Source organism: Rhizobium sp. 768_B6_N1_8, assembly GCF_051811225.1.
In the GTDB taxonomy this organism is placed as follows: domain Bacteria; phylum Pseudomonadota; class Alphaproteobacteria; order Rhizobiales; family Rhizobiaceae; genus Rhizobium.
The window spans coordinates 3,387,964-3,501,500 of sequence record NZ_JBPWPV010000001.1 but is presented as its reverse complement, the minus strand read 5'-3'; the positions used below and the strand labels follow the sequence as shown (position 1 = coordinate 3,501,500).

The following is a 113,537-nucleotide window of genomic DNA, read 5'->3' as shown; positions in this document are numbered from 1 at the left end:
GATCGGGTTCTGTGTCGCCATGACCATGAAGAGATCAGGCAACGGATAGCTCTTACCGCCGACGGTAACCTGCCGCTCTTCCATCGCCTCCAGCAGGGCCGATTGTACCTTGGCCGGTGCGCGGTTGATCTCGTCGGCAAGGATGAGATTGGCGAAGATCGGCCCCTCTTGAAACTTGAACTCACCCTTGCCGCCTTCGGAGAAATAGATCTCCGATCCGGTGATATCGGCAGGCAGCAGGTCCGGCGTGAACTGGACACGGGAAAGCTCTGAATCGAGGTTCTTCGCCAGGCTCTTGATCGCTCTCGTCTTGGCAAGGCCTGGCAGGCCCTCGACCAGCAGATGGCCATTGGCGAGCAGGCCGAGCAGCAGCCGTTCGACCATCGTCTCCTGTCCGATGATCGATTGGCCGATACGCTTGCCGAGATCGAGGATGTCGTCACGTGCTGTCATATGCGCTCCGCGTGAGTTCGAATTGCAGGCGCGATAGAATTTGCCACGCCTGCGGTCTTTCGCCAGGCGATGCTATTGGGCGCCAGCTGGGCTCTGCTCGAGCGATCGCATCAGCGCCTCAACCATCTGGTCGACGCTGAAGCTCGCCGAACGTTGGCTTGGCGGGAATTCGCGGAAGGTCTGGAGGAATGGCGCAACACGCCAGACGCCGTACTGGATGAGATAAGCATTCTTCGCCAGCCAGTCGTAATACTGGTCGGAGACGACATCGGCTCGCTCGTACGGGTCCATCCGCAGATTGAAGACCTTCGGTGCGCGCAGGCATACGAAGGGATTGGCCCATACCACGAAGCCACCCGGCTCCCTCTGTTCGCAGAAGACGATCTTCCAGTTGTTGTAGCGATAGGCGACGAGCTGTCCGTCGTCGTTGAAGTAGTAGAAGTCCTGACGGTTCGATTTCTCTTGCTGGTCCGTGAGATAGGGAAGCTGGTTATAGCCGTCGAGATGGACCTTGAATTGGTTGCCGCCGATCGTCGTGCCTTTTACCAGCTTGTCCTTGATGTCTGGGTCGCCGGCCGCGGCAAGCAGCGTCGGGAACCAGTCGAGGCCGGATATCATCTGGTTGGAGACCTCGCCGGCCTTGATATGGCCCGGCCAGCGCATCAGGGCGGGAACGCGGAACGCGCCTTCCCAGTTGGTATCCTTCTCGCTGCGAAACGCCGTGGTAGCGGCATCCGGCCAGGACCATTGGTTGGGCCCGTTGTCGGTCGTGTAGACGACGATCGTATTGTCAGCGATGCCGAGATCGTCGAGGGCTTTCAAGAGCTTGCCGACGTCGCCGTCATGCTCGATCATGCCGTCGGCATATTCGTTGCCGGGCATGCCGCTCTGGCCCTGCATCGACGCACGCACATGCGTGAAGGCATGCATGCGGGTCGTGTTCATCCAGGTGAAGAAGGGTTTGCCCGCCTTGACCTGCCTGTCCATGAAATCGATCGCCGCGGCGGTCGTCTCATCGTCGATGGTTTCCATGCGCTTGGTGTTAAGCGCACCGGTATCCTCGATTTTTCCGTCTGCCGTTGCCTTCAGCACGCCGCGCGGTGAGTTCGCGCGCACGAAGGCCTCATCGTCCTTCGGATAATAGGGACGTTCCGGCTCCTCTTCGGCATTCAGGTGATAGAGGTTGCCGTAGAACTCATCGAAACCATGCTTGGTCGGCAGGAATTCGTCGCGGTCGCCAAGGTGGTTCTTGCCAAACTGGCCCGTCGAATAACCGAGCGGTTGGAGGGCTTGAGCAATGGTGATGTCACGCGGCTGCAGGCCGACGGTTGCGCCGGGAATGCCGACCTTGCAGAGACCGGTGCGCAGGCAGGCCTGGCCGGTTATGAACGTGGAGCGGCCCGCCGTGCAGCTGTTCTCGGCATAGTAGTCCGTGAACATCAGGCCTTCCTTGGCGATGCGATCGATGTTGGGCGTGCTGTAGCCCATGACGCCGAAGGAATAGGCGCTGATATTCGTCTGGCCGACATCATCACCGAAGATGACGAGGATATTCGGCTTGTCGGGCGTCGCCGGCGCTGCCGTTGCGGCAGGAGCCGCCTCCTGAGCGTAGGCGATCGAAACGAAGGGTGCAGCGGCGAGGCTCATAGCGACCGCTGCCGTTGCCGAAAGAAGTCTCCCGGAGAGTGTCGTGGCCATCACGTCCTCCCCTTCGCAAGGTCGTTCAACATTCCGCTCTCCTTGGTGTCGGGCAGGGATGACCCCGCCGGAACTGGATCGTCGCCATTCGACCGGGAGAGACTTCTACTTTGAGGTCGTTTGCGGAAGTACGTTACCGTAAATGCCGGTGTTGCGAGACGTAACCGCCCACGTAAATCGCGCTCGTTACTGCGTCAGCGGCTTCGATTGCGGGTCGGCGCGAAGTGTATCTTCGACTTCGACTGGTTTTGCAGCGGCCGGCAGAGGTTGTCCGATGATCGTCAGCGGTGCTGCGACTGCCGTGCCGGCGACCTTACCCACTGTTTGCACCGTGCCTCCTACGACGGCGGCAACGCCCTCGCCGAGGGTGATGTTGGAGTCCGTCAGGGGCTGGCCAGTCATCAGCCGCTGGCCGATCAGCTGGACGATTTCGGGGCTTTCGGCAAATTTGCCGTGATTGAGCTTGTCACCGGTGTCGACCTTTGTCAGATCGATGGCCGTAATGCCGGCCTCCTCCAGCCTGCTGCGATAGGGTTCCTTGGACGGGTCGATGGCGCCCAGCCGGGATACTTTTCCGGTGATTAAGCTCGAAACTGCCAAAGCCCGATCGTCCTGCGAAACGAAGATCGTGAATTTCGGATGGGGCGTACCCATTTCCACGAACTGCTTGGCGAAAACCTGTATATCGATATCGGGCGAGGCAAGAATGACATCGCGGATCTTGGTGTTCACATGCCCGTCACGGATGCCCATCTGGCGCAGCGATTCCATGGCGAGCCAGGTTCCCATGGAATGGGCAAGGATAGTGATATCCTTGACGCTCGGATCCTGCGCGAGGATTCGCAGCGCCTGTTCGAGTGCCGTGCGCGAATAGTTCGTGCTCTCCTTGTCATATTCATAGGCCGTCAGCTTTGCACGCGAAGGCCAGGTGAAAAGGACCGGCGTCGCCTTCATGCCGCTGTCGTGGACGATCTGGGCGAGGCGGAAGACGGAATCCTCATAGGTATTGTTGAACCCGTGTATGAAAACGAGTGCGTGGCCATCAACGAGATGCTGTTGGAACCACGCACGCCCTTCCGCCCGCCTCTCGAGCTGCTCGACCCGCGTGACGGCGAAATCGGTCGCCGGGTTTGGCGGCAGCTTTTCGGGCCACTGTACGGTGCCAGCCGCGCGCTTCGGCGGAATGGAAATTGCGATATCCGTCAGGTAGGGCTTCGGACTGCGTTCCCCATTGAAAAGCGTCGCAGGATTTGCGGAAGGCTGACGAGTGGTCGCCACCAGCATCTCGACCTGCGAGGTTTTCGGAGTATTGGCCGTGAGGGCGACAGGGGTCATCACCCCGGTCGGATGGCCGCAGCCTGCCAGCACGGAAAGTGCGGCAAGGAGAATGCGTCGCAGCATGATCACTTCCTGGTTCAACAGTCCGGCACTCTAGGCCGCGCTACAGCGCGGATGGAAGTAAGTTACCGTAAATGCGGGTGTTAATACGAATGTTTAAAGCAGCCTCGGCAGCGACCCGAAGTGAAGGGCCGGCCGATGCGCTATCTAAATGTACGAATTCAACGGGAAGCTTGCGCTTCGCCCACGATGACTGCGCCTCCCTGTGCCGGGATACCTGCTTTTTCCTGTGAAAGCAGACTCTGTTGCCGCAGGTCGCTGTCGGACGCGCTGCGCCAGAGTTGCCAACCCTCGCCCTGAATAAGACCGCTGTCGGAGAGATCCTTCCAGTGGTGATAGGTGCTGGTGCCTGTGCAGACGAAGTTGCGAGCGTCTTCGGGGGAAGAGTACATCGTGTACTCAGCAGTATGCTCCGAGCGGTTGGCGGGATCGGCGACCTTGTTGAGAAAGCTCGACAGGAACTTGAAGTGCAGGAGGGCGCTTGTGATTCCGACAGCGCCGCGCATTTCGCCAAGGTTCAGGGCGAGCGGCCAGACCTGGTGCGAGGATTTGAGATAGAGGCGTTCACCGGATACGTAGATCAGTGGGATCTTGTTGAGCGCTGGGCCATCCCAGATGCGGCCGCGAAAATAGACACGACCGCGTACACCGCCCTTGATCCAAATGGTGCGGCTGTTCCTGTCGAAATGCGATTCATAGCCTGATCGGTCGAAGAGGCTGCAGACCTCGAGCGGATTGCGGCCGGGCTCGCAGATGTTTTCGCTGACCGGATTGCGGCTGTACATGTCGATCATGACAGAGCGCAGCGAGCGGGCACCGACGGATTCCATATAGGCGGTCAACTGGCTGATCGAACACGTATCGCAATGCGGATAGACGAGAAACTCATCCGCATCGACATAGAGAACCCATTTTTCCTGGCAATGGCGGTTCATGACCGCGTTGATCCAGTCATTGCCGAAGCGCGCTGCCTTGTAGGAACCGGTGGCTGACAACAGCGAGACATCCTGCATGCCGGACAGGAGCTCGGCCGTGCCGTCGCTCGAACCGTTGTCGATGCAAATGAAGTGCTCAACACCGAGATCGCGATAATATTGCAGGAAGAACTCCATCCGGTGTCCTTCGTCGCGGATCACGCAGATCAGCACGTGGCGTGCCTGCTTCAGGCTGTCGCGCAGCCCGGCATAGCCGACCTGGCTAGCCTTCAGCGAACGGCGCAGCCGGGCCTTGGCGTAGTGCGAGATGCTGGTCGTCAAAGCACTCATTTCTGCTCCTGAACACTGGTGCCGGCTTTAAAGACCGGCTCTGCCTGCAGGGATCGGGCCGACTTTTCCTCAGACGACATAGTCGCCGGCGAGCAGGGTCTGGACGCGCGGATTGGGCATCTCATTCTGGAGGGCATGTCTCACGCGCTCGCGCATCGAACGATATTTGTAGACCACCTTGCGGTCGAAGCTGATGCCCCGGTAGAGCGCGTTATAGGCTGGGTGTGTCTTGCGCAGATCGATATAGACTTGGCTTTCGGTGTCGCTCCACGGGAAGAACGTGCCGTGCCAGGGCTTGGGGTGCGCCATGTAGTGGACGATGGCGAGCGAGGACATGTCCACCAGATGCAAGAACTGCTTGGGGAAGTTCCAGCGGTTCGACACCAGGATGAGCGAGGAGCCACAAACATAGTTCAACGCGCCCTGATCATGCTTGCCGTCGCATGCTTCCGGGTTCGTGGCAAAGAGTTGCAGCGCTTCAGGCCCGATCCAGCCGTCGCGGTGGAATTTCAGAACGCCGGCATTGAAATAACTGCTGTCCTTGCCGTTTTGCAGCAAGCCATTGATAGAGGTGTAATCGCGGGCCGCGAAGAACTTTCCAGGCGGCGCGAACGCATTTTCGAGATCGGCAAGACTGCTGACGATCTGCGTGTCGCCATCCAGATAGATGATCTGGGTATAATTTTCGGGCAGGATCTGGGCGAGTACGAGCTTGGCCATGGTGCTGACGCTGATACGACCCATGAAATGCGAACCATCGAGCTTGCCGAGGGATTGGTGCAGTGCTTCCGTCGCATCCATCAGCTTGACGCCGCTCAACGCAAGCAGGCTCTTCAGTTCCTCAAAATTGTCCAGATGTTCCGACATAAGAACACAGACATCCGTCTTAGGATTTGCAAATTTTCGGGCCTGGAGCGCCGAGAGAATAGTCGGAAAGGAATATTCGACATCCGTAACGTAGGCCACGCACTGATTACTCATGGTACAATCCTTCTCGTCGTTCTTTGTCGGCAAGTGTCTTTATTGAGTCTGTAAAAAATTTCTCTTTGTCGAGTTGCTGCCCTGTACTTGTCACAAGCGAGTAATTTCTCATCCGGTCGGGGGCCAATCGTGCCTCGTCGGCGTTTTGATCACGGCGGATTGTGAGAAAATTAACCATTGCTATCGCTCCACTACCAAAAGCCGGGTGTTGTGGATTAAGCCCTGTAATGTGAAGATCGGCACGGGGCGCATGTGGGACGATAGAAAGGAATAAGGCATCGCAATGCTGAACGGCACGATCATTGTGATACTGATTTCGCTCGCAGCCGGAGCGGCCATTCGCGCCTGGGCCTTCGCGATATTCGCGATCGTTGTCGCCCTCGGTTTCGGCATCGTGGCTCATCAAAACGCGTCGCTGCTTGAAGCCGCGCTTTACGGTCTCGCTATCCTCGTGCTGATGCAGGTCTGCTATGTGACAGGTGTCTTCGTGGCCGGGCTTTGGCGCCGCAGCCGCAAGCCGTCCAAGGAGAGTGCGATCGTCGACCCGGCGCCCGTGCCGAGCAAGCAGCAGCAGGGCTGACATCACCGACATGTTTTCTCCTCCGCACATCATCGTGATGGAAATACCGGCGTACTCATCAGAGATGCCGGCGTCCTCTGCAGACGGGTCATGCGGTTCTGCTGCCCGTAGGGGGCGGTCAGGCAACCGCTTGCAAGCCCGGCCGTGATGCTGAAAAGCAGGCCGAGGTCGGTGCTGCTTCCGGAAATCGTCGCCGAGGCAATCTGCGCGACGGAGGCGAAAACGGCAGCCATCCCAATCGCCCGGTTTTCACGGCTCGCCAGTTTGCTGCGAGCAGCCGCCGTCAGGAGGCTGTAAAGGAACAGCAAGAATAGGGCCGTCCCGGTGAGGCCGACGTTCGACAGAAGTGCGGCGGCGAAGCTCGATGCGCGTACGGTGCCGAGGCCCGCCCCGAAAGTGGCTGTTTCCACGAAAGAGACCAGCGCCAATGTGTTCCAGGCGGTGCGCTCCTCGCCGGATTGCGATTCGAGCTTGTTGGCCAGGGTGACGTTCGCCAAATCGCCGACGGCGTTCCACGCGCTCGGGATCAGAGCCACAGCCATGATCACGCAGGGCACCATGAGCAGAGTGATCAAAAGGAAGGTCGCATAGGGACGTGTGGCCTGGCCGCTCAAAAGCCGCTTGAGGCTAAACAGGATCGCAACACCGATCATGAAGAGGCCGGCGACATAGGCCGTCGTCGAGGTGCAGAGGATCACGGTCAGGCCGACCGATACCGTTGCAAAGCCGGTGAAACGGCTCGGGAAGCGCTCAAGCCAGAGGATGAGGGTGAAGCTGAAAAACACCAGAGCCGCTGCACCATAGGCACTTGCCTCAGGGAAGGAACCGACGATGCGCTTGAAGCCGCCGATGACCTCGGCTGTGTGCATCGTATAGTTGGCATTGCGCATGAAATCGAGCAGGTCAGGCTGACCTATCGTGAACGTCGCAATATCGAGCAGGGCGAAACCCAGGCAGACGAGCGCCGTGACGATGAGCTGGCGGGCGATGAAGCGCCCGTGCCCCAGCCGGGCAAAACCGCAGACGACGGCGAAGCAGATGAGGTCGCCGAGCAGGTAGACGGACTGTGTGAGATTGGAGGACCCCGGCGCCAGCGGCGATGCCATGATCGACATCAAGCCGGAACTGCTGCGTGCGGATGAATAAACCAGTGTCGCGCCGGCGAAAATGCGGGGCAGGAAGAAGGCCGATACGGCAGAAAACAGAACATAGGCCGCAAACCAGAAGCCGGGGCCGGGATAGGCCAGGCTGGTCAGGGCCGCCTGTTTCTGGCGCGGACGAAGCAGCACACCGATCGCGACGAAGAGCAGCAGCAGATGGCTCGGCTGAATGCTGCTGCCGCCGAGTGCGGGAAGCTGGAAGGCTGCGGCTGCACCGAGCAGCGTGGAGATGCAGAGGGCAGTTATCGCAAAGCGGGATCCATAGTAGACGAGCGCCAGGCCGAGCAGGAAGACGAGGAAGCCGATCGGTTCAATGGTCATGCCGCTACCTCCGAACAGGGTCGAAGATTCTCTGCCGTCACGCCACGCACACCCTGCGTGCGGCGCAAAAAGACGGCAAATGCAGACATGAACTGAACTCCGACGCTAACAGGCATAGTCCTACCGTGGTCTCCTAGTTCGATCCCGTCCGCGATACCCAGTTGGGACGGGGCGTATCGCTTCGGGCTACATTAGGGATGAGGGCGGCGGCCGGCTGCTGGGGCTGCGATGCAGCAGATGAGGCATCGGCAGCTGCCTCGACGCCGATCTCGATGATGTCATGCGGCAACAGGGCGGTGTTTTCATCTGCCACGATATTGGTGTAGCTGCCGTCCTCGTTGCGGCGAATGATCTTGAAGTTCTTCTTCGTCGTGCCGAGGAGCGTCGATTCTGCACCCATGCGGGCGAGTTCGGCGCTGTATCCGGCCTGATCGCCAAGGAGTTGCGCGACCTGCATGTCGATGCCCGCCTTGTTGATGGCGAGGCTGAGCGTGTTCAGCTCCTGCTGGTTTTCGGCGTTCCGCTTGTTGATAATAGTTGCCTTTTCGCGCTGGCTCTCGTTCAGCCCCTGGCGGGACTTGGTCAGCGCGATCTCAAGGTCCAGCAGTTCGCTCTGGGTTTCAGCCAGGCCGCGGTCCACCGAATATTGGCGGGTATTGCTGGTCAGGCCCTTGCTGACGAGGCTGTTGACGTTGTTCAGCTCCTGCTGCGCAAGATCGATCTGTCGTTTCTGGGAGACGATCTTGGCCTCCAGCGACTGGATTTCCTGCGTATAGAGGCGGCTCAGATCGTCTGCCGCCTCAATCTGGCTGTTGGACTCGACAGCCCGTAGGCGCATCAGGTTCAGTTCCTCCGCCTTGAGCTTGTCGATATCCGGCACGCCGGCGATCTCGGCAGGAATGTCGAAATCCGACTGACCGGCGATCTCGGCGCGCAGGCGGGCTGCACGCATCAAGAGATCGCGGCGATTCAGGAGGGCTGAGCGATAGTCGCCGGCCGACTGGATGCGATCTCGCTGGTAGTAGCTGCTGTCGTCACGCGACCGCATGTAGCCGCCTGCAATGCTGACGGCTTTGATAACGGTCATATTGGCCTCGAAGGGATAGCGTCCCGGCCGCTCGATGCTGCCGTTGACGAAGATCGGCGCGTGCTGGTCTATTTCGACAGCGATGAAAGGCCTTCCGGGAAGGTCGGCCTTGTCGGCCAGTGCGTCTGAGATGGCATCCGACAGCTGCTCGGTCGTCTGACCGGAGGCGCTGATTTGACCGGCGATCGGGATCGAAAGATTGCCCGCATCATCGACGCTGTAGGTTCCATCGAGAGCTTCCCAGCTCGCATATTTGGAATCGGTGGAACGCCATTCCACGACCCGCAGCTTTATCTTGTCCTCGGGGACGAGCGTGTAGCTGTCGGCGTGGGCAGCACTCCATCCCATCGCGCAGGTAAAGACGGCGGCAAGGCCAACGAATGGAAGACGATCAAGGAAAGACATGGGCCACATGGCGTCTGTTACCTCCGTTTTGCCGCGATGGATGGCGAAGGCATCTCGCGATTTGAGGACTGGCTGAGTTCGAGGATGCGCATGGGAGATGCACGTCCCATCAGCAGATCGGACAAAGCCAGGAAATTGCCGTTCAGCCGGCCACGACGGTCGACTGCGCGATCATTGAGCAGGGCGCCTCGGGCGTTCGCCAGGATATTGCGGCCGATCTGCGCCAACGCATGGGTCAAGGACATGGTGCCCTTGCGCATCAGATGCACGGGATTTGCGACTTGCGAATAGCCGAGCCGCTTGCCGGGCTGGCGTCCGGACTTGACGCCGAGATGGACGCCGCAGGCGCCCGAAATATGCACCGATCGTCCGTAGCGAGCGATGGACCGGCTGAAATCGACATCTTCGAGCCAGCCGTAGAGCGGCAACTCCTCGTCGAAGGCGAGCCCGTGGCCGACAATTGGCGCCAGCCGAACCGCCATGTTGCATCCATAGGCGTTATAGATTTCGGTCACCTGCTCGCCTCTTTCGCCTGCGGTCTTGATGACATGCATGGCTTCGGACTGGGTCAGACCCTTGCCGAGAATGCCGTCGGCGAGGACGTCTCCGGTCGCGATGACCACATCCGGATTGTCGGCGAAGACGGTTGCCATGCGCGGAATAAAGCCAGGCGCGGGAATGAAGTCGTCGTCGAGGAAGATCAGCACGTCCATGTCCGCGCTTGCGGCTTCAATGATCCGGTTGCGCTGGGAGGTCAGGCCGCGGGGGCCGACCTTCAATTCCACGCCCTTTCGGTCGGTGAGCCCGGCAGCGTCATCCAGGTTGGGGACGCAGACGATAATGCGCTCCGGGTGAGGCTGGAGGCTGTCGATATAGGTTACCGTCTCCAGAAGCGTCGCCGGCCGGCCCGCCGAGGCAATGCCCACGGCGATCTTCAGCTTCGGTGCTTGTGGGGTCGGAGCCATCATGTCTGAACACTCGCTGGTGTGTTGTTGATGATCGCGCCGAGGATTTCTGCGCCGACATTGCGCATGCTGTCGACGACGCGAACGGTCTCGTCAATCGAAGTGCGGCCGTAAGAGGTTACGACGAGAACGCCGTCCAGCTCCGGAGCGATCGCATTGGCGTCAGGCGACGAGGTGAAGGCGGAGATATCGACGAATATGGCGTCGAATTCCTTCTTCAGATCGCTGAAGTTGAGCTGAGTGCGGCGCGAGCTCAGACGGACGGCGGGCGTCACGGCGCGGACCTTGCCAAGAGGCAGGAACTTGAGCGTCGGTGTCAGTGACAGGGTGGCGGTGCGGATTGCCTCGATATTGTCGAGCACGTCGATCAGGCCGGCTGAACTGTTGGGCGCAATGGACTTGCTCAGGGAAGATTTTGTCGCCGCGGCATCGATCAGCAGGGTACGCGAACCTGATATTGCCGAGAGCACGGCAAGCTCGCAGGCGATGGTGGATGCTCCTCCGCCCGGGTTAACGGCCACGATGCCGATCACCACGCGCCGTCTGCGGCGAAAGCCTGTGACAGTCGCACCAAGTTCGGCCATTCCGGGGATCATCGGATAGGCGACGGTGCCGCTATCATTGGCAGTAGGCAACGCCGCCGCGCGGCCAGCCCTCTTTGCGCGCCCAAGAGGTGTGACGAAAGACAGGCCGGCCGCCTGCGAGAGCTGGTTGGTGCGCATGATGCGCCGGTCGCTGACATGGCGGATCATGGCCAGGCCAAGGCCGGAACCGGCGCCTACGATCAGCGCGAAGGCGAGGATAAGCGAATTGTTCGGCTGCGCCTTGGAGAGCGGTGAGGTGGCCCGCGAAACGATGGTGGCGTCGGAGACCGGATAGGAAATGCGCTGCTTGGCCTCGGTGTACTGCGTGAGGGTGTTTTCGAAGAGGGTGCGGCGGGCGTCGGTCGCGCTCTGCAACTCAGCAAGCTTGAACTGGTCGCGCGGGTTCGCCTTGAAGGTGGCAAGCGCACTTGCGGCATCGGCAAGTCCGCGCTGCTGTTCATTGACGAACTGTTCTAGCCATTCGCTGTACTGCTGGGCCGCAGCGGCCTTCATCTGGACATTCTTGCGGATGTATTGCTGGGCAACCGCATCGGCGATCTCAACCGCCGTCTGCGGGTTGGATGCGGATGCGGATATTTCGAGGATCGTCGATTGGCCGATGCGGCGCATCGCGACAATATTGCGCAGCCGTGCGATCGCCCGGTCGGTCCGCTGCGCTTCCTGGCTCGTCGCAGCTGGCTGGGCATTGCCCGAGGTTGCATCACCCAGTGCCGTCTCCGGTGGGGCGGTGCTGGTGGCGTTGCCCGTCAGCCAGTCCTTGACCTTGTCCTGCAGGGACAGGGACTGATTGGAGAAGGCCGGATCGTTGGCGAGGTTCAGCGCGCTGGCGGCGCCACCAAGCACGTCGCTGGACTTCGCTATTTCAAGCTGTGCATCGATGAAGGCGTCTTCGGCGAACGCGCGTTGAGCGTCCGAGCCGTTCACCTGCGGGAAGACCATAAGCTGGGTACTGGCCACGTAGGTCGGCTTGGCGATGAGGAGATAGGCAGCGGCAAGTGCCAGGAAGACCAGGATGGTAGACACGATCCAAGGCCAACGCATCCTCACGAAAAAGGACATGTCCCGCAGCGTCAGCGACGAACTACCGCTGGCCGTGGCCGGCAAAGATATCGGGGAGACGCTGCTGAAGACGTGATTTGAGTTCATAGTGTCCTGATCCAAAGGGCGAGAGTGTCTTCTTCGTTGATATCCAGCAGGTGCGTATGGCCCGGGTCGGGCCATACGTCGTTCTTGGATTAGTAGCAGCCGCGCTGCGAGAACAGGGCGGGAACGGTCTTTGCGATGATGATGAAATCGCGCGCGAGCGACCAGTCGCGGACATATTGGACATCAAGCGCAACGCGATATTCGTAGCTGACATCGTTGCGGCCGCTGGTCTGCCACTGTCCGGTCAGGCCTGGTCTTGCGGCCATATAGCTCGTGACATGCTCGCCGTAGCGGGCAAGTTCTTCAGCCGTCACCGGCCGCGGGCCTACAACGCTCATTTCGCCGCGCAGGATATTGATGAGCTGAGGGAGCTCATCGATGCTGGACTTCCTCAGGATCTCACCGACAGTGGTGATGCGCGGATCGTTCTTCAGCTTCCGCGTCGTTTCCCACTCGGCCCGCGCTGAGGGATTGGCGCGCAGCAACTCGGCGAGCTGTGCGGCGGCATCGGTCTTCATGGTGCGGAACTTGAGACAGCCGAAGGCGGCACCCCCATATCCAATACGCGTATGCGAATAGAAGACTGGCCCGGGATCGCTCAACTTTACGATGAGTGCTGCGATCAGCATCAGAGGTGACAGCAGAACCAGAGCGGTGGTTGCGACGACGATATCAACCGCGCGCTTGGATGCCCTTCCGACCACATGAGGCCGTGATACTATGCGACGATCGTTATTCGGCGCGGACTGGTCAACGTTCGGCCAGGATTCACGAACTTCAATACTCTGTGTTTCCCAAGTCATCGACCGACTCCAAAAGTTTCCGGTTAGAACCTTATGAAGTTTGGTGCAGCGCAATGTGCTTGTCTGTGACCGCGGTCATAATGATTAGCAAATTCTTTATGCTAATACTGTAATGCTACGGAGTTCTCTACGAATTCGGCGGCAGGGGATTTCTACATCCTAATTTTATTCGAAAATTTAACTTACATGTCGTCTAAGGCGCACGGCTTGAATAGATGAAGCCGGGCGTTGTAGCTATTTTTTGAACAATTTTGATAGGGACCGCCCCAAAAATAGGCAGTTTGGCTTAATACCTCTCCTGAATTCGACGGATACTAGAAAAAATATAATCTATATAACTGGTGGTATTGTCACTATTATTTGAGATGCTCTTGTCATCTTCGATTGTTATTTGACTCTCAAGTTAGGACAATATAAATGATGCAGTGCAGCATCAGCTACGACCAATCTGTTTTGTTGGGGAGTTATGCGCATGGACGGAGCTACACAAACGAGAGACTATAGGGTCGCTGTGGGCAATGCGGCTATTAGCGTTGTTCCGGATACATCTTTGAACAATCGCATCTCAAGTGACGACGACTTCCCGTTCTGCCGCGCGACTATACGAAATTTTCGTCGCGGCGAACTTATTGCAGGCGCTGGAGTCTTTGTAGATATGTTTGCTCGCGTGCAGCGCGGGCTAGTCAGCGCCAGTACGATGCTGCCTGATGGCAGGGAGTTCATTGTGGAGATCATTCCGAGGGGCGGTTTGATCGGTGAGCTCGAAGTATTACGTAAGCAAATACTGAATCTGGAGTATAGAGCCAGTTCGGATTGCGAGCTATACTTCTTCGAAGGCCGGCTGCTGCGGGAAAGGTACGCCACCGATCCGCAGTTCCAGGAGAAGGTTTTTTCGAGAACGCTTGCGCGTGTTTCCGAGCTGGAGCGCCGCATCATTTCGAACGCCGGATCCAGCCTTCAGTCGCGGCTGGCGGCAATGCTTCTGCGGCTATCTTCGGTCTACGGAAAGGATACGCCGGCGAACCGGGACGTGCTGATAATTTCCCAGAACGATCTGGCGGCGACGCTTCCGGCTTCTCGTGAAAAAGTCAACCAGTGCTTGCGTCGCCTGCGTGAATGCAAGGTGATCGACGGAGCCCAGGGCAGGATCCGTATCCTCAACCGCAAGGCGCTGGAAGCCTATGCCGACGGTGCGGCGTCGGCAAAATAATGCACTTCGTCACGATCCGGCTGCCGTTCGCAGCCGGTCCGTGACCACTTCACCCTCATGGACGGTTAGGGGCCTGGCCGTCAAAAAGCATCCATTGTGTCTGTCGTCGGAGAGCTTCTATGAACGACATCGGCCAACTGCGTCCTGATGAGAATGGGCCTGCCGTTTCGACGTTGCGGTGGCCGGCTTCCGGACGCTACGCAAAAATATGGAGGGACGGCATCGCGGCGCACCCGGTGCTCGACCGTGTGGTCGTCATTGACGATTATTCGACGGCGAGGGGTGGGGCGACCGCCCTTGCGGTCCTGTCGGCGAAGCTCTTCTGCGGACTCGGCATTGCCGTGACCTATATCTGCGGCGACGATGGAGGGAACGAGGAGCTTGCGGCCCTCGGCGTTTCAATCGTCAAACTGAATAGCCGTGACCTCCTGAGTTCCAACCGAGCCAAGGCCTTCGCGACCGGCATTCACAATCCGGCAGCCGGCAGCATGATTTCCGCCTGGGTGCGGGCCAATGATACGCCCAGGACAGCCTATCATGTTCATGGCTGGCATCAGATCCTGTCGCCGGCGGTCTTCGACGCGCTTACACCCGTTGCGGAGCGATGCGTCGTTCACGCCCATGATTTCTTTACCGGTTGTCCCAATGGGGCCTTTTTCGATTATCAGGCGCAGGAGATCTGCCAGCGTCGTCCGCTCGGGGCAGGCTGCATCACCACCTCCTGCGACAAGCGCAGCTATGCGCAAAAGCTGTGGCGCGCGGCCCGCGGCGCCAATCTCTTGCGCGCGCTGAGAAGCCGTCCCGCCTTCAGCAGGATCATCCTGCTCCACGAAAAGATGGCAGAGTTCCTGGTGGGCTCCGGCTACCAGCCGGAACGGCTCGTCACCATCCGCAATCCGATCGCGCCACTGACGGCCGAGCGTATCACTGCCGAGGATAATGATGAGTTCGTTTTCATTGGCCGGCTGGACGAGGAAAAGGGCATCGAAGACGCGCTTGCCGCTGCGCGCAGGGCTGGTGCAAGGCTTTGCGTGATCGGCGACGGCCCGCTGATGCCGAAGGTCGTGGCGGCGGGCGATCATGTTAGGGCCATGGGCTGGCAGTCGCATGCGGAGATCGGCCGGATCATCCGCACCGCAAGCGCGCTTGTCATGCCGTCCCGCTATCCGGAGCCTTTCGGCCTTGTGGCGATCGAGGCGGCACGCAGCGGCCTTCCTGTGATCATGACCAAGGGCGCTTTCCTTGCCGAGGAAATGGAGAGGGCCGGAATGGCGATCTCCTGCAACACGATGGACGAGGAAGCCTTCGCCACAACGCTGGCGGCCTTCCGCAAAATGCCGAGGGAGGATGTTCGCCTCATGAGCGAACGTGCCTTCCGGCTGTCGCCCAATCTGGCGACGACGCATGAAGAATGGCGCGATGCCCTTCTCGCGCAATACCGCAGTCTGATTCCGACGAATGTAGTGCCCGAGCCGAGGGGCGGGGCGATCATACAAGGAGCGTTCAGGTGACTGTCAAAGCAGCAAGCTCTCTCCCCGAAGCAATGGCATTCCGCGGCGACGCGCCCGTCGTGGCAAGAAGCCGGGTCGTCGAAGCCGGCAGCCGGGTCGATGCGAAGCAGCCTCGCGTTGCTATCGTCCACTACTGGCTGGTATCGATGCGCGGTGGCGAAAAGGTGGTGGAAGAACTCTGCCGTATGTTCCCTCAGGCAGACATCTTCACACTGGTGCACAATCCCGATCGTACCAGCGATTTCCTGAACAGCCGTAACATCCAAACGTCCTTCCTGCAGAAGATCCCGCGTTCTACGCGCCATTACACAAAGATGCTGCCGCTCATGCCCTTCGCGCTCGAGCACTTTGACCTGCAGGACTATGATCTTGTCATTTCAAGTGAATCCGGCCCCGCCAAGGGTGTCATCACCCGGGCGGATGCACTCCACATCTGCTACTGCCATTCGCCGATGCGCTACATCTGGGATCAGTTCCATGTGTACCGGCGCGGTGTTTCATGGATCGGCAAGGCAATGATGTCACTCACGGCTCCGATGCTGCGGGCCTGGGATGTGACGACCGCCTCGCGCGTCGATACGTTCGTAGCGAATTCCAGCTATGTCGCGGGCCGTATCCGCCGCTTCTATGACCGTGACGCCGTCGTTATCTATCCGCCGGTCGCGACCGACGATTTCGCCATCGGGCAGGGCAAGGGCGAATTCTATCTCTATGCGGGCCAGCTCACCGCCTATAAGCGGCCGGATATTGCCGTGAAGGCCTGCACGGAAATGGGCCGCAATCTGGTCGTGATCGGTGAGGGCGAGCAGGAGGCCTATCTTAGGTCAATCGCCGGACCGACGGTACAGTTTCTCGGGCATCAGCCGTTCCCGGTTCTGCGCGATCACCTGTCGCGCTGCCGCGCTCTGCTGTTCCCCGGCATCGAAGACTTCGGCATTCTGCCGGTGGAAGCGATGGCGTCCGGCCGGCCGGTTCTGGCCTTCGATGCGGGTGGCGCACGCGAGACTGTCTGCGCACCGCATGTCGGCTTCCGCTTTGCCGAGCAGAGTACGGAAGCGCTGATGGAAACGATGGCAGCCTTCGAAGCGGTCGAGGACACGCTCGATCCGGTGGCGATCCATAACCACGCCCTGAAATTCTCCGCAGCAGTGTTCCGCGACCGCCTCGGCTCGCTCATCGATGAGCAACTCGCCAAGCATGGCCATCAGGCCGCAAGCCCCGTCAGGAGGAAAGTAAGCTGACACGCACAAAAACCCCGGAGCGGCGGCACCCAGCGCTCCCCAGAAGAGGTTCGTTGCTCATGGCCAAGGAATAGATCGTGTCAAGCGTATCGCATAGAACGGCGACAGCAAGCATCTGGACAATCAGCGGAAAATTCCTGGCACGACTGCTCGATTTCGTGAGCCTGCTCATTCTTGCAAGACTTTTGAGCCCGGCCGATTTCGGAATCGTCGCCATTGCCACGTCGGTTCTTGTCATCGTCGAGGCGATCCTCGATCTGCCGCTCACCCAGGCGTTGGTGCGTGTTCCCTTGCCAACTGAGCGGATGTTTGCAACGGCTTTTACGTTGAGCCTCCTAAGAGGAACGGCGATCAGCCTGTTGATGGTCGTCATCGCCTGGCCGATGGCTCTCATCTACAACGATCCGCGGCTTTTCCAACTGGTTGCCGTGGTTTCTATCGCGCCTGCGATGCGTAGTGTGATCAGCCCGCGCATGGTGCTCTTCATGCAGCGCTTCGACTTCCGGCGCGAATTTGCCCTCGACATCATCGCCAAGGGATCGACTCTGATCTTCGGCGTCGGTGTCGCGCTTGCGACCGACAGTTACTGGGGGCTGGCGATTGGCGCCGTTGCCGGACCGACGGCGTCGACCATCGTCTCCTATATCTTCGCGCCGATGCGGCCGAGGCTCAGCCTTTCGGAATGGAAGCACTTCCAGGACATGATCGGCTGGAACACGATTTCGCAGGTTCTCAATTCACTCAACTGGCAGATGGACCGGCTGCTGCTGCCGCGCTTTACGAGCCTTTCCACCTACGGTGCCTTCAGCGTCGCGGATAATCTTGCCGGTATTCCCTATCAGACATTCGTCGGTCCGCTGATGCGCCCGCTGATGGCCGCCTTTTCCAATGTCAGCGACCGAGGCAAGCAGATTACCGCCTATTTGAAGGCCACCAATGCAATCATGGTCGTGGCGGCTCCCATCCTGTTCGTCATCATTTTCCTGGCCGAACCGATCCTGCGCATCGTCGTCGGCGAGAAGTGGGCCTTTGCGGCGCCGATCCTGCAGTGGCTCTGCGCCGTCAGCCTGATCGGTCTGCCGACGACCATCATGCCGCCGCTCGTTATGGTTCTCGACAAGACCCGCTATGTGGCGCTCAGGATGTTTGCTGAATTCGCAGTGAGGGCACCGGTTACGGTGCTCGGCGTCGTGATGTTCGGGCTTGACGGTGCGCTGGCAGCGCGCGTCATCGCCGCTGTCGTTGCCTATGTCGTCTGCCTTGTTATCACGCAGCGGCTGATCGGTGCCTCGATTGGCGCGCAGCTCTACGCGTTTGTCCGGCCGCTTGCGGCCTGCCTGCCGATGATCGGTTTCCTGCTCTGGGTTCAGCCTGTTCTCATCGCCATGCCGCTCGGCATCGAACTCGTCATCGGCGTCGGTCTCTGCAGCGTTGCGGCGCTTGCAATCTTCTGGGTTTCCTCCCTGCTCTTGTGGCAGGCCGTAGGGCGGCCCGACGGGCTGGAAGCCATCGTCGTCAGAAAGATCATGCCCTGGCGAAACGGAGTCGTCGTTTCATGATCGGCTCCCAAAACCCCACAACGGGGTCGAAATCTCCTGGAGGGAGAAACATGCACCACACGAAATTTGCCGGAAGATTTGCGCTTCTTATCGTCATCGGCCTTTTCGGCCCACCAAGTCCGCGGCCGAGCGAGGCAGAAGAGCCGCTCAATCTCGACGATTTTCAGCTGACCTTTGCCGAAGACTTCAACACGCTCGATGCTTCGGCCTGGGGCGAGAACGGATCGCGCTGGATCGCGCATACACCGTGGAATGGCGATTTCGGCGATGCTCAGTTTACCGACCCGATGGACGGTTTCCCTTTTACGGTCAATGACGGCATCTTGCGGATCGAGGCTCGGAAGGATGTGGATGGTAAGTGGCGCTCCGGCCTGCTTGCCTCTACCAATCCGAAGGGCGAAGGCTTCTCTCAGACGTTCGGTTATTTTGAAGCGCGTATGAAGCTGCCGCCCGGCAAGGGCGTCTGGCCGGCTTTCTGGCTGATCGGCCTCGACCGGTCCAAATTTACCTCGGAAATCGACGTGATCGAATATTACGGCCGTGCGCCCGGCGAGTTCAGCATGGGCTATCATGTCTGGCGCCCGAGCAACCAGCACACGACGGACGGCCATCTGACGAATGTGCCCGAAGGCTCGCTCAGCAGCGACTACCACACTTTTGGCGTCGATATCGGCCCGCAGAAATCGACCTTCTATCTGGATCGTAATCCCCTCTGGAGTTTTGATACGCCGCCGGAATTCCAGATGCCCTTCTATCCGCTGGTCAATCTTGCGCTGGGGTCAGGCTGGCCGATCGATGAAACGCCGAACCCGTCCTATCTGCTGGTCGATTATATCCATGTCTATCAGCGCAAGAACCTGATTTCGGCCAAAAACGATTAGGGCCGGATGGCGGTCTGCGAGCGTTTGAGCGCGTCGAGTACGATGCCGGTCAACCGGCGCGATGGGGAGCTGCGCGGCCAAAGCATCCCGACCTCTCGCGGTGGAAAGGGCACGGGCAGTTCGAGGACAGCGATGTTGAGGCCTTCCGGCCAGGGTCTTACCCAGTCCGGCACCAGCGAGACGCCGAGCCCATTGGCGACCATGACCGAGATCGCTTCGAGGGAATCGAGTTCCAGACGTTCAGCCGGCTTCAAACCCTGTCTTTGAAGATATTCGTCGGCAAGGCGGCCGCCCCAGTTGTTCCGGTCGTAGCGGATGAAGGGGCGGGTCTTCAGGAGTTCGTGCGGGTTCTCGCCCCGGCAATCGGCAGGCGCTACAAGAACCAGACGTTCGGCCCGCAGCAGTTCCCATTCCAATGTTTTCGGTATCGAAAAAGGTGGCTTTACGATGATCGCCGCGTCGATATCCCGGTCTATCAGCCGCTGGTAGAGATCGGTCGACGGGCCTGGCAGCAGGAAGACCTCGACCAGCGGCATGGTAGCGAAGACTTCATGCAGGGCTGAGGGCAGCAGCCCGGTCAGCGCAGTCGTGATGGCGCCGAGACGAAGCTCGCCGGAAGGCAGATCGGCATTGGCAAGGCTGCGCAGATCGCGGACCTCTGCGAGGATCCTGCGGCTCTTTTCGATGATGGCGTGGCCGGTATCGGTCGGGCGGACACGGCGGCCAACCCGGGTCAGCAGCGGCACGCCGACATCGTCTTCCAGCGCCTGCATGCGCTGGGCGACCGCGGCCGGCGTGATACCGAGGCGGCGGGAGGCTTCGGCCAGCGATCCGAGTTCGGCAACCAGCAGGAAGGTATCGAGAAAGCGCGTTTCCATAAGAAAAGTTTTTCTATCTTCTGAAACTGGAAAAAGCGAGATTTTTCTTCTTTTCGTGATCGCCATAATGCTGACGAAACCGGAGTATCTGCCTTGGATATGCAATTGAATGGAAAGACCGCGCTGGTGTTCGGCGCTGGTGGTGGTTTGGGTGGCGCGATTGCCCGCTCGCTGGCCTCGGAAGGCGTTCGCGTCGCCGTTGCCGATATCGATGAAGCCGCGGCCAGGAAGACGGCGGAAGGCATCGTTTCCGCTGGAGGGAAGGCGCTGGCGATCGGCTGGGATATCGCCGATCTCTCTGTTATCGAGGCGAGGCTGGCTGTGATCGCCGATACTTTTGGGGCCGTCGATATCCTCGTCAACAATACGGGCGGACCGCCACCAACACCGGCCTCCGGTCAATCGGCGGAAACCTGGTCGAAATATTTCGACATGATGGTGCGTTCGGTGATTGCCGTGACGGATGCCGTATTACCCGGCATGAAGGCGCGCGGTTGGGGCCGTGTCATTACGTCCACGTCATCTGGCGTCGTGGCGCCGATCCCCAATCTGGGTATTTCCAACAGCCTGCGTCTGGCGTTGGTCGGCTGGTCGAAGACGCTCGCCCGTGAGATCGGCCGCGATGGGATTACCGCCAATATCGTGCTGCCGGGGCGCATCGCGACCGGCCGCATTACTTTCCTCGACGAGCAGAAGGCGAAGCGCGAAAACCGGCCGGTGGAAGAGGTGACGGCGGAGAGCACAGCCGCCATTCCTGTCGGGCGTTACGGCCGGCCGGAGGAATATGGCGACACGGTTGCTTTTCTCGCCAGCCCGCGCGCATCCTATATTACCGGCTCCGTCATCCGCATCGACGGCGGCCTCATCCAGAGCATATGAGGTGCAATCCATGTCTCTAGATCCAGCCGTTATCGAAACTCTGAAGGGCGTCTCCACGGCGACTCTGACAACCGTGCTTCTGAAAAAGGGGCTCAGGAATGTGTGGATGCGCGGTACAAAGCCGCTAAGGCCGGGCCAGGAGCGGGTGGTCGGCCCAGCCTTCACGCTGCGTTTCGTACCGGCGCGTGAGGATCTGGCAACGCCCGAAAGCTGGGCTTCGCCGATCTCCACGCGGGCGGCGATCGAGGATATGCCCGAGGGATGCATTGCCGTGGTCGATGCGATGGGGGTGCAGGATGCCGGTATCTTCGGCGATATTCTCTGCGCCCGGATGATGAAGCGTAAGGTCGCGGCATTGGTCAGCGATGGTGTGGTGCGCGATCTGGAAGGCGTGCTTGCGAGCGAGTTGCCCGTCTGGTGCGATGGCATGGCTGCGCCGCCCTCCGTCGCCGGGCTGACCTTCGTCGGCTGGCAACAGCCGATCGCCTGCGGTGGTGTTGCTGTTTTCCCCGGCGATATCGTCGTTGCCGACAAGGACGGCGCCGTGCTTATCCCAGCCGCCTTGCTCGATGCGGTGCTTGCCGAAGCGCCGGAACAGGAGCGCATGGAAGGCTGGATCATGACCGAAATCGACCGGGGCGTGCCGCTGCCTGGTCTCTATCCCATGAACGCGGAAACGAAGGCACGCTATCAGGCGTGGAAGGATGCACAATGAGCTTCGGAACGGACGCAATGGGCGTCTATGCAATTGCAACCACGCCATTCCTGCCTGATGGTACTCTCGACGCGCCGTCAATCGACAGGCTGACCGACTTCTATCAGGACAGCGGCGTTACCGGCATGACCATCCTCGGGATCATGGGTGAGGCGCCGAAGCTTGAGCCTGCGGAATCGCGGGCAATCATTCGCCAGGTGGTCGGCCGTTCAAGAGTGCCGGTCGTTGTCGGCGTCTCTGCACCTGGCTTTGCGGCGATGCGTTCGCTCGCCCGCGATGCGATGGATATGGGGGCTGCCGGCGTGATGATCGCGCCGACGCCGGCGCTTCGCACCGATGAGCAGATCGTCCAGTATTTTGCGCAGGCTGTTGAGGCCGTCGGCACTGACGTTCCGTGGGTGCTACAGGATTATCCACTGACGCTGACGGTCGTCATGTCGGCCAGCGTGGTTGCCAAGATCATTTCCGATCATCCCTCCTGCGTCATGCTCAAGCACGAGGACTGGCCGGGGCTGGAGAAGATCTCAAAGCTGCGCGCCATGCAGAAAGCCGGCGAGCTTCGGCCCTTCTCGATACTCTGCGGCAATGGCGGCATGTTCCTCGATTTCGAGCCGGAGCGTGGTGCTGACGGCGCCATGACCGGCTACGGTTTCCCGGACATGCTTGTCGAACTGGTCAATCTGTTTGCTGCGGGAAAACGCGATGAGGCGCATGATCTCTTTGATGCCCATCTGCCGCTGATCCGCTACGAGCAGCAGCTCGGCGTCGGCCTTGCCGTCCGCAAGCAAGTTCTCATGCGCCGGGGCGTCATCACCTCGGATGCGCAGCGCAAGCCTGGAAGCGCGCTCAGTGCAACGGCACGGGCTGAGGTCGATTACCTGCTGCGCCGCCTTGCGCGGCACGATCCTCGCGCACCGGTCTGACGAACAAGGCTCCCCGCGGCAAAGCGGGGAGCCTTGTTGTTCAAAATGCACCGCCGCTCGCTCGATGGCGGCGCTCGCCTGCGAGGCAATGTGTAAGCAGTCGTTCCCACTCTACTTCGGAGAATTCAGAACCCGGACCGGTTTTCCGTCGATCCACGCGGCGATATCCTCCACGGCATCCCGATAGAAGATGCGATAGGTTTCCTCCGTCACATAGCCGAGATGCGGGGTCGCCACGACATTGGCGAGCCGCCGGAACGCGTGGTTTGCGGGTAGGGGCTCCTCGTCGAAGACATCAAGGCCGGCGCCGCCGAGATGGCCGCTTTCCAGTGTTGTGACCAGTGCCTGCTCGTCGACAAGTGGTCCCCGGGATGTGTTGAGAATTATGGCACCCGGTTTCATGCGGTCGAGTTCGCGCTTGCCGATGATGCCTTTTGTTTCAGCATTGAGGGTGAGATGCAGCGTGACGATATCGGCGGCGGATAGCAGTTCATCGAGGGAGGCGGCGTAGCCGATACCGAGATCGGCACTTTTCTGCGGCGTGTTGGAGCGCGACCAGCCGATGACGTTCATGCCGAAGGTGCGGCCGTAAGTGGCGACCTGCTGGCCGAGCTTGCCGAGGCCGACGACGCCGAGTGTCAGCCCCCTGAGGTCGCGCCCGACGGAGAGTTGCCACGGATTTTGCGCTGCGCGGAAATTGGCGACTTCCGAGGGGATATGGCGAACCAGCGCCATCAGCAGCGCCCAGGTGAGTTCAGCGGCTGAGCCGACAAAACCGCGCGTGCCGGCAACCGTGATGCCGAGGCGGGTGGCAGCGGCCATGTCGATCGAGGCATTGGCCATGCCGGTCGTGATCAGCAGTTTCAGCTTCGGCAGCCGACCGAGGCGTTCGGCGTCGAAAGGGGTGCGTTCCCGCATGGCGATGATGATGTCATAGTCCGCCAGCCGGCCGATCAGCGTGTCGGTATCGGCTATATGGTCGTCGAAACGGTTGATCTCGACCTTCGCCTCGATGCCGCTCCAGTCGGCCATGGAGAGGGCGACGCGCTGGTAATCATCGAGAATGGCACAGCGTAAAGGCATTCGAAGAACTCCATGAAATATCGGTGTTTGGCGCCCTGGTCAGAGAACCATTATCGCATATTCCGAGGATATGGTGGCCGCTCGCGCAATCGTGAGAGAGGCATAGGCTAGTCGAGTTCTGCCGAATGCCCTCTGAGTAAAGCCAGAAACTCCGCCTGAAGGGCCGTCGGCAGCCAGTGGCGGCGCAGCGTGACACCGACGGGGCGGCGCGAATCCGGCAGCGGATAATCCATCGCGGCGAGAAAGCCTGCCTCTAGCTCATAGCGGATCTGATGGCGGGAGAGCAGGGCGAGGTGATCGGACTTCAGGAGCACGCCCCTGATGGCATTGAGCGAGCCGGTCTCGACGCTCTGACGGGCAGGCTTGTCCTTCGGAAAGGTTGCTGCCACGGTGTTGAAGGTTTCGCGCGAGGGCGTGTCGCGGCGGGCGACGACCCAGGGGTAGTTTGCGAGATCGTCAGGGCTGATCTCCCGGCGCTGCGTCAGGGGATGGTTGGCCCGTCCGACGACGCTGAGATCGAAATCGAAGAGCGGTTCCTGATGCAGCGTTTTCGAGATGAGGCTTCTGCGCAGCGCGCCGACGAGGATATCGATACGGCCGCGCTCGAGATCGTCGATCAGCACCCCGTAGCTGCCCTCCACGATTTCGAAGCGCGAGAGCGGATAGCGGCTGGCGAGAAGTGCGACTACGTCGGGCACCAGGAAGGTTCGGGTCAGTGGCAGGGTGCCGATCGAGATACGGCCGGCATAGTGATTGCGTGCCTCCAGCAGCTCGTGGCGAAGGTTTTCGAATTCAGAAATCGCCAGGTTGAACCAGCGGGCGGCGGAAATGCCTGCAGCCGTCAGGCGGACATTGCGACCGGAATTTTCGAAAAGGGAAATGCCGATGACGACTTCGGCTTCGCGAGCGGCGCGTTGTACGGCCGGTTCCGATTGCTCCAGCATGCGGGCAGCGGCGCTGAAGCTGCCATGTTCGGCAAATGTCGCAATGGCGCGCAGGTGCGGCCATGTGAGGCGCATCTCGACAACGCCGATTGCCGCTTTTGCAGCTGGTCCGCAGGCCTGACGGATAAGACCAAGAAGGCGACGAAACCGCTGTTGGGCGATCTTGCCTGCTGCCGTCAGCGTCATGGCGTCGCGTTCGACCAAGGTTGCGTCCAGAAGCTCTTCCAGGCGCCGCAAGGCCTGGGATGCTGCAGGCTGGGTGATGCCGAGAATGGCTGCGGCTGATGTCAGCGAGCCGGTCTCAGCGCAGGCGACGAACAGCCTGATATGTCTGATATTTGGATGGTTGGGCGTCGGCATGGCTCTTCCTGAGGACCCGGGGAGGGGCTTCTCAGGGTAGCGCGACCGATGTTTCGACGGAACGGTGTTTGTTCATCCAGTCTGCCGCCACCTGGATGCCGCCGAGCGGGAAGATATGCAGTTGGCCGATGAGGCTTTCAGGCTTTTCTGCTTTGTGATCGGCAAAGGCAGCGACCAGATCGGTCGGCTCGTAGGGCAAGAGCAGCTTGCTCATGTCCATGGCGCGCTTCTGCAGCACCTTGATCGAGGGGCCAATGCCGCAGGAGATTGCGTATTTGATCAATGTCTGCAGCTTGGCTGGACCGGCAATGCCGACATGAATGGGCATGGTGACGCCGGCTGCCTGGATGCGTTCCGCCCAGTCGATGACAGGCTGAGGATCGAAGGTGAATTGAGTGGTGATGGCAAGCTGCGCATCGGTACGCGAGGCGAAATCCTGTTTCCAGAGCAGTGCCCGATCGGCCAGGGCAGTTGATCCGTCCGGATCGACATCACGGCTGCCTTCCGGATGACCGGCAAAATGCAGATGCGTGAAGCCGTGATGGTCGAAAAGCCCGGTCTCGATCAATTGTGTGGAACTGTGAAAATCGCCTACAGGCGTGTTCCTGCCGCCACCGAGCAGGAGAGCCTGGCGGACATCGGCTTCGCCCCGATATCGTTCCAGCCAGTCCGCCAATGTGCTGACAGCGGGAATACTGCGGGCCGGGAGATGCGGCATGACTGCAAACCCTTGTGCGCTTAGCCGCCTTGCCGTCGCCACCATATCGTCGATCGGGGTGCCGTCGAGATGAGCGATATAGACTCGGGTCCCCGTCGGCAGGAATGCACGAAAGTCATCGATCTTAGCGGCCGTACGTGGCATGACCTCGATCGACCAACCCTCGATCATGTCGGCGAATTCCGGCTCAGGAGTGCGTTCCCTGGATTTGCCGGCAAAATTCAACAACACCATTTCATTACTCCCTTCGGCACTCCTCTACGCCTCTCAGAATGTATACATAAAGAAATCTATTTCAATCCAGATGAGTCAATTTCGGGTGAAATTGCGATAAATCTGCAGATATCTCGATCTACAGGTATTCATTTAACTCGAAAAGAACAGGAACGTGCCTGTCGTGTAGGCGGCGCATTCGCTCCGGCCGCGTCAAGAAATCCGGGCAGGGCCGCTAAAGGCGGCATCGAGGGCCTCGACAATTATATCGAGCTGAAAACCATCCATTTTGTCTAGGTCCGGGCAGGGTGGACGGTCGCTAGAGCAGGGCTTGGCAGCCGTCCTTTCAGCCCACTTCTGCCCCTATCTGTAACCTCAGCTTATGACCCGTCAGCAGAACGAAGTTGCCTGCTGCTGCCAACCTTCCTAGTATTTTCAATGGCAGGCGGACGTGGAGGCGTTCGCCTGCGAGGAGGATCATCATGAGATTTTTGAAAGCCGGTGAGGCCATCGCCTGGGAGCCTGCCGGATGACCGAGCCCTGTTTTGATGTCGCCCATCTCGGTCATGTGGAACTCTACAGCGACCGTTTCGACGAGAGCCTGGATTTCTTCACGCGGGTCTATGGGCTCACACCCAGCCTGATTGAAGATGGCGTCGCCTATCTGCGCGCCTTCGACGATTATGAATTCCATACGCTGAAACTGGTTCGGCATCACACGACCGGCGTAGGCCATGTCGGCTATCGCACGTCGTCTCCGGAAGCCCTGGAGCGGCGGGTGAAGGTGATCGAGGAAATGGGCTGTGGCCTTGGCTGGGTGGACGGCGACGCGGGACATGGCCGCGCCTATCGCTTCACCGATCCGGATGGTCATATTTTCGAGCTCTATTACGAAACGCATGTCTATGAGGCGCCCGAAGGGGAGCGTCCAGCGCTGAAGAATATCGCCCAGCGCTATCATGGGCGCGGCGCCAGTCCGCGCCGGCTCGACCACCTGAACCTGCTCGCAAGCGATATCAGGGCAATCCGCGACTTCATGACGAAAGCGCTTGGCAGCCGGGTGACGGAGCAGATCCAGCTCGACAATGGCCGGCTTGGAGGCTGCTGGTTCACGGTCAACAACAAGACCTATGACATCGCCTATTCCGAGGACCATACCGGTGCGAAGGGTCGCTTCCATCACGTGACCTACGCGGTCGACCAGCGCGAGGACATTCTGCGCGCGGCCGATATCTTTCTGGAGAACGGCGTCCATATCGAAACCGGGCCGCACAAGCATGCGATCCAGGGCACCTTTTTCCTCTACGTCTGGGAGCCAGCGGGCAACCGTGTTGAGCTCGCCAATGCCGGCGCGCGGCTGATCCTCAGGCCCGATTGGCCGACAGTCACCTGGACGGAGACGGAGCGCAAGAAAGGCCAGGCCTGGGGTCTGAAGACGATCGAGACATTTCACACGCATGGCACGCCACCGGTGGCGAGGAAGGACTAGTTCATGGCAAAGACGGCCTTGGTCATCAGCGCGCATTCGGCGGATTTCGTCTGGCGCTGCGGCGGTGCGATCGCGCTGCATCAGGAAAAGGGTTACGAGGTGACGGTCGTGTGCCTCTCCTACGGCGAGCGTGGCGAGAGCGCCAAGCTCTGGAAGAATGCCGGGATGACCCTGGAAAAGGTAAAGGCAGGGCGGCGTATCGAAGCGGAAAATGCGGCCAAGGCGCTTGGCGTGCACGATATCCAGTTCTTCGATCTCGGGGACTATCCGCTGGTCGTGGATCAGGAGGCAAAGTATCGGCTGGTCGATGTGATCCGTGCCGTGCAGCCGGAATTCATGCTCAGCCACTCCAAGTGGGATCCCTATAATACCGACCATATGTACGCGACACAGGTGGCGCTCGAAGCGCGGATGATCGCGCAGGCCTGGGGGCATAAGCCCGGCGAGAAGGTCCTTGGCGCGCCGCAGCTCTATCTCTTCGAGCCGCATCAGACAGAGCAGATGGAATGGAAGCCCGACGTCTTCCTCGATATTTCACCGGTCTGGGAGAAGAAATGGGCGGCGATCCAGTGCATGGAGGGGCAGGAGCATCTCTGGCACTATTACAAGAATGTCGCCGAGAACCGCGGCAATCATTTCATGCGGAATTCCGGGGGCCAGTCGGGCGGCCGCAAGGCAACACATGCCGAGGGCTTCCAGTCGGTGTTCCCGCGAACGGTGGATGAACTCTGATGGGCGTCGTCGTTCAGAACATCGAGAGGGCGGAACAATCCGTTATCGATCGTCTCGCTGCCTGCGGGGTGGCGACCGTGCATGAGGCGCAGGGCCGCAAGGGCCTGCTCGCAAGCTACATGCGACCGATCTATCCGGGTGCGAGGATTGCGGCGAGCGCGGTGACTATTTCCGCCCCTCCGGGCGACAACTGGATGCTCCATGTGGCTATCGAGCAGATCAGAGCGGGTGATATCCTGCTGCTTGCGCCAACCAGCCCCTGCGAGGACGGTTATTTCGGCGATCTTCTGGCGACGTCTGCCATGGCGCGTGGCTGCTGCGGGCTGGTGATCGATGCCGGCGTACGCGATGTTGCCGATCTCAAGACGATGAACTTTCCCGTTTGGTCGAAGGCGATCTCTGCGCAGGGGACGGTCAAGGAGACGCTAGGCTCGGTCAATATTCCCGTCGTCTGCGCCGCTGCACTGGTCAATCCAGGTGACGTGATCGTTGCCGACGATGATGGCGTCTGTGTCGTGCGGCGGGAGGAGGCTGCTGACGTTGCCGGCAAGGCCGAGCAGCGGGTCGCGGCGGAAGAGGAGAAGCGCCGGCGGCTTGCCGCAGGCGAACTCGGGCTTGATATCTACAAGATGCGCGAACGGCTGACGGAGAAGGGGCTGAAATATGTCTAGGGCCGCCGCGCAAGACGGCGTTCGCTGCATGTGGATGCGCGGCGGCACCTCCAAGGGCGGTTATTTCCTGGCTGAGGATCTGCCCGAGGATCGCGATGGATTTCTGCTGCGCGTGATGGGCTCGCCCGATCCGCGACAGATCGACGGCATGGGAGGTGCCGACCCGCTGACCTCTAAGATCGCTGTCGTCCAGCGGTCCGAGAGGCCCGGCGTCGATATCGACTATCTTTTCCTGCAGGTTTATGTCGACGAGCCCATCGTCACCGATGCGCAGAATTGCGGTAATATCCTTGCCGGCGTCGGGCCTTTTGCCATTGAGCGCGGCCTGATCGAGGCCGAGGATGAGCAGACCGAAGTCCGCATCTTCATGGAAAATACCGGGCAGGTCGCCACCGCCAAGATCGCCACGCCGGATCGCCGTGTGACCTATGCGGGTGACGCTCGTATCGACGGCGTGCCGGGCACGGCGGCGGCGGTGCCGATCACCTTTGCAGATACGGCAGGTTCAAGCTGTGGAGCCCTGCTGCCGACCGGCCATGCCGTCGATATCATCGAGGGTGTCGCATGCACGTTGATCGATAATGGAATGCCCTGTGTCGTCATGCTCGCCAGCGATCTCGGCATCGATGGGACGGAAACGCCTGATACGCTCGAAGCCGATGGAAACCTCAAAGCAAAACTTGAGGCGATCCGGTTGAAGGCAGGGCCGATGATGAATCTTGGCGATGTCGCGAAGAAATCCGTGCCGAAGATGACCATGGTTTCGTCGGCAAGAGCTGGTGGCGCGATCTCGACACGCACCTTCATTCCGCATCGCTGCCATGATGCGATCGGCGTGCTCGGCGCCGTCAGTGTGGCGACGGCCTGCCTGCTGCCCGAAGGGCCGGCGGCAAAACTGGCTGTCGTGCCCGATGGCAACGAGAAACTGATCTCGGTCGAGCATCCGACCGGGGAGATGAGTGTGGTCGCGAGCGTCAGGGACGGTGTCGTGACCGATGCTGCAGTGCTGCGGACCGCCCGTAAGCTTTTCGACGGATATGTCTTTGCGTGAATGCTGCTGCACTTTGTTGCTGATCAACAAGGACAGGCCGTCATATCCGCAAAACAGGAGGCTGAGATGAGGATCGGGTTTCTAGGTTACGGCGAAGCGGCGCGAGCTTTTCACGAGGGCTTGAGCCGGCCGGGCCTGAGCTTCATCGCCTATGATATCCTGCTTGCCTCGGGCGGCGAGGCCGTGCGCGAAGCGATGCGGAACCGCGGCGCCGATATTTCCGAGACCATTGCGGGGCTCTCGGAAGCGGACTGGGTGTTCAGCGCCGTGACTGCCGACCAGAGCCTGCTTGCGGTCGAACCGCTGCTGCCGCATCTGCGTCAGGGGCAGGTGGTGATCGATATCAATTCCGTGTCTCCCGGCCGAAAACGGGGGACAGCTCTCGCTGTAGAAGCGGCGGGCGGCGATTATCTCGACATGGCGGTCATGGCGCCGGTTCACCCGCGCAAGCACCAGACGCCCGTACTGCTCGCCGGTGCTCCGGCTGAGCGGCTGTTGCCGGAGCTTCTGGGTTTCGGCTTTTCGGCAGAGATTGCGGGGCCGGCAGCCGGTGCTGCAACAGCGATCAAGATGGTACGTTCGCTATTTGTGAAAGGGCTGGAGGCGATCACTGTCGAGGCCTTGCTCGCAGCAAAGGCATCCGGCTGTTACGAGGAAATCCTCTCTTCGCTTTCAGGGTCTTTTCCTGGTCTCAACTGGCCGCAATTTGCCGAATACCAGATGGAGCGTACGACGCGGCACGGGCGTCGGCGAGCGGCGGAGATGCGCGAAAGCGCTGCGACGCTCGATGCGCTTGGGCTTCGAGGCGGCTTGGCGATGGAGATTGCCGAGGTGCAGGAGCGCATGGGTGCTTGCGGCCTCGGCCAGACTGGCGAGCTGGAAGAAACTGTCCGACGTGCGCTGGAATTGCGGTTGAGGCCTCACAGGGGATGAGCATCCGAGGTCGGGATCGTAAGGCCCGGATGAGGGGGCCGTAGCTCACAAGCGACCGTCCCTCTCGGTCCGATCGTTCCCTCTCTTGCTTTGCCAGCCCCCTCATCTGCCCCTCTCCGGGGCACCCCTCCCGCTCGTGGCGGAACTAAAACTCTATGTCCTCGGTGTCATCGGATCACGGATGCGTCCGGCCTGGAATGTCGCAGGCAATGGCGTGAGTTCGATCTTTGCCACAATGCCTGCCCTGTTGAAAGGGTCGCCCTCTGCAAAGGCTGTCGCTTCGGCGATACCAGCCGTTTCCAATATGCCGAAATTGCCGATCGAGGTCCCGCCGTCATCGAGCAGGGCAGAGCCGATCAGCACCGTAGCGAGGCCTTCACCGCCGGATTGCACCCAGGCGCGATGGGCCGGGCGGTGCAGGTCGCGGGCGCTATCCTGCCCGGAATGATGCAAGCAGCGCATGAGGAAGAAGGCGGGCATCAAGCGGCGTTTTCCAGAACGATCATGCCGGCACCGGTCATGGAGGCAGGGGCATGATAGTGCTTGTGGACGAGGTTTACCTGCTCGTTCATGGCGGCACGCATGACCAGCCACATGATGAGCTCTGCGCCTTCAGAACCGAACTGCTCGACATAATCCTCGCGGCTCATGGCGCGATAAGGTTCAGGATTGGCAGCAATGCCGTCCAGCCAGGCGCGATCCGCCGTCTGGTTGATGAAGCCGGCGCGGGCGCCTTGAAGCTGATGCGACAGGCCGCCGGTGCCGAGGATGACGACGCGTTCGTCACCCGGCCAGCTTTCGATCGCCTCGCGCAATACCTTGCCCATTTCCCAGCAGCGCTGCGGGGTGGGGATCGGATACTGGATCGTGTTGACCCAGATCGGCAAAACCTTGACCGGCCAACGCTCCGGCCGGCCGAAAAAGAGTTCCATCGGCACCTGCAGGCCGTGATCGACCTCGATCTCGCGGCAGACCAGCGGATCGAAGTGGCGCTCGACCAGCTTGTCGACGAAGTGCCAGGAAAAATCGACCGCACCTTCGAAGGCGGGAATGGACCGTGGTCCCCAGCCTTCATCGACCGGCTGATAGGTTTCCGCCACGCCGACGGCGAAGGTCGGTACGCGATCGAGGAAGAAGCTGTTGCCGTGATCATTGAAGACGACGACGGCGATATCGGGTCTCGCCTCGCGCATCCATTGCTTGCCTGCCTCGTAGCCGTCGAAGAAAGGCTTCCAGTCCGGCGTGTCGCGCAGGCCCTTGTCGAGTGCCGCACCGATTGAGGGAACGTGGCTCGTTCCGAGGCCGCCGATGATCTTAGCCATTTCTTTTCTTCCCCAGTCTTTCATAGAGGAAATCCTCATGCGACATGCCGGCCTGTGCAGCGCCGATCTGAGTGATCGGCGTCGGGTCGACAGCGGCGATCTTCAGGATGAAGAACAGGTTGCCGCCGAGGCGCACCATCTCGTGCCAGTCACGTCTTTTGACGGCGGATTTTTCCTCATCGTCCAGGCCGAAGCGGGCGAGATAGGCATCCTCATCCGCCTTGAAGGCGTCGCGGTTGGCGGGCTGACCAAGCGCCATCGCCATCTTGTTGAGCTGGTAGCCACGGATCGAGCCGGCCCGATCAAAGAGCGGTGTATCGGGAATGGTCACGGTATTCTCAAGCATAATTCCTCCAAATCTGCGCATCAGCCAGCTGGCGATTGCGGCCGTAACTTCGACTGGCCGCTCTACGGGTGCGAAGTGGCCGGCATCTTCGATGATGACGAGTTCTGTATCGGATGCCGCGTCCGCGATTTCCTGATGCTGGACGATCGGGCTCCAACCATCGTGGCGCGCTGCGACAAGCAGAATGGGACAGCCGAGTTCGGCTATATAGGCGCTGGCGTTCGGTCGGTTGATCAGCGCGCGGATCTGCCGCTCATGCATATCGGGATCGGCTCGCAGGACCATGGCGCGCAGACTGGCGATGAGTTCCGCATCCGCCAGCCGGGTTGGGCTCAGCATGGGCGGCAGCCACTCGTCGGCCAGTTCTTCCATGCTGCGGTGGGCAAGGTCGATCATCTGCTGGCGTCTGATTTCCTCGCCGTCGCGTTTCGGGTGATGGCCGGTATTGGCGAGCACCAGGCCGCTGACGCGCTCCGGTGCGATGCGTGCCATTTCCATGGCGACGCGCCCGCCCATGGAATGACCGACCGCAATGAGATCGCCGTCGGTGGCAGCGAGAATGCTTTCTGCCATGGTTGATATCGAGGAGGTGAGAGAGACGTCGGCTGCATGCACAGCCATGTGCTGCGCGACAGCCTCGGCAAGTGGCGCCCATACAATGCTGTCAGACACGAGCCCTGGAATGAGCACGAGCGTTGCCATCGATTTTCCTCCCACAAAGCAGACATCATAAATGTATACATTTTGTCAAGTGATCGGTTGATATGCTATGACAATTGCCGTACTTCGCGGGCAGCGCCTCTCAGTATGCATACAAGTATGTGCTAGAGTGATAGCTTGAGGTGGGGTTTTGTATGCGTTCGCGCTGTTATATACATTTAGCCGGGATTGGAGGCGCCGATGAAGCAGAGTGAAGCCGCAACGCATGGCCGTCGCGCCGTTATCGAGTTGCGGGAAAAGATTTTGAGCGGCGAACTTCAGGGTGGCACGCGCCTCTTCGAAGTGCCGTTAGCGGAGGCGCTCGATATTTCACGCACGCCGGTGCGCGAGGCGATGTCGCGGCTGACGGAGGAGGGGCTGCTCGATCGTCTGCCAAATGGCGGTTTTGTGGTCCGTCGCTTCGGCTTTGCCGATGTGGTCGATTCCATCGAGGTGCGCGGTGTCATGGAAGGCATGGCGGCAAGGCTCGCTGCCGAACGAGGTGCCACACCTGATGCGCTCGAGGATATCCGGCAGACGGTGCTCAAGCTCGACGCCTGTTTTGGCGAGCAGCTCGACGATGTCGATTTCGACGCCTATTCCGACCTGAACGAAAAATTCCACCATCAGCTTGCGGCGCTTGCCGGTAGCGAGATCATTCGGCGTGAGGTGGAGCGGGCAAGTTCGCTGCCCTTTGCCTCGCCGTCGGCCTTCCTGCCCGACAAGGCTGATATCGCCGCCTTCCGCCGTTCGCTGCGCTCCGCACAGGACCAGCACAAGGCGCTCGTCAGTGCGATCGAAGCGCGCGAAGGCAGCCGCGCGGAAGCGATCGCCAGGGAGCACGCACGGACGGCGCGGCGTAATCTTGAATACATTCTGGCGGAGGACCCAACCCTGATCGAGCAGATCAGGGGGCTTGCGCTGATTCACCGGTAATTTCAGATAATTCGCGCTTAACAGGGCGGCCTATGGCCGCCCTTTTTCATTTTTGGAGCATTGAACTGGGTGCCGCCGGGAGAAAATAGGCTTGCAATCTGATCACATTGGGCATTTCATGTATACATTATCGCATGCCAATGGGAGGATATCAGGTGGCGAGATCGAACCTATCCGAAGTTTTGAAGTCGGCCGGCAATACGGTGGAGTTGCTGCGCAATTCCAAGGTCGGCATGTATGTATACCCGGTCGTGGCGGCCGAGTTTTCCAACTGGCGTTCGGAGCAGGCCGCGTGGCGCAACTCCGCCGTCCTCTTCGATCAGTCGCACCATATGGACGAGCTGACCGTCGAAGGCCCGGACGCGGAGAAGTTCCTCGCCTATCACGGCGTCAACTCCTTCTCGAATTTCGATACGAACCGCGCCAAGCATTTCGTGCCGGTCACGCCTGCCGGTCATGTCATCGGCGACCAGATCATCTTCCGTGAGCGCGAAGACAAGTTCATCCTCGTCGGCCGTTCGCCGACTTCCAACTGGCTGATGTTCTGTGCTGCCTACGGCAAATGGAATGTGCGCCTGAAATATGATCCGCGTTCGCCCTCCCGCCCGGAAGGCGAACGGGTGCTGCGCACGCATTACCGCTACCAGATCCAGGGGCCGGATGCCCCAAAGATCTTCGAGAAGATGAACGGAGGCCCGATCCCCGAGGTCAAGTTCTTCCATGTCGACAAGATCAAGGTCGGCTCGAAGACGGTGAATGCGCTGCGCCACGGGATGTCCGGCGCGCCCGGCCTGGAAATCTGGGGCCCCTATGAGGACAAGGCCTATATCCACTCGGTCATCCTGGAATCGGCAAAGGCGGCGGGCGTCGATCTCGTTCGCTGCGGCAGCCGCGCCTATTCCACCAACACGCTGGAATCCGGCTGGATCCCGTCGCCGCTGCCGGCCATCTATACGGGTGACGGCATGCTGGCGGCCTATCGCGACTGGCTGGGCGCCGACAGCTACGAGGCGACGGGTGCCATCGGCGGCAGCTTTGTTTCCAGCAATATCGAGGATTATTACGTCACGCCGTTCGAACTGGGCTACGACTTTTACATCGGCTGGAAGAAGGACGATTTCATCGGCAAGTCCGCACTTGAAAAAATGAAGGGCCAGACGAGCCGTAAGAAGGTAACCTTCGAGTGGAACGCCGAAGACGTAGTCAACGTCATCGCCTCGGCCTTCCGTCCGGGCGAGGATCACTTCAAGTGGATCGATTTCCCGCAGCCGAACTATGCCTCGACCAGCGCCGACAAGATCATGCGCGATGGCAAGATGGTCGGCATGTCGATGTTCAATGGCTACAGCTACAACGAACGCTGCATGCTTTCGCTCGGCGTCGTCGATGCAGATGTCGAGATCGGCGACGTACTGACCCTCGTCTGGGGCGAGCCTGACGGTGGCTCCGGCAAGACGTCGGTCGAGCCGCACAAGCAGGCGGAAATCCGTGTGCGCGTTTCGCCCACGCCCTATGCCAGCGAAGCCCGCGAGAATTACGCCGACAGCTGGCGTAGCAAGAAGGGCTGAAATCCGACACCCATCCACGGTGTTAACGACGGCGCCTGGGAGGGCGCCGTTTTTTATGGATTCGTCTTGGCGCCTTGCCTCTAGCCGTCCACGCACGGCGGCGTTAAAAACAGCCACACTTCCCGATGGGTGATCACTTCGATGTCACAATGACAACGCAGATATGCCCCCTGAAAAATCGAATCGAACAAGGATGACAGCAGTGGCACAGGCCCAGCCGCATGAGCGAATTCAGTACATCGTCGAGGGCGGCCATCGCCTTGCCGGCGAGATCCAACCAAGCGGCAACAAGAATGCCGCCCTGCCGATCATTGCCGCCTCGCTGCTGACCGACAAGCTCGTGCATTTGACCAATGTGCCGCGCATCCGCGATGTCGAGGCGCTGGTCGAGCTGATCCAATCCGTGGGCGCCAAGGCGCGCTGGCTCGGCCGCAACGAACTCGAGATTGAGGCGAGTGATCTCAAGCCGGCTGATCTCGATCCCGGCCTCTGCGCCCGTATCCGCGCGTCGATCCTGCTTGCCGGTCCGATGCTGGCGCGCTGCGGTGAGATCACACTGCCGCCGCCGGGTGGTGATGTCATCGGCCGCCGCCGCGTCGATACACACTTTCTTGCGTTGGAGCAGCTCGGTGCCGAGATCAGCGTCAACGGTTCCTATAGTTTCCGCGCCAGACACCTGCGCGGTGCGGACGTTTTCCTGGACGAACCCTCCGTCACGGCGACGGAAAATGCGCTCTGCGCGGCAGTCGCTGCAGAAGGCAAGACGATCCTGCGCAATTGCGCCTCCGAGCCGCATGTCCAGGATCTCGCACATTTCCTCATTGCCATGGGTGCGAAGATCGAGGGCATTGGAACCAATACGATGATCATTCACGGCGGCGAGCCGCTTGGCGGCGCGTCGCATCGTATCGGCCCTGACCATAACGAAATCGGCTCGCTGATCGGCCTTGCTGCCGTCACCGGTTCTGAAATCACCATCCGCCGGGCGGGCGTGGAACATCTGCGCTCAACGCTGATGACCTTCGAGCGTCTTGGCATCCGCTGCCGCATCGAGGGCGACGATCTCGTGGTGCCGGCGGGGCAGGAGATGAAAATCCAGCCGGATTTCGGCGGGCACATTCCAAAGATCGAGGATCAGCCCTGGCCAGCATTTCCGGCAGACACCATGTCGATTGCCATTGTTACCGCCTCGCAGTGCGATGGCGTGGTGCTGATGTTCGAGAAGATGTTCGAAAGCCGGATGTTCTTCGTCGACAAGCTGATTACCATGGGCGCCCGCATAGTTCTTTGCGATCCGCATCGCGCGATCGTTGCCGGTCCGTCCAAGCTGCGCGCCGCGCAGGTGGAGAGCCCCGATATCCGCGCTGGCATGGCAATGCTGATCGCCGCCATGTGCGCCGAGGGCACCAGCGTCATCAACAATGCCCAGCAGATCGAGCGCGGCTATGAGCGGATCGAGGAGCGGCTGAACGCGCTCGGTGCGCGCATCACCCGTGTACCGCCGCGCGAGGCATAATCTCAGACGCTGAGATGCGCGTCGAGGGTCTCCGGTGAGGCGAGAAGTGCCTCGGACGTGTTGCGGTAGGTGACTGCGCCGCGTTCAAGCACGATGACCTCATCCGTCAGCGGCAGCACCTTGCGAGCCTTCTGCTCGACAATGATCGCCGACATGCCCTCACCGGTGACGATGCGGCGCAGTGCGGCCAGAAGTTCGTCGACGATGATCGGCGCGAGGCCTTCCAGCGGCTCATCGAGCAGCAGGATCTTCGGATTGAGCATCAGGGCGCGGGCGATCGCGAGCATCTGCTGCTCGCCGCCGGAGAGCTGGTTGCCGAGGTTGCGACGGCGTTCCTGCAGACGTGGGAACATCTGGTAGACGCGGCCGACATTCCATGCGCCGGGGCGGGCGCTCGCCGTCAGGTTTTCCTCCACTGTCAGCGAACGGAAGATATTGCGTTCCTGCGGCACCCAGCCGATGCCGAGCGGCGCGCGCTTTTCCGCCCTGAGCCGGGTGATGTCGCGCTGCTGCAGGTGGATGGAGCCGGCGTGGTGGGTGGTGACGCCGATAATGGTGTTGAGCAGCGTCGTCTTGCCGGCGCCGTTGCGGCCGAGCAATGCCAGCGAACGGCCTTCCTCCAGCGAGACATCCACCTTGGCAAGCACATGCGCTTCGCCGTAACCGGCGACGAGGCGTTCGATCCGCAGCAGTTCGGGCATCAGGCATCCTCCCCGAGATAGATGGCCTTCACCTGCGGGTCTTTCGAGATCTCGGCGACGGTTCCCTCGGCAAAGAGCGCTCCGGCGGCGAGTACCGAGATACGGTCTGCGAAGGAGAAGACGAGATCCATATCATGTTCGATCAGCACGGCGGTGACATTGGCCGGCAGCTCGCGGACGATGCCGAGAACCTCGTGCCGCTCCTCTTCGGGAACGCCGGCGGCGGGCTCATCGAGCAGCAGCACCTTCGGCTGCATGGCAATCGCAAGGGCGATCTCCAGCAGGCGCTGCTTGCCATAGGGCAGGAGTGTCGTCGGCGTGCCCATGACATCGACCAGACGAAAGCGTTCCAGCAGTGCGGCGGCTTCATCGGCGACTTCGCGGTCGGCCGAGAGCGGCCGCCAGGCGAAGCGGCCATGGCCCTTGCGTTCGCTGATCGCCAGCATGACGGAATCGAGCGGCGTGAAATCGCCGAAGAGCTGATTGATCTGAAAGGTACGGGCAAGACCCTTGCCGACGCGGCGATAGGAAGAGACACCGGTAATGTCCTCACCAGCGAGCAGGATCTCGCCACTGTTCGGTGTCAGTACGCCGGTCAGCAGGTTGATGATCGTCGTCTTGCCGGCTCCGTTCGGGCCGATCAGGGCATGGCGGGCACCTTGGCGGATCTGCAGCGAGACATCGTTGGTGGCGATGAAGCCGCCAAAGCGCTTGACGAGATGACGGGTTTCGAGGGCGAGCGTCATTTGCTTTCCTCCGCGACGGTTTGCTGCATGCCGGCTTCGCGCTTGCGGGCCGAGCCTGGTAGCAGGGTCTGCCAGCGTGTCAGGCGCTCGCGGCCGACCAGAACGATGATGATAAGCACGAGGCCGATCCAGAACATCCAGTATTGCGGCGTGATGACCGACAGCCAGTTGCGCAGGATGGAGAAGATCACCGCGCCGAAGACGCCGCCATAGAGATAACCGGCGCCGCCGATGACCAGCACCAGCAGCACTTCGGCTGAACGGTGGAAAGCGAGCACGTCCGGTGAGACGAAGCTTGTCGTCTGGGTCAGCAGCGCGCCTGCGATACCGGCATAGGCCGCCGAGATCGTGTAGATCGCGACGATGCGGCGGGTAGGCGAGATGCCGAGCATGGAGGCGCGGCGCTGGTTGCGCTTGATCGCCTTCAGCGACAGGCCGAAGGGCGAATTGACGATGCGACGGGCGATGTAGGTCAGAGCGACAAGCACGATAAGGCAGTAGACATAGCCGGTACGACCCCAGAGATCGAATTCGAAATAGCCGAGGATCGGGTTGATAATGATACCGCTGAGCCCGTCAGCGCCGCCGGTAAGCCAGGCCGCCTGATTAACCGATTCGGCAAGCAGCATGGCGACGCCAAAGGTGGTCATCAGGCGGGTGAGATCGGAACCGCGCAACACAAGGAAACTCGTCAGGAAGCCGAAGAGGCCGCTGACAAGGCCAGCCGCCAACAGGCCGATCACCGGCTCGCCGGAGACATGGACGGCAAAGAGGCCTGCTGCGTAAGCGCCGAGGCCGAAGAAGGCGGTGTGGCCGAGCGAAACGATGCCGGCATAACCGAGGATAAGATCCAACGAGATGGCAAAGAGCGCCAGGATGGCGATCTCCGTCAGGATCAGCATCTGCGATGGCAGAACGAAGATCGCGGCGATGGCCACCAGCCACAGCGCGAATTCCCAGATCTGCCAGCGGCCGGCGTGCCTCAGGAGCCCCATGGCCTGCTTGGAGGCGTTGTTGCGTTCGCCGCTCATCGGCCGCCCTCCCGGGAGAAGAGGCCATGGGGCCGAAGGATCAGTACAAGGATCATCACGGCATAGATGATGAAGGCGCCGAGTTGCGGCACGTAATATTTGCCGGCGACGTCGGCGATGCCGAGCAGAAGTGCTGCGATGAACGGGCCGGTGATGGATGAGGTGCCGCCAACGGTGACGACGATCATGAAATAGATGAGGTATTTCAGCGGAAAGTTCGGATCGAGGCCGAGCAGTTCGGTGCCGAGTGCGCCACCAAGGCCGGCGAGACCGGAGCCGAGCGCGAAGGTCAGCGCGAAGATGACCGAGACATTGATGCCCATGCCGCGGGCGACGCGTCCGTCATCGACGGCCGCACGTAGCTGGCTGCCGAAGCGGGTTCGGGTGAGCGCCAGTTGCAGCGCGACCGTCAGCACCGCGCAGATGACGATGATGAAAAGCCGGTAGCGGCCGATATCGATACCGAGGAAGTCGAAGCGGCCGCTGAGTTCAGGTGGCAGGTTGATGAGTTGCTGCTGCCCGCCCATGAAATAATCGATTGCCGCGATCGCCATGAAGACGAGGCCGATCGAAAACAGCACCTGATCGAGATGCGAAGCCGAATAGAGGCGGCGGTAGAGCAGCCGTTCCAACACAACGCCGGCAAGCGCCGTGACGATGAAGGCCGCCGGCAGGCACCAGTAGAAGGAGATGCCGTACCTATTCATCATGATGACGGTGACGTAACCGCCTGCCATCGCAAAGGCGCCATGCGCCAAATTGACGAAATTCATCAGACCCAGCGTGACCGACAATCCGCAGGCGAGAACAAAGAGAAGCATGCCATAGGCGATGCCGTCGAACAGGATTGTCAGCATGAGACCTCACTGCATCCAGGCGGCGGAATTGCTTCCGCCGCCTGTTTCCTGGGCTTACTTGGCAGCCGTATTCGGATCGTGGATCTTCGGGTAAGTCGCGAACTCGACATTGTAGAGTTCGCCATTCTTCTCCTTGACCTCGCGCATGTAGATGTCCTGCACGATGTCGCGGGTATCAGGATCGATGGTGATAGGCCCGCGCGGGCTGACGAATTCCATGCCCTTCATGGCGTCGACAAGCTTGGTGCCGTCAGTATCGCCGCCAGTCTTTTCGAGGGCGGCATAGGCGACATGCATGGCGTCATAACCGCCGACCGACATAAAGTTCGGGCGCATGTTCTTGTTGGCCTTGCGGACTTCGGCGACGAAAGCCTTGTTTTCCGGGCTGTCGTGGTCGGTCGAATAGAAGTGGCCGGTGATGACGCCCTTAGCGGCCGGCCCCATGCCGTTCAGGAGGTCGTCATCGGTGACGTCGCCAGTGGCGATCAGCTTGATGCCGGCATCTGCAAGGCCTCGATCGATGAACTGCTTCATGAAGATCGCGCCGACACCCGAAGGCACGAAGACGAAGAGGGCATCCGGCTTGGCATCACGTACACGCTGAAGGAAGGGTGCAAAATCGGGGTTCTGCAGGGGAACGCGGAGTGCTTCGACAACCGTGCCCCCTTCCTTCTTGAACTGGTCGGTAAAGCCCTTTTCGATGTCGATGCCCGGACCGTAATCGGTCACCAGCGTGACGACCCGCTTCAGATTGTTCTGGACGGCCCACGTGGCGACCGGAACGGCGGATTGCGGACCGCCCATAGAGGTGCGCACGAAATAGGGCGACTGCTTCATGATGGCCGAGGTCGTGGCCGAGGTGATGATCGCCGGAACCTTCGCTTGGTTGAGAACCGGGGCGACACCCATGGCAAGCGGCGTCAGGCCGAAACCGACCAGCATCTTGACGCCATCATTGACGACGAGTTCCTGGGCGATGCGGCGGGTCTGGTCGGCAGTGCCGGCATCATCACGCAGGACGAGCTCGACCTTCTTGCCTGCAACCGTATCGCCGTTGATTGCCATGTATGCGCGAGCGCCGGCCTCGACCTGGCGTCCGGTTGAGGCGAAAGGGCCGGTCATCGGCAGGATCACGCCGATCTTGACTGTTTCCTGTGCAAATGCAGGCGCTCCGGCGAGTGTGGCGAGCGCAGCGCCAGCTACGAATAGTCTTCTTGAAAACGAAACCATGTATACTCCTCCCAATGTTGTGCACCATATCTCTCTCCCGGAGACATGCCCGCGACCTGAGCGTTTTCCCTCGCTCCTCCGAAGAAAACGCCGCCATCGCGAAAATTGCTCAGCAAGTCCAATGTATACATAAAACTTGACATGGCACAAGCCGCGGCCATCTGTAGAACCATCCGATTGCGACCGCCGGGACGACCATGAAAGGCGGGGGCAAGCCGGTGTTTCGGCCTTATAATTTTGCGTTTTGCCAAAGCAAATTTTCGATCGTCGCAACTCTGTCATATAGCTATGGCGAGAACGTGCTTTATCGAGCGAATTGAACAGGGAGCGTGCCATGATCGAAAACACTGAGCTCGACCGTATCAAGAACGAGATTGCAGACAGCTTCGATGAAGAGCTGGAAATGCAGATGGAGGAGGACCGGCTCGACGAGCTGGTCGCCGAGGGCATGTCCGGCCCGGCCGAACAGACGCTCGAACGCAAGCTCTATTTCCGAGAGCTTTTCCGCCTGCAGCATGAACTTGTCCGCCTTCAGGACTGGGTCCACTACAAGAAGCTCAAGGTCGTCGTGCTCTTCGAAGGCCGCGATTCCGCCGGCAAAGGCGGCGCGATCAAGCGCGTGACCCAGCGCCTCAACCCGCGCGTCTGCCGCGTCGTGGCACTTCCGGCGCCGACCGAGCGCGAGCGGAACCAGTGGTATTTTCAGCGCTATACTCCGCATCTGCCGTCGGCAGGCGAAATGGTGCTCTTCGACCGCAGCTGGTACAACCGCGCCGGCGTCGAGCGTGTCATGGGCTTCTGCAGCAAGGACGAGCTGGAAGAGTTCTTCCGCTCGGTGCCTGAGTTCGAGCGCATGCTGGTGCGCTCCGGCATCATCCTCATCAAGTACTGGTTCTCGATCACCGACGAGGAGCAGGAATTCCGCTTCAACATGCGTATCCACGATCCGCTGAAGCAGTGGAAGCTTTCGCCGATGGATCTGCAGAGCCGTGTCCACTGGGAAGAATACACCAAGGCCAAGGAAGAGATGCTGGATCGCACGCATATCGACGAAGCACCGTGGTGGGTCGTCCAGGCCGTGGACAAGAAGCGGGCGCGCCTGAACTGCATCGCGCATCTGCTGAGCCAGATTCCTTACGAGGATGTGCCGAAGGAAGAGATCGTACTTCCCGAGCGCGTGCGTCACGAAGACTATCAGCGTATCCCGGTTCCGCCGGAACTCTACGTTCCCGAAGTTTACTGATTTCTTGGAGCCGCTGCCGGTTCTGCTGGCAGCGGCTCTTTTTTTGCATGTCGTTATCGCAAAACCGCTTCACACTTTTGCGCGACATGCTTCAATGCGCCGATTGCTGCTTGGCGCGGGCGACGATCTGCGTCGGATTGACGAATTGCAGCGCGATGATGAGCCAGAAAAGCGTTGTCACCATATAGATCACCGCCATCGCATCGATTGATTGGCTGGCTCGTACGCCGGATGCAAAGACCGCGTAATAAAGAGAGACGACGAGCGTCTGGGTCTGCGGTCCGGCGATGAGGAAGGTCAGCTCGAACATGGCAAGCGTGCGCACTAGAACGAGCAGCAACGCGGCCAGCATGCCGGGCAGCAGGAGCGGCAGCAGAATACGGATGAAGAGGCTGGTCGTACCGGCGCCGAAGACGCGGGCGGCTGCCTCGATGCGCGGATCGATCTGCTCGATGAAGGGGATCATGACGAGCACGACGAAGGGGAAGGACGGCACGAGGTTGATCAGCACCACGCCCCAGAAGGTGCCGCCGAGCCCGAGCTGGTAGAGCACGGTTGCCAGCGGAATGCCATAGGTCAGCGGTGGGATCAGCAGCGGCAGCAGGAACAAGAGGATGATGGCGCGCTTGCCCGGAAAGTCGCGCCGTGCCAGCGCATAGGCTGTCAATACGCCCAGAATGCCCGAGATGATGACGACGACAAACGCCATCTCGAAGGTGACGATGACGACGCTGGAAAGCTGGAACTCGCTCCAGGCGCTGAAATACCAGCGGTCCGTCCAGCCGCGTGGCAGCCATGTGCCGAGCCAGCGGGTGGCGAAAGAGTTGACGATCACGGCCGCGATGACCGCAAGCAGGTTGAGGACAAAGAGGGTCGCGAGCGCCCAGACGGCGATGCGCCAGATCTTAGAGGTAAGGCCCTGGTCACGGATCATGGCTCAGCCTTTCGTGCCGCCGGCCGGGCCGCGGTAGAAGAACGAACGCGCGCCGAGGATGGCGACAACAACAATGAGCTCGACGCCACCCATGATCAGGGCGATCGCCGTGCCGTAGGAATGGTCATATTGCTCGAAGGCGGCCTGATAGGCTGCAATCGAGATGACGCGTGTCGGACCGGCCGGCGCGCCGAGCAGGACGGCCGATGGGAAAACGGCGAAAGCCTGCACGAAGGAAAGGCAGAAGGTCACGGCAAGGCCAGGCACCAGCAGCGGCAGGAAGACGCGCACAAAGCGCTGGCGCGCATTGGCGCCGAGCGTAGCAGCGGCCTGCTCGATCGCCGGGTCGATACCGGTGATATAGGACAGCGTCAGCAGGAAGGCGAAAGGGAAGCCGGTAATCAGCAGCGAGGCGAAGACGCCCCAGTAGTTGTTGGTGAGCTTGACCGGCGAATCCAGGATGCCGAACAGAATGAGCGTCTCGTTGAACCAGCCGCGCGGGCCGAGAAATGTCAGCAGACCATCCGCAACGAAGACGGTGCCGAGCGTGATCGGCAGCACGAGAATGGTCGTCAGCAGACGCTGTCGGCGCATCAGCCGGACGCGAAAGGCAACAGGGACTGCGAAGGCCAGGTTCACGATGGTGACAGGTAAGGCGAGCCACATTGTGTTGGCGATCGTGCCGTACTGGAACTGGTCCGAGAAGAACTTCGCGTAATTTTCGTACCAGACACCGCCATCCTTCGGCATCAGCGAATCCGCGACGCCGTAGACGAAGGGATAGATGAAGAGCGCGATCATGAAGAAGAGGCCCGGCAGAACGAGCAGCGTCGTGCCGTCGAGGCCTTGTGCGGCTAGCCGGGTTTTCAGTGAGGGGCGGCCGTTCATGCAGGTGAGCCTTTGAAGACCAGAGAACGGCCTGCAACCGGCTGCAGGGTGGTGGCAGAGCCACGCGGCAGGGCATCGTCGGAGCGGAAATAGAGCTCCGATCCGTCGGCCGAGCGGGCCATGCCGAAGAAGGCGCGGCCGCGATATTCGGTGCTCGCGACGATGACGGGAATGCCGTCGGTGGTGGCAACGAGATCTTCCGGGCGCACTGAGAGTACAGCGGCATCGCCGACTTTCAACGTGTCGCGCATGGTGCCGGTCAGCCGTGCGCCGGCGGCTTCGATTTCCGCCTCAGTGCCGGACACAGAGACGACGCGACCGGGAATGCGGGTACGGAAGCCCATGAAATCGGCAACATTGAGATTGACCGGTCGCTGGTAGAGATCCTGCGGCGTGCCGATCTGCTGAATATGGCCCTGGCTCATGACGACGATACGGTCGGCAAGCGAAAGTGCCTCATCCTGGTCGTGGGTGACATAGATGGTGGTCGAGCCGATCTGATCGTGGATGCCGCGAATTTCGGCGCGCATTTCCAAACGCAGCTTGGCGTCGAGGTTGGAGAGTGGCTCATCCATCAGGACGATCGGCGGGCGAATGACGATAGCGCGGGCGATCGCGACGCGCTGCTGCTGGCCGCCGGAGAGCTGGCCGGGTAGCTTGTCGGCCTGGCTTTCGAGGCGCACCAGCGCCAGTGCATCGATGACGCGCTTGTCGGCCTCGGCGCCGCGAATACCCTGCATGGCAAGGCCGAAGCCGACATTCTTGCGCACGCTCATATGCGGGAAGAGGGCATAGCTCTGGAAGACCATGCCGAAGCCGCGCTTTTCCGGCTCCAACTGGTCGATGCGGTTGCCGCCGAGGCGAATTTCGCCGCCGGTAAGGCCAAGCAGGCCGGCAATGCAGTTCAGCGCCGTGGATTTGCCGCAGCCGGAGGGGCCGAGAAGTGCGATGAATTCGCCGGGTTCAATCGTGAGATCAATGCCATCGAGGGCGTTATAGGCGCCGAAGGATCGCTTGATGCCATCAAGCTCAAGGCGCGCATTCTTCCGCGAAGACAGCGTTGCTACGTTTTGAACCGGCAAAGTCAATGCAATCTCCATTCATCGGCAATCATGGCCGATAGAGCATCACCGCTCTTGAAACACGGCGACGCTCTATCCTTTGTTTTCAAGCAATTCCGGCGCCGTGAAGCCAGCGGCGGATTATTATAACCAGCAGGGATCAGCCCTTCTTGGCGCCGATCTTTTCGTCCCAGATGCGGAAGGCCTGGACAAGCTGCTTGGGCTCCAGCGGCACTTCCAGAGGGCTGCTGGCGATCCAGTCGGCATATTCCGGCCGGCCGAATTCCTTGATAGTTTCCTGGCTTTCTGCCGGCGCCATCTCGAGGGTGACATCCTTCACCGCAGGGCCGGGATAGAAGTAGCCGGCGTCATAGGCGATCGCCTGCTGCTGCGGCTGATAGATGAAGTTCAGGACGTCGAGCAGAACGCCGATCTTTTCGTCGGAAACGCCCTTCGGGATTGCCGCGTAGTGAGCGTCGGTGACCCAGTGGAAGCCTTCGAGCTTGCCGACCTTGGCTTCCTCGGGAACGATGCCGAGCGCGCGCGGGTTGATGTCCCAACCGGTGGTCGTGGCGACGATGTCGCGCGTGCCTTCCCCGAGTTCCTTGAAGACCACTGCGGTGCCGGTCGGGTAATATTCGATGTTTTCGCCGAGAGCGGCCAGATATTCCCAGGTCTTGGCCCAGCCGTTGACCGGGTCGCGCGGATTGCTGTCGCCGAGCAGGTAAGGCAGGCCCATCAGCAGCGTGCGGCCGGGGCCCGAGTTTGCCGGGCGGGCATAGAGGAATTTGTTCTTGTTCTGCTTCGTCCAGTCGAGCAGCTCCTGCGCAGTCTTCGGTGGGGTTGCCACCTTGTCCGGCATGTATTCGATCAGCGGGCCGGACGGATAATATGTGATGACGACCCCCTGGTCCTTGGCGAGTGCCTGCATCTTGAAGGCCTGCGGCTGCAGGATGCTTTCAAGATTGGGTAGTGCCGACTTGTGGCTGGACAGGTCGACCCAGAGACCCTGGTCGACGCCGGCCGAAAGCGCGTCCGTGCCGGTCAGTACGAGATCGATATCGACCTTGCCGGCAGCCTGCTGGGCCTGGATCTTGGCCGGTAGTTCCGGAGCGGGGGCCTTGGTGAAGGAAAAGCTGGAAACGAATTCCGGCTTGGCCTTGGCGTAGTTTTGGAACATACCCTGCGTCAACGCCAGGTTGCCGGCGACATCGACGATGGTGATGGTAACAGGGCTTGCCGGTGCCTTTGCCTGCGCGAAAGCGCGCAGCGGCAACATTCCGGCCGCGGCGACGCCGGCAGCTCCGCCGACGAAGGTTCTGCGTGTGATCTTCATTCTGTCCTCCTCCTTTGCGGCGGTGCCGGCCTTTGCCCCGAGCGCCGCTCGTTTGCATCGCAATGCACGTCTCATGCCTCGATGCGCCGGTTTCCGGCGGCATCAAATGCTCGCAGCTTGAAGCTTTTCCTCCAGGTGCAATGCCATGCCGCTGTTCTCCTCCGCAGCATGTCTTGGCAACAGAATTCAATTGATATACTAGTATGCACGAAAGTGTCAACGTCCCGAGACCATGCATGCGGCAGGCTTACGACCCTGAAATCCTCGCCTTTCCGGCGCCGCGCGACGCCGGCGGAAAGATCCGTCGCGTGACGACGGCTGCCGCGATCCATGAGCGGCTGCATGCCGATATCGTCTCCCTCAGGATCCCGCCGGGCACGTCGCTGCAGGAAAAGCGCATTGCCGAGGATTTTGGTGTGAGCCGAACGCCGGTGCGCGAGGCGCTGCTGAGGCTCTCGGAGGGCGGTCTCGTCGATATCTACCCGCAATCGGGCACGGTGGTTTCGCGAGTGCCGGTCTCGGCCATTCCGGAAGCGGTCATTGTGCGCAAGGCGCTTGAGGGGACGACGGTCGAGATGGCCGCTGGTATTGCGACGGAGACCGATATCGCGCGGCTGGATGCGATCATCGCCCGGCAGAAGACGCATGCCGCACTCGGCAATGCTTCGAGCTTTCACGAAGAAGACGAGGCCTTCCACGAGGCGATTGCACAGATTGCCGGCTATCCCGGCATCTGGACGATTCTGAAGACAGTGAAGGTGCAGATCGACCGGGCACGGCGTCTGACGCTGCCGGTACTCGGGCGCATGGACAATGTCGTGCGCGAGCATATGGTGATCCGCGACGCCATTGCTGCGCATGATATCGCGGCGGCGCGCGAGGCGATGATTCATCACTTAAGCGCCGTTATACCCGACGTGGCGGAGCTGCGCTCGCAGTTCCCCGACTATTTCTGCTGACGGCGGAACGACAAAACACAGGATACCAAGGAGAGAAAGACGAGATGCGGCAAGGTTGGAGATGGTTCGGGCCGGAGGCACCGGTCACGCTGGACGAGGTGCGCCAGACGGGTGCAACGAACATCGTTTCGTCGCTACATCGGGTGCCGATCGGCCGCGCCTGGACCGAGGCGGAAGTGCGCGAGCGCCAGTCGCTGATTGAAACGACGCCGGCCGGCCGCTCGCAACTGACCTGGAGCGTCGTCGAAAGCATCCCGATCCCCGATGCCGTCAAGCGCAAGGGCGGGCAGGCCAAGGCCGAGATCGAAGCCTGGATCGCCAGTCTCGAGGCGGTCGCCGCCTGCGGTATTCCGATCGTGTGCTACAACTTCATGCCCGTTGTCGACTGGACGCGCACCGATCTCGATTACGTGACGCCGACCGGCGCTACCGCCATGCGCTTCGATCATGAGCGCTTTGCCGCCTTCGAGTTGTTCGTGCTGGAGCGTCCGGGCGCTGCCGACCAATATTCTGAAGAGGACAGGGCCCGGGCCAAGGCCGTCTATGAAAGCATGACGGAAGCGGAGATTGCCGAAATCACCCACATCATCACGTCGGCTCTGCCCGGTTCGACGACCGAGCCGCTGACCATTCCGGCCTTCCGCGAAAAGCTTGTTGCCTATCAGGGCATCGATGCGAAGAAGCTTCGCCAGCATCTCGTCGAATTCCTCGAGGCCGTCGTGCCGGTTGCAGAAGCGCGCGGGGTGAAGCTGACGCTGCATCCCGACGATCCGCCGCGCTCGCTCTTCGGCCTGCCGCGCATCGCTTCGACGGCAGAGGATTATGCAGCGCTTTTCGATGCCGTGCCGGCAGCCGCCAACGGCATGTGTTATTGCACCGGCAGCCTCGGCGTGCGCGCCGACAACGACCTGCCGGCGATTGCGCGGCGTTTCGCCTCGCGCATCTATTTTGCACATCTTCGTGCCACGACCCGTGAGGGGGATGGCCGCACTTTCCATGAAAGCGCGCATCTCGAAGGTGACGTGAACATGGTTGCCGTGCTGAAGGAGTTGGTTGCCGAGGATCGCCGCCGCAGCGCCGACCAGTCGATCGTCTTCCGCTCGGATCATGGCCATCGGATGCTCGATGACCTGCAGAAGAATGTCACGCCCGGCTATCCCGCAATCGGCCGTCTTCGCGGCCTTGCCGAACTGCGCGGCATTCTGCACGCGCTCGACGCGCCGCCGGCCTGATTTTTTTGTTTTCACGCAATTCTGAACGCAAAACCGTTGCACACTTTTGCTGGAATTGCTTTAGCTCCGGCTAGCCGCTGAAAGCTGCCGCAGCGCTTCGACGGCCCGTTCGGTATCGACGGCAGGCACGAAAATGTGGTCGTGGTAATAGGCCGCGACCACATTGGCGCTGATGCCGGCTTCCGTTAACGCGTGGGAGAAGGCGGCGGTCAGGCCTACGGCTTCAAGCGATGAATGTACTTTCAGCGTGATCTGCCGCAGGGGTGCGCTTGCCTGCAGGCCGGCTTTGTTTGCCGTATCCCGGGGCAGAATGAGCGTCAGGCCTTCCGTTTCGTGAAAGACAGCGAGCGGGCGAAGATGGAGATAGTCTTCCAGTTGCGAGGCCGGAACGGTGCAATAGACGAATTCGCCCGCCACCAATTCCGGCTCCATCGTCGCGAGAAGAACTGAGAGGTCGGTAATGCCTGTCATGTCATCTTTCTCTGACGTCCCGTCCTATGAATAGATGTTTTCCAGCACCGAAAGGCCGGTGATATGGTTGGAGCGGATGAGCGCGGCCGCGAGCGTCGGATCGCGATCCTCGTAGGCGCGGCACAACCGTTCGTGATCCTCATAGGATTTCTGCAGGCGGCCGGGCTGGGATAGGCCGATACGGCGCAAACGAAGGGTTCTGAGAAGCAGGGAATCGATGATCTTCTTGACCGTGCGATTGCCGGCGAGTTCGGTATTGCGTTCGTGAAAGTCGACATTTGCCCAGAAATAGACGTTCACATCGCCGGCCTTGCTCGCGTTTTCCATGACCTGCATGATCGGCTGGAGGGTGCGGATATCGTCAAGCGACACGTCCCGCGCAATGTCGCCGGCAATCAGTTCCAGCAGATTGGCGCGGACGCGGTAGATATCGCGGATCTCCTTGATCGAGAGGCTAGCGACACGTGGGCGACGGCGCGGCGGGATTTCGACGAGTCCTTCCCTTTCCAGAAGCATCAGGGCTTCGCGGATCGGCGTCCGGCTGGTCTTGTAGCGCCGTGCAAGTTCGACGGAGTTCAGGTCATCGCCCGGTTTGCGAATGTCTTCGATGATCTCGGCTGCCACTTCGCGGGCGATGGTGGAAACCAGCGACGGCCGGTCGTGTTGTTCAGTGACGAGACGGGCGGCAACCGCCTCGGCGCGCTGGCGCGAGTCGATATGCGGCAGATTGCCGGAGGCGTGGGCCATATCGGCTGACGTGTATTCGGCGGACAAGAGAACTCCTGAGAAATGTCCCTCCCGCTAGTAACTTAGCATGTTCTGTCGACAACGGGAACAATAGTGCTGATATTTGTCCTGCATGCGTAGGTTGAGGCGCTTCGCGCGTGAATTGACGGGAGTTGTCGCATTTATTTGACGATGATCTCAGCGGAAATTTCGCAGATATCTCGTCAGCGGCCACGCGGGATAGGTTTGGACGGCCTGAAACCAGAAGAGTTTTAGAGCCTGCAGACCTTCAGATGAGACGGAAACGATAGGCCCTCGCCACGGCCTGCATGCGGTTGACGGCATCGAGCTTGCGCATCGCCGCCTTCAGATAACCGTTCACCGTATGGGAGGAGATATGCAGGATGATGGCGATCTCCTCGCTGCTCTTGCCGGAGGCTGACCAGCGCAGGCATTCGATCTCGCGAACGGTCAGGCGCTCGTAATCGGCAAGCGGCGGCTCGGTCGCAAGGCTGTAGCTGTCCAGCGCCTTCAATACGGCAAAGACCATGCGCGCGCATTCCTGCTCGTCGAGCGGGCTGCGCAGGCCGGAGAACATGATGACATAGTGCCTGAGAATGGCGTCATGCAGCGTGAAGCTGACGGTGTTGTGAAGGCCGAGATCCTCGAAACGACGGGAGAGTTCTTCCGAGCTGCTTACGCTGGCAGGCTGGGCGAAGATGCCGATGCCGGAATAGATCGGCATGATGGTCTTCTTCAAACCATCGATCAGCCGGCTGCGCCAAAAGAGATCTGAAGCATCGTAGCGGTCGATCAGTTCCTGTGGCCAGTTGCTGGCGATGATGTTGGCGCGAAAGCCGAGCTTATCAGCTTGCGGAAAGCTGGAGGCGAGGAAGAAACGAAAGCCATGCACCTGCATGACTTCCTGGAGGGCAGTAGAGAAACTTGTCTTGGGATCGGCCTGTACAGAGGCGCTGGCTGCATCCCCCTGCCAGGGGGATTTTACCGTATTCTTGAGGGTCATGGATCGTCTGCCGGCAAATGCACTGACCGGCCGGGAGGAAATCGGCCAGCGCCAGAAGGGGGAGGATCAGAAATGCGTCCGGCTGATTTCGTCCGGGCGGCGATGCGTGGCAATGCGGACCGGCTGATATTCGTAGATCGGATTTTCCGGTTCCAGGCGCAGCAGCGCACAGTGAAACTTGTAATTCGCACCGGTTACGATGTTAGAGAAGATCACATCCATCAGAATGTTCTTCCCGACGCTGACAAATATCGGGCGCTTGAGCTTTATCATGGCGTTCACCTCGTTTTTTCTATCCATTTTACTGGAAGATACGAGATTAACTATAGTCTTTATTGTTTCCATCTTAAATTATACATAGGTGTATAATTCGAACTGATCTGATGGCGGAAGCAACACCCGGGAACCCGACGCAGTGGGGCCTTACGGCTTCAAAGCTATTTCCAGATAGTTGATGAGGGAATCGAATTCGACCGGCTTGCCCAGAAAGGCCAGCGCACCGCCTTCCATGGCGGCCGTACGGGTTCTCTCGTCGCGATAGGATGTCATGAAGATCATCGGCGGCTTTTCAGGTTCGCCGTTGAGGATTTGCTGCAGTTCGATGCCGCTCAGTCCGGGCATCTTGACGTCGACCAGCATGCAGTCAATCGTCGCCCTGTCGTCAAAGGCCAGGAACTCTTCCGCCGAAGCGAAAAGCTTGCTCTGGTAGCCGCAGGACTGGATCAGATCGTCAAGCGCCTCCCGGATAGCCTGGTCGTCATCGACGACAGCGATTGTGGATGTATGTGACACGAGATTGGTAGCCTTGCTTATTCTTACATTACGTTAGGCTATATTATGAGGATCGGGGCCGTGTCGCGGTACCATACAAGGGTCTAGGTTTCACTATCTCCCTTCCAGCATTTCGGCCTTGCGCACCAGATCGGCCACCGAGCGGACCTGCATTTTGCGCATGACATTGCCACGATGCAGCTTCACGGTGATTTCGCTGATGCCGAGGTCATAGGCGATCTGCTTGTTCATCAGCCCCTTGACGACGGCCGCCATCACCTCCCGCTCGCGGGGCGTCAGTGTATCGACCAGCGAGGCGACGGCATCGCTTGCCGCCATTTCCCGCCGGCGGGCCATATCCTTTTCGATCGCGATGCCGACGGCATCGAGAATATCCTGGTCTCGGAAGGGCTTGGTGAGGAAGTCGACAGCGCCGGCCTTCATGGCGCGCACGCTCATCGGAATATCGCCGAAGCCGGTCATGAAGACGATCGGCATCCTGCTGCCGATCCGTTCGAGATGAAGTTGGAAATCCAGCCCGCTTAGACCTGGCAGGCGCACATCGAGGAGAATGCAGCCCGGCCGTCGCAGGTCGGCGGTATCGAGAAAGGCAGTCGTGGTCGCGAAGGAGACCGCATCCATCTGGATCGACCGGAAAAGATCGACAAGCGACTCGCGGATGGATTCGTCATCATCGACGACATAGACTATCGGTGATGCGGATTGCGAGGCTGCCTTCGATGCGGCGCTAGTGTCGGTCATGGTCGTCCTCAATCGGTATGATCATTTCGAAGATGGCGCCCCCTTCAGGATGATTGCCGGCGATCAGCTGGCCGCCTCTGGCCTCCAGCGTGCTGCGGCAGATGGAGAGCCCCATGCCCATTCCGGAGGGCTTGGTCGTGAAGAAGGGGGTGAAGAGCTTCGCCATGGCCTCCTCGCTGATACCGGGGCCGAAATCCCTGACGGAGAGGCTGACGAATATATCATCCTTCCTGGCGAGCGAGATCAGAATCTTGCGCCGATCGATTGCCGTTTCGCGCATGGCCTGCACGGCATTGGTGACGAGGTTGATGAGCACCTGCTGCAGCTCGATACGGATCGCCTTGACTGTGATCGGCTGTTCGGGTGGGGTCACATCGAAATCGACCATGTCGCGCTGGAAGTCGTGCTCCATCAGGGCGCGTGTTTCCTCGATCAGCGTTTCGAGATCGACCTGCTCGGGCGTGCGATCGCCCTGCGTCAGCATGGAGCGGGTATTGTGGATGATTTCGCTCGCCCGCTGGCTGTCGCGAATGATGCGCTCGGCCGAACGGCGCACGGCCGCGAGATCCGGCGGCTCGCGGTTCAGCCATCTGAGGAGCGTCTGGGCGTTGACGACGATAGCGCCGAGCGGCTGGTTGAGCTCGTGGGCGAGCGAGGCGGAAAGTGTGCCGACGGTCGCGGCGCGCGAGGCGCGGGCAAGCTCATCCTGAGCCTCGCGAATGGCTTTCTGCATCATTTCCCGCTGGGTGATATCCACCATGCCGACGACCACGCGATTGAAGGCGGCGGGATCTTCCGGAAAGCTCATGCTCATGATGACAAGCCTGGTCTCGCCATTCTCCGCAATCAGGTTGCCCTTGCCCTCGAAATGCCGTTCGCCGCAAAAGATGGCATTCATCAGGTCCAGGAAGGTATCGTCATCAGGGGCGATGTAGTGGCGCATCGTGTGCGAGGGCAGGCCGCCGGCCACATGGCCGAGCAGTTCCATTGCTGCGTCGTTGGAGGCGATGGTGCGGATGAGGCCTGTGCAGGTGGCGATGACGCTGGGGTTTGTTCGGTAGTAGTCTTTGAGGTCACTCACACCTTCCGCCTTCAAAGACATCAGGAAGGCTCGCACTGCGGAATAATCGCGTTCCCAGAGTGCGATACGGCTGTGCTCGAAGATGTAGCGATAGCGGGTTTCGCTGTCGCGAAGATGCAAGTTGGCTTCGATGAGGCCGGCACGCGCGGTTTCGTTCCTGAGGATAAGGGCGCAGGTGATGGTGATGGCGGCGAGAGAAACCGCTAACCGCAACTGGGCCGGGACATTTTCTCCGAGGCCGTGAGAATAGAAATAGGCGAAAAGAGTAAGGGCGGCGCAGACAACTGTGAGGAGGGTGGTGCCTATCCTCGTCAGCATTTCTGCCGATAGCAGCAGCACGATAACATAGAGGACGGCGATGGCGCTTTCGATCTCGGTAAAGGCATCGACGTAGAACACGGTGGCGCTGAGCACCAGTGCGATCAGGCCGAGCGTGATCTCATGCGAGAGCGTTCCTCGCCGGTTGATGAGTTTCGATACAATGAATGATCCCATACCCCCTCGCTGTTGGTTCCGGTCTTCTACCCATACCGGCTAGTGCGCGTTTACCTTAATGGCGTGTTTATCGGCGCAAAACTATACCAAAGTGTTGGAAGCATGGGCCGAATTGTCTCTACGCTTGAAAAGGAAAGACCGCCCCGGGCGGCGGGACGGTCTCTGGCGGATGGGAGGATCCGCAGGGCTTCGGCGGAGGGGGACGCCTGCCCTAGAGGTGGCAAGGGGCGGTGCCACCAGCTTGGAACCGTGAATGGTCAGGTCGGTTCCGAGCTACGAGTACAAGTTAAATCCAAGCGTCCTGAGACATAACTATACTTAGGTTTTGGTCCGGCCATACGAAGCGGCAGGTCGGTTTCTCTGGTGAATGGCATTGAAATTTGTTCCGACGACTTCCGCTATCGCAATAATGACGCTGCAGATGGCAAGCAGAACCGTAAAAATTCCTCGGACACGATCACGACTTTACGGCGTGCAAGGAGTCGCAGCACGCTTGTCATATTGCCAGAGGGATAATCCTGAGACACAGTTCAGCCGGAACACTCCATCTGAACGGGGGCACCGATGAAGGTAGCAGGAATGGTTCGGGCAGTTGTGGGAATTGTAGCCCTCGTCGTTCTTGGTGTTCTCCTGTGGTTTGCGACGCGACCACCGCCGCTGGTGGTGCAGGGCGAGGTTTCCGCCAATCGCGTCGATATCAGCCCGCGCGTCGCTGGCCGTATTCTCAAACTCGACGCCGATGTCGGTGACAATGTCGAGAAGGGCACCGTTATTGCCGAACTGGAAAGCCCGCAATTGACGGCGGCGCTGCATTTGGCTGAAGCGGCAGTCGGCGTTTCAGAGGCCGACCTCACTCGTGTCAACAGCACGCGTCCCGAAACTATCGATGCGGCCAATGCCGAGCTTGCCGCAGCAAGCGCCGATGTCACGCTTTATCAGGAAGAGTCCGCCCGTCAGGCGCGGTTGATCACGACAGGCGCTTCGACGCAGGCGCAGGTCGATCAGACTGCCCGTAACCTGGAGGCCGCGATCCGCAAGCAGGAATCCGCAGCCGCCAATGCACGGCTTGCGACGGCCGGTTCCAGTAAGGAAGAAAAGGCGCTTGCCGCCGCTCAGGTGGAGCAGGCACGTGCGTCCCTCAACCAGCGGCAAGTGGACGTTTCAGAACTGGTCATCCATGCGCCGATCTCCGGTCAGGTGACGACGCGCGTCGCCGAGCTCGGCGAAAATTTCAGCGCCGGTTCGCCGCTGTTTTCGATTATCGACCTGCAGAATCCCTGGTTCACGTTCAATCTTCGTGAGGACCTGCTGAAGGGACTCAAGGTCGGCGACGGTTTTGACGTCACCGTTCCGGCGCTTGCCGGCAGTCCAATCCCGGTCAAGGTGACGATGATCAACGCGCAGGGCCAATATGCGACCTGGCGCGCGACACGCGCGACCGGCGATTTCGACCTGCGCACCTTCGAGGTACGCGCCGTTCCGGTCAATCCCGTCGAGGGGCTTCGGCCAGGCATGAGCGTCATCGCCTCCTGGCCGCCGGCGGGGCGTTGAGATGAAGCCGCCCGGCGGGCTTCGTCCCGGCTTCCTCCTGGTGTTCCGGCGGGAGTTCGACTGGTTCTATCGCCGGCCGTTTCTGCTTTTCCTGACGACGCTCTTGCCGCTGCTCTTGATGGGCGTACTTGCCATCGTCTTCAGCGCGGGACTGGCGACACGGCTGCCGATCGCCGTGCTCGATCTCGACGGCAGCGATCTTTCGCGAACGATTATTCGCGCAGTCGATGCGACGCCGGATACCGCTGTCGCAGTCAATGTCAGCGACCTCACGGAAGGCCGTGCGCTGATCCTGTCCGGCAAGGTTCACGGACTACTGATGCTGCCACGCAATCTGGAGCGCGATGTTTTCGCCGGCCGGCGTCCCGAGGTGGTGTTCTTTTACAATACGCAGACGCTGACAACAGGTAATCTTACGCTCAGGGGCGTCAGTGCTGCCGTGCCGACTGTGGCCGCCGGCATCCGCCTGTCGCTGCGCACGGCGCAGGGGCAGCCGGTCGATATTGCGCAGGCCGATCTTTCGCCGATCCCCGTGCAGGTCAATCCGCTTTTCAATCCGACGCTCAACTATGCGCATTTTCTGCTCGCAGCGCTGATGCCCGCCTTGCTGCAAGTGGTGATCGTTACCACCATGGCTTACACGGTTGGTATGGATGCCGAAACAACGCACCGTCTCGTCATTCTGCGGCGGCTTGGCGGCGGTCTGTGGCCGGCAATGGCTGGCAAGATGCTACCCTACACACTGATCTTCCTTGTGGTTCTCGGTCTTTCAGACGCCATTCTTTTCGGCGTGCTCGACATGCCGCTCAGGGGCGAGCGTTGGATCCTCGTCGTGGCCGGATTGCTCTTCATTCTCGCGAACCAGTTCATCGGTGTGCTGTTGGCGCTTTTCCTGCGGCCGGTCGCAAGCGCCATCAGCATCGGCACGCTGATGTTCGCACCATCCTTCGGTTATATGGGCATCGGCTTTCCGCGGTTGGCGATGAACGACTTCTCCTACTGGTGGGGCGAGCTCATTCCTGGCACCTGGTATCTGACGGCTAGGATCGATCAGACGATCCGAGGCACGCCGGTCGATCTGTCGCTGAAGCCCTTGATGGTGCTCGGCATATTCGTTCTGGTGCTGGCGATCGTGACGGCGCTGCGGCTGGAACTGTTCCGCATTCGCCGGCAGCGACAGGTGGCGCAGCGGCTGAGGGAGGTCACGCCATGAGGGCCTTGCTGGCGATCTTCCGCATCGAGCTGATCCGCATCCTCACTCTGCGCCCGGCACTCGCGGTACTGGTCTTCGGGCCACTAATCTATGCCCTCTATTACCCACAGCCCTATGCAAACGAGGCGCTGCGCGACGTGCCGATCGCCGTCGTCGATCTCGACGATACGACGAGCAGCCGTGAGCTGGTGCGCCGTATCGATGCGTCGAGCGATGTCGCAGTGGCCGCGATTCTGCCGGATCAGGTCAGTGCCGAGCGGGCGGTGCAAGGACGCCAGCTTTACGGCATTCTGGTCATCCCGCAATATTTCGAACGTGATCTGCTGCATGGGCGGCAATCGCCGGTCGCGCTTTATGGGGACGCCAGCTATTTCCTGATCTATCAGCGCATTTCCGGCGCCGTCGTGGCCGTTGCGAGGACCATGGGCGCGGAAATCGAGACGGCGCGGCTGATTGCGGCCAATATCGACCCGGTATTGGCGGCAGCTGCCCCCGATCCCATGCCTTTGACGACGGTCGCACTGTTCAATCCGCAGGGCGGCTATGCGACCTATATCCTGCCTGCAGCCTTTGTTCTGATCCTGCAGCAAACGCTGCTGATCGGCGTTGGCCTGCTTGGGACGATCGGCAATGATGCGGCGGCGCGGGATCCTGCCGCCTCGGCGGCCGGCCCCTTTGCCCGCGTCGGCGGCAGGCTGCTTGCCTATCTCGTTATCGAGGCGATTGTATTGCCATTCTATCTGATCGTGCTGCCTTACCTTTACGGCATTCCGCGGTTGGGTGGTTTGCTGACGATCTTTGCTTTCTGCCTGCCGTTCGTTCTGGCAGTTGCCACGCTCGGGATGGTGATTGCCTCCCTGTTCCGCAAGCCGCTCGTCGTTCAGCTCGTCTGCGCCACGCTCGGGTTGCCTTTCATGTTCCTTGCCGGTTTTTCATGGCCGAGCGAAGCCATACCCGAGCCGTTGCGGGCGCTGACCGTTCTGCTGCCAAGCACAAGTGCCATCAACGGCATCGTCGAGGTGTCGCAGCTCGGCGCTCCGCTTCAGGCGGTCAGGGAACCGTTCCTTACGCTGTGGATACTTGCTGCGGTTTACGGGCTCGTCGCGGTGCTGCTGGACATCAGGTCCGCAAGGGAAAAGCCTGCGGCACAGGCCCCTGCGGGCGGTTGATGGCGCCATCTCATTTTGAGATAGCCGCATCGAATAAACCTATTTGTCACAATAGTGTCGCCACGGCATAGTCTTAGGAGGGAGAAACACTTTTAGGACATTGCTGTGGAATATGTGCGCTTTGGCCAGACCGGCCTGAAGGTTTCGTCGCTTTGCCTTGGTACCATGGGTATCGGGACATCCAAGTGGAAGGGTTGGGTGTTGGACGAAGAAAAATCGGTGCCAATCCTGAAGAAGGCGCTCGATGTCGGTATCAATTTCTTCGACATGGCGGACTGGTATTCGACCGGCGTCAACGAGCAGGTCGTGGCCCGCACACTGCTGTCGCTGACGGAACGCGAAAAGCTGGTGCTCGCCACCAAGGCCTTCTATCCGATGAGCGACGATCCGAACGACAAGGGCCTGTCGCGCAAGCATCTGATGGCCTCCATCGACAAATCGCTGAAGCAGATGGGCACCGACTATGTCGACCTTTACGTCATCCACGCCTTCGATCCGGAAACACCCATCGAAGAAACGATGAACGCTCTGCATGACATCGTGAAGTCGGGCAAGGTACGCTACATCGGCGCTTCCACCATGTATTCCTGGCAGTTCGCCAAGATGAACCATGTCGCCGACAAGAATGGCTGGACGCGGTTCGTCAACATGCAGTGCCAGTATTCGCTGCTCTACCGGGAGGAAGAGCGCGAGATGATGCCTTACTGTCAGGATGAGGGCATTGCGGTCACGACCTTTTCGCCGCTCGCCCGCGGTTATCTCGCCGGCGGCGGCTCGGCGCCGCGCATCGCCCATGACCTCTATCTCGACTGGTTCGGCGATGAGATCGACCAGGAGATCGCCAAGCGCGTCAACGAGATCGCTGCCAAGCGCGACAAGACGGCCAGCCAGATCGCCCAAGCCTGGGTCATCGGTTCCGGCAACAGCACGGTTCCAATCGTCGGCACGGAGAGCCCCGAGCATGTCACTGCTGCCATCGAAGCGGCTGCGATCGAGCTGACGGGCGAAGAGCGTGCCTTCCTGGAAGAGCCCTACCGCCCGCGCGACATGATCAATGACTATAACCCGGTCCGTCGCCCCCGCGCCCTTTCGAAGGCATAATGGGTTCGACTCGCATCGCTACTGGAGATTTCAATGCTTTATATTGGTGAAGGCTTCGAGGGTTCCGGCCCGAACGCTGCCCATATCAATCTCTACATCGGCCCGAAGAACGGCCCGATTTCCGGCGCGCTCGCCGGGGCGGCAGCGAGTCCCGGTCCTGGCCACCTGCCGTTCCAGGCAGTGCTGAAGCCAAACCTGCCGGCAAAGCCGGTGACGCTCTTCATCGCCAAGGCGGTGATGGAATCGGGTTCGTCGCATGAGCTGATGACCTGGGGTCCGGCGCAGGCCGGTGTCGCCGCCGGTATTACTGCAGCGCTGCTCGATGGTTCGCTGCCGGCGGAAGCTGAAGATGACTGGGTCGCGATTGCCGCCGTCTGGGTCAATCCTTCGGCCAACGACGCCGAAGAGGTATATCATAATAACAAGGCTGCAACGCATCTTGCCGCCAAGCGCGCTTTGCTGAAGGGCTGGCCGTCGCGTGCCGAGCTTGCCGAAGGCGTGGCAACGGTCGGCAATCCTTTCTTCACGCCGAAGGTCGCCTGATATGAAGCTTGTCGAAGACAATGCGCTGATCGGTGGAGGCTGGGGAAGTGCTGCTGACAGCAAGCGCTTTGCCGTGCTCAATCCCGCCGATGGCAGCGAGCTTGCGACCGTGCCGGATTGCGGTGCGGCGGAAGCGCAGCAGGCGATCGACGCCGCAGCGAAGGCCTTCAAGACCTGGCGCAAGACGCTCGCTTCGGAGCGTTCTGCCGTGCTGCGACGCTGGGCGGATCTGATGCTTGCCAATCAGGAAGACCTCGCCCGATTGTTGACGGCTGAGCAGGGCAAGCCGCTCGCTGAAGCGCGTGGCGAGGTCGCCTATGCGGCCGGTTTCCTCACCTGGTTTGCCGAGGAAGGCCGCCGCTCGCATGGTGGCGTCGTGCCGTCGCACAAGGTCGATGCGCGCATCGTCGTGATGAAGGAGCCTGTCGGTGTCGTCGCGGCTGTAACGCCATGGAACTTCCCTCTGGCGATGATTACCCGCAAGGTCGGTCCCGCACTTGCTGCCGGCTGCACCATCATCATCAAGCCGGCGGAAGATACGCCGCTTTCGGCTCTGGCGCTTGCCCGTCTCGGCGAACAGGCCGGCGTTCCCGCTGGTGTGGTCAGCGTGGTGACGACGAAGTCGCCGGCCGATGTCGTCGTCGTCTGGATGAAGAGCCCCGTCGTGCGCAAGTTCTCGTTCACGGGATCGACGGCGACCGGCAAGCTGCTCATGCGCCAGAGCGCCGATACGGTGAAGCGCATCAGCCTTGAACTCGGCGGGAATGCGCCGCTGATCGTCTTCGACGATGCCGATATCGATCAGGCGGTGCGCGGCACGATCGCCTCCAAATTCCGCAATACGGGACAGACCTGCGTCTGCGCGAACCGTATCCTCGTCGAGGACGGCATTTATGACCGCTACGCCGAGGCGCTTGCCAAGGCCGTCGCGGCCATGAAGGTCGCGCCCGGCGTCGAGGATGGCGTGGCTCAGGGTCCGCTCATCAATGCGCCGGCGCTGATGAAGGTCGAGCGGCATGTGACCGACGCCGTCGAAAAGGGCGCCAAGGTGCTGACAGGCGGCAAGCAGCACGAGCGCGGCGGCCTGTTCTACGCGCCGACCGTGCTCACCGGCATGACGAAGGATATGGCGCTTGCGACCGAAGAGACCTTCGGCCCGGTCGCTGGTCTCTTCCGCTTCAAGGGTGAGGAAGAGGCGATCGCCCTCGCCAATGATACGGAAACCGGCCTCTCGGCCTATTTCTTCACCCAGAATCTCGGCCGCGCATGGCGTGTCGCCGAAGCGCTGGAAGCGGGCATGGTTGGCATCAACGAGGGTGTGATCTCGACGGAAGTTGCGCCATTCGGCGGCGTCAAGCAGTCTGGCCTTGGCCGTGAAGGTGCCAGCGAAGGGCTCGATGAATATCTCGAGAGCAAATACGTCCTGTTCGGCGGGCTTGCGGGATAATGACGGAGGATCGCTCTCCACAGACGAAGAAGGAGCCGGCGGTCGATCGCCGCCGGTTGCCGCTGAACGCGCTCCGGGCCTTCGAGGCTGTTGCGCATCACGGCAGCTTCACGGCGGCGGCCGCAGCGCTCAATATTTCGCAGAGCGCGCTTTCGCGGCATGTCATCGGTCTGGAAGAGAGCATCGGGCGCAAGCTTTTCGAACGCGGGCACAAGGCCACAACGCTGACGGATGACGGACGCTCGCTCGCGGCCGGTATCGGCAAGGGTTTCGACCGTATAGAGCAGGCGCTGAAGGAAGTCTGCGCGCCGGAGGAACAGCGCCAGCGCAAGCTGCGCATCAACCTGCCGCCGAGCTTTGCGATGAAGCTTACCGTGCCGCTGTTGACGGATTTCCGGCGCAGTTTCCCGGAAGTGCTTCTGGAGGTTTCGACGCCCTACGGGGTGCCGGACAGCGAATTCGACGTGGCGGTCGTCTATACGCGGCCGGCCGTCGATGAATGGGTCACCGACCTGCTCTGGGAGGAGCGGCCGACGATCCTGTGCCATCCTGATCTGGTGCCGGCCGATCTGATGCAGGGAGCGGTTTCGGACCTTGCGGCCTTCATTGGAGCAAACGAGATCATCCACATCAAGATCGTCGACATGGAGCCCTACCTCACCTGGCAGCGCTTCCTTGTGCAGAACGGTCTCGGCGGGGTTTCCGTGGCGCGCGGCGTGACATTCGACAGCGCCAGCCTCGGGGTTCAGTACGCCTTGTCTGGGCAGGGCCTGGTACTGGCGGACCCGGCGCTGTTTCGGGAGGAAATAGAAAGCGGCCGCTTGGTTGCGCCGGTCACCGCACACTATTACGAAGGCTTCGGCTATTACCTGAAGACCGATGCGGAAGGGCTGGTGGATCCTCTGATTGCAGGGTTTCGATCCTGGATCATCAGCCGCTTTAGCAATCGTATGGTGAACGACGGTGAAAAGCCCGCCCTGCGCATCGTGTCTGGCACAGAGGGTGTCTGATAGCGACCATACTGCCATTCAAGGAGGAGGCAGATCATGACTGAATTGAAAACCAACAGCGGCAACCCGCTGCATCCCTCCGTGCCGGAACTGTGCGAACAGGTCCGTGCCGGCAAGATCGATCGCCGCGGTTTCCTGCGTGCCGTCGCCTGGCTCGGTGTGACGGCGGCCTCCGCCAGCGCCTTCCTCGGTGACAGCAAGCCGGCTCTTGCGCAGGAAACGCCTACTGATGGCGGTACGCTGCGTTTCGGCTGCCAGATCCAGGAACTGACCGATCCAATGATGACGAGCTGGATCGAGGCTTCGAACCTCTATCGCAACAGCCTCGAATTCCTGACCTTTGTCGATGCCGACAACGTCACCCATCCCTATCTCGCCAAGAGCTGGACGCCGTCTGCCGATCTCAAGACCTGGGATTTCGAGCTGGACGAGCGCGCCAAGTGGTCGAATGGCGATGCCTTCACGCCCGAAGACGTGATCTTCAATATTCAGCGCTGGATCGCTCCGGACTCGCAGTCTTCCAACAAGACCGCTTTCTCGGCCGTCGAGAAGGTGGAAAAGACCGGCGACCATGCGGTCCGCATCACGCTGTCGCGCGCGGTTTCCTCGCTGCCCGAACAGCTCTACTCCTACACCTGCCCGATGTTGCACCGCGATTTCGTCAAGGGCGGCGCCAACTGGCCGGCCAATCCTGTTGGTACCGGTCCCTTCAAGCTGGAAAGTTATGAAGTCGGCCGTCAGGCCGTGTTCTCCAAGCGCGCGGATTACTGGGGCACGCCTGTTCATCTCGATGGCATCCAGTACATCGACCTCGGCACCGATATCACCACGCATCTCGCAGCGCTTTCGAGCGGTCAGATCGATATCATCTACCGCGCGACGATCGCCGAATACGATCTCATGAAGTCGCTGCCGAACATCCAGATCCTGACCGGCAAGGCGGCACATACGCTCGTCATGCGCATGCAGTCCGATCAGAAGCCGTTCGACGATGTTCGCGTCCGCAAGGCCGTGCAGCTTGCCGCCGACAACAAGCAGATGCTCGACGTCGCCTATCGTGGCGAGGGCGAAGTGGGCGCCAACTTCCACGTCTCGCCGGTTCAGCCCGATTACTTCGCGCTGCCGGCGGTTACCCGCGATGTCGAGAAGGCCAAGGCCCTGCTTGCAGAAGCTGGCCACAAGGACGGCCTGGATATTGAGCTGACGCTTGGTAACACGCAGGGCACCTGGGAGCAGGACACTGCGCAGGTGCTGCAGCAGAACCTTGCCGAAGCCGGCATCCGGCTCAAGCTCAATGTTCTGCCGGCCTCGCAATATTGGCCGATCTGGGACAAGGTTCCCTTCGGTCTGACATACTGGGCGCACCGTCCGCTCGGTGCGATGACGCTCGATCTTGCCTATCGCTCCGGTGGTGCCTGGAACGAGAGCCATTTCGCCAGCAAGGAATTCGACGCCGCGCTCGACAAGGCTCTCGCCGTCGTCGATCCGGCCAAGCGTCCCGAAGCCATGAAGGATGTCGAGCAGATCCTGCAGGATTCCGGGGTCATCATTCAACCCTACTGGCCGAACCGCTTCAGCGCCGCAGCCACCACCGTCCACGGTTTCGTGCTCCATCCGGCGGATTACTTCCGCATGGACGGCGTCTGGCTCGCCAAGGCTTGATCTTCGGCGGGGCCGCTCATCGCGGCGGCCCCGACCCGGCAAAGAGGTGGTTCGTGACCGTTTTCCGTTTCATTCTTCGTAAACTGGCAAGCGCACTCGCGGTGATGTTCACCGTGTCGCTGCTCGTTTACCTGGCACTGGAGGTCAATGTCGGCGATGTCGCCGTCAAGGTCCTCGGCCAGTTCTCGACGCCAGCTCAGCGCGCCCAGTGGCTGACTGCCAACGGTTACGATGCCCCCTTCATCATTCGCTACGGCCGCTGGCTCTGGTCCTTCGTGACCGGCGACTGGGGCATGTCCACCTATTACCGTGCGCCGGTTGCGCAGCTTATCCCGGACCGACTTGCGGCTTCCGGCATTCTTGCCGGCGGTGCGCTGCTGGTGATCGTGCCCGTCGGCCTGTTTGCGGGCATCGTTGCCGGCATGCGTCAGGGTTCGGTTCTCGATCGTATCGTCTCTTTCATTGCGATCGCCACGACCTCGATCCCGGATTTCGCCTCCGCCGTCTTCTTCTCGGCCGTCTTCGTCTTCTGGCTGCACTGGCTGCCAGGTGCCAGCACCATGCTATCAGGTTTCTCGCTGCAGCAGATCATTCTGCCCGTGCTGGTGCTCGCCTTCTATTCCACCGGTTACCTGGCGCGCGTCACCCGCGCCTCGATGATCGAAGTCATGGGCACGCATTACGTCCGCACGGCGCGACTGAAGGGCGCCAGCACGGCGCGTATCGTCTGGCGCCATGCGCTGCGTAATGCGCTGATCACGCCGGTTACCGTCATCATGCTGCAGTTTCCCTGGCTGCTCTCGGGCGTCATCGTCGTGGAGGTTTTCTATGCCTATAAGGGCTTCGGCACGCTTCTCTATGACGCCGCGCTCAATAGCGATATCCGCCTGGTCGAAGCCTGCGCGATGGTGAGCGTCGTCGTCGTCGTCGCGACGCAGATCCTCTCCGACCTCGCCTATGGCTGGCTCAATCCGCGTGTCTCGCTGCTCGATGCAGCCAAGGGACGGAAGTGAGGGCGGCATGCGGAAAGCTGTAACACCCTATCTCACCAATCCGGTCGTGCTGATCGGCGGATTCCTGACGATTGGCTGGCTGCTGGTGGCGATCTTTGCGCCAATCCTTGCGCCCTTCGATCCGATCCGCACGCTGTTGCCACTGGCAAAGCCCGGTACTGCCGCTCCGACAGGCGGCGTATTCTGGCTCGGCACCGACAAGCTCGGCCGCGATATCCTCTCACGCCTGATCTATGGCGCACGCACTGTCGTGGTGTTCTCGACGCTTGCGACCGTGACTGCCTATGTGGTCGGCGTGGCGCTCGGTCTTATCGCCGGCTACTGGCGCGGCTGGATCGATGCGGTCCTGTCCTATATCGCCAATGTGGTGCTCTCCTTTCCGGTGCTGGTGCTCTACATCGTCATCATCGTCGTGGTCGGCTCCTCGCCCTTCAACATCGTGCTTGCGGTCACCTTCGGCAGCGCGCCCGCGATCTTCCGCATCGTGCGCGGCATTACCATCGATGTGTCGAGCCGCGATTTCGTGGCGTCTGCGGTGACGCAGGGCGAAAGCACCTGGCGCATCATGCTCTTCGATATCCTGCCCAATGCCAGCGGCCCGCTCGCAGTCGATTTCTGCCTGCGCCTCGGCTACACGGCGATTACAATCGGCACGCTCGGCTTCCTTGGCCTCGGCCTGCCGCCACCGACGCCGGATTGGGGTACGATGGTCAACGAAGGCCGCGCCATGGCGATCGCCTTCCCGCATCTCGTCATCTTTCCATGCCTTGCGATCTCGTCGCTGATGCTGGGCTTGAGCCTATTGGCGGACGGATTGCGGGAAGTCTCGGAAGCGCAGGGGAGGCGTGCATGAGCAGCAACGAAAACCAACCGATCCTTCGGGTCGAAAATTTGAGCGTCGCGCTGCCGAAAGGCGCCGACAGGCCCTATGCCGTCAAGGCGGCGAGCTTCGATCTCAGGCCGCGTGAAATTCTCTGCGTTGTCGGGGAATCCGGGTCCGGCAAGTCGGTTCTGTCGGCCGCATTGATGGGGGCCGTACCGGAGGGGCTGAAGATTGCGGGCGGCAAAGTGATGCTCGGCGATACCGATCTCGTCGGCCTCTCCGAGAGGGCTTTCCGCGCCGTCAGGGGCAGTGATATCGCCATGATCTTCCAGGAGCCGATCGCCTCGCTCAATCCGGCGATGACGGTTTCGGCGCAGATCGAGGAAGTCTTCGAGCTGCATTCGGATTTCGATGCCGCAGAGCGGAAGAAGCGTGCCCGTGCGCTGATCGAATCCATGCATCTGCCGAACCCGGACCGCATCCTGCAGGCCTATCCGCACGAACTCTCCGGCGGCCAGTGCCAGCGTGTCGTCATCGCCATGGCGCTTGCCATGAACCCGCGTGTGCTGATTGCGGATGAGCCAACGACTGCGCTCGACGTCACGACGCAGGCGCAGGTGCTGAAGCTCGTGCGCGAGCTTCGCAATATGCACGACCATGGCATTCTCTTCATTACGCATGACTTCGGTGTCGTTGCCGATATTGCCGACCGCGTGGCCGTCATGCGCTACGGCGAGATCGTCGAGATCGGCGAGGCAAGACAGGTGCTGACAGCGCCGAACCATCCCTACACCAAAGAGCTCATCGCCGCCGTGCCGAGCCTGAAGCCGCACGATCGTCCGGCTCCTCCGCAGGGTGAAGCGCCGGTGCTTGCCGTGCACGACTTGCAGCATTCCTACGGCAGCGTCCAGGTTTTGAAACATGTGGAGCTCAGCCTGTCGCCGGGCCGCGTGGTCTCCATCGTCGGTGAATCCGGCTGCGGCAAGTCTACCCTTGCCAAGGCGATGATCCGCCTGATCGAGCCGAAGAGCGGCCGGGTGGAAGTGGCGGGCGCCGATCTTCTCGGCCTTGCGCCGGCGCCGTTGCGCGCCCGGCGGCGGTCGATCCAGATGATTTTCCAGGATCCATTCGGCTCGCTCAATCCGCGCCGTCGCGTCGGGCCGATGATTGCACGCTCCGCCCAGCTCGCCGGCATGGAAGCAGGGGAGGCGCGGCGTCGGGCGGAAGAGCTGCTCGATCTCGTCGGTCTGCAGAAGAGTGCCTATTGGCGCAAGCCATCGGCCTTTTCCGGCGGGCAGCGCCAGCGCATCGGCATTGCCCGGGCGCTTGCCATGCGGCCGGATGTGCTGATCGCGGACGAGAGTGTTTCGGCGCTCGACGTCTCCGTGCAGGCACAGGTCCTGAAATTGCTTCGCGAGCTGCAGGAGAAGCTGCAGCTCGCCATCGTCTTCATCACCCACGACCTGCGCGTTGCTGCCCAGATCAGCGACGAGATCGTGGTGATGCAGAAGGGTGAAATCGTCGAGCGCGGCAGTGCGGCCCAGGTGCTGCAGGCGCCGACGCATCCCTATACGAGAACACTTCTAGAAGCGGCGCCGGGCCGCAGCACGTTCTAGCTGCCGCTTCCGGGCGACGGCACACCGTTTCGTTTCAACGCATGGTCGGCAGAGGCCGGCATGCGCGTGGTTAGCTATTGTCCTGAGGATACCGTCATGACGGAATATCGCAATTTCATCGCCGGAGAATTCCGGTCTTCCGGCACGCTGGTGCCGGTGCTCAATCCGGCAACGGAAGCTCAATTCGCCAAGGTACCTTCGGCGACTGCAGCCGAGGCTATCGAGGCCGTCGAGGCCGCGGCGAAGGCACAGAAGGAATGGCGGGCGCTGCCGGCGATTGCGCGCGGCGACGGGCTGCGGAAGCTCGCTGCCGTCATCGAACAGCGGGCGGGAAAGATCGGCGCGGCATTGGCGCTTGAATCCGGCAAGAGCCTTGCCGATGCGACGGGCGAGGCGATCTATGGCGCCGAGCTGATGCGCTACCACGCCGAATGGGCGCGGCGCATCGAGGGCGAGATCATTCCGAGCGACAATACCAATGAGACGCTGCTTCTGAAGCGCGAGGCGATCGGTGTTGTTGCCTGCCTGATACCCTTTAACTTCCCGATCTATACGCTGGTGCGGAAGATTGCGCCGGCGCTGATTGCCGGCAATGCCGTCGTCGTGCGCCCGAGCAATTCGACGCCAACCTCGGGTTTCGAGATTGCCAAAGCCGTGGCTGAGGCGGGACTGCCCGCGGGGCTTATCAACATTCTCACCATGTCGCACGAGGTTGCGGCCACACTTTGCACCCATCCCAAGGTCGGAATGATCACCCTGACCGGCAGCCTGCAGGCGGGCCGGGTGGTGCTTGACTATTGCAAGGCGAACATCGCCAAGCCGTCGCTGGAACTCGGCGGCAAGACGCCCGTTATCATCGAGCCGGATGCCGATCTCGATGCTGTCGCCGCCCAGCTCGTCGCCGCCAAGACCAATCATTGCGGCCAGCTCTGCACCGCGCCGGAGCGCGTTTATGTGCACCGCTCCATCCATGATGCGCTGCTTGCCAAGCTGAAGGCCGGCTTTGCTGCATGCGCCTTCGGCGACCGCTCGGTCGATGCGTCTCGCGTCGGGCCGCTCGCCACCAAGTCTGCGCAGACGAATGCGCACAAGGCCGTCCTGAAGGCGGTGGAGCAGGGCGCGCGCATCGAGGTGGGTGGTATCCTGCCTGAAGGCGCCGGCTTCTTCTATCCGCCGACGCTGCTGTCCAATTGCCGTCAGGACATGGAGATCATTGTCGAGGAAATATTCGGGCCGGTTCTGCCTGTCGTCGCCTATGACACGACCGAGGAGGCGCTGGCGCTTGCCAATGATCATCAGTTCGGTCTGAGCTCGGTGCTTTTCACCAACAATCACCGCACGATCATGCGGTTCTCCGATGCCATCGAGGCCGGCGAATTCTACGTCAACCGGTTCCCGGCCGATCCCTATCAGGGCTATCACGCCGGCTGGAAGCGCTCCGGCCTCGGCGGCGATGACGGCAAGCACGGCATGCTCGAATTCACCCAGACGCGCCTCGTCATACTCAAGCACTGAGGATAATGGCCATGCAGATCGCATCGCTTTCCACCCATGTCGTAGCCGTCCCGCCGCCGCATATCGGCGGCATGTACTGGATCTTCGTGCGGCTGACGACGGCAGACGGTATCGAGGGTGTCGGGGAAATCTACTCGACCGCCTTCCATCCGAAAGCGCTCGTGCCGCTGATAGAGGATGTCTTCCAGCGTTATCTGCTCGGCCATGATCCACACGATATCGAGCGCTTCTGGCGGCTTGCCTATTCGAGCGGTTTCACGCAGCGCCCGGACCCGACGATGATGGGCATCGTCTCGGGGTTGGAGATCGCCTGCTGGGACATTATCGGCAAGGCTGCCGGCAAGCCGGTGCACAAGCTGATCGGCGGGCGCGTGCATGAGAGGCTGCGCGCCTATACCTATCTCTATCCGAAGAACGCCGCCGGCGAATATGACTACAATGATCCGGATCTTGCCGCCGAATGCGCGGTGAAGATGGTCGAGATGGGCTTTACCGCCGTCAAGTTCGATCCGGCCGGTCCCTATACCGCCTATTCCGGCCATCAGGTTTCGCTCGGCGTCATGGACCGCTGCGAGGAGTTCTGTGCCAAGATTCGCGAGGCCGTCGGCAGCAGTGCCGATCTGCTCTTCGGCACGCATGGGCAGATGGTGCCGTCCTCGGCGATTCGGTTGGCGCAGCGGCTGGAGAAATATGATCCGCTCTGGTTCGAGGAGCCGGTGCCTCCCGGCCAGGAAGAGGCGATGGCGGAAGTCGCCCGCAAGACCTCGATCCCCATTTCGACGGGTGAGCGGCTGACAACGAAATACGAGTTCCAGCGCGTGCTGGAAACGGGTGCGGCCTCCATCCTGCAGATGAACGTGGCGCGCGCCGGCGGCATTCTGGAATCCAAGAAGATCGCGGGCATGGCTGAAGCCTATTACGCGCAGATCGCGCCGCATCTCTACAATGGTCCTATCGGTGCTGCCGCCAGTATTCAGCTTGCCGCTTCCTCGCCGAATTTCCTGATCCATGAGGCGATCGTCGATTTCTCGGGCTTCTACGCGGAGATCCTGAAGACGCCGCTGCGCTTCGAGGACGGCTACCTGATCCCCTCAGACGAGCCGGGGCTGGGCGTGGAGCTCAATCTCGATGTCGTCGCGAAACACTCGCCCTACGAAGGGCAGCGACTCCATCTGCAAATGGATGACAAGCCCGCCGACGTGAAGGCATTTGCGCCGGCCCGCGGCTGAGAACGAAGATGACGACATACGATTACATCATCGTCGGCGCCGGCTCGGCCGGCTGCATTCTAGCCGCACGTCTCAGTGAGAGCGGCAGGCACAATGTGCTGCTGATCGAAGCCGGCGGCAATGACAGTTCGCCGTGGTTTCGTGTCCCGGTTGGCTATGCGCGCTCCTACTACGATCCGAAGGTCAACTGGATGTACTGGAGCGAGCCGGAGGCCGCGCTCAACGGCCGTCGCATTTATGCGCCACGCGGCAAGGTGCAGGGCGGTTCCGGCTCCATCAATGCGATGATCTTCGTGCGCGGTGCTGCCGACGATTTCGACGACTGGAAGGCTGCCGGCAACCTCGGGTGGGGTTATGAAGACGTGCTGCCTTTCTTCCGCAAGCTGGAGACGCATGCGGGCGGCGAGAGCAAATATCATGGCGGCGGCGGGCCGATCCATGTGACGCCGATGCGCGGCCAATCGCATGCGATTACCGACCGTTTCCTTGAGGCGTGCGCCGAACTGCAGATGCCGCTGAACGCGGATTTCAATGGCGAAAGCATCGAAGGCGCCGGCATCTACGACATCAATACGCGGAACGGCGTTCGCTCCTCATCATCGCTCGCCTATCTCAAACCGGCGCTCGGATGGCCCAATCTTGCTATCCTGCGCAACAGCCGGGTAAGGCGCATCATCGTCGATGCGGAAGCCCGCGCTACCGGCGTCGAAGTGATCGGCCCCGGCGGCATAACAAACTACTCGGCCCGACAGGAAGTCATCCTCTCGGCAGGTGCGGTCGATACACCGAAGCTGTTGCAGCTCTCCGGCATCGGCGACGGCGCGCATCTGCAATCCCTGGGCATTCCGCTGTTGCGGCACCTGCCGGCCGTCGGCAAGAACCTGCAGGATCATCTCTGTGCCAGCTTCTACTATCGCTCCACCGTGCCGACGCTGAACGACGAGCTCGGAACGTTGTTCGGTCAGGCGCGGCAGGCACTGCGCTATATCCTGACGCGGCGCGGGCCGCTGGCGCTCAGCGTTAACCAGGCCGGCGCCTTCCTGCGTGGCAGCCCGGATGAAGAGCGACCGAATATCCAGCTTTATTTCAATCCGCTCTCCTATCGTATTCCAACGGATCCGAAGGCAGGTCTGAAGCCGGAGCCCTATTCGGGTTTCCTTCTCGCCTTCAACTCCTGCAGGCCGACGAGCCGCGGCACGGTCGGCATCGTCTCGCCCGAGATGACGGAAGCGCCACAGATCAGGCCGAATTATCTCGGCACTGTGCATGACGAAGAAGAGGTCATTCAGGGTAGCCGGCTGGTGCGCCGGATCATGGAAGCGCCGGCCCTGCGGGCGATCACTGAAGTGGAGATGCCGCCTTCGGTGGAGGCCCAGACGGATGAGGAACTGCTTACCTATTTCCGCGGCTATTCCGGTTCGATCTACCACCTCTGCGGATCGGCTTCGATGGGGCCGGATGCCACGACATCCGTGGTTGACGCCTCCCTGAGGGTGCACGGCATCACCGGGCTGCGGATCGTCGATGCCTCGGTCTTCCCGAACATCACGGCCGGCAATATCAACGCACCGACGATGATGGTGGCGGAAAAAGGTGCGGCGATGATCCTCGCCGCTGCCTGAGAGCTAGTGGCGGTGGATCGGGTCGATCCACGGCACGTCCTCGGGCTTTTCGACCGGTTCGATGTCGAGGTTGACGACCACCGGTTCCTGGCCCGAGCGCACGACCACGCATTCCAGCGTCTCGTCACGGTTGGCATTGATTTCCTGATGAGGAACGAAAGGCGGCACGTAGATGAAATCGCCGGGGCCGGCTTCTGCAGTGAATTCGAGGTTTTCGCCCCAGCGCATGCGGGCTTTGCCTTTCACCACATAGATGATGCTTTCGAGATCGCCGTGATGATGGGCGCCGGTCTTGGCATTGGCATGGATCGTCACTGTGCCGGCCCAGATCTTTTCGGCCCCGGCGCGCGCATTGTTGATAGCGGTCGCGCGGTTCATGCCCGGCGTCTGCGCCGTATTCGGATCGAGCGCATTGCCGGGAATAACCTTCACGCCATGTTCGCGCCAGTCGATATGCTTGTGATCGTCGCTCATGCCGCTCCTCCTGCTTTCAAGCTGAATTTAGGTAAGGTCGGATCGACAGCCAAGGGCCGTCGATCCTTTACGCGCTATTCGCGGATCAGCACATGGTTCGCTTTCAGCCAGAAGGGTGGCAGGTAGAGCGGCGTGTCCGACAGGGGCAGGATACTGTCTTTCAGGGCGACGCCGAGCTTATCCGCCGTGAAGGCGCGGCGAGCAGTAATACGGGCGTGCATCTCAGGGTACTTCGTGCGGATCGCCTCTCTCAGCTTTGCATCTGCAAAGGCGATCGTATCCTCGCAGTTCAACGCCCAGCCGGCTGGCATGGGCACGGGGATGACGTCGACCTGGAACGGCATGCCTGAGCGCAGGCGTTCGGTGGAGCCTGGGCGGACCGGCGAATGCAGCCATTCCTCGTGGCTGCCGAGATGGCCGGGGTTAAGCGCCGAGTTCAGGCCGGCGGATTTCAGTTTCTCGGTGACTGATGTGAAGAGATCGCCGCCGGTCGTGCCGATATCGGCCCTCTCGTACCAGGTGATCAGAGCTTCGAAATAGGCCTTGGCGGGTTTCAGGAAGGCGTCGTCATGGTCGGTCAGCAGACCGGCGCGGGAGGAGAGGGCGCCCCAGTAACCAAGGGCAGTCGTCACGCCGTCACCCTTCTTCACACGCCGTGCCGTCGGGCTGCGCAGGCCGACGATGGCCTCGCCGGAACTGACAGAGGCGAACATCGTGTGAAGGTTCAGCGGGTCGCCTTCATAGCCCAGTCTTCCGAGTGCCTCGAACTCGCTGTCGCCTTCGCGAACACCTGAGACGACGCGCCAGAGCGCGCGTGAGCAGCGGGCCGAAGCCCATTCGAAGGCGGCGAGCTGGTCGACATCGATGACGGCACGCAAGCCGGTCTCCGGATGCATGAGAACGGTGGTCGCATCGGTGATCTTGCCGGCCAAGCGGCGTAGCGCGGAGACAATGAAGTCGGGCACGAAGAAGCAGTTTTCGTGATCCTCATCCTCCTCCGCCGAAAGATACTTCCAGCCGACGAGGCCGATGCTGTCGCTTTTGCCGATGCCGGCGTCGCGCAGACGGTCTGCCAGGCGCGGGTTCTGGCTGCGGTCCTGGCCCATGAGGCTGAAGGTCTGGGCTCGCAGCACCTCGATGCCAGGCAGACGGGCGAGCACCGTGTAGCTCTCGGATTCGTTGCCCGTCATGATGACTCGCTTTCCCTTGGGACCGAGCAACAGCAGGGCCTCTTCGAAGCGTGGCTCGAAGCCGGAGAGGAACATGATGTTGCCGAAGTGCTCGCGGTCGGCATAGACCACCAGCCAATCGGTGCCAGCAGCTTTTAGCGCGGCGGCGGCGCGGGTGGCGTAGGTCTCCTCCGGGATCTGTGGCTGTTCCGTGCTGACAGGGCCAAAAGCGGGCAGGGTTATGGGTGAAAGGGTGATTGCCATACAGTTCCTCCATTCAAGCTGGCATTGAAGCGAAAAGGGCTGGTGGCACCGGTTTCAGTGCCGCGAAAGTGGATGATTGCAAGTTTCCGATAGCGAAGATGCGCTTCTGTGCGCTATCACGCCATGACAGGTTGGAAAGCGCTCGAATATGACTCAGAACAATGGCCGCGATGCCGCCCCGACGATTGCCGATGTTGCAAAGCTCGCCGGGGTGTCGCGTGCGGTTGCGAGCCGCGCGCTCTCCAACGAGCCGCGGCCGGTTTCTGCCGACAAGCGCGAGCGGGTGGTCGAGGCTGCCGCACAGCTCGGCTACAAGCCGAACCTTCTGGCGCAAAGCCTGACGACCAAGACGGTCAACCTCGTCGCCGTCGTCGTCAACCATATCCACGACCTTTCGGATCTCGATCTTTTCGACCGGTTGCTCGATCAGATCCAGTCGATCGGCAAGCAGGTCATCATGATCCGCATCGGTTCTGTCGCCCGCGTCGAGGAATTCCTGCGCAACGGCGTCGCCTATCATGTCGATGCGGCACTGGTCTTTTCGGATTTTGCGGATGCGCCCACAGTCCGGCGCATGTTCCGCTCCGATCTCGTCGTCATGCTGAACGGTCTTCATGACGATCTTTCGCCCGTCGTTATTCCCGATGAAGGCAGCGGCATTGCCGAAGCCGTCGCTGATGCCGCCAAGAAGGGCGTGAAGCGTGCGGGGCTCGTTACCGGCCGTTCCTCTTCGCCGATGGAACAGGCGCGCATCGCTTTCTACAGGCAGGCCTTCGCGGAGAATGGCATAGAGCTGGTGCGCACGGTGCAAGGCGACTATTCCTATGAGAGCGGGCATGCGGCTGCGGCAGACCTGACTGGTCAGGATTGCCCGGATGCGATCTTCTGCACGTCGGATGCGATGGCCATGGGCATTCTCGATGTCTGCCGGGCCGATTTTCCCGGCAACCGGCCGACGCGTTTCCGGCTCTACGGTTTCGACAATTTGTCGCTCACCGATTTCGATGCCTATCCGATCTCCTCGATCGGCTATGACAAGGGCGTCTACGTTGGGCAGATGGTGGATTTCATCGCCAATCCCGGCGACTTCCATTCCGGTCAGCCACCGGTCATCGTGCCGACGACCTTTTTTCCGCGCCTGACCTCCCAATAGCAAACAGGCCGCCCGAACGCGGCTGTCATGATCATATTACCACTGCGGGTTCAGAGCCGGCGGGTTGGCTTCAGCACCCCACCACTTCTTGTAATTGGCTTCATAGGCGCCCGACTGGATGTAGTCGGAGACGAACATGTCGAGCCAGCGGACGAATTCCGGATCGCCCTTGGCAACGGCCATCCCGATCGGGTCGTTGGAATAGAGGCCGGCAAGGGTGACCAGCGTCGGGTTCTTGGTGGCGAGATAGTCGAGCAGCGAGGAGTCTTCGATTGCCGCATCGACACGCTTCTGCTGAAGCTGCAGGACGCCATCGGGCGCGAACTGGTCGACATAGACGAGCTGTGCATCCGGCACGGCAGTCTTCAGGAAGGTTTCACCGGTCGTGCCGCGGCCGACGACGACCTTCTTGCCGGCAAGATCCTTCAGTTCCTTGATGCCGGAGTCCTTCTGGACGATGACGCGCAGGCCGGCGCGGTTATAGGGGATCGAGAAATTAACGACCTTGGCGCGCTCGAGCGTCGCCGAAGTATTGGCGATTGCGACGTCAATCTGGCCGGAGACCAGCATCGAGATGCGGGCATCACCGGAGACGTCGGTGAATTCGACCGGTACGCCGAGCTTTTCTGCCAGGCGGGTGGCGACGTCGACGTCATAGCCGACGGGGTTATTCTGCGCGTCGCGGAAGCCGATCGGCTCACCGCCGAGCGATACGCCGATGCGAACGACGCCGCGTGAGCGGATGTCGTCGATCATGCCGGCAAAGGACGGAAGCGCAGAGCCGGCAACGACGGCCAGCGCGGCAATGGCTGTGAGAATGCGTTTCATGGTTCAATTTCCCTCTTCTTGATTATGCCAGTTTCGCTGCCCGGAGTTCCGGTTCGGGCATCGAGTCCTCCCAGAGCCAGTAGCGGATTTCGCCCTCGCATCTGAAATTCACGACCTCATGGTTCCCCTTGGCATCGACGGCGTGGATGACCACGCCGGCCAGGAAACCAGAGGAAAGTTCGTTGAGCTCCTCGACGGCCAGCTTGACGGCGTCGGAAAGCGAATAGCCGAATTTGAGCGCAAGCACGACGGTGCGCGCAGTCGAGCAGCGCATTGTCATCTCGCCGGTATGGGTGCAGGCGGCCGCGCCATAGCGGCTGTCGGCATAGAAGCCGGCGCCGGGAATGGGACTGTCGCCGAGGCGGCCCGGATATTTCCAGGCCCAGCCCGACGTCGACGTCGCAGCATGGATGCCACGTGTGGGATCGGCGGACAGTAAGACGGTCGTGTCACGCACGCGCTCGGGATCGGTGATGGCGCGGCTCAGCGGCGCCAGCGGGATATTGGGGAATTTCGCCAATTCCTCCGGCGAGAGTTCCTTTTCGAGCCGTTCCCACCAGACGCGCTTGCTATCTTCAAAGAGCACATCGTCTTCGGAGAAACCGATTTCACTGGCAAAGCGGCGAGCTCCGTCGCCAGTCAGCATCACATGTGGCAGACGTTTCATCACCTCATGGGCGAGGCGGGCGACGGGCAATGTGTTCGGCACGGCGCCGACGGTGCCGACGTCACGCGTGTTGCCATCCATGACGGCGGCGTCGAGTTCCATGTTGCCGAGCATGTTCGGCCAGCCGCCGTAACCGACGCTGCGCACCTGGACTTCGCTTTCCACCTTGCTGATGCCGGCGACCATCGCGTCGAGGCTGATGGCACCTTCGCGCAGCATCTGCACTGTCGTCGGGAAACCGGGCCAGGCTTCTTTATTGGCCAAGAGCAGCATGAATACCTCTAATCTTTGCGCATTTTGGACAGGAACTGGGCGATACGGGAGTTGGCCATACCGCCCTCGGCGGCGAAGAAATCCGCCGTCGGCAGATCGACGAGCAGCTTGCCCTTGTCGAGGAAGACGATGCGGTTGGAAATCTGCCGCGCGAATTCGATTTCGTGGGTGACGAAGAGCATGGTCGTGCCCTCGGTCGCCAGCTTGGCGAGGATCGCAAGGACTTCCGATGTCATTTCCGGGTCGAGCGCGCTGGTGACTTCATCGAGCAGCAGATAGCGCGGCTGCATGGCAAGCGCCCGGCAGATGCCGACGCGCTGGCGCTGGCCGCCGGAGAGCTGGGCCGGATAGGCGTCGGCCCGATCGCCTAGGCCGACGGACTGCAGCAGGGCGCGGGCGGTGGCTTCTGCTTCTGCACGAGGCTTCTTCAGCACTTCGATCGGCGCCAGCGTGATGTTTCCGAGCACCGTCATATGCGGATAGAGGTTGAAGAGCTGGAAGACGGTGCCAGAGCGCTTGCGGGCCTCGGCCAATTCCTTCGGCTTGCTGACGTCGAAATCATCGACGGTGATGCTGCCGCCGTTCAATTTTTCCAGGCCGTTGATGCAGCGGATCAGCGTCGACTTGCCGGAGCCGGAAGAGCCGAGGATGGAGACGACCTCGCCGGGATTGATGGTGAGATTGACGCCATCGAGAACGGTTGTAGGACCGAAGGCCTTCTGGACATTTTCTACTTTGAGCATATCAGAGCCCTCTCCAGGCGGCATGCGCCCTGAGGCGGTTTTCGAAGCGGGCGCCGAGCCATGCGAGCAGCTTGGCGCAGACGTAATAGAGCAGGCCGACCACCGTCCAGACGATGAAGGGCTTCAGCGTGCGCAGGTTGAGGATGTTGCCGATCTTGGTGAGATCGACGACGCCGATGACCGAGATCAGCGAAGTGACCTGCAGCTGGTTGACGAGAAGCGCCGTCAGCGGGCCGATGGCAAAGGCCATGGCTTGCGGCGCAACGACATGGCGCAGCACCTGCCAGCGGGTGAGGCCGAAGACGCGGGCCGCCTCGATCTGGTCGCGACCGATGGATTCGATGGCCGAGACCGCGATGACATAGACGAAGGCAGCCGAATTGGCCGACAGCGTGATCATCGCAGCCGTCGTCGGCGTGATGCGGATATGAAAGAGGCCGGGCAGGCCGAAGAAGACGAGGAAGAGCTGCACCAGAACAGGCGAGTTCTTCAGGAGTTCGGCAAAGAAGGTGATGACCGGCGTCAACACCGGCACGCGATAGAAGCGGCAGACGGCCCAGAGTGTGCCGATCAGCAGGCCCATCAGCGATGTCGAGAAGAACAGGCCGAGGCTGACGCCAAGGCCTTGCAGCAGCAGCCAGATATCGAATGGTGTGAAATCGGAAAAGCGCATCAGGCTACGGCCTCCATCATGTCGCGGTTCAGGCGGCGGTGGAGGAGGGCGATACCCAGCGAGACCAGATAGGTCAGAACGGCATAGACGACGAGAAGCACGATATAGACTTCGAAGGGCCGATAGGTCTGCGAGACGACGATCTGAGCCGAGCCGGTCAATTCGTTCAGCGTGATGGTCGAGAGGATCGAAGAGGTCAGGACCATGTTGATCAGCACGGAGCCCAGCGGCCGAACGGAGGTTCTGAGTGCGATCGGCAGCACGATCTTGGTGAAGACCACCCGGCGCGACAGGCCGCTCACTTCGGCGGCTTCGATGATGCCGGGATCGATCGCCAGGATGCCGGCGCGGATGACGTCAGAGGCATAGGCGCCGCCGGCAATCGAAAGTGCCACAACACCCGTCGTGAAGGCATCGATATAGATGCCGATCTCGGGCAGGCCGTAATAGAAGAAGAACAACTGCACGATGAAGGGAACGTTGCGGAAGATATCGACGTAGACGAAGGAGATCCTGCGCAGAACTGATGATGATGAGGTGCGCGCAATGGCGACGAAAGCGCCCATGATGACGCTGCCGATCAGCGCCAGGGCACAGGCCTCCGCCGTCAGCAGCGCCCCTTGCGCGAGAAAGCCCAGATGGGGCAAGAGGATCGAAAGGTCGAACCGCACGATCACTCCCTTATGTACGATTGAAACCGGTTTCATCGTGTCGTTTGTGGGCACCAATGTCAAGAATGCCAGCTGTGAAATGCTGATATATCTGTGACGAAAAGTTCGTTTTTACCGGTAACGTTCGGCGGAATATTTTTCGTCAAAAGGCGGAAAAGCTGGATGAATATGGACTGCACAATATCTCGCCACCTCGTTAGCCTTTATCGCACAAAGAAAGAGCAATCCGCATGAGCCAGCTTCCCTACATCGATTACGACACCGCTTCCGAAGAGATTCGCGCGGCGCATGACGAAGAAGTGCGGGTTCGCGGCAACATGACCAACATGAAGCGGACGTTGCTGCATTCGCCGCAGGCACACCGCATCTATGCCGAATGGTTCACGCTCAGGGCCGAGCTCAATCCTGCCATCAGCGACCGCGAGATCTGGATCTTCTCGCATTCGATCTCCAAGGCGCTGAAGTCCGACATTGCCATCACCTTCTTTCGCCGGGCTCTGATCAAGAACGGGTTCAATCCCGATGCCCTGGAGTTGAGCGATACCGAACAGCTGCTTAAACGTTTTGGCGCGGCAATCGTCGCCGATTCCAATGCTATTCCTGCCGATGTCTGGGCCGAGTTGAAGGCACGCTACGACACCAAGGTGCTCGTCGATCTCGTGGCCTTTGCCGGCATCATGATTGCTACTGCCGTCTACATCAATGTTGTCGAGGTCGATTTCGACCCCGAGCTTGAGGCTTTCGCCGAAGGCACCAACTGACTTTTTCATCACCCGAGGGGAGTTTTCCATGTCCATCATTACCAGCCGCGCCAAGCTGCTCGGCACTGTTTTCAGCCTGGCACTGGCATTCAGCGCGCCGGTTGTTCACGCCGAAACGCCGCCAAACGTGCTCGTCGTGGCCCAGTCCATCGACGATGCCGTCAGCTTCGACCCGGCCGAAGGCTTCGAGCTGACGACCGTCCAGTCCTTCAACAATATCTACCAGCGCCTCGTACAGTCCAACCGCGATGACGGCACGAAGATCGAGGCCGCACTTGCCGCTACCTGGGAAGCCGGCAGCGATGGCAAGAGCCTGACCTTCGCGCTTGATGATGCCAAGTTTGCGTCCGGCAATCCGGTTCGCCCCGAAGACGTGATCTTCTCGCTGACGCGCGCCGTGAAGCTCAACAAGTCGCCGGCCTTCATCCTCAACGAACTCGGCTGGAAGGCCGACAATGTCGATGCCGCGATCACCAAGGTTGACGACAAGCATGTCAAGCTCACCTGGACGGCGGATGTCGGCTCCGGCTTCGCGCTGTCGATCCTCACGGCGCCGATCGCCTCCATCGTCGATGAGCAGACAGTTTCGCCGCAGGCCAAGGACAATGATTTTGGCAATGGCTGGCTGAAGACTAATTCGGCCGGCAGTGGCGCTTACACGATCGCCACCTACACGCCGCATGAGGCGCTGGCGCTGCAGGCCAATGCCAATTCGTCCGATAAGCCGACGCTCGAAAGCGTCATCATCCGCAACGTGCCTGACGTTGGCGCACGTCGCCTGCTCGTCGAGCAGGGCGATGCCGATATCGCCCGCGGCCTGTCTGCCGACCAGATCGAAGCGCTGAAGGACAAGAGCGGCATCAAGGTGCTCTCCGTTCCCTCCGCCCGTCAGGACTATATCCTGCTGAACAGCAAGGCGAACCCGACGCTCGGCAACCCGGCCTTCTGGGAAGCGGCACGTTACCTCGTCGATTATGACGGCATCACCAAGAACCTGCTGCGCGGCCAGAGCAGCGTTCACCAGGCCTTCCTGCCGAACGGCTTCCCCGGCGCGCTCAGTGACACGCCTTTCAAGCTCGATGTCGAGAAGGCAAAGAAGATCCTTGCCGATGGTGGTATCAAGACGCCGTTCAAGATCGAATTCATCGTCTTCAACGACCAGCCGTTCCTGTCGATCGCCCAGTCGCTGCAGTCCAGCTTCGCTCAGGCCGGCATCACGCTCGACATCCAGCCGGGTGTTGCGAGCGACATCTATGCCCGCGGCCGCGCCGGCAAGTTCGAGATGACGCTGCGCTACTGGATCCCGGATTATTTTGACGCCCATTCCAACGCCAGCGCCTTTGCGATCAACAAGGACAATTCGGCCAATACGGTTGCCAAGCAGGCCGGCTGGGTAATCCCGGAACTGACCGACGAGACGCTTGCAGCCGTCAAGGAACAGGATGCCGCCAAGCGCGCTGCGCTCTATCAGGATCTGCAGAAGAAGATCCAGGCAAGCTCGCCCTTCGTTTTCATGCTTCAAGGCAATGACCAGGTCGTGCTAAGCGACAAGGTGAAGAACTATGCCCAGGGCCTGAACGCAGACCAGGTCTATTACGACAAGGTAGCAAAATAAGTGCCGCAAACGGCAACGACAGATAATGCCGACATGACCAACTCCCGCCAGCGCAACAGCTGGCGGGAGTTGTCGTTCGTCTGGTCGCTTTCGAAATGGCTGTGGTCCTTTGCGCTGACGCTCTTCGGGCTGGCGCTGGTGACCTTTGCGATGACGCGGCTCTCGCCGATCGATCCGGCGCTGCAACTCGTCGGCGACCATGCCAGCCAGTCTACCTATGAGCAGGCGCGGTTGGAGCTTGGGCTGGACCAGCCGCTGCCGGTGCAGTTTTTCCGCTATGTCGAGACGGCTTTGTCAGGCAATTTTGGCCAGTCGATCTCGACCGGCCAGCCGGTGGCGAAGGACATTGCCCGGACCTTTCCGGCGACGATCGAGCTTGCGACGGCGGCGATCATTCTTGGTGCCGTCATCGGTCTTGCGCTCGGTATAACCGCCGCCATGCGGCAGGGGACATGGGTGGACGGGCTTGCCCGTTTCGTGTCTCTCTTCGGCTATTCCGTGCCGATCTTCTGGCTTGGCCTGTTGATGCTGCTGCTGTTTTATGCCCGACTGCACTGGGCGCCGGGGCCGGGCAGGGCGGATGTCATCTTTCAATATACGGTCAAATCCGTCACCGGCTTTGCGCTTGTTGATACCTGGATCTCGGGCAAGGCGGGTGCCTTTCGCGACGCGCTGGCGCACCTGGCACTGCCGGCAATCGTGCTGGCCCTCCATGCGCTCGCCGCTATTTCGCGGCTGACGCGGGCCGCGATCCTTACCGAACTCGGGCAGGAATATGTGACGACGGCGCGCGCCAAGGGCGCGAGCCTCGGCCGCATCGTCTTCATCCATATCCTGCCGAATATTTCCGGGACGCTGCTGACAGTGATTGCTCTTTCCTATGCAAGCTTGCTGGAAGGCGCAGTGCTGACCGAGACCGTCTTTGCCTGGCCTGGCATCGGCCGGTATCTGACCACGGCGATGTTTGCCGGTGACATGCCGGCGATCCTCGGTGCGACGCTGGTCGTCGGGGCCTCCTTCGTGCTTCTCAACGCGCTGACCGATCTCGGCGTGGCGCGGCTGGATGCGGGGAGGAAGCGATGAGCGCGATTGTCCAAGAGCCGCTCGGCGGCCCATCCCTCCTACGGCGCATGCTGCGCTCGCCCTCGGCGGCGGTGGGCGGTGCCGTCGTGCTCTTCATTCTGGCACTTGCGCTGCTGGCACCGCTGATTGCGCCCTATGATCCGAACCTGCAGGAAACCGCCAATCGCCTGATGCCGCCTGATGCTGCGCACTGGTTCGGCACCGATGGTTTCGGCCGGGATATTCTGTCGCGCATCATCTATGGCGCGCGGCCGACGCTGCTGCTGGTGCTCGTGGTCGTGCTGTTGATGGCGCCGCTCGGCATTCTCGTCGGCATCCTCTCGGGTTTCTTCGGCGGGATGGCCGAGCGCGTGCTGATGCGGATCACCGATATCGTCATGTCCTTTCCGCGGTTGCTACTGGCCTTCGCCTTTGTCGCGATCATGGGGCCGGGCTTGATCAATGGTGCGCTGGCGCTGGCGCTGACAAGCTGGCCCGCCTATGCGCGGCAGGCCCGCGTCGAGACGGCGGCGCTGCGGCGCAGCGATTATCTGGCAGCGGCCGAAATGGTTGGTATCCACGGCGTAAGGCTACTCTGGGGGCACATCCTGCCGCTGGTGCTACCTTCGGCGATCATTCGTCTGGCGCTTGATCTCTCGGGCATTATCCTTGCTGCCGCAGGCCTCGGCTTCCTCGGTCTCGGGGTGCGTCCGCCGACAGCGGAATGGGGTTCGATGGTATCGGAGGGAACGCAGGTAATCTTCGATCAATGGTGGGTGGCCGCGGTCCCCGGCTTTGCCATCCTGATCACCTCCTTCGCCTTCAACCTGCTGGCCGATGGCCTGCGCGATATCCTGGATCCGCGCCATGACTGAGCCACTGCTTTCAGTCGAGGATCTGTCGATCGCTTTTCCGTCAGAGGCTGGCTCGGTACGTGTCGTCGATGGCATTTCCTTTTCGGTGGGTCGCGAGGTCGTGGCGCTGGTCGGTGAATCCGGCTCCGGCAAGTCGATGACGGGCCGGGCGATCATGGGGCTATTGCCGCGCCGGGCGGAGGTGCGGGCAAAGCATCTCGCCTTCGACGGGCAGGAGCTGACGACGCTGCCCGCCTCCGGCTGGAACAGGCTGCGCGGCAGGGGTCTCGGGCTTATCCTGCAGGATCCGAAATATTCGCTGAATCCGGCCCATAAGGTCGGTCGGCAGGTCGAAGAGGCGCTGCTTCTGCATACGAAGCTATCGGCGGCTCAACGGCGCGAGCGCGCACTCGATATGCTGGACAAGGTCGGTCTTCCCGATCCGCAGCGTGTCTATTCGAGCTATCCGGCTGCTCTTTCCGGCGGCATGGGGCAGCGCGTGATGATCGCGGCCATGCTGATCAACCGACCGAAGCTCTTGATCGCTGACGAGCCGACCTCGGCGCTCGACCGTGGCCTGCAGGACCAGATCCTGACACTATTGCGGTCGCTGACCGAAGAGCTTGGCATGGGGCTGCTGCTTATCAGCCATGACCTGCAGCAGGTCTCGCGTTATGCCGACCGCGTCATGGTCATGCGGCATGGCAAGATCGAGGAACAGATGGCGTCGGCTGATCTTGCCAATGCCAAATCGGATTATACGCGGGCGCTCTGGGCGGCTCGGCCTTCGGCGGCGACTTACGGTACGCGGCTGCCGGTTTACGGAGACGAGGCATGAGCGCGCTCTCCGTTTCCGAGCTTTCCGTGACTTTTCAGAGCGGCGGCAAGGGTTTTACCGCCGTACGTGGTGTCAGCTTCGAGGTTGCGCCGGGCGAGACCTTCGGGCTGATTGGTCCCTCCGGCTGCGGCAAAACGACGGCGCTGCGTGCCGTGGCGGGGCTGAACACTCATTGGCAAGGCTCCATCAGTGTCTTCCATGAGGCCTTGCTGCCGGGACATAAGATCACCGGCGCGCTACGCTCCAACATCCAGATGGTGTTTCAGGATCCCTATTCCTCGCTGCATCCGCGCCACCGCATTTCCCGCATTCTGGGCGAGCCGCTGGCGTTGCGAGGGGCGCGCAATGTCGAGGATGAGGTGCGCATCGCGCTGGATCAAGTCGGCTTGCCGGCCACTGCAGCCGGGCGTTATCCGCACCAGCTCTCCGGCGGGCAGCGGCAGCGTGTGGCGATTGCTCGCGCGCTGCTTTTGAAGCCGAAGCTACTATTGCTCGATGAGCCGACCTCGGCGCTCGATGTTTCGGTGCAGGCCGAAATCCTGAACCTGTTAAACGACCTCAAGGCCTCGCACGGGATGACCTTCGTGCTGGTCAGCCACGATCCCGGCGTCGTCGCGCATATGTGCGATCGGGCCGTGCTGATGCAGGCCGGTCGCATCGAAAGTGAACTCGACCGCGCCGCGCTTTCGCAAGGCGGCTGGGTCGAGCAGCTTGCCGTCCGCTGATTAGGCCAGCGGCAGGATCAGAACATCGCGAGCCGGCACCTCGATACGGCCGGCATCATAGGCATGGTTTACCGGCCAAGCAGGCTTGCCGCCTGACAGTTTTCCGTCTGCGAGGGCCACTGTCGTCGTCTGCGCCATGCGCGTCGGATTGACCAGCCAGAGGAAGCTGCCCTTTTCGCTCTTGTGGATGCGGGCGAAGACCGCATCATTGGAAAGCGTCGCATGTCGCGTCCTGCCGCTCCATTTCACCAGTTCGCCGAAGAAGGCGGCATTGGCCTTGCCATCGGTGCGGTAGAAGGCGGCGGCGGGATTGGTGCCGATCAGCAGGGTGCGGCCCTTGCCGAAGCGGTTTTCGACGACGGCCAGACGTCCGCCGTCGAACGTGCCACGGCCGGTCCCGCCGGTCAGACGGTAGGACTGCAGGAGACCGCCGCCATCGACAGCCAGGTCGTCGAACTTGAAGTGGATGCGGTTGCCGATATCAGGCATGAATTCGACTTCTTCCTCGCGCGCTCCAAAGACCTCGTCGAGGCCCATATTCGGCTGCACCTGACCGACATGGCCGCGGTCGCTGAAATAGCCGGGGCAGGCTTCGGCAATCAGTGTGCCGCCCTTTTCCACCCAGCTCTTCAGGCGCGCTGCCTGCTCGGCAGTGAACATGATCGGGTAGGGGAAGTAGAGGAAGTCGTAGGCGTCGATATCGTCGATATGCACCCAGTCCGGCTGCAGGCCCTGACCGAGGAAGGCGCGATAGGCGCCCCACATGGCTTCCGGATAGGGCTTTTCCTTGCGGTCGTAATTCAGCAGGTAATCCCATTCCTGTGTTTCCGGGACCACGAGAATGCCGACCTCGCCACGAACAGGTTTTGCGTCCCAGAGGGCCTTCTGTGCCGGGTCGTTTGCCCATTTCGCCATGGCGCTCTGGATGTCGGAGCGCGGCGTGCGGCTGCCGTCCATGCCATAGGCGCCGAAGGCGCCGAAGAGCGGGCCGTCGAGCAACGGGCGCCAGCGCAGATTGAGGACGCCACGGGCGCCGCCGGCAAAGGAGGTCATGCTCCAGATGCGGATATCCTCGGGCTCGGCAACACGGCCGTCTTCCTTGTCGCGGCCGATCACCTGCGGCTGCAGCCAGAGCGGACCGCCCTGGCGCTCGGCATGCCAGAAGGGCTTGCCGCGGGCGGCGGCGCGGTTGATATCGACGCCGTACCAGGTCTTCCAGGGTTCGGTGCCCTTGCGGGCCTGGATCCAGGTGAAGCCGTAGATTTCCACCTTGGAGGCGGCGAGCCAGTCGTCGCAGCCATTGGCAGCCATGTTTGGGATCGCGCCGGAAATGCCGTGGGCGGCAATGACGTTTTTCTGATCGACGGCGCGGATCGTATCGATGCGCCACTGCATCTGGCCATAGAAGTTGTCGCGCTTGAACTGCAGCCAGTCGATGCATTCGGGGTAGGGCGCCATATGGACCGGCGGCTCGATATCGTCCCATTCGGCATAGCTGTAGCGATGCCATGCCTTGGCCAGCATTTTCAGGCTGCCGTATTTATTCTCCAGCCATTTACGGAAGGCGGCCTTCGCATAGCTGCTGTAATCGACATCGGCGGAATAGTTGACCTCGTTCCAGACGTCATAGCCGTAGATCGCCGGATGGTCCTTGTAGCGGGTGGCGAGTGCCGTCAGGAACTTGCCGGCGGCTTCCTTCACTTCCGGGCAATTTAACGTCAGCGCTCCGGCGCCGCCGCCATTGTTGGAAAAGCCGCCGGTCGCGGCCGAGACACCCATGTAGGAGCCGAGCTTGGTGCCGTCGGCATTGACCTGCAGCGCATCGGCATATTTTCGGACGGCCCAATCCGGCACGGCATGAATGAGTTCGGCGATGACGGTCTTGATGCCGTTCTTGGCGGCAAGATCGAGCTGGCGGTCATATTCTTCCCAGTCGTAGACGCCTGGGGCGACTTCAATTGCGCTCCACATGAACCAGTGGCGGAAGATGTTCAGGCCATCTTCGCCTGCCGTCGTGTAGTCGCGCTCCCAATCGTCGCGCGGCGGATTGGACTTGCGGAAATAGACGGCGCCGAAAGGGAATTGGATATCGTTTCTGAGCATTGTCCTGTCCTTTTCTATTGATGTCCGGACATGGCTTCGCCGTCCGGAGAAGCGGCTCCGGCAGGGGGCAATCGAAGATGTCGTCCGGGTGTTCTAGGTGGTCCTGATCTAGCGCGGCCCTCCGGCGAGCTCAAGCGTGCGGATAAGGGCGGAATGGTCGCGTTCACCATCGCCATTGGCGATCGCGGCATTCATGAGCTGCTGGGTGGCGGCCGTGTTCGGTAGCGAAAGGTCGAGCGCGCGAGCGGCATCGACGGCGAGCGTCATGTCCTTGCGGTGCAGGCTAATGCGGAAGCCGGGGTCGAACGTCTCCTTGACCATGCGCTCGCCGTGAACTTCGAGAATGCGCGAGGCGGCAAAGCCACCCATCAGGGCAGCGCGCACTTTGGCTGGATCGGCCCCGGCGCGTTTGGCAAAAAGCAGCGCTTCGGAGACGGCTTCGATGGTCAGACCAACGATGATCTGGTTGGCGACCTTGGCCGTCTGGCCATCGCCGACGCCACCGACCAGCGTGATGTTCTTGCCCATCTTTTCCAACAGTGGCCTGGCGCGCTCGAAGGCCTCATCCTTGCCGCCGATCATGATCGTCAGCGAGGCGGCTTTGGCGCCGACTTCACCGCCGGAAACGGGAGCGTCGACATAATCGCAGTCGAGCGCTTCGATGCGCCTCGCGAACTCCTTGGTGGCGACGGGCGAGATCGAGCTCATATCGATGACCAGCTTGCCGGCCGAAAGGCCCGCGGCCACCCCGTTCTCGCCGAAGAGGACTGCTTCGACATCAGGCGTATCCGGCAACATCAGGATGATGATGTCGGAGGCTTCCGCGACGGCCTTGGCGCTGGCAGTTGCCTTGCCGCCCTTGGTGACGAGATGCTGCGAGGCTTCCTTCACGCGGCTCAGATGCAGCGTATGGCCGGCATCGATCAGGTGTTCCGCCATCGGGCGGCCCATGACGCCCAGTCCGATAAAACCGATATTCATATCACGCTCACTTCCGATAGGGTTTCATCCAGGTCAGGCCCTTGCTGGTGCCGGCCTTCGGCTTGTATTCGCAGCCGACCCAGCCGTCGTAGCCGAGGCGGTCGAGTTCGGAGAGGATGAAGCCGTAGTTGATCTCGCCCGTGCCGGGTTCGTTGCGGCCGGGATTGTCCGCGATCTGCACATGGGCAATCCTGTCCTTCAGTCTTGTGAAGGTCGGGATGAGATCGCCCTGCATGATCTGCATGTGGTAGAAATCGTACTGGATGTAGAGATTGTCGGAGCCGACCTTGTCGAGGATGCGCTCGGCATGATCGGTCGTCGAGAGGAAGAAGCCGGGAATATCGCGTAGGTTGATCGGCTCGATCAACAGCTTCACACCCGCATCGGCCGTGCGCCGCGCTGCATATTTCAGGTTCTCCACCAGCACTTTTTCCAGCGTTTCGAGATCGGCCCCCTTTGGCACGAGGCCGGAGATGACGTTGACCTGCGGGCATTCGAGCGCCTTGGCGTAGTCGAGGGCGAGTGAGATGCCGCTGCGGAATTCCTCGACACGATCCGGCAGGCAGGCAATGCCGCGTTCGCCGCCGGCCCAGTCACCCGAGGGAACGTTGAAGAGGGCCTGCTTCAGGCCGTTTGCCTTGAGCGCATCGGCGACCTTTTCCTTCGGCTCGGCATAGGGGCCGAGATATTCGAGCGCGCCGAAACCATCCTTTGCGGCGGCGGCGAAACGATCCAGAAAGGCAAGATCCTGATAGAGGAAGGAAAGATTGGCGGAAAATTTCGGCACTGGAACATCCTCAGGCATTGGCGGGAGCGACGAACCGATGCCGGTGCAGCATGCGCTTGTCGCGTGGGTCGGGATTGGGAACGGCTGAAATGAGGCTCTTCGTATAGGCTTCCTGCGGCGCGGTGCAGATCTGCTCGGCCTCGCCGAGTTCGACGATCTTGCCGCGATGCATGACGGCCACGCGGTCGCAGAAATAGCGTACCACGGAAATATCGTGGGAAATGAAGATGAAGCTGAGGTTCAGCCGCTGGCGGATATCGAGCAGCAGGTCGAGGATCTGGCTGCGGATGGAAACGTCGAGTGCCGAGGTCGCTTCATCGGCGATGATGATGCGGGGATCGAGCGCTAGCGCTCGGGCAATGCCGATGCGCTGGCGCTGGCCGCCCGAAAAGGCGTGGGGATAACGCTCCATGCCCATCGGATCGAGGCCGACGAGGCGCATCAGTTCGGCGACGCGGTCCTCCAGCGCTTTGCCCTTGGCGAGGCCGTTGACGATGAGTGGATCGGCGATGACTTCCTTGACGGTCATGCGCGGATTGAGCGAGGCGAAAGGATCCTGGAAGACGAGGCGGACTTCGCGATGGAAGTTGCGCAGGTCCTTCTTGCCGAGCTTGGTCACGTCGGTCTCACCGCCATCCTTGCCGCGGTATAGGACGGTGCCGGTCGTCGGCTCGACGGTGCGCAGGATCAGGCGGCCGAGTGTCGTCTTGCCGGAACCGCTTTCGCCGACGATGCCGAGGTTTTCGCCGGGATAGAGATCGAAATTGGCGTCATCGACGGCACGCAGCGTATTGGCATTGCCATGCCAGCCGAAGATCTTGCCGAGATTGCGTACCGACAGGATGGGCTGCGGCGCTTCCGCTGAGAGGGCGATGGCCGGCAATCGACCTTCGACGTGATGCGTCAGCTTCACCGTCGAGGCCAGCAGTTGGCGCGTATAGGGATGGGTAGCGGCGTGATAGATGGCGTCGACCGGGCCGCGCTCGACAATATGGCCGAAGCGCATGACGGCGACTTCATCCGCCACTTCGGCCACGATGCCCATATCGTGGGTGATGAGCAGCATCGCCATGCCGCGATCGACCTGTAGGCGTTTAATGAGGTCAAGGATTTCGGCCTGTGTCGTCACGTCGAGAGCGGTGGTCGGCTCGTCGGCGATCAGGATATCGGGATTGCCGGCAAGCGCCATGGCGATCATGGCGCGCTGGCGCATGCCGCCTGAGAATTCGAACGTATAGCGGTCGGCCATCTTGTCGGGATTGGGGATTTCCACCTGCCGCAACAGCTCGACCATGCGCGCACGTGCCGCCTTCTTGTCGAGATTGCTATGCAGGCGGATCGCCTCGATGATCTGCGAGCCGATCGTGTGGACCGGTGAGAGCGAACTCATCGGCTCCTGGAAGATGAGGCCGATGCGTCGGCCACGAATCTCCCGCATGGCGCGGCTGCCAGGGGCAAGGGTGGCGATGTCGGTGATCTCGCTGCCGTTGCGCAGCAGAATGCGGCCGCCGACGATCGTGCCAGGCTTGTCGACAATCTGCAGCAGAGAGCGGGCGGTGACGCTCTTGCCCGAGCCGCTTTCGCCGACGAGGCAAAGCGTCTGGCCGCGCTTGAGCTGGAAGCTGACATCTTCGACAGCATGCAGGATATGCGTGCGCAGGCGGAAATCGATCGAGAGATTTTCTACCGAGAGGACGACATCTTTTGGAAGATCGGTCATGGCTTCCTCCTCAATTGTCATAGGGATCGGCTGCATCGCGCAGGCCGTCGCCGAAGAAGTTGAAGGACAGGACGGCAATGACGACCGCGAGCGATGGCCAGATCAGCAGCCATGGCGCGGTTGCGACCGTGCGAATGTTCTGGGCATCCTGCAGCAGCACCCCCCAGCTGACGACCGGTGGCTTGAGACCGATGCCGAGGAAGGAAAGCGAGGTCTCGGCAACGATCATCGTCGGCACGGCAAGCGTGACGACGGCGAGGATGTGGCTTGTCAGCGAGGGCAGGATATGGCGGAAGATCAACCGCGCCTCGCTCGAACCGTCGAGCTTTGCGGCCGTGACGAAATCTTCGCTGCGCAGCGCCAGGAAGCGCCCCCGCACTTCGCGGGCAAGGCTCGTCCAGCCGAGTAGCGAGACGATGATGGTGATGACGAAATAGACGTTAACCGGTGACCATGTCAGCGGGATTGCCGCCGCAAGGCCGAGCCAGAGCGGAATGGTGGGCATTGCACTGACGACTTCGATGACACGCTGGATCAGCGTATCGACCCAACCGCCGTAGAAGCCAGAGATGGAGCCGAGCACCACGCCTAGTACCAACGACATGGCAACGCCAACGAGGCCGATCGACATGGAAATGCGGGTGCCGTAGATCAGCCGGGTGAGAACGTCGCGGCCGAGGCGGTCGGCGCCGAGCAGGTACATGGGATCATTGGGGTTGATCGGACCGATGAAATGCGTGGTCATCGGGATCAGACCCCAGAGCTTGTAGGCCGGACCTCTGACGAAGAAGCCGATCGGAACGACCTTGGTGTCGTCGACAACGAAAGTGCGTCGCAACGCCACCTTGTCGATCTCAACCCTGTAGCCCTTCACATGGAAATTGAATTCCGAGCTACCATCAGGCCTGGTGACGAAGAAGCTGAGGCCCTGTGGCGGTGCGTAGGTATATTGCGGCTTCGAGGTTGCGGGCAGGGAAGGGGCCAGAAATTCGGCGAGGAGGCCGATGAGATAGAGAAGAAGGATGATCACGCCGGCGACCATCGCCACCTTCTGGCGGATCAGCTTGCCGGCAATCAGCCGCCAAGGGCCGACGGCAGCCGTAGAGACCGCCTTGCCCTGTTTCAGCGGGCTGATCGAAGGGCCGTCGGTGGCGACATGCAAGGGGCCGGTGTGGGTTCCGAATGTTTCGTGTGTCATCGGCGCCTCCTCAATTGAACCGGATGCGCGGATCGAGCAGCGCAAGCAGCAGGTCCGACAGGAGCATGCCGACGAGGGTGAGTGCCGAGAGCAGCAGGATGAAGCTGCCGGCGAGATACATGTCCTGCGAGACCAGCGCGCGGAAGAGCAGCGGACCTGCGGTCGGCAGGTTCAGCACGATCGCGGTGATCGTCACGCCAGAGACGAGATGTGGCAATACCCAGCCGATCGCCGAGACGAAGGGGTTGAGCGCGATACGGACCGGATATTTGAGAATGACCTTGTATTCCGGCAGGCCCTTGGCGCGGGCGGTGATGACATAGGGCTTGTGCAGCTCGTCCGTCAGGTTGGCGCGCAGGACGCGGATGAGGGCGGCCGTGCCCGAGGCGCCGATGATGATGATGGGTATCCAGAGATGGGCAAGGAAATCGCCGACCTTGGCGAGGCTCCAGGGCGCTTCGGCATATTCGGGCGAGTTGAGGCCGCCGACGCTTTGGCCGAGATAACGATAGGCGACGTACATCAGCGTCAGCGCCAGGATGAAGTTCGGCACGGCAAGACCGATGAAGCCGAAGAAGGTGAAGACGTGATCGCTGATCGAATGGCGGCGCACGGCGGAATAGATGCCGATCGGCAGGGCGACGATCCAGACGAAGAGGAGGCTGAGCAGCGAGATGACCAGCGTCGAGCCCATGCGCGCCCAGATGAGACCGGAGACGGGCTGGTTCCATTCGAAGGACCAGCCGAAATCGCCACGGCTGACAATGCCCCACATCCATTTGAGATACTGGATGTAGAAGGGGTCGTCGAAGCCGTAGATCTCTTTCAGCCGCTCGATCTGCGCAGGATCGACGGCCTGGCCGCTGTCGCTCATCGTCGCGATCATCGAGGTCAGGTAGTCACCCGGCGGCAGCTGGATGATCAGGAACGAGATCAGCGACATGCCGAACAGTGTCGGGATCATGTAGAGCACGCGCTTGAAGATGTAACCAAGCATCGGAATGTTTCTCCTCCCGTTGAGAGCGCCCAGTCGGGGCGCTTCCTTCGGATCTCCATCCGCCTTCGGCCCCTCCAGGCCGAAAGCGCTCCTCCTTGTCTCAACACCTCATTTCCAGGTGAGGTGCAGCACCTCCAGCCGTTCGATGCCTGGCACCTCCACCTGTGCGCGGCCACCCTTAACGCTGAAGTTTGCGGCGCGGTCGGTAACGATGAGCCATGCCTTCGCCACCGATTTGCCAGGGGGAATTTCCACTGAAACCGTCTGCGTCGCCAGAGGGTAATTTTCGCGTATCGGCCCCTTCATCATCATCGGGTTGGTGAGGTTGAAGAGGCTGAGCGCGACGCCTTCGGCATTCTCGCGCAACGCCATGTCGATGACGCCGGGGCCATCCACGGTAACGCGCGGGGTTTTGCCGAGTGCCCAGCGCACCGCATTGCCGATCAGCCTTCCATGGTCGACGGCGAAGACTTCCCAGAAAATTTCACCTATATTCCAGGGGATATAGACCGAGCGGCCGCCCTTGCCGGTTTCGCGGGCGATGACGCCGGCGCCTTCCGGGGCCTTGCGCGGATAGACCTCTTCCATCGGCAGATCCGGGAAATCGGGCACGTAGAGGAAGGGCGTTGTCGCATTGCCGGTGGGGTCGGCATGGATGAGGCGCGTACCGCCCATGATGCGCTCGGCACCGTCATAGCCCTGATTGACCGGATGATCGCCGGAAAGCGACACATAGGTGTTCTTGACGATGCCGCGCGGGCCGGAGACGAATTTGGCGCCGAACACATCGGAAAGGCCGAATTCGCTGCGCTTCTTGCCGAACTCATCGCGAAGCGAGGTTTCGTAGGATGCGATGACGCTGCCGCCGCGCTCCACATAGGCGCGGATCGCTTCGTTCTGCGCATCCGAGAGGCAGGAGGCGTTGGCGAGGATGATCAGCTTGAAGCGGTCAAGGTTCTCCTTCATCAGAACCTGATCCGAGAGAAGCTCGAAGGGCAGCCGGGCCTCGACGAGGGCGTGATAGAAGCCGAGATCGTGTTTCTCGGCGCTGTGGCGCTCTTCCGGCGCCCAATGGCGGAGCGTCGTCGAAGGGTCGATGACGGCGATTTCGGCCGTCGGATACATGCTTTCAAGGACTGGCTCGACAGCTGCCTGCAGGGCGAAAGCATCGGCGACCGGTTCCACCCAGCGCTTGTCGGGCACGACGCCGTTGAACTTGGTGAACCAGGCATAGAGGCCGTGGGCGGTGCCGTCATTGATCCAGAGCTGCATTTCCTCGCCCGAGGTGACAGCATCTTTCCAGCGATATTCTTCTTCCGGGCCAATCGAGGTGATGAGGACGACCGGGCGGTCCGGGAAGGTGGCGCGGATGCGCTTGCCGTTGCGGCCGGCCGACCAGCCGAGTTCAAGTCCCTTGCGGCCCTGATGATCGACGACAAGGAAGGGGCAATGTTTGGCGATGACCGAGAGGTCGAATTCCATCAGCGAGGCGCCACCCATGTTGGGGATGAAGCTCGCATGCGGGCGGATCGCTTTGACCGCATCGTCCCACTGGGCGATCATGTCGGTCAGCACGCGGCGGCGCCATTGCAACCAGCTCTGCCAGGCCGGATCATCGGCATCCGCCTTCTTCGGCAGAGCATGGCCGAACATGTCTTTGAAGCGGCGGGCGCTGTCTTCGCTGTAATCGACGCCGTGGCCCTGCCAGCGATTGGCGAAGACGGCGTCGATATCGTATTTGCGGACGATCTCCTTCACCACATCGGGCATGAAGACGGTGTTATAATCACCATAGGCATTGGTGACCCAGACATCGGGATAGGCCCAGTGGCGGCGCGGTGTGCCGTCGGCATTGATCATCACCCATTCGGGATGCGCTTTTGCCGCATCGTCATGGATTGCGTGCGGGTCGACGCGGGCCATGACATGCATGTCGAGCTTGCGGGCGGCATCAACGAGCGCGCCGAAAATATCCTTGTCGCCCAGATACTTGCTGACATAGTGATAGGGTACTTCACTTGGATAGTAGGCGATGTAGCCGCCGGCGCTAAGGCATACGGCGTTGGATTTCGTGCGCTTGAAAACATCGACCCAGAAGGCCGGATCGTATTTTTCCGGGTCGTCTTCCACGAAGGTTAGCTGCGTCCAGCGCGTTGCGGTTTTGAACCAGTCCGGCGTGCGCAGCGTGTCGGTATTCTGTCTTCTGGCGTCGAGCATCGTCTCATCCAATCATTGGCAAAAGAAGGCCATGGCGCCGACCGGTAGAGCCGGCGCCCGGAATGCATCATTGCTGTCGCAGGCCATCAGACCTTGTAGAACTGCTCCGGCATGGTGGGAGCGGGCGTCGGCCAGCCGAAGGAGTTCGGCATGGTTTTGGTAATGTTCTTCATGCTGTTCTTGACGATGCCGTAGCCATCCGGCGGCTGGGATATGCCGAAGACATAGAAGTTGTCGGCGGCACCCTGCAGGATCTGCTTCATGATCTCCTGCTGTCCGGCGGCATCTGAGGTCGATTTCAGCTTGTCGTAGAGCTCAAGCTGCTTTTTGGTTTCTTCCGGTGGCTCCTCGGCACTGGCGTTGTTGCGGTCGAGATACCAGAGCTGCCAGGCCGGGGCATACATTGCATTCGAATCCGTCGGTACGTAGTAGCGCGGGTCGAGCATGGCGGCGACACCACCATTCGCACCGAACTGGTGAGCCGTCGCGTCGAAATCACGGCCCTGACGGACACGGGTTTCCCAGAGCGAACGGTCCATGGTGCGCATCTGTGCATCGATGCCGACCGCCTGGAACATGGGGATGACGAGCTGGAAGAGATCGAGGAAGACGGCGCGTGCCTGGTCGATCTCGAAGATCACCGTCAGGCGACGGCCTTTCTCGTCCAAACGGAAGTTCTGGTCGTCACGCTTCGGGATGAGCGTGTCGAGCAGGGCATTCGCCTTGTCGACATCGTAGCTCGTGAACTGCGTGGCAAGCTGCTCATTGTAGAGCGGGTCGCCCTGCTTGATCGAAGGCTGGGCAGGTGCGCCCTGGCCGACGAGCACGGCGTCGATCAGCGACTGGCGATCGAGCGCCATGGAGAGTGCCGCGCGAAAATCCTTGTTGCGGAAGAGCTTTCGCTTGGTCTCGTCATTGTGGTTCAGGTTGAAGATGAAGTTCATCACATTGGCTTCGGTGGAAGTCAGCGTGTAGAAATCATACTTGCCCTGCTCGCGCGCATCGTAGAGCACGGACTTGTTGTTCGGTGTGGCGATATACTGGTCCATCAGGTCGATTTCGCCCTGCATGACCTTGAGCAGCAGCACCTGCGGATCGGCGACCATCTGGTAGACGATGCGGTCCATATAGGGGAGCTGGTTACCCTCCGTATCCACCTTCCAGTAGAAGGGGTTGCGTTCGGCAATAGCGCGTTCGGTATTCTCGCCGGGTGCAGTCGTAAACATCCAGGCATGCAGGCAGGGCTTCTTCGAGGAGTTCAGGAAGAAGGCATTGTCGTCCTGGAAGCCGGAGGCGGACTGAAAGGCGGCGATCCAGCTTTCGAAGCCGCGCTGTTTGGCAAGCTCGTCAGCCTTCGGGTTATAATCGATATGGAACTGCTCGAGATAATGTTTGGGGCAGCGCGTCGTGTGGTCACTATTGGCCCAGGCGACCTGCAACGGGAACATACCGTTAGGTTTCGCGAAGATAACTTTAAACGTCTGTTCGTCGACAATTTCGAGCTTCGCCGGCTTACCAGCAGTTTTCCAGTGGCCTTGTCCGTTAACGGCGACGCGCTTGTCGGTCAGGATCGTGTCGTACCAGAATTTTACGTCCGCTGTGGTATAGGGATGGCCGTCCGACCACTTCATGCCCTTGCGCAGGCGGATGGTGTATTCCGTTGAATCCGCATTGCCGTCGAAGGCCTCGGCGACATTCAGCGTCACGCCGGACCAGTCGGGTGTGTAGCGCAGCAGCGGCTCATAGGCTTGATAGCGGAACAGCATCGACAGCGAGCCGCCGCCGACGAGCGCCATATTCCAGTCGCCGCCATATTTGCCGACGCTTTCGACCGGTTTGATGACGAGCGGATTTTCCGGCAGCCGGTCCTTGAGGGCCGGCAACGCGCCGCTTGAAACTTTGTCTTTCAGAATGTCCGCTTCCTTGAAGTCGGCGGCGAATGCCGGCAGAGCCGGCAAGATCAGAACGGCCGAAGTCCCGGCCAGAAACGCACGACGTTTCAGCTTGATCATAGGGTTCTCCTCCAAAAATCCTCAGCGCTTATCGTTATTTTTTGCTTTTAGGCTGGGATAACGAGAAGAATACATTTGGATATTGTTAGGTAAAGCGTTATGTTCTGTTAGTGCAAGAATTTGCAATTCCGGTAGGTAACGTGTAGCGAAGCGCTCCGAATGCCGGATGGAACATCGAGGTGGAAAGTGGGAAGCAGGGGGCGAGTTACTTTACAGACGATCGCGCGGGAGGTCGGCCTCTCGAAATATGCGGTGTCGCGCTCGCTAGCCGGCAAGAGCGGTGTCAGTGAGGAGACGCGTGCGCTGATCCGCGCGGCGGCCGAACGGCTGGGCTACACGCGCCCTGCCGGCCAATCGCAGACCAATGATATCGCCGTCGTTTTCCACGATCTCGATGCCGTCAACAGCGAACTCTACATGCAGATCCAGAATGGCGTGCAGCGTGAGGCGCATAGGCTCGGCATGGCGCTACGCATCCGCTGGACCCACAGTGCCGGTCAGCTGGAAGAGCTGGGGCGGTCCTGCGCCGGTCTACTACTCGTCGGTCCGCATGATCGGGAGGCGATCGCTGCGGCAACGGCGACCGGTGTGCCGATCGTACGTTTCGGCTGGGTCGATCCGCTGGAGCAAGCCGATCAGGTGACCGGCACCGACCATGAGGCGGGGCAGGCGGTACTGCAATATCTGATCGAACTCGGCCATCGGTCGATCGCTTATGTCAACGGCACGCCCGGTTTCCGGGGCCGGCGCGAGCGCTTCTACGGTGCGCGGGAGATTGCCGAACGCTGCGAGGATGTCTTGCTGCATGTGTTAAGCTTCGACGAACAGATCGGCTTCGGCGAGGTTTTCAAGGACCTCAAGGCAAAGGGTATCCACCCGACGGCTTTCTTCTGTGCCCATGACGGACTGGCGCTGACCGTGGTTTCCGAATTGCTGGGCCAGGGCTATCGCATTCCCGATGATGTCTCGGTCGTCGGCTTCGGCGATTTCTCGCCGGCCACGCAGATTTCGCCGTCATTGACGACGGTGAAAATGGAAGGGCAGGAGGGCGGGGCCGTCGGTCTGCGGCTGCTCCTGGAGCGGATAGAAAATCCGCGCCTACCCGGCATGCCTGCCCGCCGCGTCATGATCGCTTCACGCATCGTCGAGCGCCGTTCGGCTGGTCCGTGCAAGGTGGCGGCAGTTGCCGATCCGGAAATGCCGAAATCGGAAGCCGATCAGCACAGTGCGCTTGTGAAGTGATCGGGCTGACGCTGCTGGATGACGGCAGAATGCTGAACGTCAGCCCAAGGTCGCAATTGCCGCCTTCACCGCATCCGCTCCCGGAGCCGTTGGCTTGTATTCCATGCCGATAGCCCCGGTGTAGCCGTTGGAGAAGATCCAGTTCAGGCGGTGAGCGAGATCGATCGTGCCGGTGCCGGGTTCGTTGCGACCGGGGTGGTCAGCGACATGAACGTGGAAAACGCGGTCGATGCGGCCGGCCAGAACATCTTCCGTGCGCTCGTCCATGACGGCGGAATGATAGATGTCGTAGACGATGCCGATTTCCGGACGGGCGACGTCATCGACGATATCCAGCCCCTCGCGGGTGGAATCGAGGAAATAGCCGACGTGGTCGATGCGGATATTGAGCGGTTCGACACCGAGGCGCACGCCGCTATCATCAAGGATGTCGGCGCCGGCCCGTAGCGTGTCGGTGAGCGCCTTGCGCTGTTCGTCTCGAGTGAAGCCCTCGAGATCGTCGCCGGCCTGCGCGATCAGGACAGGCACGCTGAGGCGTTTTGCGACGACAACGGATTCGGCAAGGCCCTTCAGCCAGGTTTCGCGATTGGCGGTATCGGTCAGCGCGATCATCGGCTCGGCGACGAAGCTCGTCACCTTGAGGCCGGTTTCCTTCAATGCGGCTTCGATCGCGTCGAGGTCCTTGTCCGTCCAGCGCCAAAACTCGATGGCCTTGAGGCCGGCGGCATGGGCACGGCGGATGCGATCGGTGAAATGATCGCCTTCCTCGGCAAACAGCCATTCAATGCAAGCTGAGTAAAGACGCATGAAAATTCCTCCACTATGCCCGCAGGCATGCGATAGAACGCGACCTGCGGCAAGAGGGATCAGTTAGCGGCACCAATGATTTTCCGCCATGGCTTGACGGGCAGAGCCAATGCCGGAAGAGTTGGCGGAGCAGCCGGACCGCCGGCCGGATTGGGAGGATTTCATGGATCTTGGATTGAAGGGAAAGACCGCCGTCATCACTGGTGGTTCGGTCGGTATCGGGCTGGCGATCGCCGAAGGGCTGGCGGCCGAGGGTGCCAACCTCATTTTGTCTGCGCGTGGACGCGAGCGGCTGGATGCTGAAGCTGTGCGCATCGCCGAAAAATATGGTGTCAGTGCCATTGCGGTCGAAAGCGATGTGGCGACTGTCGAGGGCACGGAGGCGATCATCGCGGCGGCAGCCGAGCGTGGTGGAGCGGATATTCTCATCAACAATGCCGGCACCGGCTCCAACGAGACGGTCATGGAGGCGCCCGACGAGAAGTGGCAGGCGTATTTTGATCTGCATGTGATGGCCGCCGTGCGCCTTGCCCGCGGAATTGCGCCGCAAATGAAGAAGCGCGGCGGCGGAGTGATCCTTCACAATGCCTCGATCTGTGCCGTGCAGCCGCTGTGGTACGAGCCGATCTACAATGTCACCAAGGCGGCGCTCATGATGTTTTCCAAGACGCTCTCCACAGAGCTCGTCAAGGACAAGATTCGCGTCAACTGCATCAACGCCGGCCTCATCCTGACGCCGGACTGGATCAAGACCGCCAAGCAGCTGACAGCGGAGACCGGTGGTGACTGGGAGCGCTACCTGCAGAGCGTGGCGGATGAGCATGCCTCGTCCAAGCGTTTCGGCACGCCGGAGGAGCTCGCGAACTTCTTCGTCTTCCTCTGCTCCGACCGAGCGAGCTACAGTATTGGCTCTACCTATTTCGTCGACGGCGGCATGCTGAAAACGGTCTAGACGAGACTTCCGGTCTCGCATCGGTTGGCGGTGCGAGACAACCTTCTGGAGACCTGCAAGGTTCAGGAAACTCTGAATAGCGGTTTTACGGCAACATATTGCTGATGTAGCCTATAAAAACTGGTTATTTTGTTGTCTCTTCATCGTTTTGACTCTATTTGCCTGCTATTACAGAAGCATAATGCCGCAAAGTGCAGGGCGACCCAGATGTTGACGAAAAAAGGAAAATACGGATTGAAGGCGCTGGTCGATCTGGCGCGGCTGGCGCCGGGCGAGACCGCCTTCATCAACGACATCGCGTCGCGCAACAATATTCCGAAGAAGTTTCTCGATACGATCCTGCTCGAACTGCGTAATGTCGGCATCCTGCGGTCGAAGAAGGGGCCGGGCGGCGGGTATTCGCTGTCGCGGCCTGCGTCGGAGATCCGCATTGGTCATGTCATCCGTACGCTGGATGGGCCGCTTGCGCCGATCCGCTGCGCCAGCCGCACGGCTTACGAGGCCTGCGATGACTGCGCAGATCCCGAGACCTGTCAGGTGCGGCGCTCGATGACCGAAGTCCGGGACGCGATCGCTGCCATTCTCGACAACATGACGCTCGAACAGTTCGTTGTCGGCGGCGGCATCGAAACGGTCGAGGAAAAGGTCCCGGTTTCCGCCGCGAGCTGATCCGCGCTCCCTTTATTTTCACGCAATTCCGTATGCAAAGTGGGGCACAGTTTTGCGGGAGTTGCTTCAGCTTTCCCTGATTTTCAGAATATGCGCGCCTGCTGCCTTCAACAGCGGCTCGCGCTGGATTGCCATGTCGTGGATGCGGGCGTTGCGCCAGTGACGGTCGAGGTTGAGCGCTATGCTGCCGGTCGCGCCCCGGGCCAGTTCGAAGAGAGCATTTGCCGTGTCCAGCGCCACCTCGGTTGCCGTGAGGTAGGCGGATGAGGCGGAGTAATAGGCTTCCGCCATGGCTGCTTCGGCGGGGCTTACCTGGGCGATATCCAGTTTGCGGCCTGCCTGTTCCAGCGCGCCGGTCGCGATTTCGATGCGGATGGCGCGCTCGCCGATTTTGCCAAAGAGGGCAGAGGGCTCCTTCGCCATGACGAGCAGGTCGGCAAAGGCTGCACGGGCGATACCGAGGCTGACGGCTGCCTGCAGCAGAAGGCCCAGGGACTTTTCCGTCGTGTGATCGCCGGATGGAGCGGCGGTGACGGTATCTGCATTCACATGCAGTTTGCCGGCAATCAGCGTTGCCGTGCCGTTGGTGCGAAGCCCGAAAGCATCCCAGTCGTCTATCGCCTGCAGTTCGTCGCTGTCACGCTGCAGATGCAACGTCACCCTGCGGCCGCCGGGATCGATCGCTGCTGCGGCGATCCAGTCGGAGAAAAGGATGGCGGCTGCCTGTTCCGACCGGCCTGTCAGGCGAAAGCCGGAGCCCTCGGCAACGAGGCTTGCCTGATCGGTAAAACGGGTCGCAGCGAAACGGTCGCCGTCCAATGCGCGGGTGAAAAGGGCGATCTTCAGCTCTTCCGAGGGCTGGTTGCGCAGCCCTTCCAGCACGCGGAAGTGAGATGTCAGCACGTTGCCGATCGAGGCATCGCTTTCGGCGACGATGGCGACGATCTCGGCGAGCAGGGCGTTGGAAATATCGAGCCCGGCATATTCAGGGGGAACGGTGATTGCTGTGAGGCCGGATTGCGAGAGCGCGTCGAGCTCGGCGTTTGGCATGAGGCGGTTGATGTCGCGCTCGCTTGCCTGCCGGCGAAATCCGGCCGCAAGCTCGCGAGCCGCGGAGATGGCCTCCTCCTCAGTCGCGATGCGGTGCGCCGGAGGACGCACATTGTCGTGCAGTTGCGATACGGTGCCCATCTGCCACTCTTTCCTGGTGCTAAAAAAGTGCGTGATTGCATCGACTTGCGTAAGGCCGCTTTTTCCACAAAAGCCCGGCCGGCGGAATTTTCTTACCAGCTTGATCGCCTTGCCGTATGCTCTACTTATGGTTAAGGGACGGCGAACTGATCAGGAATGATGATGAGTGATTCTCTTGCACGAAGCCGCGAGGGTTCGAAGGCTGGACGTCAGCCGCGCCCGCGCGTGAGCATGGATATAGCCGACATCCCCACTTATGCCATCGGCGACGTGCATGGTCGTCTCGATCTGCTGCAGAAAGCGGAAGAGGCGATCGTCCGGGATGCAGAGCATATACCGGGCACCAAACTCATCGTCATGCTTGGCGACTATATCGACCGCGGTCCACAATCGGCGCATGTCATCAGCCATATCATGGACCCGGCGCCCGAGGGTTTCGAGCGCATCTGCCTTGCCGGCAACCATGAGATCGTCATGCTCGACTATATCGACGGCTGGGCATCCTATGACGACTGGATGACCATGGGTGCCGCCGAGCTTCTGCGATCCTACGGTCTCGATCCCGATCACCTGCCGCTCGTTTTCCGTTCCGGTGCGCAGCTCGACGCCTTCATCCGCCAGTCGCTGCCGCATACCCATATCGATTTCATCCGCTCCCTGCCGATCATGCTCGATACGCCCAATGTCGCCTTCGTGCATGCGGGCATCGACCCGCGCGTGCCGCTCGAAGAGCAGGCCGATGACGATCTGGCTTTCATTCGCCAGCGTTTCCTGGAAAGCCCGCTGCCACTGCCGAAGCTCATCGTCCATGGTCACACGCCCGGCGACCAGCCGGATGTGCAGCCAATGCGGTTGAACCTCGACACCCGCGCCTTCAGGAGCGGCAGGCTCTCCGTCGCCCGCTTCTGGCAGGGCCAAGTTTACCTCTTCTCCACCTGAAACCGGTTCAGGCAGCATTCTCTTCCGCATCGACCTGAGCCGGCGCTTCCGCCGGCTTTTTGCGCCAGCGGCGCAGCACGACATAAAAGACCGGCGTCAGGAACAGGCCGAAGATCGTCACACCCAACATGCCCGAGAACACAGCCGTGCCGAGCGACTGGCGCATTTCAGCACCTGGGCCGGTGGCGATGGCAAGCGGTAGAACGCCGAAGATGAAGGCGAAGGCCGTCATCAGGATCGGGCGCAGGCGAAGATGGCTTGCCTCGATTGCGGCATCCACGACGCTTTTCCCTTCTTCTTCCGCCTGTCGTGCAAACTCGACGATCAGAATGGCGTTCTTGGCCGCAAGGCCGATCAGGACGATCAGGCCGATCTGGGTGAGGACGTTGTTGTCCATTCCCCTGAGCCATACGCCGATCAACGCGGCGAGCACTGCGAGCGGAACGATGAGGATGATGGCCAGGGGCAGGACCCAGCTTTCATATTGTGCCGCAAGCGCAAGGAAGACGAAGATCACCGACAGGGCGAAGATATAGATGGCGGTATTGCCGGTATGGGTTTCCTGATAGGCAAGCTCGGTCCATTCAAAGGTCGTTCCGGGCGGCAGGATCTGCCCCGCCAGCGCTTCCATCTTCTTGATGGCATCGCCGGTCGATGTGCCGGGAGTCGGATTGCCCTGAAGCGGCACCGAGACATACATGTTGTAGCGCTGGACAAGTGCCGGACCGCTGGAATCCTGTATGTCCATCAGAGTGCCGAGCGGGACCAGTGCACCGGTTGCCGATCGAACCTTCAGCGCCAGGATGTCGTCCCTGTCCATGCGATATTGCCGGTCAGCCTGGGCGCGAACCTGATAAACGCGCCCGAATGCATTGAAGTCGTTCACATAGGCAACGCCGAGGTTGATGGACAGTGCGTTGAAGATGTTGGGGATTGGCACGTTCAGGAAACGTGCCTTGTCGCGATCGATCGCGAGGAAATATTGCGGGCTTGCGTCCGAGAATGTCGTGAAGACGCCGGTCAGGCCCGGAGTCGTGGCTGCGGCACCCATCATCTGGCGGGCTAGACCAAGGACACGCGTCATGTCCGCGTTTTCAAGATCCGAAATCTGCATCTTGAAGCCGCCGGAATTGCCGACGCCGCGCACGGATGGCGGCGGGATGGCGATGATGAAGGCTTCCTGGATGCTTTGCAGCTTGCCGTAGAGTTCGCCGATGATCTTGTTGGCGGTTTCGCCACCTTCTTCACGTTCGGCAAAGGATTTGAACGGGACGAAGACGACGCCGGCATTCGAGGCATTGGTGAAAGTTGCCCCGCTGAAACCGGCAAATTGCACGGCATTGCCGACGCCCGGCACCGTGCGGGCAATGTCACCCACTTGTTTGACGACGGCGTCGGTACGCGCAAGCGAAGCGCCGTCCGGAAGCTGGATGACGATGATTGCGTAACCCTGGTCCATGGTCGGGATGAACCCCGAGGGAACTTTCTGTCCCATGTACCAGGTCGCGCCCAGCAGGCCGGCGAAGACAATAAGCGAAGCTGTCAATCCTACCCAACTGCTGACCAGATGCCGAACGATCCAGGAATAGCCGGAACTCATCCGATCGAATCCGCGGTTGAAGCCGTTGGCAAGCCCGCTTCCCAGCTGGGAGAAGATATTCTTGCGCTTGGTCTCGTGATCGTGGGTTTTCAGCAATATGCCTGCGAGCGCAGGCGACAGCGTCAGCGAATTCAATGCGGAAATTGCCGTGGTGACTGAAATCGTCACCGCGAATTGTTTGTAGAATTGTCCGGAAATGCCGGGAATGAAGGCCGTCGGCACGAACACTGCGATCAGCACCAGCGAGATGGCGACCACGGCGGTCCCGACTTCGTCCATCGTGACGTGCGCCGCCTGTTTCGGGGTCATGCCGCGCGCCAGGTTTCGCTCGACATTTTCCACCACCACGATCGCGTCGTCGACAACGATGCCGATCGCAAGGACGAGGCCGAACAGCGTCAGCATATTGAGCGAGAAGCCGAAGGCGAGCAGGACCGCGAAAGTGCCGATCAGCGATACGGGGATGGCGATGATCGGAATGAGGGCAGTTCGCCAGGATTGCAGGAAGACGAGGACGACGATTGCCACGAGGATCGCCGCTTCGGCGATGGTCCTGTAGACTTCATTGATCGAATCCGAGATGAATTCGGTCGTATCGTAGACGATGCGGTACTCCAGACCCTGTGGGAAGTTCTGCGAAAGATCCTTCATGATGCCCTGGATCTGATGGGCGGTATCCAGTGCATTGGTTCCCGGTCGGGCGAAGATGCCGAGAGCAACTGCGGGGTCATTGTTGAGATAGCTGTTGGTGACGTAGTCTTGTGCGCCAAGCTCGATGCGGGCGACATCCTGCAAGGCCACAAGCCGGCCGGTGGCCGTCGATTTCACGATGACGTAGCGGAACTGGCGCACATCCGAGAAACGTCCGTCCGTTCGCACCGTATATTCGAACGCATTCTTGCCGGTGACCGGTGGCGCGCCGATCTTGCCGCCCGATACCTGGACGTTCTGGTCTCTCAATGCGGCAACGACGTCATCGGATGTCATTCCGTAGGCGGAGAGCTTTTCCGGATCCAGCCAGATTCGCATCGAATATTGGCGCTCGCCGAAGAGTTGCACATCGCCGACGCCGTCAAGGCGTACGAGAACGTCGCGTATGCGGTTGCGGGCATAATTCGAGACGTAGAGCTGATCATAGCGGTGCGACGGCGACAGGAGGTGCACCACCATCATCAGGTCAGGCGAGCTCTTGTCGGTGGTCACGCCAAGCCGCTGAACTTCCTCGGGAAGACGGGGCAGGGCGATAGAAACGCGGTTCTGGACAAGAACCTGGACCTTGTCGAGATCGGTGCCGAGCTTGAAGGTGATCGTCAGCGACATGGCGCCATCGGCGCTGGAGTAAGAAGACATGTAGAGCATGTCTTCGACGCCGTTGATCTGCTGCTCGAGCGGGGTTGAAACCGTATCGGCGATCGTCTGCGGGTCGGCGCCCGGATAGGAGGTGCGCACGACGATGGTCGGCGGCGCGATCTCCGGATATTGAGAGACCGGCAATTGCGTATAGGCGATGCTGCCGACCACGAGAAGAACGATCGAAATGACGGCCGCAAAGATTGGCCGGTCTACGAAGAAATGGGCAAATCTCATTGGCCGCTCTCCGCACCGGCGGTTTCCGGCGGCGCGTCCGTCCGCTCCTTCGGCAGTTCGGTCATCTGAGGTGTTACCTTTGCGCCGGGCCGGGCGCGTATCAGGCCATTGACGATGATCGTCTCGGTGCCGTCGAGGCCTTCGCGAATGACGCGGTAGCCATAGAGCCGCGGACCGGGCCTCACGGGCTTGGTCGATACCGTGCCGTCGGTACCGACGACATAGACGACACGCTCATTCTGGTCTGCGCCGATTGCCTCGTCAGGAACGAGAATGGCCTGATAGGTGTTGGAGGCTTCGACCTGGATGCGACCGAAGAGGCCGGGCTGAAGGACTAGATCGGGGTTGGGGAAGCGGGCGCGCAGACGAATGGTGCCGCTCTCGTTGTCGATCCGGTTCTCGGCGAAATCGAGTTTTCCCTTGAATGGCTTGGCATTGGGATCCGAGATCGTGACTGTCACATCCAGTCCGCCACCGCCCTGCTGGAGAACCTTGCCGAGCTTGCGTGCGGTGTCGGCGAAATTCAGCAGGCGGCGCTCGTCGACGTCGAAATAGAAATCGATCGGGTCGAGGGAAACGATCGTCGTCAGCACCGTCTGGTCGGTCTGCACGAGGTTGCCGGCGGAGATCAGGCGGCGGTCGATGCGGCCGCTGAGCGGCGCGGTAATCTCGGTATATTCCATGTCGAGAGCCGCGCGATCGGCTGCAGCCTGCGCGCCGCGGACATTGGCTTGCGCTGAATCGAATTCGCGGCGGCGATCGTCCAGCGTCTGCGCCGACTGGCTGCCGCTCGAAGCAAGCGACTGGGCGCGCTTATATTGCGCATCGGCAAAGACCAGAGCCGATTTCGACGCTTCGAGCGCGGCATTGGCCTGATTGAGCGCGGTTACGAACGGCCTCTGATCGATGACGAAGAGCCGGTCGCCCTGTTTCACCAGAGCGCCGTCGGTGAAGTCGATTTCCTGCAGGTAACCACCGACACGCGAGCGGACTGAGACCTCATCGACAGGTTCGAAACGGCCGATGAACTCATCACTATCGACCACATCGCGCACGACGGGTTTGGCGACGGTGACGGGCGGGGGAGCAGGCGCCTGCTGTGCCTCAGCAATGAGCGGCAGGAAGGCGGCAAAGCAGCCGAGCGCCAATATCTGTCGAAGCGAATAAGCCATTCCGGTCCCCCTTGCGGGCGGCCGAACGCGGCCGCCTGAACCTATGCCTGAGATAAGCTGTTTATGTCTGCTGGAACGAAAACATGAGCCTTCGTCCTAAGTCCGAATTCTACTCATGCTTGGCTGCCGGGAAGATGACAGGTGCAGGCCAGCACCTCGAAATCAACCGGAGGAAGAAAATCCTGCTTCTCCCTAACTCTATGAAGGCAGACTATAAACGGGAGAATCCAAAAATTGCAAATGCCAATTGATTGCATTGATTTGGAGTTCCGCAAACCCCCGGCATTTCCGCCGATGCCTCGCTTTGTCAAATTGCTGAGACGAGTTTCGGCCGCTGCTTGAACCTTTCGAAAGACCGGATCGAAGGCTCTGCTAGGTGTGGGCTGCGGCATTTTGGCCGCAGGTGCGGAATCTTGAGGTTGTATCCTTGTGCACTGCATATGCTCAATATATCTACCAATATCATAAGGATGCTTATTACTAGCCGGCGAAGGTATATGACCAACAATCCAACACTCGGTTTTCTTCTGCACGACGTGGCCCGTCTGCTTCGCAAACGGTTCGAGCAGCGCGCAAAGGACCTTGGGCTGACGCGGTCTCAGTGGCAGACGCTTGCCTATCTCGCCAATAATGAGGGCATCCATCAGAGCGGGCTTGCCGAGATCCTCGAAATCGAGCCGATCACGCTGGTCCGCATCCTCGACAAGCTCGCCGAGCGCGGCCTGATCGAGCGCCGCCAGCACCCGACCGACAGGCGCATCTGGCTGCTCTACATGCGTGAAGCAGCCCATCCGATTCTCGCCGAAATGCGAGAGATCGGCGACGTGACCCGCGGCGAGGCGCTGGAAAGCATAACACCCGAACAGCGCGACCAGCTTTTCCACATCCTATCCGTAATGAAGACGAACCTGGTGCAGGCGTGCCGGAGTCCGGTCGCCGAGAATGAGACGAAACATGGCTGATCAATCCCCCCTGCGCGTCGTGTCCGACGCGAATGCCAAGAACCCTGTCGAAGAAAAAGAAATTCCCCAACAACCGGAAACGGTGGCTGAGGCGCCTTCATCCAATTCAGCGCCCGCGGCTGCCGCGGTGGCTGCGCCTGGCGGCAACAAGGTCCGCCGCCGGCGCAGCTTCACCCGTCCCGTCCTCTTTGCCCTGCTGCCGGTGGCGCTCGTCGTCGGCGGCTACTACTACGTCAATGGCGGTCAGATCATGTCGACCGACAATGCGTATATCCAGGCGGACATGGTGGGCATCACGACCGACGTTTCCGGTCTCGTCGAGCAGATCAACGTTCATGAGAACGAGCAGGTCAAGGCGGGGCAGGTGCTCTTCAGCCTGCGCTCTGATTCCTTCAAGATCGCGCTCGATGGCGCCAAGGCGCAGCTCGGCGCGCAGCGCAACCAGATCATGAACCTCAAGGCCAGCTATCAGCAGTCGCTCGCCGAAATCACGCAGGCTGAAGCCGATCTGCCCTATTACCAGGATCAGTTCGACCGGCAGCAAAATCTCGTCAACAACGGCAGCGCGACACAGTCGGCCTATGACGAAGCCAAGCACAATCTCGAGGCCGCGCAGCAGAAGGTTTCCGTCGCCAAGGCGGAAGCCGCAACGACGCTTGCCCAGCTCGGCGGCAATGCCGAACAGCCGGTCGAGGAAAACCCGCTGTACCTGCAGGCCAAATCGCAGGTCGACAACGCTCAGCGCGAGCTCGACCACAGCGTCGTCAAGGCGCCCTTCGACGGCATCGTGACCAACGTCAACGCGCTGCAGGTCGGCTCCTACCTCCAGGCTTCGCAGCAGGCCTTCTCGCTAGTTTCGACCTCGCATCTGTGGATCGCCGCGAGCCCGAAGGAAACCGAACTCACCTACGTCAAGCCCGGCCAGTCGGTCGATATCTACGTCGACACTTATCCGGGCGTCATGTGGAAGGGCAAGGTCGAGAGCATCAGCCCGGCATCGGGTTCTTCCTTCTCGCTGCTGCCGGCACAGAATACGACCGGCAACTGGGTAAAGGTCGTACAGCGCATTCCGATGCGCGTCAGCATCGACGACTCTCAGGGCAAGCCGCCGCTTCGCGTCGGCATGAGCACGGTGGTCGATGTCGATACCGGCCATGCGCGCGGCCTGCCTGATTTCGTCAACAACCTTTTGGGCCACGGCAACAGCCACGAGTAACGGCCATGAGCACTGCTCCTGCATCACCGGCAACCCCGGTTGCCAATCGCGGCGCGATCACGGCCTGCGTCATCCTGGCCGTCATCATGCAGGCGCTGGATACGACGATCGCCAACGTGGCGCTGCCCTATATCCAGGGCAGCGTTTCGGCCTCCGCCGACCAGATCAACTGGGTTTTGACCTCCTACATCGTCGCGGCCGCGATCATGACGCCGCCGTCTGGCTTTCTTGCTGCCAAGTTCGGCCGCAAACGTGTGTTGCTGACGGCGATTGTCGGCTTCGTTGTCGCCTCCGTGCTTTGCGGTCTGGCGCAGTCGCTGCCGCAGATCGTTGCCTTCCGCCTGCTGCAGGGCCTGTTCGGCGCCTCGCTGGTTCCGCTTTCCCAGGGCATCCTCCTCGACATCTATTCCGCCGAGGAGCGCGGCTCGGCCATGGCCCTATTCGGCGTCTCGGTCATGGTCGGGCCGGTTCTGGGTCCTGTCATCGGCGGCTGGCTGACGGACAATATCAGCTGGCGCTGGGTCTTTTACATCAACATTCCGATCGGCGCGCTCGCCTTTGCCGGCATCGTCATATTCGTCTCGGAGACGAAGAGGGATGCGCTCGCCAAGCTCGACTGGTTCGGCTTCGGGATGATGAGCCTGTTCATTGCGGCGCTACAGCTTTTCCTCGACCGCGGCGAGCAGCTCGACTGGTTCTCCTCCGGCGAGATCATGGTCGAGGCGATCGTCTGCGCCGCAGCCTTCTATCTGCTCCTGGTACATACGCTGACGGCGGAGAAATCCTTCGTCAATCCGCGGCTGTTCCTCGACCAGAATTTTACCGTCAGCATGATCTTCATCTTCGTGATCGGCATCACCTATCTCGCCTCACTGGCGCTGATGACGCCATATCTGCAGACGCTGATGGGTTATCCGGTCACTACGGCGGGTATCGTCATGGGACCGCGCGGCCTTGGCACCATGCTCTGCATGTTCATTGTCGGTCGGTTGATCGGCAAGGTGGATACGCGCTGGCTGCTGCTGCTCGGTCTCGGGCTGACGGCCTGGGCGATGTACGACATGACCGGCTGGACGCCCGACGTCTCGCAATGGACGATCATCTCGGTCGGCTTCATCCAGGGCGCCGGTCTCGGCTTCCTCTTCGTGCCGCTGACGACGATTGCCTTTGCGACGCTGCCGGCCCAGATGCGCGGCGACGGAACCGGCCTCTATAACCTGTCGCGAAACATCGGCTCCTCTGTCGGCATTTCGATTGTCTCGGCACTGATTGTCGAGAACACGCAGAGCAACCATGAGTCGATTGCGGCCTATGTGACGCCGTTCAACCACGCCTTCAATGCGACGGCCGCACAAGGTCTCAGCCCGCTGACGGCGGTCGGCCGCGCGGCGCTTAACGACGTCATCACGCTGCAGTCGACCATCATCGCCTATATGGACGACTTCAAGCTGCTGATGCTGATGTCGCTCGCCGTCATGCCGCTAGTTCTGCTGCTGCGCAAGCCGAAGGCCGCGCCGGCCGTGGACCATAGCGCCGTCATGGAATGACGTTGAAGATTCCCATTTAGCGGAACGGCTTGCTCAGATATCGCGATCCCTGAATGCCGAAGCGCCATGGTGCTTCGGCATTTTTCGTAATGCCAATCCGCTTGCCCGAGACGATGGGCACAGGCGCGGAAGGCGAGATCGCATAGGGTGGCTGGTCGAGCGTCCGGTCGTTGATGGAGATATCGATATCGAGTGCTTGGCAGAGCTTGCCGGGGCCGCTGCAAAGCTGTGTCAACGCATCAGTGCCTCGCCGATCAATCATCGCAGCCAGACCGATTTCCGGCTCCAGCGCGCGAATCAATACCGCCGAGCCCGGTGTGCAGACGAAGTTCAGGCACCAGTACATGCCATAGATGCGGTAGATATAGACATTGCCCGGATGGCCATACATGGCGCCATTGCGCTTCGTTGGACCACGGAAACTGTGGGAGGCCGCGTCATCCGGGTAATAAGCTTCCGTCTCGGTGATCCGCCCACCTGTATCGTTGACCGTGAGGTGGCAGCCGAGAAGATCGCGAGCGACCTCGATCGCATCGCGTTCGAAGAAGTGGCGCAGGCTCTCCCCGGCAAGCGGGCCGGCGCCGATCGCGCCATCAGTCGTTTCGATCGTCATGGAAATTGCCGATAGCATTCCCTTCGCCGATCTGCCACCCGGAACAATCGTTCGCCGGCTGGCTCGCGCGGCATCGACAACATCATCTCAAAGCAGATCTAGTGGCCGGCATTGGGGTCGCGTATCGAAATCGACGAACTGGTGACGGAAACCGGATCGCTCGCCGGGAAGGAATCTTCGAGGCCTTCCTGCAGCTCTTCTTCAAGGAGCGCAGCATCCTTGCTGCGGGCGCCGTCGCCGTGAACGGGCTCGAATGCGGAAGAAAGCAATGCTTTTGCCTTGGCTATGGCATTTTCGTGCGTGAGATCGGGGGCGTTGCGCAGCGTGACTGCAATCCTGTCTTCACCCTCGTTGCCGAACTCGACGACGAAGCCCTCATCCGTCTGGTAAACCATGGTGTCGCTGAGTGCCATGTTCGTTCCTCCGAGAGTGCTAATATGAGTGAACCGTGTTTTCGGAATTTTGTCGAGCAAAGACCTTCACCAGCCAGTCGATGAAGACGCGCACGCGCGGCGAGAGCTGGCGGTTGCGCGGATAGAGCAGCGAAACCGGCGTCTGCGTGAGCGGGAAATCGGCCAGCATTTGGACCAGGGTGCAGGCAGCAAGATCCTGTTCGGCGTGGTAACGCGGGATCTGGATCATGCCTAGCCCCATGCGAGCGGCGGAAATGTAGCTTTCGGCGGCGTTGACGGTCACAGTCGCGGGGATCGTGATGTTGCGCACGCTGCCGTCGACGATGAATTCCAGGGGCAGAGGGCCGGCGCTGCCGGTCGCACGGAAGCCGACCATGCGGTGTGTATCCAGCTTGTCGGGATGCCCGGGCTGACCGAAAGCGGCGATATAGGATGGCGAGGCGAGGGTGATCTCATCCAGCATGGCGACTCGCCGCGCAACCATCTCGCTGTCCTGCGGAGTGCCGACGCGTAGCACGCAGTCGATGCCCTCGCGCACCAGATCTACCAGGCGGTCGCCCTCGCTCATATAGAACTCGATATCGGGATAGGTTTCCAGAAAGGACGGCAGGCTCGGCAGCACGAAATGCCGGGCGAGCGTGCCGTGCACATCGACCCGCAGCAGCCCCTTCGGCTTAGCACCGGCGAAGGCGCCTTCGGCATCCTCGATATCGGCCAGAATCGATAGACAGCGCTGGTAATAGGCTTCGCCGTCGAGCGTCGGGCTGACATGGCGCGTCGTGCGCTGGAGCAAGCGCACGCCGAGGCGGGCTTCCAGCTGCTTGACCGCGTCCGTCACCGTCGAGCGCGGCAGGCCGGTATCTTCGGCGGCAAGCGTGAAGCTGCGGCGCTCCACGACGCGGGAAAAGACCCGCATGGCATCGAATCTGTCCATTTTATTTTGTTCGTGTTTCCCGGATAGTGATGCCGAATAATGGCCGATTATCCGCAAAGTGAAAAGGGACATCTTCTTCTCATCGAAAGGGCGCTGCGGCGCCGAACCAAAGGAGAAGAAAATGTCTGCCAATCAAAACAAGGTCGCTCTCGTTACCGGCGCTTCGCGCGGCATCGGTGCTTCGATTGCAGAACGTCTCGCAAAGGACGGCTTCACCGTCGTTATCAACTACGCTGGCAACGCGGCGCTCGCCGAAGAACTGGCCCAGAGGATCGAGAAGGCCGGCGGCAAGGCCCTGACGGCGCAGGCCGACGTTGCCGATGCGGACGCCGTGCGCCGCATGTTCGATGCTGCAGAGGCAGCCTTCGGCGGTGTCGACGTCCTCGTCAACAATGCCGGTATCATGCTGCTCTCCCGTCTTGCCGATGTGGACGATGCCACCTTCGACCGCCAGATCAGCGTAAACCTCAAGGGCACGTTCAACACGTTGCGCGAAGCTGCCAAGCGACTGCGTGACGGTGGCCGGGTCATCAACTTCTCGAGCTCGGTCGTTGGCCTGAAGCCGGAAGCCTATAGCGTCTACGCCGCCACGAAGGCCGCC

The 113,537-nt window shown here is 60.8% G+C and carries 105 protein-coding genes (2 of these 105 only partly in view); 50 read left to right on the top strand and 55 right to left on the bottom strand.

The genetic code is table 11. The features are described from left to right. The 5 genes from AB8B33_RS18090 to AB8B33_RS18070 all read right to left on the bottom strand — a co-directional run. Nucleotides 1-453: the beginning of an AAA family ATPase gene (locus AB8B33_RS18090; RefSeq protein ID WP_439016409.1), read on the bottom strand. Its footprint begins 525 nt before the window's first position; the window shows 453 of its 978 coding nt (coding positions 1-453); its start codon is at nt 451-453; the stop codon falls past the left edge of the window. Nucleotides 454-525: 72 nt separating this feature from the next. Next, nucleotides 526-2,151 carry an arylsulfatase gene (locus tag AB8B33_RS18085; RefSeq protein WP_439016408.1) on the bottom strand — a complete coding sequence of 542 codons (1,626 nt, stop codon included), beginning with the start codon at nt 2,149-2,151 and terminating at the stop codon, nt 526-528. 186 nt (nt 2,152-2,337) lie between these two features. Then, complete coding sequence (locus tag AB8B33_RS18080) at nt 2,338-3,552, bottom strand: alpha/beta hydrolase (protein ID WP_439016407.1); 1,215 nt, start codon at nt 3,550-3,552, stop codon at nt 2,338-2,340. A gap of 158 nt (nt 3,553-3,710) precedes the next feature. Further along, nucleotides 3,711-4,814, bottom strand: a complete 1,104-nt coding sequence (locus AB8B33_RS18075; protein WP_439016406.1) for a glycosyltransferase family 2 protein — start codon at nt 4,812-4,814, stop codon at nt 3,711-3,713. 69 nt (nt 4,815-4,883) lie between these two features. Next, on the bottom strand, nt 4,884-5,795 hold the full coding sequence (locus AB8B33_RS18070) for a glycosyltransferase family 8 protein (RefSeq protein WP_439016405.1): 912 nt from the start codon (nt 5,793-5,795) through the stop codon (nt 4,884-4,886). 283 nt (nt 5,796-6,078) lie between these two features. Here AB8B33_RS18070 and AB8B33_RS18065 point away from each other — a divergent pair, with 283 nt between their 5' ends. After that, nucleotides 6,079-6,375 (top strand): hypothetical protein, encoded by a 297-nt coding sequence (locus tag AB8B33_RS18065; RefSeq protein ID WP_113181748.1) that lies wholly within the window; start codon nt 6,079-6,081, stop codon nt 6,373-6,375. A 29-nt stretch (nt 6,376-6,404) separates the two neighbouring features. Here AB8B33_RS18065 and AB8B33_RS18060 read toward each other — a convergent pair whose 3' ends face one another. The 4 genes from AB8B33_RS18060 to AB8B33_RS18045 all read right to left on the bottom strand — a co-directional run bounded on the left by AB8B33_RS18060 (nt 6,405) and on the right by AB8B33_RS18045 (nt 11,977). Further along, nucleotides 6,405-7,856 carry a hypothetical protein gene (locus AB8B33_RS18060; RefSeq protein ID WP_439016404.1) on the bottom strand — a complete coding sequence of 484 codons (1,452 nt, stop codon included), beginning with the start codon at nt 7,854-7,856 and terminating at the stop codon, nt 6,405-6,407. Nucleotides 7,857-7,989: 133 nt separating this feature from the next. Beyond that, a complete protein-coding gene (locus AB8B33_RS18055) occupies nt 7,990-9,357 on the bottom strand; it encodes a polysaccharide biosynthesis/export family protein (protein WP_439016403.1) in 1,368 nt (455 codons plus the stop codon). 8 nt (nt 9,358-9,365) lie between these two features. Next, complete coding sequence (locus AB8B33_RS18050; protein ID WP_439016402.1) at nt 9,366-10,316, bottom strand: glycosyltransferase family 2 protein; 951 nt, start codon at nt 10,314-10,316, stop codon at nt 9,366-9,368. Then, a complete protein-coding gene (locus AB8B33_RS18045) occupies nt 10,313-11,977 on the bottom strand; it encodes a Wzz/FepE/Etk N-terminal domain-containing protein (protein WP_439017270.1) in 1,665 nt (554 codons plus the stop codon). The genes AB8B33_RS18050 and AB8B33_RS18045 overlap by 4 nt, the downstream gene beginning before the upstream one ends. Between AB8B33_RS18045 and AB8B33_RS18040 the strand changes: the two genes are divergently transcribed. Then, nucleotides 11,931-12,053: a hypothetical protein gene (locus AB8B33_RS18040; protein WP_310386069.1), complete on the top strand. Its 123-nt coding sequence runs from the start codon at nt 11,931-11,933 to the stop codon at nt 12,051-12,053. The two genes, AB8B33_RS18045 and AB8B33_RS18040, sit on opposite strands and share 47 nt — an antisense overlap. Nucleotides 12,054-12,153: 100 nt before the next feature. Here AB8B33_RS18040 and AB8B33_RS18035 read toward each other — a convergent pair whose 3' ends face one another. Beyond that, nucleotides 12,154-12,867 (bottom strand): sugar transferase, encoded by a 714-nt coding sequence (locus AB8B33_RS18035; protein ID WP_439016401.1) that lies wholly within the window; start codon nt 12,865-12,867, stop codon nt 12,154-12,156. 472 nt (nt 12,868-13,339) lie between these two features. Between AB8B33_RS18035 and AB8B33_RS18030 the strand changes: the two genes are divergently transcribed. From AB8B33_RS18030 to AB8B33_RS18010, 5 genes are all read left to right on the top strand, one after another. Next, a complete protein-coding gene (locus tag AB8B33_RS18030) occupies nt 13,340-14,077 on the top strand; it encodes a Crp/Fnr family transcriptional regulator (RefSeq protein ID WP_007820756.1) in 738 nt (245 codons plus the stop codon). A 119-nt stretch (nt 14,078-14,196) separates the two neighbouring features. Further along, nucleotides 14,197-15,588, top strand: coding sequence for a glycosyltransferase family 4 protein (locus AB8B33_RS18025; RefSeq protein WP_439016400.1), 1,392 nt, complete (start codon nt 14,197-14,199; stop codon nt 15,586-15,588). Continuing rightward, nucleotides 15,585-16,829 (top strand): glycosyltransferase family 4 protein, encoded by a 1,245-nt coding sequence (locus AB8B33_RS18020; RefSeq protein ID WP_439016399.1) that lies wholly within the window; start codon nt 15,585-15,587, stop codon nt 16,827-16,829. The genes AB8B33_RS18025 and AB8B33_RS18020 overlap by 4 nt, the downstream gene beginning before the upstream one ends. A gap of 77 nt (nt 16,830-16,906) precedes the next feature. Then, nucleotides 16,907-18,388 carry a lipopolysaccharide biosynthesis protein gene (locus AB8B33_RS18015; RefSeq protein WP_439016398.1) on the top strand — a complete coding sequence of 494 codons (1,482 nt, stop codon included), beginning with the start codon at nt 16,907-16,909 and terminating at the stop codon, nt 18,386-18,388. Nucleotides 18,389-18,438: 50 nt separating this feature from the next. Then, complete coding sequence (locus AB8B33_RS18010; protein ID WP_439016397.1) at nt 18,439-19,269, top strand: glycoside hydrolase family 16 protein; 831 nt, start codon at nt 18,439-18,441, stop codon at nt 19,267-19,269. Here the strand turns inward: AB8B33_RS18010 and AB8B33_RS18005 are convergent. Then, a complete protein-coding gene (locus AB8B33_RS18005) occupies nt 19,266-20,147 on the bottom strand; it encodes a LysR family transcriptional regulator (protein WP_439016396.1) in 882 nt (293 codons plus the stop codon). The two genes, AB8B33_RS18010 and AB8B33_RS18005, sit on opposite strands and share 4 nt — an antisense overlap. 93 nt (nt 20,148-20,240) lie before the next feature. Between AB8B33_RS18005 and AB8B33_RS18000 the strand changes: the two genes are divergently transcribed. Genes AB8B33_RS18000 through AB8B33_RS17990 form a run of 3 tightly spaced genes read left to right on the top strand, consistent with a single transcriptional unit; the run spans nt 20,241 to nt 22,664 of the window. After that, nucleotides 20,241-21,026 (top strand): SDR family oxidoreductase, encoded by a 786-nt coding sequence (locus AB8B33_RS18000; RefSeq protein ID WP_162748009.1) that lies wholly within the window; start codon nt 20,241-20,243, stop codon nt 21,024-21,026. Between the two features lie 10 nt (nt 21,027-21,036). Next, nucleotides 21,037-21,741, top strand: a complete 705-nt coding sequence (locus tag AB8B33_RS17995) for a ribonuclease activity regulator RraA (protein ID WP_113322662.1) — start codon at nt 21,037-21,039, stop codon at nt 21,739-21,741. Then, complete coding sequence (locus AB8B33_RS17990) at nt 21,738-22,664, top strand: dihydrodipicolinate synthase family protein (RefSeq protein WP_439016395.1); 927 nt, start codon at nt 21,738-21,740, stop codon at nt 22,662-22,664. Before AB8B33_RS17995 ends, AB8B33_RS17990 begins: the two co-directional genes overlap by 4 nt. Nucleotides 22,665-22,775: 111 nt before the next feature. Here the strand turns inward: AB8B33_RS17990 and AB8B33_RS17985 are convergent, their stop codons facing one another. From AB8B33_RS17985 to AB8B33_RS17975, 3 genes are all read right to left on the bottom strand, one after another. Next, entirely contained in the window at nt 22,776-23,747 is a 972-nt protein-coding gene (locus AB8B33_RS17985) for a D-2-hydroxyacid dehydrogenase family protein (RefSeq protein WP_439016394.1), read from the bottom strand. A gap of 107 nt (nt 23,748-23,854) precedes the next feature. After that, nucleotides 23,855-25,051: a LysR family transcriptional regulator gene (locus AB8B33_RS17980; protein WP_439016393.1), complete on the bottom strand. Its 1,197-nt coding sequence runs from the start codon at nt 25,049-25,051 to the stop codon at nt 23,855-23,857. Nucleotides 25,052-25,082: 31 nt separating this feature from the next. Further along, a complete protein-coding gene (locus AB8B33_RS17975; protein WP_439016392.1) occupies nt 25,083-26,003 on the bottom strand; it encodes a methylenetetrahydrofolate reductase in 921 nt (306 codons plus the stop codon). 508 nt (nt 26,004-26,511) lie between these two features. Between AB8B33_RS17975 and AB8B33_RS17970 the strand changes: the two genes are divergently transcribed. The 5 genes from AB8B33_RS17970 to AB8B33_RS17950 all read left to right on the top strand — a co-directional run bounded on the left by AB8B33_RS17970 (nt 26,512) and on the right by AB8B33_RS17950 (nt 30,858). Then, on the top strand, nt 26,512-27,471 hold the full coding sequence (locus AB8B33_RS17970; RefSeq protein WP_310386049.1) for a VOC family protein: 960 nt from the start codon (nt 26,512-26,514) through the stop codon (nt 27,469-27,471). A 3-nt stretch (nt 27,472-27,474) separates the two neighbouring features. Continuing rightward, nucleotides 27,475-28,203 (top strand): PIG-L deacetylase family protein, encoded by a 729-nt coding sequence (locus tag AB8B33_RS17965; protein WP_310386047.1) that lies wholly within the window; start codon nt 27,475-27,477, stop codon nt 28,201-28,203. Continuing rightward, a complete protein-coding gene (locus tag AB8B33_RS17960) occupies nt 28,203-28,874 on the top strand; it encodes a 4-carboxy-4-hydroxy-2-oxoadipate aldolase/oxaloacetate decarboxylase (RefSeq protein ID WP_310386045.1) in 672 nt (223 codons plus the stop codon). The genes AB8B33_RS17965 and AB8B33_RS17960 overlap by 1 nt, the downstream gene beginning before the upstream one ends. Then, the gene (locus AB8B33_RS17955; RefSeq protein WP_439016391.1) at nt 28,867-29,925 is read left to right on the top strand and encodes a 4-oxalomesaconate tautomerase; all 1,059 of its coding nucleotides are present in this window, start codon (nt 28,867-28,869) and stop codon (nt 29,923-29,925) included. Before AB8B33_RS17960 ends, AB8B33_RS17955 begins: the two co-directional genes overlap by 8 nt. 66 nt (nt 29,926-29,991) lie before the next feature. Continuing rightward, nucleotides 29,992-30,858: an NAD(P)-dependent oxidoreductase gene (locus tag AB8B33_RS17950; RefSeq protein WP_113319577.1), complete on the top strand. Its 867-nt coding sequence runs from the start codon at nt 29,992-29,994 to the stop codon at nt 30,856-30,858. Nucleotides 30,859-31,011: 153 nt separating this feature from the next. Here AB8B33_RS17950 and AB8B33_RS17945 read toward each other — a convergent pair whose 3' ends face one another. Genes AB8B33_RS17945 through AB8B33_RS17935 form a run of 3 tightly spaced genes read right to left on the bottom strand, consistent with a single transcriptional unit; the run spans nt 31,012 to nt 33,228 of the window. Then, nucleotides 31,012-31,338 carry a YciI family protein gene (locus tag AB8B33_RS17945; protein ID WP_113319501.1) on the bottom strand — a complete coding sequence of 109 codons (327 nt, stop codon included), beginning with the start codon at nt 31,336-31,338 and terminating at the stop codon, nt 31,012-31,014. Then, complete coding sequence (locus AB8B33_RS17940; RefSeq protein ID WP_439016390.1) at nt 31,338-32,180, bottom strand: class III extradiol dioxygenase family protein; 843 nt, start codon at nt 32,178-32,180, stop codon at nt 31,338-31,340. Before AB8B33_RS17940 ends, AB8B33_RS17945 begins: the two co-directional genes overlap by 1 nt. Then, nucleotides 32,173-33,228: an alpha/beta fold hydrolase gene (locus tag AB8B33_RS17935; RefSeq protein WP_439016389.1), complete on the bottom strand. Its 1,056-nt coding sequence runs from the start codon at nt 33,226-33,228 to the stop codon at nt 32,173-32,175. The genes AB8B33_RS17940 and AB8B33_RS17935 overlap by 8 nt, the downstream gene beginning before the upstream one ends. 198 nt (nt 33,229-33,426) lie before the next feature. Between AB8B33_RS17935 and AB8B33_RS17930 the strand changes: the two genes are divergently transcribed. From AB8B33_RS17930 to murA, 3 genes are all read left to right on the top strand, one after another. Beyond that, nucleotides 33,427-34,161, top strand: coding sequence for a GntR family transcriptional regulator (locus tag AB8B33_RS17930; protein WP_439016388.1), 735 nt, complete (start codon nt 33,427-33,429; stop codon nt 34,159-34,161). A 155-nt stretch (nt 34,162-34,316) separates the two neighbouring features. Then, nucleotides 34,317-35,729, top strand: a complete 1,413-nt coding sequence (ligM, locus tag AB8B33_RS17925) for a vanillate/3-O-methylgallate O-demethylase (protein WP_439016387.1) — start codon at nt 34,317-34,319, stop codon at nt 35,727-35,729. 202 nt (nt 35,730-35,931) lie between these two features. Next, nucleotides 35,932-37,245, top strand: a complete 1,314-nt coding sequence (gene murA, locus AB8B33_RS17920; protein WP_439016386.1) for a UDP-N-acetylglucosamine 1-carboxyvinyltransferase — start codon at nt 35,932-35,934, stop codon at nt 37,243-37,245. Nucleotides 37,246-37,247: 2 nt separating this feature from the next. On the opposite strand, the gene AB8B33_RS17915 is transcribed toward murA, so the two are convergent. Genes AB8B33_RS17915 through AB8B33_RS17895 form a run of 5 tightly spaced genes read right to left on the bottom strand, consistent with a single transcriptional unit; the run spans nt 37,248 to nt 41,810 of the window. Further along, nucleotides 37,248-37,946, bottom strand: a complete 699-nt coding sequence (locus tag AB8B33_RS17915) for an ABC transporter ATP-binding protein (protein WP_113319506.1) — start codon at nt 37,944-37,946, stop codon at nt 37,248-37,250. After that, nucleotides 37,946-38,692: an ABC transporter ATP-binding protein gene (locus AB8B33_RS17910; protein WP_439016385.1), complete on the bottom strand. Its 747-nt coding sequence runs from the start codon at nt 38,690-38,692 to the stop codon at nt 37,946-37,948. Before AB8B33_RS17910 ends, AB8B33_RS17915 begins: the two co-directional genes overlap by 1 nt. Then, nucleotides 38,689-39,723, bottom strand: a complete 1,035-nt coding sequence (locus AB8B33_RS17905) for a branched-chain amino acid ABC transporter permease (RefSeq protein ID WP_439016384.1) — start codon at nt 39,721-39,723, stop codon at nt 38,689-38,691. The genes AB8B33_RS17910 and AB8B33_RS17905 overlap by 4 nt, the downstream gene beginning before the upstream one ends. Further along, nucleotides 39,720-40,580: a branched-chain amino acid ABC transporter permease gene (locus tag AB8B33_RS17900; RefSeq protein WP_439016383.1), complete on the bottom strand. Its 861-nt coding sequence runs from the start codon at nt 40,578-40,580 to the stop codon at nt 39,720-39,722. The genes AB8B33_RS17905 and AB8B33_RS17900 overlap by 4 nt, the downstream gene beginning before the upstream one ends. A gap of 54 nt (nt 40,581-40,634) precedes the next feature. Then, nucleotides 40,635-41,810, bottom strand: a complete 1,176-nt coding sequence (locus tag AB8B33_RS17895) for an ABC transporter substrate-binding protein (protein ID WP_439016381.1) — start codon at nt 41,808-41,810, stop codon at nt 40,635-40,637. A 334-nt stretch (nt 41,811-42,144) separates the two neighbouring features. Between AB8B33_RS17895 and ppk2 the strand changes: the two genes are divergently transcribed. Beyond that, the gene (gene ppk2 / locus AB8B33_RS17890) at nt 42,145-43,053 is read left to right on the top strand and encodes a polyphosphate kinase 2 (RefSeq protein ID WP_113319511.1); all 909 of its coding nucleotides are present in this window, start codon (nt 42,145-42,147) and stop codon (nt 43,051-43,053) included. A gap of 91 nt (nt 43,054-43,144) precedes the next feature. Here the strand turns inward: ppk2 and AB8B33_RS17885 are convergent, their stop codons facing one another. The 4 genes from AB8B33_RS17885 to AB8B33_RS17870 all read right to left on the bottom strand — a co-directional run bounded on the left by AB8B33_RS17885 (nt 43,145) and on the right by AB8B33_RS17870 (nt 47,272). Then, nucleotides 43,145-43,987, bottom strand: a complete 843-nt coding sequence (locus AB8B33_RS17885; RefSeq protein ID WP_018114719.1) for an ABC transporter permease — start codon at nt 43,985-43,987, stop codon at nt 43,145-43,147. 3 nt (nt 43,988-43,990) lie between these two features. Next, complete coding sequence (locus tag AB8B33_RS17880) at nt 43,991-44,875, bottom strand: ABC transporter permease (RefSeq protein WP_439016380.1); 885 nt, start codon at nt 44,873-44,875, stop codon at nt 43,991-43,993. Next, entirely contained in the window at nt 44,872-45,975 is a 1,104-nt protein-coding gene (locus tag AB8B33_RS17875) for an ABC transporter ATP-binding protein (protein ID WP_439016379.1), read from the bottom strand. Before AB8B33_RS17875 ends, AB8B33_RS17880 begins: the two co-directional genes overlap by 4 nt. A gap of 121 nt (nt 45,976-46,096) precedes the next feature. Then, complete coding sequence (locus AB8B33_RS17870) at nt 46,097-47,272, bottom strand: extracellular solute-binding protein (protein WP_310386012.1); 1,176 nt, start codon at nt 47,270-47,272, stop codon at nt 46,097-46,099. A 236-nt stretch (nt 47,273-47,508) separates the two neighbouring features. Here AB8B33_RS17870 and AB8B33_RS17865 point away from each other — a divergent pair, with 236 nt between their 5' ends. Continuing rightward, nucleotides 47,509-48,231 carry a GntR family transcriptional regulator gene (locus tag AB8B33_RS17865; RefSeq protein WP_439016378.1) on the top strand — a complete coding sequence of 241 codons (723 nt, stop codon included), beginning with the start codon at nt 47,509-47,511 and terminating at the stop codon, nt 48,229-48,231. Nucleotides 48,232-48,275: 44 nt separating this feature from the next. Next, nucleotides 48,276-49,463, top strand: a complete 1,188-nt coding sequence (uxuA, locus tag AB8B33_RS17860) for a mannonate dehydratase (RefSeq protein ID WP_439016377.1) — start codon at nt 48,276-48,278, stop codon at nt 49,461-49,463. Nucleotides 49,464-49,523: 60 nt separating this feature from the next. Here the strand turns inward: uxuA and AB8B33_RS17855 are convergent, their stop codons facing one another. The 7 genes from AB8B33_RS17855 to AB8B33_RS17825 form a co-directional block, all read right to left on the bottom strand. After that, the gene (locus AB8B33_RS17855; RefSeq protein ID WP_113319517.1) at nt 49,524-49,934 is read right to left on the bottom strand and encodes an ACT domain-containing protein; all 411 of its coding nucleotides are present in this window, start codon (nt 49,932-49,934) and stop codon (nt 49,524-49,526) included. Between the two features lie 24 nt (nt 49,935-49,958). Further along, complete coding sequence (locus tag AB8B33_RS17850) at nt 49,959-50,708, bottom strand: GntR family transcriptional regulator (RefSeq protein ID WP_439016376.1); 750 nt, start codon at nt 50,706-50,708, stop codon at nt 49,959-49,961. A 241-nt stretch (nt 50,709-50,949) separates the two neighbouring features. Then, on the bottom strand, nt 50,950-51,684 hold the full coding sequence (locus AB8B33_RS17845; protein WP_439016375.1) for a helix-turn-helix transcriptional regulator: 735 nt from the start codon (nt 51,682-51,684) through the stop codon (nt 50,950-50,952). Between the two features lie 66 nt (nt 51,685-51,750). Further along, nucleotides 51,751-51,957 carry a hypothetical protein gene (locus tag AB8B33_RS17840; RefSeq protein WP_007820832.1) on the bottom strand — a complete coding sequence of 69 codons (207 nt, stop codon included), beginning with the start codon at nt 51,955-51,957 and terminating at the stop codon, nt 51,751-51,753. A gap of 150 nt (nt 51,958-52,107) precedes the next feature. Beyond that, nucleotides 52,108-52,476: a response regulator transcription factor gene (locus AB8B33_RS17835; RefSeq protein ID WP_113319520.1), complete on the bottom strand. Its 369-nt coding sequence runs from the start codon at nt 52,474-52,476 to the stop codon at nt 52,108-52,110. Between the two features lie 93 nt (nt 52,477-52,569). Then, the gene (locus tag AB8B33_RS17830; protein WP_113319521.1) at nt 52,570-53,217 is read right to left on the bottom strand and encodes a response regulator transcription factor; all 648 of its coding nucleotides are present in this window, start codon (nt 53,215-53,217) and stop codon (nt 52,570-52,572) included. Continuing rightward, on the bottom strand, nt 53,204-54,793 hold the full coding sequence (locus tag AB8B33_RS17825) for an ATP-binding protein (RefSeq protein WP_439016374.1): 1,590 nt from the start codon (nt 54,791-54,793) through the stop codon (nt 53,204-53,206). The genes AB8B33_RS17830 and AB8B33_RS17825 overlap by 14 nt, the downstream gene beginning before the upstream one ends. Before the next feature lie 564 nt (nt 54,794-55,357). Here AB8B33_RS17825 and AB8B33_RS17820 point away from each other — a divergent pair. The 14 genes from AB8B33_RS17820 to AB8B33_RS17755 all read left to right on the top strand — a co-directional run bounded on the left by AB8B33_RS17820 (nt 55,358) and on the right by AB8B33_RS17755 (nt 72,307). Then, complete coding sequence (locus tag AB8B33_RS17820; protein WP_439016373.1) at nt 55,358-56,344, top strand: HlyD family secretion protein; 987 nt, start codon at nt 55,358-55,360, stop codon at nt 56,342-56,344. A 1-nt stretch (nt 56,345) separates the two neighbouring features. Beyond that, nucleotides 56,346-57,557, top strand: a complete 1,212-nt coding sequence (locus AB8B33_RS17815) for an ABC transporter permease (RefSeq protein WP_439016372.1) — start codon at nt 56,346-56,348, stop codon at nt 57,555-57,557. Continuing rightward, nucleotides 57,554-58,726, top strand: a complete 1,173-nt coding sequence (locus AB8B33_RS17810; RefSeq protein ID WP_439016371.1) for an ABC transporter permease — start codon at nt 57,554-57,556, stop codon at nt 58,724-58,726. Before AB8B33_RS17815 ends, AB8B33_RS17810 begins: the two co-directional genes overlap by 4 nt. A gap of 105 nt (nt 58,727-58,831) precedes the next feature. Then, the gene (locus AB8B33_RS17805; RefSeq protein ID WP_113319526.1) at nt 58,832-59,827 is read left to right on the top strand and encodes an aldo/keto reductase; all 996 of its coding nucleotides are present in this window, start codon (nt 58,832-58,834) and stop codon (nt 59,825-59,827) included. 33 nt (nt 59,828-59,860) lie between these two features. Then, a complete protein-coding gene (gene fae, locus AB8B33_RS17800) occupies nt 59,861-60,370 on the top strand; it encodes a formaldehyde-activating enzyme (protein WP_113319527.1) in 510 nt (169 codons plus the stop codon). Nucleotide 60,371: 1 nt separating this feature from the next. Then, complete coding sequence (locus AB8B33_RS17795; protein WP_113319528.1) at nt 60,372-61,817, top strand: NAD-dependent succinate-semialdehyde dehydrogenase; 1,446 nt, start codon at nt 60,372-60,374, stop codon at nt 61,815-61,817. Continuing rightward, nucleotides 61,817-62,827, top strand: coding sequence for a LysR family transcriptional regulator (locus AB8B33_RS17790; RefSeq protein WP_113319529.1), 1,011 nt, complete (start codon nt 61,817-61,819; stop codon nt 62,825-62,827). Before AB8B33_RS17795 ends, AB8B33_RS17790 begins: the two co-directional genes overlap by 1 nt. A 36-nt stretch (nt 62,828-62,863) precedes the next feature. Next, complete coding sequence (locus AB8B33_RS17785; protein WP_439016370.1) at nt 62,864-64,489, top strand: ABC transporter substrate-binding protein; 1,626 nt, start codon at nt 62,864-62,866, stop codon at nt 64,487-64,489. A gap of 53 nt (nt 64,490-64,542) precedes the next feature. Next, complete coding sequence (locus AB8B33_RS17780; protein WP_439016369.1) at nt 64,543-65,502, top strand: ABC transporter permease; 960 nt, start codon at nt 64,543-64,545, stop codon at nt 65,500-65,502. Between the two features lie 7 nt (nt 65,503-65,509). Beyond that, entirely contained in the window at nt 65,510-66,355 is an 846-nt protein-coding gene (locus tag AB8B33_RS17775; protein WP_439016368.1) for an ABC transporter permease, read from the top strand. Beyond that, nucleotides 66,352-67,941 carry a dipeptide ABC transporter ATP-binding protein gene (locus AB8B33_RS17770; RefSeq protein ID WP_439016367.1) on the top strand — a complete coding sequence of 530 codons (1,590 nt, stop codon included), beginning with the start codon at nt 66,352-66,354 and terminating at the stop codon, nt 67,939-67,941. The genes AB8B33_RS17775 and AB8B33_RS17770 overlap by 4 nt, the downstream gene beginning before the upstream one ends. A gap of 96 nt (nt 67,942-68,037) precedes the next feature. After that, a complete protein-coding gene (gene aldA / locus AB8B33_RS17765) occupies nt 68,038-69,456 on the top strand; it encodes an aldehyde dehydrogenase (protein WP_439016366.1) in 1,419 nt (472 codons plus the stop codon). Between the two features lie 11 nt (nt 69,457-69,467). Next, nucleotides 69,468-70,685 (top strand): mandelate racemase/muconate lactonizing enzyme family protein, encoded by a 1,218-nt coding sequence (locus AB8B33_RS17760; protein WP_439016365.1) that lies wholly within the window; start codon nt 69,468-69,470, stop codon nt 70,683-70,685. An 8-nt stretch (nt 70,686-70,693) separates the two neighbouring features. Continuing rightward, the gene (locus AB8B33_RS17755; RefSeq protein ID WP_439016364.1) at nt 70,694-72,307 is read left to right on the top strand and encodes a GMC family oxidoreductase; all 1,614 of its coding nucleotides are present in this window, start codon (nt 70,694-70,696) and stop codon (nt 72,305-72,307) included. A 3-nt stretch (nt 72,308-72,310) separates the two neighbouring features. Here AB8B33_RS17755 and AB8B33_RS17750 read toward each other — a convergent pair whose 3' ends face one another. Next, nucleotides 72,311-72,781: a cupin domain-containing protein gene (locus AB8B33_RS17750; protein WP_025668423.1), complete on the bottom strand. Its 471-nt coding sequence runs from the start codon at nt 72,779-72,781 to the stop codon at nt 72,311-72,313. Between the two features lie 74 nt (nt 72,782-72,855). After that, on the bottom strand, nt 72,856-74,214 hold the full coding sequence (locus tag AB8B33_RS17745; RefSeq protein ID WP_439016363.1) for a Xaa-Pro aminopeptidase: 1,359 nt from the start codon (nt 74,212-74,214) through the stop codon (nt 72,856-72,858). 148 nt (nt 74,215-74,362) lie between these two features. Here AB8B33_RS17745 and AB8B33_RS17740 point away from each other — a divergent pair, with 148 nt between their 5' ends. Continuing rightward, on the top strand, nt 74,363-75,367 hold the full coding sequence (locus AB8B33_RS17740; protein ID WP_439016362.1) for a LacI family DNA-binding transcriptional regulator: 1,005 nt from the start codon (nt 74,363-74,365) through the stop codon (nt 75,365-75,367). A gap of 36 nt (nt 75,368-75,403) precedes the next feature. Here the strand turns inward: AB8B33_RS17740 and AB8B33_RS17735 are convergent, their stop codons facing one another. From AB8B33_RS17735 to AB8B33_RS17715, 5 genes are read right to left on the bottom strand one after another with little or no spacing between them, the layout of a single operon-like run. After that, nucleotides 75,404-76,195 (bottom strand): transporter substrate-binding domain-containing protein, encoded by a 792-nt coding sequence (locus AB8B33_RS17735; RefSeq protein ID WP_439016361.1) that lies wholly within the window; start codon nt 76,193-76,195, stop codon nt 75,404-75,406. A gap of 22 nt (nt 76,196-76,217) precedes the next feature. Continuing rightward, nucleotides 76,218-77,135 (bottom strand): isoaspartyl peptidase/L-asparaginase, encoded by a 918-nt coding sequence (locus AB8B33_RS17730; RefSeq protein WP_439016360.1) that lies wholly within the window; start codon nt 77,133-77,135, stop codon nt 76,218-76,220. Nucleotides 77,136-77,143: 8 nt separating this feature from the next. After that, complete coding sequence (locus AB8B33_RS17725) at nt 77,144-77,878, bottom strand: amino acid ABC transporter ATP-binding protein (RefSeq protein ID WP_310385955.1); 735 nt, start codon at nt 77,876-77,878, stop codon at nt 77,144-77,146. A gap of 1 nt (nt 77,879) precedes the next feature. Beyond that, entirely contained in the window at nt 77,880-78,551 is a 672-nt protein-coding gene (locus AB8B33_RS17720) for an amino acid ABC transporter permease (protein ID WP_310385953.1), read from the bottom strand. Continuing rightward, nucleotides 78,551-79,222, bottom strand: a complete 672-nt coding sequence (locus AB8B33_RS17715) for an amino acid ABC transporter permease (protein WP_439016359.1) — start codon at nt 79,220-79,222, stop codon at nt 78,551-78,553. The genes AB8B33_RS17720 and AB8B33_RS17715 overlap by 1 nt, the downstream gene beginning before the upstream one ends. A 230-nt stretch (nt 79,223-79,452) precedes the next feature. On the opposite strand from AB8B33_RS17715, the gene AB8B33_RS17710 reads away from it, so the two are divergent. From AB8B33_RS17710 to AB8B33_RS17685, 6 genes are read left to right on the top strand one after another with little or no spacing between them, the layout of a single operon-like run. Further along, on the top strand, nt 79,453-79,983 hold the full coding sequence (locus AB8B33_RS17710; protein WP_439016358.1) for a hypothetical protein: 531 nt from the start codon (nt 79,453-79,455) through the stop codon (nt 79,981-79,983). Nucleotides 79,984-80,011: 28 nt separating this feature from the next. Then, on the top strand, nt 80,012-81,598 hold the full coding sequence (locus tag AB8B33_RS17705) for an ABC transporter substrate-binding protein (protein WP_439016357.1): 1,587 nt from the start codon (nt 80,012-80,014) through the stop codon (nt 81,596-81,598). Beyond that, nucleotides 81,599-82,681: an ABC transporter permease gene (locus AB8B33_RS17700; RefSeq protein ID WP_113319542.1), complete on the top strand. Its 1,083-nt coding sequence runs from the start codon at nt 81,599-81,601 to the stop codon at nt 82,679-82,681. It begins immediately after the preceding gene. Further along, the gene (locus AB8B33_RS17695) at nt 82,678-83,535 is read left to right on the top strand and encodes an ABC transporter permease (protein ID WP_439016356.1); all 858 of its coding nucleotides are present in this window, start codon (nt 82,678-82,680) and stop codon (nt 83,533-83,535) included. Before AB8B33_RS17700 ends, AB8B33_RS17695 begins: the two co-directional genes overlap by 4 nt. Then, the gene (locus AB8B33_RS17690; protein ID WP_439016355.1) at nt 83,528-84,352 is read left to right on the top strand and encodes an ATP-binding cassette domain-containing protein; all 825 of its coding nucleotides are present in this window, start codon (nt 83,528-83,530) and stop codon (nt 84,350-84,352) included. The genes AB8B33_RS17695 and AB8B33_RS17690 overlap by 8 nt, the downstream gene beginning before the upstream one ends. Further along, nucleotides 84,349-85,077 carry an ABC transporter ATP-binding protein gene (locus AB8B33_RS17685; RefSeq protein WP_439016354.1) on the top strand — a complete coding sequence of 243 codons (729 nt, stop codon included), beginning with the start codon at nt 84,349-84,351 and terminating at the stop codon, nt 85,075-85,077. Before AB8B33_RS17690 ends, AB8B33_RS17685 begins: the two co-directional genes overlap by 4 nt. On the opposite strand, the gene AB8B33_RS17680 is transcribed toward AB8B33_RS17685, so the two are convergent. The 8 genes from AB8B33_RS17680 to AB8B33_RS17645 form a co-directional block, all read right to left on the bottom strand. After that, a complete protein-coding gene (locus tag AB8B33_RS17680) occupies nt 85,078-87,180 on the bottom strand; it encodes a beta-galactosidase (protein ID WP_439016353.1) in 2,103 nt (700 codons plus the stop codon). 108 nt (nt 87,181-87,288) lie between these two features. Next, on the bottom strand, nt 87,289-88,161 hold the full coding sequence (locus tag AB8B33_RS17675) for a 2-hydroxy-3-oxopropionate reductase (RefSeq protein ID WP_439016352.1): 873 nt from the start codon (nt 88,159-88,161) through the stop codon (nt 87,289-87,291). A 7-nt stretch (nt 88,162-88,168) separates the two neighbouring features. Next, nucleotides 88,169-88,948: a 2-oxo-tetronate isomerase gene (gene otnI, locus AB8B33_RS17670; protein WP_439016351.1), complete on the bottom strand. Its 780-nt coding sequence runs from the start codon at nt 88,946-88,948 to the stop codon at nt 88,169-88,171. A 10-nt stretch (nt 88,949-88,958) separates the two neighbouring features. Further along, the gene (locus AB8B33_RS17665; protein WP_310385932.1) at nt 88,959-90,668 is read right to left on the bottom strand and encodes an ABC transporter ATP-binding protein; all 1,710 of its coding nucleotides are present in this window, start codon (nt 90,666-90,668) and stop codon (nt 88,959-88,961) included. Nucleotides 90,669-90,678: 10 nt separating this feature from the next. Continuing rightward, on the bottom strand, nt 90,679-91,866 hold the full coding sequence (locus AB8B33_RS17660; RefSeq protein ID WP_439016350.1) for an ABC transporter permease: 1,188 nt from the start codon (nt 91,864-91,866) through the stop codon (nt 90,679-90,681). A gap of 10 nt (nt 91,867-91,876) precedes the next feature. Beyond that, nucleotides 91,877-92,863 (bottom strand): ABC transporter permease, encoded by a 987-nt coding sequence (locus AB8B33_RS17655; protein ID WP_439016349.1) that lies wholly within the window; start codon nt 92,861-92,863, stop codon nt 91,877-91,879. Between the two features lie 108 nt (nt 92,864-92,971). Further along, nucleotides 92,972-95,080: a family 10 glycosylhydrolase gene (locus AB8B33_RS17650; protein ID WP_439016348.1), complete on the bottom strand. Its 2,109-nt coding sequence runs from the start codon at nt 95,078-95,080 to the stop codon at nt 92,972-92,974. 86 nt (nt 95,081-95,166) lie between these two features. Further along, a complete protein-coding gene (locus tag AB8B33_RS17645) occupies nt 95,167-97,092 on the bottom strand; it encodes an ABC transporter substrate-binding protein (protein ID WP_439016347.1) in 1,926 nt (641 codons plus the stop codon). Between the two features lie 186 nt (nt 97,093-97,278). Here AB8B33_RS17645 and AB8B33_RS17640 point away from each other — a divergent pair, with 186 nt between their 5' ends. Next, a complete protein-coding gene (locus AB8B33_RS17640) occupies nt 97,279-98,334 on the top strand; it encodes a LacI family DNA-binding transcriptional regulator (protein WP_439016346.1) in 1,056 nt (351 codons plus the stop codon). A 39-nt stretch (nt 98,335-98,373) separates the two neighbouring features. On the opposite strand, the gene AB8B33_RS17635 is transcribed toward AB8B33_RS17640, so the two are convergent. After that, entirely contained in the window at nt 98,374-99,141 is a 768-nt protein-coding gene (locus tag AB8B33_RS17635; RefSeq protein ID WP_439016345.1) for a TIM barrel protein, read from the bottom strand. Nucleotides 99,142-99,304: 163 nt separating this feature from the next. Between AB8B33_RS17635 and AB8B33_RS17630 the strand changes: the two genes are divergently transcribed. Both AB8B33_RS17630 and AB8B33_RS17625 read left to right on the top strand, forming a co-directional pair. Next, entirely contained in the window at nt 99,305-100,093 is a 789-nt protein-coding gene (locus AB8B33_RS17630; RefSeq protein WP_439016344.1) for an SDR family NAD(P)-dependent oxidoreductase, read from the top strand. A gap of 207 nt (nt 100,094-100,300) precedes the next feature. Beyond that, nucleotides 100,301-100,762 (top strand): RrF2 family transcriptional regulator, encoded by a 462-nt coding sequence (locus tag AB8B33_RS17625; RefSeq protein WP_113319555.1) that lies wholly within the window; start codon nt 100,301-100,303, stop codon nt 100,760-100,762. 66 nt (nt 100,763-100,828) lie between these two features. On the opposite strand, the gene AB8B33_RS17620 is transcribed toward AB8B33_RS17625, so the two are convergent. After that, on the bottom strand, nt 100,829-101,953 hold the full coding sequence (locus AB8B33_RS17620; protein WP_439016343.1) for an acyl-CoA dehydrogenase family protein: 1,125 nt from the start codon (nt 101,951-101,953) through the stop codon (nt 100,829-100,831). Between the two features lie 162 nt (nt 101,954-102,115). On the opposite strand from AB8B33_RS17620, the gene AB8B33_RS17615 reads away from it, so the two are divergent. Beyond that, complete coding sequence (locus AB8B33_RS17615) at nt 102,116-102,892, top strand: metallophosphoesterase family protein (protein WP_113319581.1); 777 nt, start codon at nt 102,116-102,118, stop codon at nt 102,890-102,892. Nucleotides 102,893-102,899: 7 nt separating this feature from the next. Here AB8B33_RS17615 and AB8B33_RS17610 read toward each other — a convergent pair whose 3' ends face one another. Then, on the bottom strand, nt 102,900-106,079 hold the full coding sequence (locus AB8B33_RS17610; RefSeq protein WP_439016342.1) for an efflux RND transporter permease subunit: 3,180 nt from the start codon (nt 106,077-106,079) through the stop codon (nt 102,900-102,902). Further along, the gene (locus AB8B33_RS17605; RefSeq protein WP_439016341.1) at nt 106,076-107,251 is read right to left on the bottom strand and encodes an efflux RND transporter periplasmic adaptor subunit; all 1,176 of its coding nucleotides are present in this window, start codon (nt 107,249-107,251) and stop codon (nt 106,076-106,078) included. The genes AB8B33_RS17610 and AB8B33_RS17605 overlap by 4 nt, the downstream gene beginning before the upstream one ends. Nucleotides 107,252-107,748: 497 nt before the next feature. Between AB8B33_RS17605 and AB8B33_RS17600 the strand changes: the two genes are divergently transcribed. From AB8B33_RS17600 to AB8B33_RS17590, 3 genes are read left to right on the top strand one after another with little or no spacing between them, the layout of a single operon-like run. Next, nucleotides 107,749-108,213: a MarR family transcriptional regulator gene (locus tag AB8B33_RS17600; protein ID WP_113319559.1), complete on the top strand. Its 465-nt coding sequence runs from the start codon at nt 107,749-107,751 to the stop codon at nt 108,211-108,213. Then, nucleotides 108,206-109,429 (top strand): HlyD family secretion protein, encoded by a 1,224-nt coding sequence (locus AB8B33_RS17595; RefSeq protein WP_439016340.1) that lies wholly within the window; start codon nt 108,206-108,208, stop codon nt 109,427-109,429. Before AB8B33_RS17600 ends, AB8B33_RS17595 begins: the two co-directional genes overlap by 8 nt. Nucleotides 109,430-109,434: 5 nt before the next feature. Further along, nucleotides 109,435-110,976, top strand: coding sequence for a DHA2 family efflux MFS transporter permease subunit (locus AB8B33_RS17590; RefSeq protein ID WP_439016339.1), 1,542 nt, complete (start codon nt 109,435-109,437; stop codon nt 110,974-110,976). A gap of 16 nt (nt 110,977-110,992) precedes the next feature. Here the strand turns inward: AB8B33_RS17590 and AB8B33_RS17585 are convergent, their stop codons facing one another. From AB8B33_RS17585 to AB8B33_RS17575, 3 genes are all read right to left on the bottom strand, one after another. After that, nucleotides 110,993-111,607 carry a DNA-3-methyladenine glycosylase gene (locus tag AB8B33_RS17585; RefSeq protein ID WP_113319562.1) on the bottom strand — a complete coding sequence of 205 codons (615 nt, stop codon included), beginning with the start codon at nt 111,605-111,607 and terminating at the stop codon, nt 110,993-110,995. 80 nt (nt 111,608-111,687) lie between these two features. After that, on the bottom strand, nt 111,688-112,002 hold the full coding sequence (locus AB8B33_RS17580; RefSeq protein ID WP_113319563.1) for a hypothetical protein: 315 nt from the start codon (nt 112,000-112,002) through the stop codon (nt 111,688-111,690). A gap of 19 nt (nt 112,003-112,021) precedes the next feature. Then, the gene (locus tag AB8B33_RS17575) at nt 112,022-112,936 is read right to left on the bottom strand and encodes a LysR family transcriptional regulator (RefSeq protein ID WP_439016338.1); all 915 of its coding nucleotides are present in this window, start codon (nt 112,934-112,936) and stop codon (nt 112,022-112,024) included. 121 nt (nt 112,937-113,057) lie between these two features. Between AB8B33_RS17575 and AB8B33_RS17570 the strand changes: the two genes are divergently transcribed. Beyond that, nucleotides 113,058-113,537, top strand: partial view of an SDR family oxidoreductase gene (locus AB8B33_RS17570; RefSeq protein ID WP_439016337.1) — the 5' portion only. It continues 261 nt past the right edge of the window; 480 of the gene's 741 nt are visible here — the first part of the coding sequence; its start codon is at nt 113,058-113,060; its stop codon lies beyond the right edge, outside the window.

Excerpts from the sequence above, each read along its gene's own strand:
- AB8B33_RS18085 (WP_439016408.1), bottom strand. The coding sequence starts at position 2,151 with ATGGCCACGACACTCTCCGGGAGACTTCTTTCGGCAACGGCAGCGGTC.
- AB8B33_RS18080 (WP_439016407.1), bottom strand. The coding sequence starts at position 3,552 with ATGCTGCGACGCATTCTCCTTGCCGCACTTTCCGTGCTGGCAGGCTGC.
- AB8B33_RS18075 (WP_439016406.1), bottom strand. The coding sequence starts at position 4,814 with ATGAGTGCTTTGACGACCAGCATCTCGCACTACGCCAAGGCCCGGCTG.
- AB8B33_RS18070 (WP_439016405.1), bottom strand. The coding sequence starts at position 5,795 with ATGAGTAATCAGTGCGTGGCCTACGTTACGGATGTCGAATATTCCTTT.
- AB8B33_RS18065 (WP_113181748.1), top strand. The coding sequence starts at position 6,079 with ATGCTGAACGGCACGATCATTGTGATACTGATTTCGCTCGCAGCCGGA.
- AB8B33_RS18060 (WP_439016404.1), bottom strand. The coding sequence starts at position 7,856 with ATGACCATTGAACCGATCGGCTTCCTCGTCTTCCTGCTCGGCCTGGCG.
- AB8B33_RS18055 (WP_439016403.1), bottom strand. The coding sequence starts at position 9,357 with ATGTGGCCCATGTCTTTCCTTGATCGTCTTCCATTCGTTGGCCTTGCC.
- AB8B33_RS18050 (WP_439016402.1), bottom strand. The coding sequence starts at position 10,316 with ATGATGGCTCCGACCCCACAAGCACCGAAGCTGAAGATCGCCGTGGGC.
- AB8B33_RS18040 (WP_310386069.1), top strand. The coding sequence starts at position 11,931 with ATGGTAGACACGATCCAAGGCCAACGCATCCTCACGAAAAAGGACATG.
- AB8B33_RS18045 (WP_439017270.1), bottom strand. The coding sequence starts at position 11,977 with ATGTCCTTTTTCGTGAGGATGCGTTGGCCTTGGATCGTGTCTACCATC.
- AB8B33_RS18035 (WP_439016401.1), bottom strand. The coding sequence starts at position 12,867 with ATGACTTGGGAAACACAGAGTATTGAAGTTCGTGAATCCTGGCCGAAC.
- AB8B33_RS18030 (WP_007820756.1), top strand. The coding sequence starts at position 13,340 with ATGGACGGAGCTACACAAACGAGAGACTATAGGGTCGCTGTGGGCAAT.
- AB8B33_RS18025 (WP_439016400.1), top strand. The coding sequence starts at position 14,197 with ATGAACGACATCGGCCAACTGCGTCCTGATGAGAATGGGCCTGCCGTT.
- AB8B33_RS18010 (WP_439016397.1), top strand. The coding sequence starts at position 18,439 with ATGCACCACACGAAATTTGCCGGAAGATTTGCGCTTCTTATCGTCATC.
- AB8B33_RS18005 (WP_439016396.1), bottom strand. The coding sequence starts at position 20,147 with ATGGAAACGCGCTTTCTCGATACCTTCCTGCTGGTTGCCGAACTCGGA.
- AB8B33_RS17995 (WP_113322662.1), top strand. The coding sequence starts at position 21,037 with ATGTCTCTAGATCCAGCCGTTATCGAAACTCTGAAGGGCGTCTCCACG.
- AB8B33_RS17990 (WP_439016395.1), top strand. The coding sequence starts at position 21,738 with ATGAGCTTCGGAACGGACGCAATGGGCGTCTATGCAATTGCAACCACG.
- AB8B33_RS17985 (WP_439016394.1), bottom strand. The coding sequence starts at position 23,747 with ATGCCTTTACGCTGTGCCATTCTCGATGATTACCAGCGCGTCGCCCTC.
- AB8B33_RS17980 (WP_439016393.1), bottom strand. The coding sequence starts at position 25,051 with ATGCCGACGCCCAACCATCCAAATATCAGACATATCAGGCTGTTCGTC.
- AB8B33_RS17975 (WP_439016392.1), bottom strand. The coding sequence starts at position 26,003 with ATGGTGTTGTTGAATTTTGCCGGCAAATCCAGGGAACGCACTCCTGAG.
- AB8B33_RS17970 (WP_310386049.1), top strand. The coding sequence starts at position 26,512 with ATGACCGAGCCCTGTTTTGATGTCGCCCATCTCGGTCATGTGGAACTC.
- AB8B33_RS17965 (WP_310386047.1), top strand. The coding sequence starts at position 27,475 with ATGGCAAAGACGGCCTTGGTCATCAGCGCGCATTCGGCGGATTTCGTC.
- AB8B33_RS17960 (WP_310386045.1), top strand. The coding sequence starts at position 28,203 with ATGGGCGTCGTCGTTCAGAACATCGAGAGGGCGGAACAATCCGTTATC.
- AB8B33_RS17955 (WP_439016391.1), top strand. The coding sequence starts at position 28,867 with ATGTCTAGGGCCGCCGCGCAAGACGGCGTTCGCTGCATGTGGATGCGC.
- AB8B33_RS17950 (WP_113319577.1), top strand. The coding sequence starts at position 29,992 with ATGAGGATCGGGTTTCTAGGTTACGGCGAAGCGGCGCGAGCTTTTCAC.
- AB8B33_RS17945 (WP_113319501.1), bottom strand. The coding sequence starts at position 31,338 with ATGCCCGCCTTCTTCCTCATGCGCTGCTTGCATCATTCCGGGCAGGAT.
- AB8B33_RS17940 (WP_439016390.1), bottom strand. The coding sequence starts at position 32,180 with ATGGCTAAGATCATCGGCGGCCTCGGAACGAGCCACGTTCCCTCAATC.
- AB8B33_RS17935 (WP_439016389.1), bottom strand. The coding sequence starts at position 33,228 with ATGGCAACGCTCGTGCTCATTCCAGGGCTCGTGTCTGACAGCATTGTA.
- AB8B33_RS17930 (WP_439016388.1), top strand. The coding sequence starts at position 33,427 with ATGAAGCAGAGTGAAGCCGCAACGCATGGCCGTCGCGCCGTTATCGAG.
- AB8B33_RS17915 (WP_113319506.1), bottom strand. The coding sequence starts at position 37,946 with ATGCCCGAACTGCTGCGGATCGAACGCCTCGTCGCCGGTTACGGCGAA.
- AB8B33_RS17910 (WP_439016385.1), bottom strand. The coding sequence starts at position 38,692 with ATGACGCTCGCCCTCGAAACCCGTCATCTCGTCAAGCGCTTTGGCGGC.
- AB8B33_RS17905 (WP_439016384.1), bottom strand. The coding sequence starts at position 39,723 with ATGAGCGGCGAACGCAACAACGCCTCCAAGCAGGCCATGGGGCTCCTG.
- AB8B33_RS17900 (WP_439016383.1), bottom strand. The coding sequence starts at position 40,580 with ATGCTGACAATCCTGTTCGACGGCATCGCCTATGGCATGCTTCTCTTT.
- AB8B33_RS17895 (WP_439016381.1), bottom strand. The coding sequence starts at position 41,810 with ATGGTTTCGTTTTCAAGAAGACTATTCGTAGCTGGCGCTGCGCTCGCC.
- ppk2 (WP_113319511.1), top strand. The coding sequence starts at position 42,145 with ATGATCGAAAACACTGAGCTCGACCGTATCAAGAACGAGATTGCAGAC.
- AB8B33_RS17885 (WP_018114719.1), bottom strand. The coding sequence starts at position 43,987 with ATGATCCGTGACCAGGGCCTTACCTCTAAGATCTGGCGCATCGCCGTC.
- AB8B33_RS17880 (WP_439016380.1), bottom strand. The coding sequence starts at position 44,875 with ATGAACGGCCGCCCCTCACTGAAAACCCGGCTAGCCGCACAAGGCCTC.
- AB8B33_RS17875 (WP_439016379.1), bottom strand. The coding sequence starts at position 45,975 with ATGGAGATTGCATTGACTTTGCCGGTTCAAAACGTAGCAACGCTGTCT.
- AB8B33_RS17870 (WP_310386012.1), bottom strand. The coding sequence starts at position 47,272 with ATGAAGATCACACGCAGAACCTTCGTCGGCGGAGCTGCCGGCGTCGCC.
- AB8B33_RS17865 (WP_439016378.1), top strand. The coding sequence starts at position 47,509 with ATGCGGCAGGCTTACGACCCTGAAATCCTCGCCTTTCCGGCGCCGCGC.
- uxuA (WP_439016377.1), top strand. The coding sequence starts at position 48,276 with ATGCGGCAAGGTTGGAGATGGTTCGGGCCGGAGGCACCGGTCACGCTG.
- AB8B33_RS17855 (WP_113319517.1), bottom strand. The coding sequence starts at position 49,934 with ATGACAGGCATTACCGACCTCTCAGTTCTTCTCGCGACGATGGAGCCG.
- AB8B33_RS17845 (WP_439016375.1), bottom strand. The coding sequence starts at position 51,684 with ATGACCCTCAAGAATACGGTAAAATCCCCCTGGCAGGGGGATGCAGCC.
- AB8B33_RS17840 (WP_007820832.1), bottom strand. The coding sequence starts at position 51,957 with ATGATAAAGCTCAAGCGCCCGATATTTGTCAGCGTCGGGAAGAACATT.
- AB8B33_RS17830 (WP_113319521.1), bottom strand. The coding sequence starts at position 53,217 with ATGACCGACACTAGCGCCGCATCGAAGGCAGCCTCGCAATCCGCATCA.
- AB8B33_RS17825 (WP_439016374.1), bottom strand. The coding sequence starts at position 54,793 with ATGGGATCATTCATTGTATCGAAACTCATCAACCGGCGAGGAACGCTC.
- AB8B33_RS17820 (WP_439016373.1), top strand. The coding sequence starts at position 55,358 with ATGAAGGTAGCAGGAATGGTTCGGGCAGTTGTGGGAATTGTAGCCCTC.
- AB8B33_RS17815 (WP_439016372.1), top strand. The coding sequence starts at position 56,346 with ATGAAGCCGCCCGGCGGGCTTCGTCCCGGCTTCCTCCTGGTGTTCCGG.
- AB8B33_RS17810 (WP_439016371.1), top strand. The coding sequence starts at position 57,554 with ATGAGGGCCTTGCTGGCGATCTTCCGCATCGAGCTGATCCGCATCCTC.
- fae (WP_113319527.1), top strand. The coding sequence starts at position 59,861 with ATGCTTTATATTGGTGAAGGCTTCGAGGGTTCCGGCCCGAACGCTGCC.
- AB8B33_RS17795 (WP_113319528.1), top strand. The coding sequence starts at position 60,372 with ATGAAGCTTGTCGAAGACAATGCGCTGATCGGTGGAGGCTGGGGAAGT.
- AB8B33_RS17790 (WP_113319529.1), top strand. The coding sequence starts at position 61,817 with ATGACGGAGGATCGCTCTCCACAGACGAAGAAGGAGCCGGCGGTCGAT.
- AB8B33_RS17785 (WP_439016370.1), top strand. The coding sequence starts at position 62,864 with ATGACTGAATTGAAAACCAACAGCGGCAACCCGCTGCATCCCTCCGTG.
- AB8B33_RS17775 (WP_439016368.1), top strand. The coding sequence starts at position 65,510 with ATGCGGAAAGCTGTAACACCCTATCTCACCAATCCGGTCGTGCTGATC.
- AB8B33_RS17770 (WP_439016367.1), top strand. The coding sequence starts at position 66,352 with ATGAGCAGCAACGAAAACCAACCGATCCTTCGGGTCGAAAATTTGAGC.
- aldA (WP_439016366.1), top strand. The coding sequence starts at position 68,038 with ATGACGGAATATCGCAATTTCATCGCCGGAGAATTCCGGTCTTCCGGC.
- AB8B33_RS17760 (WP_439016365.1), top strand. The coding sequence starts at position 69,468 with ATGCAGATCGCATCGCTTTCCACCCATGTCGTAGCCGTCCCGCCGCCG.
- AB8B33_RS17755 (WP_439016364.1), top strand. The coding sequence starts at position 70,694 with ATGACGACATACGATTACATCATCGTCGGCGCCGGCTCGGCCGGCTGC.
- AB8B33_RS17750 (WP_025668423.1), bottom strand. The coding sequence starts at position 72,781 with ATGAGCGACGATCACAAGCATATCGACTGGCGCGAACATGGCGTGAAG.
- AB8B33_RS17745 (WP_439016363.1), bottom strand. The coding sequence starts at position 74,214 with ATGGCAATCACCCTTTCACCCATAACCCTGCCCGCTTTTGGCCCTGTC.
- AB8B33_RS17740 (WP_439016362.1), top strand. The coding sequence starts at position 74,363 with ATGACTCAGAACAATGGCCGCGATGCCGCCCCGACGATTGCCGATGTT.
- AB8B33_RS17735 (WP_439016361.1), bottom strand. The coding sequence starts at position 76,195 with ATGAAACGCATTCTCACAGCCATTGCCGCGCTGGCCGTCGTTGCCGGC.
- AB8B33_RS17730 (WP_439016360.1), bottom strand. The coding sequence starts at position 77,135 with ATGCTGCTCTTGGCCAATAAAGAAGCCTGGCCCGGTTTCCCGACGACA.
- AB8B33_RS17725 (WP_310385955.1), bottom strand. The coding sequence starts at position 77,878 with ATGCTCAAAGTAGAAAATGTCCAGAAGGCCTTCGGTCCTACAACCGTT.
- AB8B33_RS17720 (WP_310385953.1), bottom strand. The coding sequence starts at position 78,551 with ATGCGCTTTTCCGATTTCACACCATTCGATATCTGGCTGCTGCTGCAA.
- AB8B33_RS17710 (WP_439016358.1), top strand. The coding sequence starts at position 79,453 with ATGAGCCAGCTTCCCTACATCGATTACGACACCGCTTCCGAAGAGATT.
- AB8B33_RS17705 (WP_439016357.1), top strand. The coding sequence starts at position 80,012 with ATGTCCATCATTACCAGCCGCGCCAAGCTGCTCGGCACTGTTTTCAGC.
- AB8B33_RS17695 (WP_439016356.1), top strand. The coding sequence starts at position 82,678 with ATGAGCGCGATTGTCCAAGAGCCGCTCGGCGGCCCATCCCTCCTACGG.
- AB8B33_RS17690 (WP_439016355.1), top strand. The coding sequence starts at position 83,528 with ATGACTGAGCCACTGCTTTCAGTCGAGGATCTGTCGATCGCTTTTCCG.
- AB8B33_RS17685 (WP_439016354.1), top strand. The coding sequence starts at position 84,349 with ATGAGCGCGCTCTCCGTTTCCGAGCTTTCCGTGACTTTTCAGAGCGGC.
- AB8B33_RS17680 (WP_439016353.1), bottom strand. The coding sequence starts at position 87,180 with ATGCTCAGAAACGATATCCAATTCCCTTTCGGCGCCGTCTATTTCCGC.
- AB8B33_RS17675 (WP_439016352.1), bottom strand. The coding sequence starts at position 88,161 with ATGAATATCGGTTTTATCGGACTGGGCGTCATGGGCCGCCCGATGGCG.
- AB8B33_RS17665 (WP_310385932.1), bottom strand. The coding sequence starts at position 90,668 with ATGACCGATCTTCCAAAAGATGTCGTCCTCTCGGTAGAAAATCTCTCG.
- AB8B33_RS17660 (WP_439016350.1), bottom strand. The coding sequence starts at position 91,866 with ATGACACACGAAACATTCGGAACCCACACCGGCCCCTTGCATGTCGCC.
- AB8B33_RS17655 (WP_439016349.1), bottom strand. The coding sequence starts at position 92,863 with ATGCTTGGTTACATCTTCAAGCGCGTGCTCTACATGATCCCGACACTG.
- AB8B33_RS17650 (WP_439016348.1), bottom strand. The coding sequence starts at position 95,080 with ATGCTCGACGCCAGAAGACAGAATACCGACACGCTGCGCACGCCGGAC.
- AB8B33_RS17645 (WP_439016347.1), bottom strand. The coding sequence starts at position 97,092 with ATGATCAAGCTGAAACGTCGTGCGTTTCTGGCCGGGACTTCGGCCGTT.
- AB8B33_RS17635 (WP_439016345.1), bottom strand. The coding sequence starts at position 99,141 with ATGCGTCTTTACTCAGCTTGCATTGAATGGCTGTTTGCCGAGGAAGGC.
- AB8B33_RS17630 (WP_439016344.1), top strand. The coding sequence starts at position 99,305 with ATGGATCTTGGATTGAAGGGAAAGACCGCCGTCATCACTGGTGGTTCG.
- AB8B33_RS17625 (WP_113319555.1), top strand. The coding sequence starts at position 100,301 with ATGTTGACGAAAAAAGGAAAATACGGATTGAAGGCGCTGGTCGATCTG.
- AB8B33_RS17620 (WP_439016343.1), bottom strand. The coding sequence starts at position 101,953 with ATGGGCACCGTATCGCAACTGCACGACAATGTGCGTCCTCCGGCGCAC.
- AB8B33_RS17615 (WP_113319581.1), top strand. The coding sequence starts at position 102,116 with ATGAGTGATTCTCTTGCACGAAGCCGCGAGGGTTCGAAGGCTGGACGT.
- AB8B33_RS17610 (WP_439016342.1), bottom strand. The coding sequence starts at position 106,079 with ATGAGATTTGCCCATTTCTTCGTAGACCGGCCAATCTTTGCGGCCGTC.
- AB8B33_RS17605 (WP_439016341.1), bottom strand. The coding sequence starts at position 107,251 with ATGGCTTATTCGCTTCGACAGATATTGGCGCTCGGCTGCTTTGCCGCC.
- AB8B33_RS17600 (WP_113319559.1), top strand. The coding sequence starts at position 107,749 with ATGACCAACAATCCAACACTCGGTTTTCTTCTGCACGACGTGGCCCGT.
- AB8B33_RS17595 (WP_439016340.1), top strand. The coding sequence starts at position 108,206 with ATGGCTGATCAATCCCCCCTGCGCGTCGTGTCCGACGCGAATGCCAAG.
- AB8B33_RS17590 (WP_439016339.1), top strand. The coding sequence starts at position 109,435 with ATGAGCACTGCTCCTGCATCACCGGCAACCCCGGTTGCCAATCGCGGC.
- AB8B33_RS17585 (WP_113319562.1), bottom strand. The coding sequence starts at position 111,607 with ATGCTATCGGCAATTTCCATGACGATCGAAACGACTGATGGCGCGATC.
- AB8B33_RS17580 (WP_113319563.1), bottom strand. The coding sequence starts at position 112,002 with ATGGCACTCAGCGACACCATGGTTTACCAGACGGATGAGGGCTTCGTC.
- AB8B33_RS17575 (WP_439016338.1), bottom strand. The coding sequence starts at position 112,936 with ATGGACAGATTCGATGCCATGCGGGTCTTTTCCCGCGTCGTGGAGCGC.